105 protein-coding genes, 1 tRNA gene and 3 pseudogenes (2 of these 109 cut by a window edge) are annotated in these 112576 nt (G+C 65.8%); 60 read left to right on the top strand and 49 right to left on the bottom strand.

Annotated features, from left to right (window positions below):
- Together ACT3HL_RS10380 and ACT3HL_RS10375 are read left to right on the top strand one after the other, a co-directional pair.
- On the top strand, positions 1-557 hold the 3' end of the coding sequence (locus ACT3HL_RS10380) for an LUD domain-containing protein (protein WP_445086757.1). The gene continues 1645 nt to the left of window position 1, outside the view; 557 of the gene's 2202 nt are visible here — the last part of the coding sequence; its start codon lies beyond the left edge, outside the window; its stop codon occupies positions 555-557.
- A 71-nt stretch (positions 558-628) separates the two neighbouring features.
- Positions 629-1621 carry an aminopeptidase gene (locus ACT3HL_RS10375; protein ID WP_445086756.1) on the top strand — a complete coding sequence of 331 codons (993 nt, stop codon included), beginning with the start codon at positions 629-631 and terminating at the stop codon, positions 1619-1621.
- A 62-nt stretch (positions 1622-1683) separates the two neighbouring features.
- On the opposite strand, the gene ACT3HL_RS10370 is transcribed toward ACT3HL_RS10375, so the two are convergent.
- Positions 1684-2883, bottom strand: coding sequence for an MFS transporter (locus ACT3HL_RS10370; protein ID WP_445086755.1), 1200 nt, complete (start codon positions 2881-2883; stop codon positions 1684-1686).
- A gap of 82 nt (positions 2884-2965) precedes the next feature.
- Positions 2966-4834, bottom strand: a complete 1869-nt coding sequence (locus tag ACT3HL_RS10365) for an aldehyde ferredoxin oxidoreductase C-terminal domain-containing protein (RefSeq protein ID WP_445086754.1) — start codon at positions 4832-4834, stop codon at positions 2966-2968.
- 252 nt (positions 4835-5086) lie between these two features.
- On the opposite strand from ACT3HL_RS10365, the gene ACT3HL_RS10360 reads away from it, so the two are divergent.
- Positions 5087-5452, top strand: coding sequence for a VOC family protein (locus tag ACT3HL_RS10360; protein ID WP_445086753.1), 366 nt, complete (start codon positions 5087-5089; stop codon positions 5450-5452).
- 27 nt (positions 5453-5479) lie between these two features.
- Here the strand turns inward: ACT3HL_RS10360 and ACT3HL_RS10355 are convergent, their stop codons facing one another.
- From ACT3HL_RS10355 to ACT3HL_RS10345, 3 genes are read right to left on the bottom strand one after another with little or no spacing between them, the layout of a single operon-like run.
- On the bottom strand, positions 5480-6271 hold the full coding sequence (locus ACT3HL_RS10355) for an ABC transporter permease subunit (RefSeq protein ID WP_445086752.1): 792 nt from the start codon (positions 6269-6271) through the stop codon (positions 5480-5482).
- The gene (locus ACT3HL_RS10350) at positions 6262-7065 is read right to left on the bottom strand and encodes an ABC transporter permease subunit (RefSeq protein ID WP_445086751.1); all 804 of its coding nucleotides are present in this window, start codon (positions 7063-7065) and stop codon (positions 6262-6264) included. Before ACT3HL_RS10350 ends, ACT3HL_RS10355 begins: the two co-directional genes overlap by 10 nt.
- Before the next feature lie 2 nt (positions 7066-7067).
- On the bottom strand, positions 7068-7853 hold the full coding sequence (locus tag ACT3HL_RS10345) for an ATP-binding cassette domain-containing protein (protein ID WP_445086750.1): 786 nt from the start codon (positions 7851-7853) through the stop codon (positions 7068-7070).
- Between the two features lie 237 nt (positions 7854-8090).
- On the opposite strand from ACT3HL_RS10345, the gene ACT3HL_RS10340 reads away from it, so the two are divergent.
- A complete protein-coding gene (locus ACT3HL_RS10340) occupies positions 8091-9113 on the top strand; it encodes an ABC transporter substrate-binding protein (RefSeq protein WP_445086749.1) in 1023 nt (340 codons plus the stop codon).
- A 209-nt stretch (positions 9114-9322) separates the two neighbouring features.
- On the opposite strand, the gene ACT3HL_RS10335 is transcribed toward ACT3HL_RS10340, so the two are convergent.
- From ACT3HL_RS10335 to ACT3HL_RS10320, 4 genes are all read right to left on the bottom strand, one after another.
- Entirely contained in the window at positions 9323-10228 is a 906-nt protein-coding gene (locus ACT3HL_RS10335) for an NAD(P)-binding domain-containing protein (protein WP_445086748.1), read from the bottom strand.
- 93 nt (positions 10229-10321) lie between these two features.
- Entirely contained in the window at positions 10322-10696 is a 375-nt protein-coding gene (locus tag ACT3HL_RS10330) for a Rieske 2Fe-2S domain-containing protein (RefSeq protein WP_445086747.1), read from the bottom strand.
- A complete protein-coding gene (locus ACT3HL_RS10325; protein WP_445086746.1) occupies positions 10693-11781 on the bottom strand; it encodes an amidohydrolase family protein in 1089 nt (362 codons plus the stop codon). The genes ACT3HL_RS10330 and ACT3HL_RS10325 overlap by 4 nt, the downstream gene beginning before the upstream one ends.
- A 117-nt stretch (positions 11782-11898) precedes the next feature.
- Positions 11899-12405: a universal stress protein gene (locus ACT3HL_RS10320; RefSeq protein WP_445086745.1), complete on the bottom strand. Its 507-nt coding sequence runs from the start codon at positions 12403-12405 to the stop codon at positions 11899-11901.
- Between the two features lie 300 nt (positions 12406-12705).
- Here ACT3HL_RS10320 and ACT3HL_RS10315 point away from each other — a divergent pair, with 300 nt between their 5' ends.
- The 5 genes from ACT3HL_RS10315 to ACT3HL_RS10295 all read left to right on the top strand — a co-directional run bounded on the left by ACT3HL_RS10315 (position 12706) and on the right by ACT3HL_RS10295 (position 19227).
- Positions 12706-13875 carry a thiamine pyrophosphate-dependent enzyme gene (locus ACT3HL_RS10315; RefSeq protein WP_445086744.1) on the top strand — a complete coding sequence of 390 codons (1170 nt, stop codon included), beginning with the start codon at positions 12706-12708 and terminating at the stop codon, positions 13873-13875.
- A 2-nt stretch (positions 13876-13877) separates the two neighbouring features.
- Positions 13878-14843: a transketolase C-terminal domain-containing protein gene (locus tag ACT3HL_RS10310; RefSeq protein ID WP_445086743.1), complete on the top strand. Its 966-nt coding sequence runs from the start codon at positions 13878-13880 to the stop codon at positions 14841-14843.
- A 170-nt stretch (positions 14844-15013) separates the two neighbouring features.
- Positions 15014-16648 carry a 2-oxo acid dehydrogenase subunit E2 gene (locus ACT3HL_RS10305; RefSeq protein WP_445086742.1) on the top strand — a complete coding sequence of 545 codons (1635 nt, stop codon included), beginning with the start codon at positions 15014-15016 and terminating at the stop codon, positions 16646-16648.
- A gap of 87 nt (positions 16649-16735) precedes the next feature.
- Positions 16736-18160: a dihydrolipoyl dehydrogenase gene (gene lpdA / locus ACT3HL_RS10300; RefSeq protein ID WP_445086741.1), complete on the top strand. Its 1425-nt coding sequence runs from the start codon at positions 16736-16738 to the stop codon at positions 18158-18160.
- A gap of 119 nt (positions 18161-18279) precedes the next feature.
- The gene (locus ACT3HL_RS10295; RefSeq protein ID WP_445086740.1) at positions 18280-19227 is read left to right on the top strand and encodes an NAD(P)-dependent oxidoreductase; all 948 of its coding nucleotides are present in this window, start codon (positions 18280-18282) and stop codon (positions 19225-19227) included.
- A gap of 225 nt (positions 19228-19452) precedes the next feature.
- Here ACT3HL_RS10295 and ACT3HL_RS10290 read toward each other — a convergent pair whose 3' ends face one another.
- A complete protein-coding gene (locus tag ACT3HL_RS10290) occupies positions 19453-20223 on the bottom strand; it encodes an IclR family transcriptional regulator domain-containing protein (RefSeq protein ID WP_445086739.1) in 771 nt (256 codons plus the stop codon).
- Positions 20224-20314: 91 nt separating this feature from the next.
- Positions 20315-20803, bottom strand: a complete 489-nt coding sequence (locus ACT3HL_RS10285) for a DUF3237 family protein (RefSeq protein ID WP_445086738.1) — start codon at positions 20801-20803, stop codon at positions 20315-20317.
- Positions 20804-21077: 274 nt separating this feature from the next.
- Here ACT3HL_RS10285 and ACT3HL_RS10280 point away from each other — a divergent pair, with 274 nt between their 5' ends.
- The 7 genes from ACT3HL_RS10280 to ACT3HL_RS10250 all read left to right on the top strand — a co-directional run bounded on the left by ACT3HL_RS10280 (position 21078) and on the right by ACT3HL_RS10250 (position 31299).
- Entirely contained in the window at positions 21078-21872 is a 795-nt protein-coding gene (locus ACT3HL_RS10280) for an IclR family transcriptional regulator domain-containing protein (protein ID WP_445086737.1), read from the top strand.
- A gap of 399 nt (positions 21873-22271) precedes the next feature.
- The gene (locus ACT3HL_RS10275; protein WP_445086736.1) at positions 22272-24290 is read left to right on the top strand and encodes a hydantoinase/oxoprolinase family protein; all 2019 of its coding nucleotides are present in this window, start codon (positions 22272-22274) and stop codon (positions 24288-24290) included.
- A complete protein-coding gene (locus ACT3HL_RS10270) occupies positions 24287-25246 on the top strand; it encodes a uroporphyrinogen decarboxylase family protein (RefSeq protein WP_445086735.1) in 960 nt (319 codons plus the stop codon). Before ACT3HL_RS10275 ends, ACT3HL_RS10270 begins: the two co-directional genes overlap by 4 nt.
- Positions 25247-25361: 115 nt before the next feature.
- Positions 25362-25703: an acetone carboxylase subunit gamma gene (locus tag ACT3HL_RS10265; RefSeq protein WP_445086734.1), complete on the top strand. Its 342-nt coding sequence runs from the start codon at positions 25362-25364 to the stop codon at positions 25701-25703.
- Complete coding sequence (locus tag ACT3HL_RS10260; protein ID WP_445086733.1) at positions 25700-27886, top strand: hydantoinase/oxoprolinase family protein; 2187 nt, start codon at positions 25700-25702, stop codon at positions 27884-27886. The genes ACT3HL_RS10265 and ACT3HL_RS10260 overlap by 4 nt, the downstream gene beginning before the upstream one ends.
- Complete coding sequence (locus ACT3HL_RS10255; RefSeq protein WP_445086732.1) at positions 27883-29943, top strand: hydantoinase B/oxoprolinase family protein; 2061 nt, start codon at positions 27883-27885, stop codon at positions 29941-29943. Before ACT3HL_RS10260 ends, ACT3HL_RS10255 begins: the two co-directional genes overlap by 4 nt.
- Positions 29944-29961: 18 nt before the next feature.
- Complete coding sequence (locus ACT3HL_RS10250; protein ID WP_445086731.1) at positions 29962-31299, top strand: phenylacetate--CoA ligase family protein; 1338 nt, start codon at positions 29962-29964, stop codon at positions 31297-31299.
- Positions 31300-31533: 234 nt separating this feature from the next.
- Here the strand turns inward: ACT3HL_RS10250 and mvaD are convergent, their stop codons facing one another.
- The 5 genes from mvaD to ACT3HL_RS10225 all read right to left on the bottom strand — a co-directional run bounded on the left by mvaD (position 31534) and on the right by ACT3HL_RS10225 (position 36006).
- Positions 31534-32508, bottom strand: a complete 975-nt coding sequence (gene mvaD, locus ACT3HL_RS10245) for a phosphomevalonate decarboxylase MvaD (protein ID WP_445086730.1) — start codon at positions 32506-32508, stop codon at positions 31534-31536.
- Between the two features lie 57 nt (positions 32509-32565).
- The gene (locus ACT3HL_RS10240; protein ID WP_445086729.1) at positions 32566-32943 is read right to left on the bottom strand and encodes a Rieske 2Fe-2S domain-containing protein; all 378 of its coding nucleotides are present in this window, start codon (positions 32941-32943) and stop codon (positions 32566-32568) included.
- A 2-nt stretch (positions 32944-32945) separates the two neighbouring features.
- Positions 32946-34085 (bottom strand): amidohydrolase family protein, encoded by a 1140-nt coding sequence (locus tag ACT3HL_RS10235; RefSeq protein WP_445086728.1) that lies wholly within the window; start codon positions 34083-34085, stop codon positions 32946-32948.
- A 406-nt stretch (positions 34086-34491) separates the two neighbouring features.
- A complete protein-coding gene (locus ACT3HL_RS10230) occupies positions 34492-35259 on the bottom strand; it encodes an IclR family transcriptional regulator domain-containing protein (protein ID WP_445086727.1) in 768 nt (255 codons plus the stop codon).
- A gap of 321 nt (positions 35260-35580) precedes the next feature.
- Positions 35581-36006, bottom strand: a complete 426-nt coding sequence (locus ACT3HL_RS10225; protein WP_445086775.1) for a DoxX family membrane protein — start codon at positions 36004-36006, stop codon at positions 35581-35583.
- A 352-nt stretch (positions 36007-36358) separates the two neighbouring features.
- On the opposite strand from ACT3HL_RS10225, the gene ACT3HL_RS10220 reads away from it, so the two are divergent.
- From ACT3HL_RS10220 to ACT3HL_RS10210, 3 genes are read left to right on the top strand one after another with little or no spacing between them, the layout of a single operon-like run.
- Positions 36359-37897 carry a COG1361 S-layer family protein gene (locus tag ACT3HL_RS10220; protein ID WP_445086726.1) on the top strand — a complete coding sequence of 513 codons (1539 nt, stop codon included), beginning with the start codon at positions 36359-36361 and terminating at the stop codon, positions 37895-37897.
- 3 nt (positions 37898-37900) lie between these two features.
- Entirely contained in the window at positions 37901-40486 is a 2586-nt protein-coding gene (locus tag ACT3HL_RS10215; protein ID WP_445086725.1) for an MMPL family transporter, read from the top strand.
- Positions 40483-41271 carry a helix-turn-helix domain-containing protein gene (locus tag ACT3HL_RS10210; protein ID WP_445086724.1) on the top strand — a complete coding sequence of 263 codons (789 nt, stop codon included), beginning with the start codon at positions 40483-40485 and terminating at the stop codon, positions 41269-41271. Before ACT3HL_RS10215 ends, ACT3HL_RS10210 begins: the two co-directional genes overlap by 4 nt.
- A 145-nt stretch (positions 41272-41416) precedes the next feature.
- Here ACT3HL_RS10210 and ACT3HL_RS10205 read toward each other — a convergent pair whose 3' ends face one another.
- Both ACT3HL_RS10205 and ACT3HL_RS10200 read right to left on the bottom strand, forming a co-directional pair.
- Complete coding sequence (locus tag ACT3HL_RS10205) at positions 41417-41698, bottom strand: acylphosphatase (RefSeq protein ID WP_445086723.1); 282 nt, start codon at positions 41696-41698, stop codon at positions 41417-41419.
- A 39-nt stretch (positions 41699-41737) separates the two neighbouring features.
- The gene (locus ACT3HL_RS10200) at positions 41738-43366 is read right to left on the bottom strand and encodes a hypothetical protein (RefSeq protein ID WP_445086722.1); all 1629 of its coding nucleotides are present in this window, start codon (positions 43364-43366) and stop codon (positions 41738-41740) included.
- Positions 43367-43534: 168 nt separating this feature from the next.
- Here ACT3HL_RS10200 and ACT3HL_RS10195 point away from each other — a divergent pair, with 168 nt between their 5' ends.
- The 4 genes from ACT3HL_RS10195 to ACT3HL_RS10180 all read left to right on the top strand — a co-directional run bounded on the left by ACT3HL_RS10195 (position 43535) and on the right by ACT3HL_RS10180 (position 48873).
- Positions 43535-44455, top strand: coding sequence for an ATP-binding protein (locus tag ACT3HL_RS10195; protein WP_445086721.1), 921 nt, complete (start codon positions 43535-43537; stop codon positions 44453-44455).
- A 114-nt stretch (positions 44456-44569) separates the two neighbouring features.
- Positions 44570-45952 carry a phosphomannomutase gene (locus tag ACT3HL_RS10190; protein ID WP_445086720.1) on the top strand — a complete coding sequence of 461 codons (1383 nt, stop codon included), beginning with the start codon at positions 44570-44572 and terminating at the stop codon, positions 45950-45952.
- A gap of 133 nt (positions 45953-46085) precedes the next feature.
- Positions 46086-47459: a geranylgeranyl reductase family protein gene (locus ACT3HL_RS10185; RefSeq protein ID WP_445086719.1), complete on the top strand. Its 1374-nt coding sequence runs from the start codon at positions 46086-46088 to the stop codon at positions 47457-47459.
- A 412-nt stretch (positions 47460-47871) separates the two neighbouring features.
- The gene (locus ACT3HL_RS10180) at positions 47872-48873 is read left to right on the top strand and encodes a putative sulfate exporter family transporter (protein ID WP_445086718.1); all 1002 of its coding nucleotides are present in this window, start codon (positions 47872-47874) and stop codon (positions 48871-48873) included.
- A gap of 165 nt (positions 48874-49038) precedes the next feature.
- Here ACT3HL_RS10180 and ACT3HL_RS10175 read toward each other — a convergent pair whose 3' ends face one another.
- Positions 49039-50331 carry an amidohydrolase gene (locus ACT3HL_RS10175; protein WP_445086717.1) on the bottom strand — a complete coding sequence of 431 codons (1293 nt, stop codon included), beginning with the start codon at positions 50329-50331 and terminating at the stop codon, positions 49039-49041.
- Between the two features lie 137 nt (positions 50332-50468).
- Between ACT3HL_RS10175 and ACT3HL_RS10170 the strand changes: the two genes are divergently transcribed.
- Both ACT3HL_RS10170 and ACT3HL_RS10165 read left to right on the top strand, forming a co-directional pair.
- On the top strand, positions 50469-51989 hold the full coding sequence (locus tag ACT3HL_RS10170) for a Na+/H+ antiporter NhaC family protein (RefSeq protein ID WP_445086716.1): 1521 nt from the start codon (positions 50469-50471) through the stop codon (positions 51987-51989).
- Positions 51986-52249 (top strand): DUF7513 family protein, encoded by a 264-nt coding sequence (locus ACT3HL_RS10165; protein ID WP_445086715.1) that lies wholly within the window; start codon positions 51986-51988, stop codon positions 52247-52249. The genes ACT3HL_RS10170 and ACT3HL_RS10165 overlap by 4 nt, the downstream gene beginning before the upstream one ends.
- A gap of 77 nt (positions 52250-52326) precedes the next feature.
- Here ACT3HL_RS10165 and ACT3HL_RS10160 read toward each other — a convergent pair whose 3' ends face one another.
- Complete coding sequence (locus ACT3HL_RS10160) at positions 52327-52659, bottom strand: 30S ribosomal protein S10 (RefSeq protein ID WP_445086714.1); 333 nt, start codon at positions 52657-52659, stop codon at positions 52327-52329.
- A gap of 132 nt (positions 52660-52791) precedes the next feature.
- Between ACT3HL_RS10160 and ACT3HL_RS10155 the strand changes: the two genes are divergently transcribed.
- Both ACT3HL_RS10155 and ACT3HL_RS10150 read left to right on the top strand, forming a co-directional pair.
- Positions 52792-53253 (top strand): NUDIX domain-containing protein, encoded by a 462-nt coding sequence (locus tag ACT3HL_RS10155; protein ID WP_445086713.1) that lies wholly within the window; start codon positions 52792-52794, stop codon positions 53251-53253.
- 11 nt (positions 53254-53264) lie between these two features.
- Complete coding sequence (locus tag ACT3HL_RS10150; RefSeq protein ID WP_445086712.1) at positions 53265-54299, top strand: DUF5787 family protein; 1035 nt, start codon at positions 53265-53267, stop codon at positions 54297-54299.
- Between the two features lie 73 nt (positions 54300-54372).
- On the opposite strand, the gene ACT3HL_RS10145 is transcribed toward ACT3HL_RS10150, so the two are convergent.
- Entirely contained in the window at positions 54373-54894 is a 522-nt protein-coding gene (locus ACT3HL_RS10145) for a DUF5797 family protein (protein ID WP_445086711.1), read from the bottom strand.
- A gap of 510 nt (positions 54895-55404) precedes the next feature.
- On the opposite strand from ACT3HL_RS10145, the gene ACT3HL_RS10140 reads away from it, so the two are divergent.
- Both ACT3HL_RS10140 and ACT3HL_RS10135 read left to right on the top strand, forming a co-directional pair.
- Positions 55405-55728 carry a transcription factor S gene (locus tag ACT3HL_RS10140; protein WP_445086710.1) on the top strand — a complete coding sequence of 108 codons (324 nt, stop codon included), beginning with the start codon at positions 55405-55407 and terminating at the stop codon, positions 55726-55728.
- A gap of 45 nt (positions 55729-55773) precedes the next feature.
- Positions 55774-56364: a hypothetical protein gene (locus tag ACT3HL_RS10135; protein ID WP_445086709.1), complete on the top strand. Its 591-nt coding sequence runs from the start codon at positions 55774-55776 to the stop codon at positions 56362-56364.
- 111 nt (positions 56365-56475) lie between these two features.
- On the opposite strand, the gene ACT3HL_RS10130 is transcribed toward ACT3HL_RS10135, so the two are convergent.
- The 3 genes from ACT3HL_RS10130 to ACT3HL_RS10120 all read right to left on the bottom strand — a co-directional run bounded on the left by ACT3HL_RS10130 (position 56476) and on the right by ACT3HL_RS10120 (position 58181).
- Positions 56476-57210 (bottom strand): methyltransferase domain-containing protein, encoded by a 735-nt coding sequence (locus ACT3HL_RS10130; protein ID WP_445086708.1) that lies wholly within the window; start codon positions 57208-57210, stop codon positions 56476-56478.
- The gene (locus tag ACT3HL_RS10125) at positions 57207-57611 is read right to left on the bottom strand and encodes a nascent polypeptide-associated complex protein (RefSeq protein WP_445086707.1); all 405 of its coding nucleotides are present in this window, start codon (positions 57609-57611) and stop codon (positions 57207-57209) included. The genes ACT3HL_RS10130 and ACT3HL_RS10125 overlap by 4 nt, the downstream gene beginning before the upstream one ends.
- A 111-nt stretch (positions 57612-57722) precedes the next feature.
- On the bottom strand, positions 57723-58181 hold the full coding sequence (locus tag ACT3HL_RS10120; RefSeq protein WP_445086706.1) for a pyridoxamine 5'-phosphate oxidase family protein: 459 nt from the start codon (positions 58179-58181) through the stop codon (positions 57723-57725).
- Positions 58182-58287: 106 nt separating this feature from the next.
- Between ACT3HL_RS10120 and ACT3HL_RS10115 the strand changes: the two genes are divergently transcribed.
- The 5 genes from ACT3HL_RS10115 (at position 58288) to ACT3HL_RS10095 (ending at position 63823) form a co-directional block, all read left to right on the top strand.
- Positions 58288-58725, top strand: a complete 438-nt coding sequence (locus ACT3HL_RS10115) for a pyridoxamine 5'-phosphate oxidase family protein (protein ID WP_445086705.1) — start codon at positions 58288-58290, stop codon at positions 58723-58725.
- A gap of 392 nt (positions 58726-59117) precedes the next feature.
- Positions 59118-60386, top strand: coding sequence for an ABC transporter substrate-binding protein (locus tag ACT3HL_RS10110; protein ID WP_445086704.1), 1269 nt, complete (start codon positions 59118-59120; stop codon positions 60384-60386).
- A 66-nt stretch (positions 60387-60452) separates the two neighbouring features.
- The gene (locus tag ACT3HL_RS10105) at positions 60453-61331 is read left to right on the top strand and encodes an ABC transporter permease subunit (protein ID WP_445086703.1); all 879 of its coding nucleotides are present in this window, start codon (positions 60453-60455) and stop codon (positions 61329-61331) included.
- Positions 61328-62311 (top strand): ABC transporter permease subunit, encoded by a 984-nt coding sequence (locus tag ACT3HL_RS10100; RefSeq protein WP_445086702.1) that lies wholly within the window; start codon positions 61328-61330, stop codon positions 62309-62311. The genes ACT3HL_RS10105 and ACT3HL_RS10100 overlap by 4 nt, the downstream gene beginning before the upstream one ends.
- A gap of 303 nt (positions 62312-62614) precedes the next feature.
- Entirely contained in the window at positions 62615-63823 is a 1209-nt protein-coding gene (locus ACT3HL_RS10095) for an RNA-guided endonuclease TnpB family protein (protein ID WP_445086701.1), read from the top strand.
- 78 nt (positions 63824-63901) lie between these two features.
- Here the strand turns inward: ACT3HL_RS10095 and ACT3HL_RS10090 are convergent, their stop codons facing one another.
- Positions 63902-64636 carry an ATP-binding cassette domain-containing protein gene (locus ACT3HL_RS10090; protein WP_445086700.1) on the bottom strand — a complete coding sequence of 245 codons (735 nt, stop codon included), beginning with the start codon at positions 64634-64636 and terminating at the stop codon, positions 63902-63904.
- The gene (locus ACT3HL_RS10085; protein ID WP_445086699.1) at positions 64636-65358 is read right to left on the bottom strand and encodes an ATP-binding cassette domain-containing protein; all 723 of its coding nucleotides are present in this window, start codon (positions 65356-65358) and stop codon (positions 64636-64638) included. Before ACT3HL_RS10085 ends, ACT3HL_RS10090 begins: the two co-directional genes overlap by 1 nt.
- A gap of 136 nt (positions 65359-65494) precedes the next feature.
- Between ACT3HL_RS10085 and ACT3HL_RS10080 the strand changes: the two genes are divergently transcribed.
- Entirely contained in the window at positions 65495-66166 is a 672-nt protein-coding gene (locus ACT3HL_RS10080) for an isochorismatase family protein (RefSeq protein ID WP_445086698.1), read from the top strand.
- Between the two features lie 100 nt (positions 66167-66266).
- Here the strand turns inward: ACT3HL_RS10080 and ACT3HL_RS10075 are convergent, their stop codons facing one another.
- The 9 genes and pseudogenes from ACT3HL_RS10075 to ACT3HL_RS10035 all read right to left on the bottom strand — a co-directional run bounded on the left by ACT3HL_RS10075 (position 66267) and on the right by ACT3HL_RS10035 (position 70701).
- The gene (locus ACT3HL_RS10075; RefSeq protein WP_445086697.1) at positions 66267-66935 is read right to left on the bottom strand and encodes a helix-turn-helix domain-containing protein; all 669 of its coding nucleotides are present in this window, start codon (positions 66933-66935) and stop codon (positions 66267-66269) included.
- A 116-nt stretch (positions 66936-67051) separates the two neighbouring features.
- Positions 67052-67390 (bottom strand): annotated as a pseudogene (locus ACT3HL_RS10070) (transposase); the annotation flags it as partial.
- A gap of 137 nt (positions 67391-67527) precedes the next feature.
- Positions 67528-67686, bottom strand: a complete 159-nt coding sequence (locus tag ACT3HL_RS10065; protein ID WP_445086774.1) for a winged helix-turn-helix domain-containing protein — start codon at positions 67684-67686, stop codon at positions 67528-67530.
- Between the two features lie 23 nt (positions 67687-67709).
- Positions 67710-67961, bottom strand: coding sequence for a hypothetical protein (locus ACT3HL_RS10060; protein WP_445086696.1), 252 nt, complete (start codon positions 67959-67961; stop codon positions 67710-67712).
- Positions 67962-68485: 524 nt separating this feature from the next.
- Positions 68486-68641 (bottom strand): annotated as a pseudogene (locus tag ACT3HL_RS10055) (tyrosine-type recombinase/integrase); the annotation flags it as partial.
- Positions 68642-68970: 329 nt separating this feature from the next.
- Positions 68971-69149, bottom strand: a tRNA-Trp gene (locus ACT3HL_RS10050).
- A 100-nt stretch (positions 69150-69249) separates the two neighbouring features.
- A complete protein-coding gene (locus tag ACT3HL_RS10045; protein WP_445086695.1) occupies positions 69250-69471 on the bottom strand; it encodes a DUF5795 family protein in 222 nt (73 codons plus the stop codon).
- Between the two features lie 66 nt (positions 69472-69537).
- Positions 69538-70482 carry a DUF5794 domain-containing protein gene (locus tag ACT3HL_RS10040; RefSeq protein ID WP_445086694.1) on the bottom strand — a complete coding sequence of 315 codons (945 nt, stop codon included), beginning with the start codon at positions 70480-70482 and terminating at the stop codon, positions 69538-69540.
- Positions 70483-70488: 6 nt separating this feature from the next.
- On the bottom strand, positions 70489-70701 hold the full coding sequence (locus ACT3HL_RS10035) for a hypothetical protein (RefSeq protein WP_445086693.1): 213 nt from the start codon (positions 70699-70701) through the stop codon (positions 70489-70491).
- A 280-nt stretch (positions 70702-70981) separates the two neighbouring features.
- On the opposite strand from ACT3HL_RS10035, the gene guaB reads away from it, so the two are divergent.
- From guaB to ACT3HL_RS10020, 3 genes are all read left to right on the top strand, one after another.
- On the top strand, positions 70982-72481 hold the full coding sequence (gene guaB, locus ACT3HL_RS10030; RefSeq protein ID WP_445086692.1) for an IMP dehydrogenase: 1500 nt from the start codon (positions 70982-70984) through the stop codon (positions 72479-72481).
- Between the two features lie 100 nt (positions 72482-72581).
- Positions 72582-73190 carry a HalX domain-containing protein gene (locus tag ACT3HL_RS10025; protein WP_445086691.1) on the top strand — a complete coding sequence of 203 codons (609 nt, stop codon included), beginning with the start codon at positions 72582-72584 and terminating at the stop codon, positions 73188-73190.
- Between the two features lie 270 nt (positions 73191-73460).
- A complete protein-coding gene (locus ACT3HL_RS10020; protein WP_445086690.1) occupies positions 73461-73607 on the top strand; it encodes a DUF7503 family protein in 147 nt (48 codons plus the stop codon).
- A gap of 1 nt (position 73608) precedes the next feature.
- Here the strand turns inward: ACT3HL_RS10020 and ACT3HL_RS10015 are convergent, their stop codons facing one another.
- The 4 genes from ACT3HL_RS10015 to ACT3HL_RS10000 all read right to left on the bottom strand — a co-directional run bounded on the left by ACT3HL_RS10015 (position 73609) and on the right by ACT3HL_RS10000 (position 78463).
- Entirely contained in the window at positions 73609-75852 is a 2244-nt protein-coding gene (locus ACT3HL_RS10015) for a hypothetical protein (protein ID WP_445086689.1), read from the bottom strand.
- Between the two features lie 74 nt (positions 75853-75926).
- Positions 75927-76751, bottom strand: coding sequence for a DUF7504 family protein (locus tag ACT3HL_RS10010; RefSeq protein ID WP_445086688.1), 825 nt, complete (start codon positions 76749-76751; stop codon positions 75927-75929).
- Positions 76752-76811: 60 nt separating this feature from the next.
- Entirely contained in the window at positions 76812-77978 is a 1167-nt protein-coding gene (locus ACT3HL_RS10005) for an aminotransferase class I/II-fold pyridoxal phosphate-dependent enzyme (RefSeq protein ID WP_445086687.1), read from the bottom strand.
- Positions 77975-78463 (bottom strand): Lrp/AsnC ligand binding domain-containing protein, encoded by a 489-nt coding sequence (locus ACT3HL_RS10000; protein WP_445086686.1) that lies wholly within the window; start codon positions 78461-78463, stop codon positions 77975-77977. The genes ACT3HL_RS10005 and ACT3HL_RS10000 overlap by 4 nt, the downstream gene beginning before the upstream one ends.
- A 180-nt stretch (positions 78464-78643) precedes the next feature.
- On the opposite strand from ACT3HL_RS10000, the gene ACT3HL_RS09995 reads away from it, so the two are divergent.
- The 9 genes from ACT3HL_RS09995 to ACT3HL_RS09955 all read left to right on the top strand — a co-directional run bounded on the left by ACT3HL_RS09995 (position 78644) and on the right by ACT3HL_RS09955 (position 88626).
- Complete coding sequence (locus tag ACT3HL_RS09995; protein ID WP_445086685.1) at positions 78644-80503, top strand: DUF7408 domain-containing protein; 1860 nt, start codon at positions 78644-78646, stop codon at positions 80501-80503.
- Positions 80503-82866, top strand: a complete 2364-nt coding sequence (locus tag ACT3HL_RS09990; RefSeq protein ID WP_445086684.1) for a VWA domain-containing protein — start codon at positions 80503-80505, stop codon at positions 82864-82866. Before ACT3HL_RS09995 ends, ACT3HL_RS09990 begins: the two co-directional genes overlap by 1 nt.
- Positions 82863-83225 carry a hypothetical protein gene (locus ACT3HL_RS09985; RefSeq protein ID WP_445086683.1) on the top strand — a complete coding sequence of 121 codons (363 nt, stop codon included), beginning with the start codon at positions 82863-82865 and terminating at the stop codon, positions 83223-83225. The genes ACT3HL_RS09990 and ACT3HL_RS09985 overlap by 4 nt, the downstream gene beginning before the upstream one ends.
- Complete coding sequence (locus ACT3HL_RS09980; protein WP_445086682.1) at positions 83212-84300, top strand: DUF7502 family protein; 1089 nt, start codon at positions 83212-83214, stop codon at positions 84298-84300. The genes ACT3HL_RS09985 and ACT3HL_RS09980 overlap by 14 nt, the downstream gene beginning before the upstream one ends.
- Positions 84301-84312: 12 nt before the next feature.
- Positions 84313-85254, top strand: coding sequence for an AAA family ATPase (locus ACT3HL_RS09975; RefSeq protein ID WP_445086681.1), 942 nt, complete (start codon positions 84313-84315; stop codon positions 85252-85254).
- Position 85255: 1 nt separating this feature from the next.
- Positions 85256-86158 carry a DUF58 domain-containing protein gene (locus ACT3HL_RS09970; protein WP_445086680.1) on the top strand — a complete coding sequence of 301 codons (903 nt, stop codon included), beginning with the start codon at positions 85256-85258 and terminating at the stop codon, positions 86156-86158.
- Positions 86159-86225: 67 nt separating this feature from the next.
- Entirely contained in the window at positions 86226-87476 is a 1251-nt protein-coding gene (locus ACT3HL_RS09965; RefSeq protein ID WP_445086679.1) for an MFS transporter, read from the top strand.
- Between the two features lie 76 nt (positions 87477-87552).
- On the top strand, positions 87553-87978 hold the full coding sequence (locus ACT3HL_RS09960) for an EamA family transporter (RefSeq protein WP_445086678.1): 426 nt from the start codon (positions 87553-87555) through the stop codon (positions 87976-87978).
- An 84-nt stretch (positions 87979-88062) separates the two neighbouring features.
- Complete coding sequence (locus ACT3HL_RS09955; protein WP_445086677.1) at positions 88063-88626, top strand: redoxin domain-containing protein; 564 nt, start codon at positions 88063-88065, stop codon at positions 88624-88626.
- An 11-nt stretch (positions 88627-88637) separates the two neighbouring features.
- Here ACT3HL_RS09955 and ACT3HL_RS09950 read toward each other — a convergent pair.
- Positions 88638-89915 (bottom strand): annotated as a pseudogene (locus ACT3HL_RS09950) (RNA-guided endonuclease InsQ/TnpB family protein).
- 527 nt (positions 89916-90442) lie between these two features.
- Here ACT3HL_RS09950 and ACT3HL_RS09945 point away from each other — a divergent pair.
- Positions 90443-92176 (top strand): BCCT family transporter, encoded by a 1734-nt coding sequence (locus ACT3HL_RS09945; RefSeq protein WP_445086676.1) that lies wholly within the window; start codon positions 90443-90445, stop codon positions 92174-92176.
- Between the two features lie 493 nt (positions 92177-92669).
- On the opposite strand, the gene ACT3HL_RS09940 is transcribed toward ACT3HL_RS09945, so the two are convergent.
- Together ACT3HL_RS09940 and ACT3HL_RS09935 are read right to left on the bottom strand one after the other, a co-directional pair.
- Positions 92670-93122: an RNA-binding protein gene (locus tag ACT3HL_RS09940; RefSeq protein WP_445086675.1), complete on the bottom strand. Its 453-nt coding sequence runs from the start codon at positions 93120-93122 to the stop codon at positions 92670-92672.
- Between the two features lie 36 nt (positions 93123-93158).
- Positions 93159-93365, bottom strand: coding sequence for a DUF1918 domain-containing protein (locus ACT3HL_RS09935; protein ID WP_445086674.1), 207 nt, complete (start codon positions 93363-93365; stop codon positions 93159-93161).
- A 139-nt stretch (positions 93366-93504) separates the two neighbouring features.
- Between ACT3HL_RS09935 and ACT3HL_RS09930 the strand changes: the two genes are divergently transcribed.
- Positions 93505-94176 carry a thioredoxin domain-containing protein gene (locus ACT3HL_RS09930; protein WP_445086673.1) on the top strand — a complete coding sequence of 224 codons (672 nt, stop codon included), beginning with the start codon at positions 93505-93507 and terminating at the stop codon, positions 94174-94176.
- 53 nt (positions 94177-94229) lie between these two features.
- Here the strand turns inward: ACT3HL_RS09930 and ACT3HL_RS09925 are convergent, their stop codons facing one another.
- Complete coding sequence (locus tag ACT3HL_RS09925; RefSeq protein WP_445086672.1) at positions 94230-95531, bottom strand: DUF7405 family protein; 1302 nt, start codon at positions 95529-95531, stop codon at positions 94230-94232.
- A gap of 240 nt (positions 95532-95771) precedes the next feature.
- On the opposite strand from ACT3HL_RS09925, the gene ACT3HL_RS09920 reads away from it, so the two are divergent.
- Positions 95772-96989, top strand: a complete 1218-nt coding sequence (locus ACT3HL_RS09920) for an MFS transporter (RefSeq protein WP_445086773.1) — start codon at positions 95772-95774, stop codon at positions 96987-96989.
- 7 nt (positions 96990-96996) lie between these two features.
- On the opposite strand, the gene ACT3HL_RS09915 is transcribed toward ACT3HL_RS09920, so the two are convergent.
- Positions 96997-97974, bottom strand: a complete 978-nt coding sequence (locus tag ACT3HL_RS09915) for an aldo/keto reductase (protein ID WP_445086671.1) — start codon at positions 97972-97974, stop codon at positions 96997-96999.
- A gap of 148 nt (positions 97975-98122) precedes the next feature.
- Between ACT3HL_RS09915 and ACT3HL_RS09910 the strand changes: the two genes are divergently transcribed.
- Both ACT3HL_RS09910 and ACT3HL_RS09905 read left to right on the top strand, forming a co-directional pair.
- Positions 98123-99244 (top strand): polymer-forming cytoskeletal protein, encoded by a 1122-nt coding sequence (locus ACT3HL_RS09910; protein ID WP_445086670.1) that lies wholly within the window; start codon positions 98123-98125, stop codon positions 99242-99244.
- A 113-nt stretch (positions 99245-99357) separates the two neighbouring features.
- Positions 99358-100161, top strand: a complete 804-nt coding sequence (locus tag ACT3HL_RS09905) for a creatininase family protein (RefSeq protein WP_445086669.1) — start codon at positions 99358-99360, stop codon at positions 100159-100161.
- A gap of 46 nt (positions 100162-100207) precedes the next feature.
- Here ACT3HL_RS09905 and ACT3HL_RS09900 read toward each other — a convergent pair whose 3' ends face one another.
- Positions 100208-100792, bottom strand: coding sequence for a response regulator (locus ACT3HL_RS09900; protein WP_445086668.1), 585 nt, complete (start codon positions 100790-100792; stop codon positions 100208-100210).
- Between the two features lie 419 nt (positions 100793-101211).
- On the opposite strand from ACT3HL_RS09900, the gene tnpA reads away from it, so the two are divergent.
- Together tnpA and ACT3HL_RS09890 are read left to right on the top strand one after the other, a co-directional pair.
- Positions 101212-101643 (top strand): IS200/IS605 family transposase, encoded by a 432-nt coding sequence (gene tnpA / locus ACT3HL_RS09895; protein ID WP_445086667.1) that lies wholly within the window; start codon positions 101212-101214, stop codon positions 101641-101643.
- Complete coding sequence (locus tag ACT3HL_RS09890) at positions 101640-102968, top strand: RNA-guided endonuclease TnpB family protein (protein ID WP_445086666.1); 1329 nt, start codon at positions 101640-101642, stop codon at positions 102966-102968. The genes tnpA and ACT3HL_RS09890 overlap by 4 nt, the downstream gene beginning before the upstream one ends.
- A gap of 47 nt (positions 102969-103015) precedes the next feature.
- Here ACT3HL_RS09890 and ACT3HL_RS09885 read toward each other — a convergent pair whose 3' ends face one another.
- Complete coding sequence (locus tag ACT3HL_RS09885) at positions 103016-103210, bottom strand: cold-shock protein (protein ID WP_121558331.1); 195 nt, start codon at positions 103208-103210, stop codon at positions 103016-103018.
- Between the two features lie 62 nt (positions 103211-103272).
- The gene (locus tag ACT3HL_RS09880) at positions 103273-103800 is read right to left on the bottom strand and encodes a metal-dependent hydrolase (RefSeq protein WP_445086665.1); all 528 of its coding nucleotides are present in this window, start codon (positions 103798-103800) and stop codon (positions 103273-103275) included.
- A gap of 140 nt (positions 103801-103940) precedes the next feature.
- On the opposite strand from ACT3HL_RS09880, the gene ACT3HL_RS09875 reads away from it, so the two are divergent.
- Positions 103941-105302 carry an MFS transporter gene (locus tag ACT3HL_RS09875; RefSeq protein WP_445086664.1) on the top strand — a complete coding sequence of 454 codons (1362 nt, stop codon included), beginning with the start codon at positions 103941-103943 and terminating at the stop codon, positions 105300-105302.
- Between the two features lie 55 nt (positions 105303-105357).
- On the opposite strand, the gene ACT3HL_RS09870 is transcribed toward ACT3HL_RS09875, so the two are convergent.
- A complete protein-coding gene (locus tag ACT3HL_RS09870; protein ID WP_445086772.1) occupies positions 105358-105765 on the bottom strand; it encodes a chemotaxis protein CheW in 408 nt (135 codons plus the stop codon).
- Between the two features lie 224 nt (positions 105766-105989).
- Between ACT3HL_RS09870 and ACT3HL_RS09865 the strand changes: the two genes are divergently transcribed.
- Genes ACT3HL_RS09865 through ACT3HL_RS09845 form a run of 5 tightly spaced genes read left to right on the top strand, consistent with a single transcriptional unit; the run spans position 105990 to position 111813 of the window.
- Positions 105990-106181: a hypothetical protein gene (locus ACT3HL_RS09865; RefSeq protein WP_445086663.1), complete on the top strand. Its 192-nt coding sequence runs from the start codon at positions 105990-105992 to the stop codon at positions 106179-106181.
- Entirely contained in the window at positions 106178-107428 is a 1251-nt protein-coding gene (gene cheB, locus ACT3HL_RS09860; RefSeq protein WP_445086662.1) for a chemotaxis-specific protein-glutamate methyltransferase CheB, read from the top strand. Before ACT3HL_RS09865 ends, cheB begins: the two co-directional genes overlap by 4 nt.
- Positions 107429-107430: 2 nt before the next feature.
- Positions 107431-110064, top strand: a complete 2634-nt coding sequence (locus tag ACT3HL_RS09855) for a chemotaxis protein CheW (RefSeq protein ID WP_445086661.1) — start codon at positions 107431-107433, stop codon at positions 110062-110064.
- The gene (locus ACT3HL_RS09850; protein WP_445086660.1) at positions 110064-110921 is read left to right on the top strand and encodes a CheR family methyltransferase; all 858 of its coding nucleotides are present in this window, start codon (positions 110064-110066) and stop codon (positions 110919-110921) included. The genes ACT3HL_RS09855 and ACT3HL_RS09850 overlap by 1 nt, the downstream gene beginning before the upstream one ends.
- 7 nt (positions 110922-110928) lie before the next feature.
- The gene (locus ACT3HL_RS09845; RefSeq protein WP_445086659.1) at positions 110929-111813 is read left to right on the top strand and encodes a CheF family chemotaxis protein; all 885 of its coding nucleotides are present in this window, start codon (positions 110929-110931) and stop codon (positions 111811-111813) included.
- 323 nt (positions 111814-112136) lie between these two features.
- Here ACT3HL_RS09845 and ACT3HL_RS09840 read toward each other — a convergent pair whose 3' ends face one another.
- Positions 112137-112576, bottom strand: the 3' end of a protein-coding gene (locus ACT3HL_RS09840) for an aminomethyl transferase family protein (RefSeq protein WP_445086658.1). Its footprint extends 880 nt past the window's final position; the window shows 440 of its 1320 coding nt (coding positions 881-1320); its start codon lies off the right edge, out of view; it ends in the stop codon at positions 112137-112139.

Genomic DNA, 112576 nt, shown 5'->3' with positions numbered 1-112576 from the left:
TCGAGACCGCCCGCGCGAACGCTCGCGACGTCGCAGACAGCCTCGATCCGTACCTCGACGACGGCGCCGACGTCGTCGTGATCGAACCCTCCGACGTCGCGGCGTTCCGAAACGAGTACGAGCGCCTGCTCCCGGCCGACCGCGCCGAGCGGCTCGCAGAGCGCAGTTACGAGATCATGGAGTACGTCTACGGCCTCCTCGAACACGGCGCCGACGCCGACGCGCTGACCGCCGGCGGCTCCGTCGCGTACCACAGCCACTGCCAGCAGCGGACGCTCGGCCTCGAGGGACACACCGAGGCGGTCCTCGAACGACTGGACTACGACGTCGTGACCTCCGACGTGGAGTGCTGCGGGATGGCGGGCTCGTTCGGGTACAAATCGGAGTACTACGAACTCAGCGTCGACGTCGGGGAGACGCTCCAAGAGCAGTTCTCGGGCGCCGTCGAGGCCGACAGACGGGTGGTCGCCAGCGGCGCGTCCTGCACCGAACAGCTCGAATCGCTGTTCCCCACCTCGACGACGCACCCGATCGAACTGATCGCACCGAGAAGCTAGAACCGCCGGCCGAGCGGCAGTTCCCTCCCGGATGACGGCATTTTTAATACGTAATCATCTATTAGTCGGGTATGAGCCTCGTAGAGGAAATCGAAGGCGCTAGGCTACTCGCTGACCGCTGTGTGAACGTTCGCCCCGGCGAACACGTGCTGATCGTCGGCGACTGGCGATCCGGTGAGGTGCCCGAACGACTCGCGGCGGCGATCGACACCCTCGGCGCCGAGGCGTCGGTGTCGCTCATGGCCCCGCGGAAGTACGACGGGAACGAACCGCCGGCGACCGTCGCGGCGTCGATGCAGGAGGCCGACGCGATCATCCTCGTTCCGTCGCGGGCGATCGCGCACTCGGCGGCCGCGAACCGCGCGTTGGAGTCGGGCGCCAGGATCGTCGCGATCGGCAAGCTCTCGTTGGAGACGCTGCGGGCGGACGGGCTCCGCGTCGACTTCGAGGCCCTGTCGCCGAAGGTGAAGGCGGTCGCAGACCGGTTCACCGAGGCGACGACGGCGCGGCTCACCGCGGAGAACGGCACCGATATGACGTTCTCGCTCGAGGGGCGCGAGGGCAACGGCCTGGACTGCACCGTCAGCGAGCCCGGCGACTTCACCGTCGCCTACTGCGCGGAGGCGAACGTCACGCCGGTTCCCGAGGGCACGAACGGGCGCATCGTCTTCGACGGCTCGATTCCGAACCTCGGGGTCGGCCTCCTGCAGGACGACATCGTGGTCGAAATCGAGAACGGGAGCGTGACGTCGATCGAGGGCGGACAGGAGGCCCGAAAAGTCAGACAGATCTGGTCGGAGTACGACACGCCCGCGGTCCGCGAAGCGGCCGAACTCGCGGTCGGCTTGAACCCGAACTGCACGGAACTCAACGGCGGATTCATCAACGATCACGGCGTCTACGGCTCCGTCCACGTCGGGTTCGGCACGAGCAGTAACCTCGGCGGCGAGACCCGGACCCCGCTGCACTTCGATATCACACTCCAGTCGGCCACGCTGGAACTCGACGGCGAGACGGTCCTCGAAGACCGCGAGTTCACGCTCCCGGCGTTCTTGAACGGTTGAGGCGGCGGACACGCCTCACAGCCCTAGGAACGATACGCCTCACAGTCCCGCGAACGGACGCCTCACGGGCTCGATCCGCGGTGACCGCCACCTGCGTCGAAACCGAGCCACCAGTTCGCCGCGAAGCTGACAACGACGGCGAGGCTGACCACGACGAGCGATCCGAGGGAGACGATCCACCCGAACGCGTCGGCGAGAAAGCCCATCGACACCGGGCCCGCGGCCCCGAGGATCATGTATACCGACCGGACGAGGCCGAACCCCGTCCCTTTCTCGGCCTCCTCGAGCGACTGGATGATTCGCGGCTGGACGACGATCGCCGCGCAGGCGCCCAGCCCGACAAGCGATACCCCGGCGAGCACTGCGAGCTCCGAGGGCTTCGAGAGGAGCACGAGGACACCGGACGCGAGCGACAGCAGACAGACCACGAGCGTGCTGTCCGTGCCGTAGCGGTCCGATAGCGACCCCATCGCGATGCCCCCGGCCCCGAGGACCAGAAAGAACGCAGAGAACAGCAGACCCGACCGGGTCGTCGAATAGCCGTAGAACTCGGCGAAGAAGGTGGGGAGAAACGACAGCAACCCCTGTGTGACGAACTCGGCCATCACGCCGATCCAGACGGTGAAGGCGATCGCGGGGCGGGCGAGCAGCGACCACAGCGCGCCGACCTGCAGCTGCGAGCGGAGCGACGTGTCGGGAGTCGTCGGGGACACCGGTCGAACGCGGAGGTAAACGAGCGCGAAGATCGGGCCCCCGACGACGGCGACCGACAGCAGCGCCACCCGCCAGCCGTAGGTGATGCCGAGCCACGAGACCGCGACCGGCGTGAGAAGCCCCGCCACTGGGGCGCCGAAGCCGTGGATTCCGATGACGGTCCCGGGGTCGTCGAACGAGCGAGTGAGAAGCGTCGTCGCCGCGGGGTAGTGCAGTCCGGCGAACCCGCCGATCAGGAAGCAACTCACGACGAACACGGGGAATATCGGTGCGACCGCCAGCGAGACACCCAGTATCGACATCCCGCCCACAGCGACGAGGATGATCGACCGCTCGCCGTACTTCGAGCCGAGAACGCCGCTCGGGAACTGCGCGAGGGCGTACGCGAGCCACATCCCCGAGAGCGCCAGCCCGATGAGCGACTTCGATATGGCGAACTCCGCGATCACGAGCGTGGCGATCGGACTGATCGCCAGCCGCGCCGCCATCGTCACGAAGAACGCGAGGACACAGAGCGTGAGAACGGTGTGTCGGTACTGCCACCTCATGTGTCGGCCCCGTCGCGGGCGGCGGGGCCGATCAGCCGCGCCGCGGGGGTCGACTGCCTTCGGAGGGCCCGTTCCATCGTGGTCACTCGGACGCCGACGAGAGCGTCGTCAGCCCGAGTCGCTCGATCGTCTCCTCGCGGGGGACGCCGTCGTCGTCCCAGCCGCGGAACGCGTAGTACTCGTCCAGCATCGCCGAGAGCTCCTCGGGCGGACAGTACATTCCGGCCGAGGGCCCCTCGGGGATCGGCTCGTTCATCACGCGGTGCGACAGCGTGTCCGTCTCCCGACTCGCGATCCCCCGCTCGACGTTGATGAGCCGCTCGAGGTTGTAGATCCGCTCGCCGATCTCCGCGACGTCCTCGATCGAGAGGTCCCACCCCGTCGCCAGGTTGATCGCGTCGCGGTACCGCGCTTCGATCCGCTCGCCCCACCCGCCCTCGCTCACGAACCGACACTGCGTGAGCGAGTCGCCCAGGGCGGTGTAATGCTGCGAACGCGCCGCGAACTCGGGTGCGCCGTCGGTCTCCTCGACGAACTCGCCACCGTACTGTCGCGTCGGGCGCGTGTCGTGGTGCGATCCGCCGCGCGTCGCCGTCGCGTAGCCGATGCTCATCCCCTTGAGCGCCCGCGGCGAGTGCGCGGCGAACTCGAGCCCCTTGACGCCGTGGAGATACGACGCTGCCTCGGGATCGAGCGTCTCGGCGAACCGGAACGATCCCTCCGCGAGGCGGTCACCGATTCCGTCCCGGTGTGCGATCCGCTCCGCCAGCGTCACCACGCCCTCGGCGTCGCCGAACTCCAGCGCGTCGAACTCGTCTTCCGCCAGCAGCCCGCGCTCGTGACACTCGCGAGCGAACGCGACCGTGACCCCGAAACTGATCGTGTCCAGCCCCAGCCGGTCGCAGGCGTCGTTCGCCTGGATCATCCGCTCGGGGTCGTACGCCTCCTGCATCGTCGCCACGGCGTAGATCGTCTCGAACTCCGGGATCTTCGCCTCCGTGATCCCCTCCGACTGCACCGTGACGTGCTTGCCGCAGCTGACCGTACAGTTCGCACACGTCGTGTCCTCGGTGACGTAGTCGGCTTTCAGCGTCGGGCCGCTGATGCGATCGGCGTCGGCGTCGCTCAGCTGTTCGAACGCGTTGTTCCGCCGCCCCAGTTTCCCCATCTCGTTCACGGGGTTCACCGCGCCGGCGGTCCCGTACTGCTGGAGCGCTTCCGTCCCCTCCATGATGGGTTTCGTCCGGTCGAAGACGACCTCCCGGAACGCGTCGTCGTCTGCGACAGCCGGCTCGAAGTCCCCCTCGCGGACCGCGATCGCCTTCAGGTTCTTCGACCCGAGGACCGCGCCCGACCCGCCCCGTCCGGCGACGCCCTCGCGAATCTCCGACTCGTGGAGGAGGCAGGCGTATCGAACCAAGTTCTCGCCGGCGGGACCGGCCGCGAGCACGTGCGTGTCGCCGTCCGCCTCACCGTCCTCGCGTTCGCGCACCGAACGGCAGGCCTCGTACGTCTCCATCCCCGCTAGGTCCTCGGCGCCGTGCACTTCCGCGCCGTCCTGATCGATCGTCACGTAGGAGAGCTCCGGGGCCGCACCGTGGAGCACGATCGCCTCGAAGCCGGTCGATTTCTGCGCTCGGGGGAAGGTCCCGCCGAACGTGCTGTCGAAAAAGCCGTCGGTGAGCGGACTCACGAACCCGAGCACGCCGCGGCTGGTGCTCTGGAACGCGGTCATGTTCATCGGTCCGACGCCGAGCGCCAGCACGTTCTCCGCGGAGAGCGGGTCCGCGTCGGCGGGGACGTGCTCGTACACCTGCTTCGCGACGAATCCGTTGCCGCCGAGGAACCGGCGCGCGTCCTCGGGGCGGATCCGCTCGACCTCGGTTCGTCCGGTCGAGAGGTAGACGTGGAGGATCTCGCCGCCGTACACCGACGGGAGTTCGTCCGCCATCACTCCACCTCGGCCGTGGTCGCCGGTCGTCGCTGTCGGTTCAGCGGCGCGTCGACCAGCGGGCCGACGCGTCGACGCCGGAGATAGCACCCGCTTTCCGTGCGGTTGGGGCTCATACCACAACGCTATCGAGGTAGTCGCAAAAACTTTTCTCCTGATCGCCCTCTCGGTCAGCGCCCCCGACGACGTCCGGTACTCGCTTCCGACCGCTCCGGTGGCAATACTCTTATAGATCGGTTCAGGACGTAGCGTATGGACGTACTCCATACGGCGATCGACGTGTCCGATATCGAAACCACGAGCGCCTTCTACGAGGGGCTGCTCGGACTCGAGAAGGCCCGCGAGTTCGAGGTCGACGGGCAGTTCAACTACGTCGTCGGCGGCGAGGGCCCCGCGGAGATCCAGTTCTGTGAGGTCGATTCGGCGGTCGACCCCTCCGGGATAAACCACATCGCGATCGGCGTGGACGACCTTGACGCCGTCGTCGCCGCGGCCGTCGACGAGTGGGAAAGCACGATCGAGATGGAACCGACGCTCGTCGAGGACGGGCTCCGGATCGCGTTCGTCACCGACCCCGAGGGATACACGCTCGAACTGATGGAAGCCGTCGAAAACTGAACCGCCCGCCCCGTCAACGGCCGCGGCTCACGTCCAATCGAGCACCCGCGCTCGGAGGACGCGAAGGACGCGATCGAGGACGAGGCCGATGATCATGATCGCGAAGATCGCGGCGTACACCTGCGGTGAATTGAACTCCCTGACACCCCGGATTTCGAGGGCGCCGAGTCCGCCGCCGCCCGCGACCATCTCGAAGATGAACGTGATGATGAGCGAGATCGGCAGGGCGATCTGAATCCCGGTGATGATCCCCGGTGCGGAAATCGGCACGACGACTTTCCACAGGAGGCTCCGCTCTGAGGTCCCCATCATCCGCGCGGACCACATCAGGTTCTCGCTGACGTTTTGCGTGCTGTTTCGCGCGTTGACCGCGATGGGCCAGAACGAGCCCACGGCGACGAGCAGTATCTTCGAGACGTCGCCGATGCCGAACCAGAGGATGAACACCGGGATGAGCGCGATGATCGGGACGGGGTACCCCACGGCGATGATCGGATTGAAGAACCATCCGACGAGGCGGGAGCGGGCGCTCAGCACGCCGATCGGGACACCGAGCACGATCGCGATGAGGAGGCCGGCCAGCGCCCGCCGCAGCGTCAGGTACGTGTGATGGATCATATCGCCCGAGACCGTCAGTTCGTAGAACAGCCCGAGTACGTCAGAAAGCGGCGGCAGGAAGTAGTAATGGATCAGCTCGAACTGCCCGACGAGCTCCCAGAGCACCATCAGGAGTACGAGCGAGTACACTGATTTCCCGATCGAGACGGCGACGTCCGAGACGCTTTGTCCGGCGAAGCGCGTGTTTTCGATTACGTCCATTGTACCGACCTCTCTTTTGCGATCTCGAAGCCGCGAACCGCCAGGTACGCGGTGGCCGAGATGATGATGATGACCGCGAACATCGTCGGGTAGTTACCGATCTGTCCCGACTCCAGAATCTCCGATCCGACGCCCTCGTTCGACGCGATGAACTCGGCGCTGACGAGCGCGATGAACGCGAAGGGAATCGCCTGACGGATCCCGGTCAGAATCTCCGGAATCGTGTCGGGGACAACCACCTTCCAGAGGATCTTCCACTCGGTCGTCCCCATCATCCGCGCCGAGCGGATGAGGTTCTGATCGACGTTTTGGGCCGCGTTGTAGCTGTTCAGTACGATGGGGAGCAGACAGGCCAGAAAGACGATCAGGATCGCCGTCTTGGTGCCGATTCCGAGCCACAGGATCGCCAGCGGCACCAGCGCGGTTTTCGGAATCGGGTACAGGAGCGTGAGGAAGATGTCGAAGAAGTCCTCGACGGCGTCCGACCGCGCCATCCCGATTCCGAGGAGGACGCCGACTACGATACTCAGAGACAGGCCGATAGCGATTCGGAGCAGCGAGATCGCCAGATCGGCGTAGATCGATCCCGTGATCAACATCTCCGCGACGATGCCGACGATCCCCGTTATCGGGGGCAGAATCCCGACGGGGACGACCGCGCCGCTGACGTACTCCCAGCCGGCGGCGACGATCAGGATGGGCAGCCAGTGGATCACGAACTGAACCCCGCGGCGGACGCCGTTCGGGAGTCCCTCCAGCGTCGAATCGACCACCGTTGTGTCACTGTGGGCCATTGTTAGAGGTGCTGGCTCTGCTCTGTTTCCTCGTGAAGCAACCGCCACACCTCGTTTCGCCGCTCGACGTACTCATCGGAGGTGATTATCGCCTCGCGATCGCGCGTCCGGTCGATGTCGATGTCGAGCACCGCCTTCTTTTTGCCGGGGTGTTGGGTCATGATCATCACCTTCTCGGAGAGGTATACCGACTCTTCGACGTCGTGCGTAATGAAAATGATTGTTTTACCGATATCGCGCCAGATGTCGAGTAGGTTGTCCTGCAGCGCCTCCCGAAGCGGCTGGTCGAGCGCGCCGAACGGTTCGTCCATCAGGAGGATCTGCGGGTCGTACGCGAGCGTTCGAGCGAGCGCGACCCGCTGTTTCATCCCGCCTGAGAGCTCCTTCGGGTACTTGTCCTCGAACCCGTCGAGGCCCATCATGTCGATGAACCGTTGGGCGGTCGCCTGCTGCTCTTCGTCGGGCATGTCCTGCTCTTCGAGCCCGTAAGTCACGTTCTGCATCACGGTCCGCCAGGGAAACAGCGCGTAGTCTTGGAAGACGACGCCGCGGTCGGTTCCGGGGCCGTCGACCGGCGTTCCGTCGACGGCGATCTTGCCCGACGTCGGCTCCAAGAACCCCGCGATCAGATACAAAAGCGTGCTCTTCCCGCACCCGCTCGGCCCCACGACGCTCAGGAATTCGCCACCGTCGACCTCGAACGAGACGTCGTCGATGGCTTTCGTGCGTTCACTCCCCGACCCGTACGTCTTCACGAGATTTGAAACAGTAACGTGACCGTCTGGCATACGCCCCAGTTGCAGAATAGAGTATAATAATCTTTGGTCTACGTCCGAAGCGACCGCTTTCGTCGCGATTGTCACCGCTGTCCGTCCTCAGCGCGTCGCGGTCGGCGCTCCAGCGAGCGCCGGCGCGCGCTCGGCGTGTACCCACAGCGTTCTTCCCGTGTCGACCGGCCGTCAGCGACGGATTTCCAACCAAAAATAGGGATAAACTTTTAGACCTCTGGATTGTTTCGCAACTGTATGTCGGAGTATACTGGCAGTAGCAGACGGCGATTTCTCAAGACAGGTGTCGCGGCCGGCCTCGGGATGAGTGCGCTCTCGGGGTGCATCGGTGGACTCGGCGGCGGCGGGGGACCGACCCCGCTTTCGCTCGCGTTCACCGTCCCGATCGAGAACATCTCCTCGCTGATGGCGATCCCTGAGATCCAAGACGAGATGGGCAACCTCGGCGACGTGTACGAACTGAGCGTCAGTCGTAACTCGTCGACGCCGGACACGCTGAACCAGATGGCCTCCGGCGAGGTCGACCTCGGATTGCTCTCGTCGGTCAGCTTCGCGAACGCGGTCACACAGGAGGCGGTCCCCGGCAACATCACGCTGGTGGCGACCGACTTCTGGGACGCCCACCCGGACCACTACGGGTTCAACGTGTTTTCGCTCCCGGACTCGGAGGTCGTCGACCCGGAGGATATGGAGGGCCACACAGTCGCGACGAACGCGACCGGGACGGGGACCCACGCGATCTACCGCAAGATGTTCAATGAGATCGGGCTCACGCCCGGCGAAAACGTCGAACTGGTCGAACTCGGGTTCCCGAACATGACCTCGGCCCTGCAGGAGGGCCGGATCGACGCGGGGATGTACCCCGCGCTCTTCGCGGGCCAGGGTCGGGCGAACGACTTCAACCTCGTGTTCTCCAGTCACGACGTCTGGGAGCCGTATCCGTTCGCGTACATCACGGCCGCGAACAGTTCGATCGACGACAAGGGCGACGCCATCACCGCGTGGGGCGAGGACTACATCAACCTCCTCGACTATATGTACGACAACCGGTCGACGGTCGTCGAACTGGCCGCCGAGCACTTCGAGCTCCCGATCGAGATCGTCGACGGCTTCTTCCTGACGGAGTACGACTACTTCCGCGAGGACCCGGTCACGGACATCGACCGGATGCAGGAGGTCGTCGAGGACCTCGCAGACCTCGGCTTCATCGACACGTTCACCGCGGGCGACTACATCGACAACCAGTACGTCCAGCAGTAACGACCGACTGCGACTTTTTCGGCCAAATCGCCGGCAGCGCTGCGCTCATACACGGAGTTTAGCAACTGCCAGAGTGTCCCGCGGTATCGTCCGGCGAGAACCGCTTCGGACGCGCGATGATCCGTCTCATACTGATTATTCTCGTCTCTTACCGGTGATCGCCGCTAACGGGGGTGGCGATCACCGGTAACAAGTGAGAGTAATCAGTATCAGTACTCGTGCTCGAGGCCGGCCATATCTTCGAGCACGGTGAGAACCGAGGCCGCGTCGAGGTCGCCGCGACCCTTCTCCTCGAGGCTCTTGAACAGTTCGTGGGTCGTCGAGCCGAGCGGGAGGGGGACGCCGTACTCTTGGGCGTCGTTGATCCCGATGCGGAGGTCCTTGTACTGATACGACGCGAAGAACCCCGGCTCGAAGTCGTGATCGAGCATCGCCTCCCCGCGGTGATCGAGGACCCACGAGGAGCCGGTCGCCCCGTCGATGCCGTCGATGAGCTTCTCGCGTGAGACGCCGGACTTTTCGGCGAACACGAGCGCCTCCGAGAGGCTCACAAGCGACGCGGCGGCGATCATGTTGTTGCACACCTTGACGACCTGCCCGGAGCCGAGGCCGCCCATCCGGACGGTCCGGCTCCCGAGGACGTCGAAGAGGTCCGTACACACCGCCGGGACGTCGCCGTCGCAGCCGACCATGATGCGAAGCGTCCCCTCCCGGGCGCCGACCTCGGACCCGCTGACGGGTGCGTCGATCGTTTTGACCCCCGCCGCGTCGAGTTCCTCGCCGACTTCGCGAATCGTGCTCGGCCCGACCGTACTCATATCGACGTACACGAGGCCGTCGTGTGCGCCTTCGACGATTCCGTCGTCGCCGAGCGCGACTGCTTTGACGTGTTCGCCCTTCGGCAGGGAGGTGAAGACGACGTCGACCGCGTCGGCGACTGCCGCGGCCGACTCCTTCGCCGTCGCTCCCTGTTCGACCAGCGCGTCGACCGCGTCCTGATCGAGGTCGTGAACGACGAGGTCGTACCCGGCGTCGAGGAGGTTCCGCGAGAGGTGTCCGCCCATGATACCGAGGCCGATAAAGCCGACTACCGGCTCTCCGTGAGTCTCTGGCATACACCGGGTATGCCGCAGTAAATACTAATAATCTTTTGGTATATACAGTTCGCGGGTCCCGGTGCCGAGCTCGAAAAGCGGGGCGTTTCGGGGTTACTCCGTGCTGACGAACACGGTGCCGTCTTTGACGACGACTTCGTAGCTCGGCAGGACGTAGCTGCTGTCGCCGATGTGTTCGCCGGTCTCGACGTCGAAGGACCAGCCGTGCCACGGACAGGAGACGATGTAGTCGTCGCTGTAGTGCTGTTCGACCCGCTTTCCGGGGCCCTTCCACTCGCCGACGAGCCGCGGTTCGACGAGCCCCTCACAGGCGGGACCGCCTTGGTGTGGACACTGGTTCCGGAGCGCGTAGAATTCGCCGTCGGCCTTCATGACGCCGACCTCCGCGCGGCCGACTTCGACGACCTTCGTGTCGCCGTCCTCGAAGTCCGCCTCCGGGGCGACCTCGACGAGTCCGTCGTCGCTCATAGGTCGAACACCTCCACGGCGTTGCGGCCGAGCATGTCCTTCCGCGCCTCGTCGTCGATCATCGGGAGGTCGGTGATGACGCTCGGGTCGTCGTAGTCCCAGTGCGGGTAGTCGGAGGCGTACAGCAGCTTGTCCGTCCCGAGCATGTCGAAGCAGATCTCCAGCAGGTCGGGGCGGGCGGACTCCTCGAGCGGCTGCGTGCCGAAGTAGTAGTCCGTGATGTACTCGCCGGGGAGTTTGTTCAAAAGCGGCGCTTCCTCAGCGCGCTTGAGGTACTCCTCGTTGAGCCGGCTGATGAGCCCGGGGAGGTACGTGACGCCCGACTCCATAAACACGATGTCGAGGTCGGGGAACTTCTCGGGGACGCCCTGCGCGGTCACGCTGACGATCTGTGACATGTTCGATTCGAGGAACCCGAGCGTGTGGGTCTCGACCATCTCCTCGTACCCCGCGCGGACGTACTCGTCGAGCCCGGAGCCGCCCGTGTGGTAGACGATCGGCAGGCCGAGGTCCTCACAGCGCTTGTAGATCGGGTCGTACTTGCGGTTCCCGAGCGGCGGGGACGCGCCGGCGGTCACCATCACGATTCCCTTGATCGTCTCCTCGCCCTCGACCCGGTCGAGGATGTCCATCGAGGCGTCGATGTCGTGATACGGGACCGGAGCGAGCCCGTAGATGCCCTCGTCGGGGTCGAGCACTTCCTCGAACATATACTCCAGATGGCCTTTGATGAACGACTCGACCCGGCGGTCGTCCGCCTTCACGCCGCCCATCGCGAGAATGAGGTGAGAGATTTGCAGCGTGACGTCGATGTCGAGGTGGTCCATCGCCGCGATCACGTCGTCTTTGTCGTCGCCGCCGTCGGGGTACTCAGAGAAATCTCGGTCGATCTTTCCGTAGTTGAAGCGGTTCCCGGTCGACGCCGGAAAGAACGCGCTCAGGTTCTGCTTGACGCCGGTGCCGCCCCAACTGCTCTTCTCGAACTTCGTTCGCCACGGCTCGGGCATGTACGGCGCGGCCTGCGTGAACGTGTCGGCGTAGTGGTAGTCACAGTCGACGACGAGGTGGTCGCTCGGATCGATCATTGCTGTCTCACCGGCGGGAGTGAATTCGCCATAATCGAGTAGTGAGAATTATCTATAATAAACCTTTGCACAAGATTCTCGACGACGTCGCGATAACCGCAGGCCCGATAGAGCCGTCTACCGGTCGGCCATCACGGTCACGACGGGCAGATCCGCTTCGAGGAGGATCGACTGCGTCTTGCTCCCGAAGAGCGCCTTCCCGGTCGGCGAGCGCTTCCGCCCGCCCACGACGAGGTAGCTCGCGTTTCGCCGGTCGGCCTCCGCCAGTACCTCCTCGACCGGTTCGCCCACGCGACCCTTGAGGATCACGCCCTCGGGGTCATCGAGCGTCCCGCGAACGACGTCGCGTGCGATGCCCGTCGCGTGGCGTTCCCCGTCCTCGACGGAGTACTCCCCGTCCGCTCCGCCCCCGAGCGGTCGATCTCCTTTGCTCCCGTACGCTGCCGGTGTCGTTACCGAGCGACTCGACGACGTGCTCGCGGACTCTCGGAAGTCCTCGAAGACGCGCCGTGGCATCACGTGCAGCACCACGTGATCGACGTCGAAGGCCGCCGCGAGCTTTGCGCCCTCTTCGACAGTTCGGCTGGGAACCGTTTCGCCGTCGACCGCTGTCAGTATCGTCATACCCGTTACTCCCGGCGATGGCTAATAAATCGTGGTGGCTATAGTAGCGGTTGCAAGTCTTCGCTCATCTGATCGCACGACCGCGTGCGATCGAATTGGCAATCAGTTGCAAACGTTACTATATTGTCCCCGCTGGGACGGCGCTTCCGGCCGTCGGCGCGTGTCTTGGCGCGGGGACGGCGGGCCACGACGCAGTGAGAGAAGGCGGCCGACCCCCACTCGTGTGTGAGCGAGCCGCGGAGCGACCGGCAGGCGGACCCGCGATTTTATTACGGGCGCCACACAACAACGCGCCGTCGAATGAGCGATAGAGAGTCAGACACACGAGCACCACCGGCTACCGGCGACGATGGCGGTGGCGAGGTGCGGTATCTCTCCCAAGCGGACTTGGAGGTGCCCACCCACCAGATCGTCAGCCCGGACGGCTCGTACGACGAGGGGGCCGTCCCGGACCTCGACGACGAGGAGTTCTGCGACCTGTACCGGTGGATGGTGACAGACCGGGTGTTCTCCCGGCGGATGGTGAACATTCAGCGGCGGGGCGAACTCGGCACGTTCGGGTCGACCCGCGGCCAGGAAGCGAGTATCATCGGGAGCGCGTTCACGCTCCGACCGGAAGATTGGCTGTACGTCGGCCGCGCGTGGACGCCGATGTTTATGCGCGGCGCGTCGATGCGGGACATGATCCTGTTCTGGCGCGGCATCGAGGAGGGCCAAGAGGCGTTCGCCCGCCAGAACTCCCAGATCGCGATCTCGATCGGTTCGCACCTCCCGCTCGTCGCGGGAATCGCGTGGGGAATGCACCTCGACGACACCGACGCGGTCGCGACCGCCTATCTCGGCGACGGCGCGACGAGTACCGGCGCGGCCCACGAGGGGATCAACCTCGCGGGGTCGCTCGGCCTCCCGGCGCTGTTCTTCTGTCAGAACAACCAGTACGCGATCTCGATGCCGTACGAGAGACAGAGCGGCGCGAAAACGATCGCCCAGAAGGCGCTCGCCTACGGGATCGACGCGATCCGCGTCGACGGGCAGGACGTGCTCGCGGTCTACGACGCCGTGTCGACAGCGCGAGAGCGCGTGCGAAACGGCGAGCCGGTCTTCGTCGAATCGGTCACGTACCGCCTCGACGCCCACACGACGAGCGACGATCCGACCCGCTACCGCGACGACGAGGAGGTCGAGGTGTGGGAGGAACACGACCCGATCGAGCGGTACCGGGAGTTCCTGAAATCGGAGGGGCTCTGGGCATCGATCGACCACGACGCCATCGTCGAAGAGATCGACGCCGAGTTCGACGAGGCGCTCGCGACCGCCAACGAACTCGAAGAGCGGGCCGTCTCGGAGATGTTCACCCACGTCTACGACGAACTGCCGCCCGAACTCGCCCGACAGCTCGACGAGTTCGAGGAACTGCTCGAACGACGCCCGGAGATGTACGACTACATCGAACAGCGACCCAAGGGATGACAATGCAGGCAACTATCGTACAGGCGGTCAACGACGCACTGCACACGGAGATGGAGCGCGACGACCGGGTCGTCGTCTTCGGCGAGGACGTCGCCAAAAGCGGCGGCGTCTTCCGCGCGACCGACGAACTCCTCGACCGGTTCGGCGACGACCGCGTGGTCGACACGCCGCTCTCGGAGATCGCGATCGTCGGCGGCGCGACGGGGATGGCGATGTACGGCTACCGCCCGGTCGCGGAGATCCAGTTCTCGGGCTTTCTCCCGCCGGCGTTCGACCAGCTGGTGACGAACGCCAGCCGGATCCGCTGGCGGACGCGCGGGGAGCTCAGCGCGCCGATGGTCGTCCGGATGCCCTACGGTGCCGGCGTCCGCGCGCTCGAACACCACTCCGAGAGCCTCGAAGGCGCGTACGCCCACGTCCCCGGCCTCAACGTCGTCGTGCCGAGCACGCCCGCGGACACGAAGGGACTCCTCACCGCCGCGATCCGCGATCCGGATCCGGTCCTGTTCATGGAGCCGAAGCGGATCTACCGATCCGTTCGCGAGGAGGTCCCCGAGGGCGAACACGAAGTGCCGATCGGCGAGGCGGCGGTCCGCCGCGAGGGCGAGGACGTCACCGTCGTCGCGTGGGGGGCGATGATGCCGCCGACGCTCGAGGCGGTCGAGGAGGGCGGCGTCGACGCCGAGGTGATCGATCTCCGATCGATCTCCCCGATGGACACCGAGACGGTCGTCGAATCGGTCAAGAAGACCGGCCGCTGCGTCGTCGTCCACGAGGGGCCGCGGACGCTCGGCGTCGGCAGCGAGATCGTCGCGCAGATCAACGACGAGGCGCTGATGTACCTCGAATCGCCCATCGAGCGCGTGACCGGGTTCGACACGCCGGTCCCGCTGCTCTCGATGGAGGACTTCTACTTCCCCCACCCGCCGCGCATCCTCGACGGCATCGAGCGCGCGCTGGCGGACTGATACGGTCGTCCCGTTTCGCCGTCGATCGGATCGGTTCCCCCGTGACCGCGGTCACCGGTCAGAGGCGGCACCCGCCGATACGACGGCCACTCGTGTTCGACCGTCCGTTTCGATTCGGCCGTCCGTTGACGCAGGGAAATACTGAAAGGGTTGTACGTCGACCGAACGATATGGTTGAACGAACGTTCGAGCTACCGGACCTCGGAGAGGGCATTGCAGAAGGCGAACTCGTCTCGTGGGCCGTCGCAGCGGGCGACGCAGTCGAAGAAGACCAGCTTCTCGCGGAGGTCGAGACCGACAAGGCGCTCGTCGAGATTCCGAGCCCCTACGAGGGCACCGTCAAACGGCTCCACCACGAGGAGGGGGAGATCATCCCGGTCGATAGCGTCATCGCGACGTTCGAAGTCGAAGGCGACGAGCCGTCTGAGACGGTCGCCGACGACGCATCGGGCGGAGACGCGGGCGGCGCCTCTCCGGACGCGGCTCGAGAATCGTTCCCGGACGACGACGGGGACGCGAGCGCGGAGCCCCCGGCTGCCGTCGGTGAGGCGTCGGTCCCGTCGGGGCGCGTCTTCGCGGCGCCGAGCACCCGCTCGCTCGCGCGCGAACTCGGCGTCGATATCGGCGCCATCGACGGTTCGGGACCGGGCGGGCGCGTGGCCGGCGCGGACGTCCGCGCGCACGCGAACGGACAGCCGACGGCGCCGACGACCGGTGCGGACGTCGGAACCCCGGAAGAGGAACGGAGCGACGCGGCCGCTGCGGCCGCGTCGACGACCCAAGCGGAGGACGTCGACGACAGCGCGGGCGCCGCCGCGGCGGTGCAGGACGGCGTCGCCGCCGCGCGCGATCGGACGCTCGCGATGCCGGCGACGCGGCGGCTCGCCGACGAACTCGGCGTCGATCTGAACGCCGTCCCCGCGAGCGAGGAGCGCGAGGGGGAACCGTTCGCGACGCCAGAGGACGTCCGGCAGTACGCGGCGGGCGACAGGGGGACAGCCGGCGGCGCCTCCGCTGCCGATGAGGCACCCGCGGCGGCGACGGCGACGACCGCGGGGTCTGCGAGCGGGGACGAGGAACGCGCCGTCGCGACCGACATCGAAGCCCGCTCGGGCGAGCGCGTGCCCTATCGCGGCGTCCGGCGGACGATCGGCGAGCAGATGGCCCACTCGAAGTACACCGCCCCGCACGTCTCCCACCACGACGAGTTCGACGCGACCGACCTCGTCGGGCTTCGGGCCGAACTCGCCGCGGCGGCCGAGGACGAGGGCGTGAAGCTCACGTACCTCCCGCTCGTCGTGAAAGCGATCACGACGGCGTTACAGGAGTACCCATACCTCAACTCCAGTCTCGACGAGGCGAACGAGGAGATCGTCCTCCACGACGAGTACAACATCGGGATCGCCGTCGCGACCGACGCGGGACTGATGGTCCCGGTGGTGAAGAACGCCGACGAGAAGGGGCTGAAGCAGCTCGCAAAAGAGATCCGCGACCTCGCCGACCGCGCGCGCGACCGCAAGATCAAGCCCGAGGAGATGCGGGGCGGGACCTTCACGATCACGAACATCGGCGTCATCGGCGGCGAGTTCTCCTCGCCGATCATCAACCACCCCGAGGCGGCGATCTTCGCGATGGGGCCGATCAGAGAGCGCCCGTGGGTCGTCGACGGCGACGTCGTCGCCCGGGAGACCATGCGATTTTCGATGTCGGTCGACCACCGGCTCGTCGACGGCGCCGACGCCGCGCAGTTCTCGAACCGCGTGAAGGAACTGCTCGCCGAGCCGTCGCGGCTGCTCTTGGAATAGACCGACGTCGGGGCGTTCGCCTCGACGCGCCGCGCGCGGTCGGCGCGGACGGATGACTTTTTGAACCGGGAGCGAGAGGTGAGGCGTATGGTAATGGGCGACATCGCAACGGCGACGGATCTGCTCGTGATCGGGGCGGGTCCCGGCGGCTACGTGGCCGCCATTCGCGGCGCACAGCTCGGATTGGACACGACGCTCGTCGAGAAAGACGCGTACGGGGGCGCCTGTCTGAACCGGGGCTGCATTCCCTCGAAGGCGTTCATCCACGGCGCCGACATCGTTCACGACGCGGCCACCGCGGAGGAGCTGGGGATCCACGCCGACCCGGCCGTCGATATGGTGCAGATGCAGCAGTGGAAATCTGGGGTCGTCGACCAGCTCACCGGCGGCGTCGAGAAGCTCTGCAAGGCCAACGGCGTCTCGCTGCTCGAGGGGACGGCCGCGTTCGAGGACGCCCACACCGCGCGCATCGCCCACGGCGGCGAAGGGCAGGGGATGGAAACCGTCGAGTTCGAGCACGCGATCATCGCGACGGGATCGCGCCCGATGCAGATCCCGGGCTTCGACTTCGCCGACGACCCCGTGCTCTCCTCTGCGGAGCTGCTCCAGATGGAGTCCGTGCCGGATCGACTCGTCGTCGTCGGCGCGGGGTACATCGGGATGGAGCTGTCGACGATGCTCGCGAAGCTCGGCACCGACGTCACCGTCGTGGAGATGCTCGACGACGTCCTCGCGAATTACGAGGACGACGTCAGCCGGGCGGTCCGTTCGCGCTCGGAAGCCCTCGGCATCGAGTTCCACTTCGGCGAGGGCGCGACCGGCTGGGAGGAGAGCGCCGACGGCGTGACCGTCGCGACGGAGACCGAAGACGGCGACATCTCCGAGTACGAGGCCGACGCGGTCCTCGTCGCGGTCGGCCGAGAGCCCGTCACCGACACGCTCGACATCGAGGAGATCGGGCTCGAACCGAACGAGCGCGGGTTCATCGAGACCGACGACCGCGCGCGAACGGACGTCGAGAACGTCTTCGCGGTCGGAGACGTCGCGGGCGAGCCGATGCTGGCGCACAAAGCGAGCGCGGAGGGACTCGTCGCGGCGGCGGTCGCGGCCGGGGAGCCCGCCGCGCTCGACCAGCAGGCGATCCCGGCGGCCGTGTTCACCGACCCCGAAGTCGCCACCGTGGGTCTCACCGCCCAGGAGGCCGCGGACGAGGGGTTCGACCCCGTAGTCGGCGAGATGCCCCTGCGCGCGAGCGGGCGGGCGCTCTCGATGGGCGAGACCGACGGCTTCGTCCGCATCGTCGCCGACGAGGCGAGCGGGATCGTCCTCGGCGGGCAGCTCGTCGGCCCGCACGCCTCCGAACTCGTGGCCGAGGTCGCCCTCGCCGTCGAGATGAGTGCGACGCTCGAAGACGTCGCGGGCACGGTGCACACGCACCCGACCCTCGCCGAGGCCGTGATGGAGGCCGCAGAGAACGCACAAGGACGGGCGATTCACACGCTGAACCGGTAGTCTGACCGGTCTCGCGCCGGGGAAGCCCCACGTCGGGGCGGCCCCACGTCGACTGTGCTGCGCGCTCGGCCGCCGCCTCCGACCCAAGGAACTATTTTCCGGCGCGCAGTCCATCGGATATGCCGCGAGAGCGACCAATCCGACGCGTCGGTATCCACCGGTGGGGAACGCACCCGTGTCCCCCGGACTACCTCCGAGACCTGCTGAACGAACGCGACGACCTCGACTGTCGGTTCGAACTGTGTGAGCCCGGCGATCTGACCGGGCTCGACGGCGTCGTCACGGTCTTTCACCACGACGAGTTCGTCGACTCGGTCTCGTGGGTGCACAACATCCGGTCGGGCTATGAGGACTTCCCGCTCGACGACTACCGCGACGCCGGCGTGACGATGACCAACAGCACCGGCGTCGCGGGCGACCTCGTCGCCGAGACCGTCACGGGGCTCGTCGTGACCCTCGCGAAGGGGCTCCACCGGCTCCGGGACCGGCAACACGAGCGGGAGTGGGAGCGGCTGCCTTGGCAGCGCCCCTTCGAGGTGAGCGGTTCGAGCGCCTGCGTCGTCGGGCTCGGCGAACTCGGCGGTAGCGTCGCCACCCGACTCGGCGTGCTCGGGATGGACGTCGACGGCGTCGACATCCGCCCGGTGTCGGGACTCGGGATCGATCACGTCCACGACGCCTCGCGGATCGAAGACGCGGTTCGGGAGGCTCGATTCGTCGTGCTCACGACCCCGCTGACCGAGGCTACCCGCGGCCTCGTCGACGGCGCGGTGTTCGAGGCGATGCGCGAGGACGCCTACCTCGTCAACGTGAGCCGCGGGGAGGTCATAGCGTGGGGAGCGCTCGAAACCGCCCTCGAGGGGGCGGAGATCGCCGGCGCCGCGCTCGACGTGTTCCACGAGGAGCCGCTCCCGCCGGACTCGCCGCTCTGGGAGCGCGAGGAGGTCATCATCACCCCGCACGCGGCCGCGCAGTCGAAGACCTACGGCGACCGGATCGCCGATCTCGTCGCCACGAACGTCGCGCAGCTCAACGGCGGCGCCACCCCGTGGAACCGAGTCGTCTGATCGGCCACGCTGTTCCCGCTTGGCGAACGTCTGTCCTCATCTCGAACACCTCGCACCGTAGTGTTCCCCTACTACGGACAGTGATTCATTTTAGCGAAATAGGGCCACTGCCTCCGCGGTCCGAATCGGAGACGCCGTCAGTGCCGGTGGCTGATCGGTGGGCGAGGCGGGACTCCGGCCGAGAGTCTGTTCGTATTTACTGACTCACAATTCAGTATATGGGAATCACGAGTGGGTCTGGTTCAGTTCGATGATGTTCGCCGCGCGGCGGAGTTCCGGGAGGATCTCCTCGTCGATACGCGACTGCTCCATTCGGCTCACGGGCCCCGAGACGCTGAGAGCGCCGGCGATATCGCCGTCGCTCAGTACGGGGACCGCAACGCAGTGGAGCCCCTTGATCCGCTCTTCGCTGTCGTAGGCGCACTCGCGACCGCGGATCTCCGCGAGCGTCTCGAGCAGTTCCGTCCGGTCCGTGATCGTCCGGTCGGTTTTCGCCGGGAGCCCGTGGCGTTCGATGATCGAGTCGACGCGCTCGCGCGGCAGGTACGCGAGGATCGTTTTCCCGAGCGCCGTCGTGTGGAGCCTGACCGACTGCCCGGTGTAGGAGTCGAGGCTCACCGCGTTCTCGCCGCGCTCACGTGCGAGAAACACCCCAAGTCCGTTCTCTTCGACCAGTAGGTTCGCGTATTCGCCCGTCGACTCGGCCAACCGCTTCATCTCCGGGATCGCCACGGTGTAGAGCCGCTGTCGGGACCGCGCGTATCCGCCGAGGTCGAGAAAGCGGAGACCGACGCTGTACTCGTTGTCGGCTTTGACGACGTACCCCTCGTGTTCGAGCGTCCGGAGGTAGTTGTGCGCGCTGCTCTTCGAGAGGTCGAGATGGCTCGACAGCTCCGTCACCGTCGCTCCGTCCAGTGATTTCAGCGCCTCCACGATCCGAAACGTCGTCTGTGCGGTCTTCACCGGCGTCGTCGGCTGCGAATCAGATTCGTGCATATTTGGTGAATTACCCTTCAGCATCTTATATCTATTGTTCGTGTTTGACGAACGCTTCTCCAGTATCCGATGGCGAGGCGAGCGATCGAGGTTACCCGACTCGATAGACCGCCAGTCGGACACCGTTCGGCTGGCGGGTCCCGGCCGCGACGAAGACGCTCTCGGTCAGCCACCGGAGGTCCTCGTCCGCGGTCTCGAACTCCGGTACGGAACAGAAGTACACCTCCTCGGGTTCCACGGGCTTCCCGTCACGAAGCCGCTGGCTCGTCTCCGGGTCGGCGAGTCGCATCCCGCGGTTCTCGACGTAGACCCGTGACCCGTCGGTGGTCTCGAAAGCGTACTTTGCCACGAGTTCGGTCGGTCGCCGCTCGCGGTACAGCTGGTAGTCCGCACCCGCCTCGAGGACGGTCCCCTCGCAACGTCCGGTGACGGTCCCGCCGAGTATCGGGATGATACGGCGCTGACCGTCGCCGGTCTGACCGATCTCGATCGGCGATTCGACGTCGATCTCCAGTTCGAGGACCCGTTCGAGCCCCAGTTCGAGGTTCGGATCGTCCGTTTGCCAGTGGTCGTCTGCCATACCGGTGCTGTCGAGCCTATTCACATAATTGTTGTGTATAGATACCGCTGCCGTCACGGAGTTTCGGCAGTGGTGTTGCCTGATACTAACATATGTACGACCGTTATTTGGTCCGATATCAACGCGGTAGTGTTCACAACTGGTTGCTCGGCTGCCGCCACGACAGCGTGCGAGCGAGTGATGCTCCGCCCGTGGATTTCTCCGCACTGACGCACTCCGCATAGTTATATTTGGGGATAACAAAAACTAAGAGGATCACGTGCGAGACAATACTATGGCTCACGATACCGAAAAACGAACCATTCAATCGATCGATCGGGGGTGTGAGTTGCTGGATCACCTCCGTCGCAACGGGCCGTCGACGATCTCGGAACTGGAATCGGAATCGGAGCTATCGGCCGGAAGTATTCACACGCACCTCTCGACACTGAAGGACCACGGATTTGTCGAGCAAGACGGATCGCAGTACCAACTCGGCGCGATGTTCATCCCATTCGGCGTCCGCGTGCGTAATCGATCTATTCTCTACTCCGCCTCGAAGCTGATCGTCCATCAGCTTGCGAATAATACGGGCGGTTGCGTCCACCTGATGACCGAGTACGACAACCGGCTCCTCATCCTCGAAGAGGTGTACGGTGAGGACGCGGTAGACAAGGAATTTCATATCGACAAACGCGGGCGGCTCCAGCGTCACGTACACTGTACGGCGGGGGGAAAGGCGATCCTCGCGAATCTCTCAGAACCGGCGGTGCACGCGATTCTCGACGACCACGGGCTCCCCTCTCGGACCTCTCATACGATCACCGACCGGGAACAACTGCTCGAGGAGCTGGAGACGGCCCGGGACCGAGGCTACGCGCTCAATGATCAGGAACATATGCCGGGTATCCGAGCGGTCGGGGCACCGATCCGTCACGACGAGACCGGCGACGTTCTCGGCACAGTCAGCGTATCCGTGTCGGCCGCGAGCTGGACCGGAGAGCGGTTCAGAGAGGAACTTCCCACCGCGGTCAGGAAGGCGGCAAACGAAATCGAGATACGCATCCACTCCCGCGAACTCAACGCGTGATGCGGACGGCGATAACCCGGAGCAGCACTCGCAACGTCTCGTGGTCGTAGTCGCTGGAAAGGGGCGATACCCGTCCGTACGAGCGCACCCAGTCCAGCGTTGAATTGTGACTGTCTCCCCGGTACCGATCCGTGCCGATCGAAAAGCGATTTGACAATCCCAAATACAGTACCGCACGGAACAAACGGGTGTCGTCTCAACGGATCGAATCTTGTGGCGTTTTCGGTCCCAACACTGGTGCGGACCGAGCGATACCTGCGTCAAGAGGGGTGATCCGTATACCACTTCTTTGATAATACCAAATAGTATGGTCCCTCATACGCGTACGATTCAAGCAATATGAGTATTGTTCACACCTCCCAAAAGATTTATTATGATCGTTCACGACGTTCATTTCGTATGGTAGAGGAGAACTACTACGTGAGCATAGACACCGGTGGAACCTTCACCGACGGCTACGTGTCGTATCCGGGGGGATCCACCACGGTCAAGGTCCCCACAACGGACCACGATCTCACGGTTTGTTTCCGTAACTGCATCGACAAGGCGGCGGACAAACTGGGGGAGACCACTGAGGGGTTCCTCGTCGACACCGACGTCGTTCGTTTTTCGACGACCATCGGTACGAACACGATCATCGAGCGGTCGGGGCCGAAGATCGGTCTCATTGTGACGAGTGGCGAGGAGGAGGACCTGTTCCGAACTGAGGGCGGGGACGAGGGACTGATCGCGGGTGACGACCTCGTGATCGGCGTCGAGGAGCGAACCAGCGCCGACGGTGAGGTGATCGACCCCGTCGACGCCGACGAGGTGCAGGCAGCGGCGAAGACGCTGATGAACCGGGGGGCGAAGCTCCTGCTCATCAGCTTCGCCAACTCGTTCCACGACGAGACCAACGAGGAGCGAGCCCGGACGGTCATCGAAACCGAGTACCCACCGCACTACCTCGGCCCCAATCAGGTGCTGACCGCCAACGAAGTCAGTAGCCGACCGGGGTACCGGACCCGGACCTACACTGCGCTCGTCAACGCGTACGTCCACCGCCCGATGGCTCGGTCGCTGTACAAAGCCGAGGACGACGCCCGAAACAGCGGGTACTCGAACCCGCTTCTCATCGGCCAGTCGACCGGCGGTGTCGCCGGCGTCTCGAAGACCGTCGCGCTGCACACCTACAACTCCGGCCCCGTCGCCGGCGTGTTGGGGGCGGACGCGTTCCGCGAGCTGTACGATCTCGATTCGGTGATGAGCGCGGATATGGGCGGGACAAGCATCGATCTGGGCACGATCGTCGACGGGGATCTCGACCGGAACCTCACACCCGAGGTCGCCGGGCTGTCGGTTCACGTCCCGATGATCGACGTCCACACCGCGGGGGCGGGCGGCGGGAGCATCGCGTCGGTGAGCGACGGCGATCTCTCCGTGGGCCCGGAGAGTTCCGGTGCGGAACCCGGACCGGCCTGCTACGACCTCGGCGGATTCGAACCGACCACCACGGACGCGGACGTCGCCTTGGGGTACATCGACCCCGAATACTTCCTCGGCGGTGACCAACAGCTTAACGCTGAGCGGGCCGAGGAGGCGGTCGAGCGGCAGGTCGCCGACCCGCTCGATACCACCGTCGCCGAGGCCGCACTCCGGATCCGCCAACGCGTCGACCGGAACATCGCCGATGCTATCGAATCGCAACTCGCCGAACGCGGCGAGGAGCCCTCGGACGTCACGTTGATCGCCTACGGCGGTGCGGGCCCGACTCACTGCTGTACGTTCGCGCAAAAAGCCGGGGTGAACCGCGTCATCACCGCCCCTGCTGCCGCGGAGTTCAGTGCCTTCGGGGGCGCTACGCTCGACGTCGAGCACCGCTACTCGGAGGCGTTCGGGGAGACGGTCAGCGGCGATGCCCCGTCGATCGACCGGCGTGCGTTCGATCGGACTGTCGAGCGGCTGGAAGACGAGGCGATTCAGGACATGGCCGGAGAGGGATTCGAGGCGGAGGACATCATCCTCCGGACGTCGATCCTCGCCCGTTCGGGTGCGGATGTCCGAGAAGTACCGATCCCGTCCCACCCCGACGGGGCGAGCGGCCTCGATGCGGTGCTCGAAGCGTTCGACGCCGACCCGGAAGACGAGATCGACCTCGACACGCTGGTGCTCACCGCGGTCGGCCCGGTCGCCACCGAGGAGCTTGATCGCCACGAGTTACGGGGCGAGGACCCGAGCGACGCCCGGAAGGGCGCCCGCGAAGCCTACTGGCCGGGTGACGGCTGGGTGGAGACCGACGTCTATCAGCGCGAGGACCTGGCGCCCGGTAACGCCGTCGAGGGACGGGCGTTGATCGAGGCGACAGACACGACCTACGTGGTCCCTGCCGACTGGACGTTCACGATCGACGAGTACGCGAACGGGATCATCGAACGATGAGCTTCGGATCGCCGCCGGCCGTGGACTACCTCGACGGGATCTCCGAGGAGCGTCCGTTCGTGCCGCTCGTAGACACGCTGGCGGCGGAGATCAATCAGGTTCCCCACGAGGTGTACCACCGCGATGCGACCCAGTCGGCGAACGGCCGACAGCGCGCCCAGCGACTGTTCGAACACGACGCCGTCGTCACCACGCTCGACTCGACGCTACTCTGTGACGTCCTCGACGCCACTGTCGAGTGGAGCGGTGAGTCCGACCGGTTCGTCACCACCCCCGCATCGAGCGGGACGGAGCTGAGCGCGCCCGCCGACGTGGCGGCGGCGGGTCGCGTCCCGGTTGCCCTCGATGTGGCCGAGCGACTCGTGACGACCCTCGAGGACGTCGCGGTCGTCGGGGGAATCCCGGGTCCCGTCGCGACGTTTAATCAACTGCTCGCTGACGCGCGTATCGACGCGAACCGGGAGGCGAACGAGCTGATACGGGAGGTCTTCGGCGACGTGGCGCGGGCGTACGGTCGAGCGGGTGTCGACGCGTTCCTTGTGACCGAGCTCGCGACCGGGACGCAGTCGCCGTCAGCTGTCATCGAGGCGGACGTCGCGGCGCTGGAGATGCTCGGGAACATCGCCGAGTTCTTCGGCGTTCCCGTGATGTTCGTTCCCCAAGGGTTCGATGTCGATGTCGCCGCCGAAATCGTCGATCGATGCCCGATAGACGGGGTGCTCGTAGACAGCGCCGATCCGGCGTCGCTGGCCGATCGCTTCCCCGCCGTTCGCGTCGGCGGGGGAATCACTCCCGAACTGCTCTCGGAGTCGACTGACGAAATCGAATCGACGGTCGAATCGCAGTTCGCTACCGCGCCGACCTCGGTGTTTCCGGCGAGCGGAACGGAGATTCCACCGACGATCCATCCGAGCAAGCTCCAAGCCGTCTCTCGAGGGGTGAAGGCGGCGCTATGAGACGTACTGGAGGTAATATGACACGGTACACTGACACATACGACACGACTGACCGAAGCAGACCCATCGAACCGACCGACTGGACCGACTCAACCGACCGACGGAGTGCCTACAGATGAGCGCGACAAAACGAATCACCGAATACCTAGAGATCGATCTCGAGGACCGGACGTGGACTTGCACGGAGTGTTCCGAGACCATCGCACCGGCAGAAGAGAACTACAAACGCGGGTGTCTGGTCCGCGAACGACACCCACACGAGGTGCATCGCCCGTTGATCGAGAACGAGGAGTACTCGTTCGCACCGGACCCAGACTGGGTTCGAATCGTGGAGTTCTACTGCCCCGGCTGCGGGACGATGATCGAGAACGAATATCTCCCGCCGGGCCATCCGATCACCCACGACACTGAACTGGACATCGACAAACTGATCGAGCGCCACGAGGGGTCACAATGACGACGCGGATCAACATCGACGCGGGTGGGACGTTCACTGACTGTTTCACGCTGCACGACGGCGAGGCCGTCTCGGCGAAGACGCCGACGACGGAGCACGATATGTCGGAGTGCTTCTTCCAGGGGATCCGAAAGTGCGCGGCCCAACTCGACGTCGGCCTCGAGGACCTCATCTCCGACGTGGACTCCATTCGGTACTCCACGACGACGGCGATGAACCGGCTGATCGAACGGAAGGGCCCAAAACTCGGGTTGCTCACCACCGCGGGCGTGCAGGACTACCCGCAGATCGGCCGCGGGCCGCGATGGGCGGACGGGCTCACCGATAGCGAACAACGCAACATCTCCGACGCGAAGAAGCCGGAGTACCTCGTCCCCGACGCCCGAACGAACGGGATCCGCGAACGCGTCGACAGCGAGGGGACCGTGTTGCGCCCGCTTGATGAGGACCACGCCCGCGAACAGATTCGGGACCTCGTCGACCGGGGCGCGCGGGCGATCGTGGTCAACCTGCTGTGGTCCTACGAGTACCCCGATCACGAACAGCGGATCCGCGAACTCGTCCGCGAGGAGTACCCGCCCTCGTACCTCGGAAGCATCCCCGTGTTCCTCTCTTCGGAGGTGATGCCGACCAAACAGGAGTACGAACGGACGAACACGACGCTGCTCGATGCGTACCTCTCGGAGCTGATGCAGGAGCACATCGCCGATATCAAGGAACGACTGGAGGCGTTCGGCTACGAGGGCGACGTCCAGATGTTGCACAACACCGGCGGGATGGCCGAATCCTACAAGACGACCGCCGTCGAGACGTTCAACGGCGGCCCGGTCGCGGGACTCAAAGGCGGCGAGTTCCTCTGTGACGTGCTCGATTACGAGAAGGCCGTCGTGACTGACATGGGCGGAACGAGCTTCGATATCGGCATCCTCACCGGCGGCGGGGTTCAGTCCTACGAGTTCGAGCCGATCATCGACCGGTGGCGGGTCTCGGGCACGATGATCGAGTCGAAATCGATCGGCGCGGGCGGGGGATCGATTGCGTCGGTCAACGACGAGCTCGGCGGCCGGCTCGAAGTCGGTCCCGAGAGCGCCGGCGCGGATCCCGGACCGGCCTGTTACAACCGCGGCGGAACCGAGCCGACAGTCACCGACGCCGACGTCGTGCTCGGGTTCATCGACCCCGAAAAGTTCTACGCGGGCAATCAGAGTCTCAGCGTGGACCGCGCCGAGGAGGCGATCGAGACCCACGTCGCCGATCCCGCCGGGATGTCGGTCACCGAGGCCGCACGGAACATCCGCCGGATCGCCGACGGAAACATGGGGAATACGGTCCGAAAGGAGACGATGCTCCGCGGCCACGACCCGCGGGAGTTCATTCTCTACAGCTTCGGCGGTGCGGGCCCGCTGCACGCGGCGTCGTTCTCGTCGTATCTCGATATCGACACCGTCGTCACCACGCCGTACTCGCCGGTGTTCTGTGCGATGGGCTCGGCCACGATGGACACGCTGCACATCTACGAGCAGTCCCGGTCGATGTTCCTCCGCGACTCGGGCGAAGAGCCCACGTACGACGTCGACTACGACGAATTCAACGGCGTCGTCGACGACCTGAAAGCGAAGGGACGACGCGATATCGAGAGCGAGGGGTACGATCCCGACGACATCACGTACGAGCTTGAACTCGATATGCGGTTCGGCGGACAGATCCACGTCGCCCGGGTCGGCTCGCCCCGGCTCGAAGTCCACGACGAATCCGACGTCGAGGCGATCTGTGAGCACTTCATCGAACAGTACACCGAGCGGTTCTCCTCGTACTCGGTGACGCCCGAACACGGCATCACCGTGGAGAACTTCGCGCTGAAGGCACGCGTCGACAGCCCCGACATCGACCTGCCGACCGAACCGGTCGAAGAGTCGTCGCCGGAACCGGCGCGCAACGGGGAGCGGGAGATCCTGTGGGCTGAAGCCGATCAATACCGCTCGACCGCGGTCTTTGATTACGACGACCTCCGCCCCGGAATGGCGATCGACGGTCCGGCGGTCGTCGACGCCGACTACACCACGACCGCTGTCCCCGCGGGGTGGACGTATCGCCTCGATACCTATCGCAACGGCATCCTCGAACAGACGGCCGGCACCGACGCCGGCTCGACCACCCAAGCACCCACTGGAGAGACCCAATGACTGTCAATCGCGACCAACTGATCGACTGGCTCGACCTCGAAGAGCCGTCGGCTGAGGAACTGGCCTGTATGGACGAACTCGACCACGGCGACTACGAGATCTACTCCGAGCGCCTGCGGCTGATCCTCGATGAGGGGATCGAGGTGTTCGTGCGCTCGGGCGTCTCGCAGTTCATCGCCGCCCGCGACCTCGCGGTTGCCATCTACACGCCGGACGGCGACCTCATCGACTCGGCGGCGGGAGCGTATCTCCACGTCGTCACGGGGATCCCGCCGCTGAAGTACGTCATCAACAACTTCGCCGACGACGAGACGGTCGGCGTCGAGCCGGGTGACGTCTTCTATGCGAACGACGCGCTCTACGGCGGTATCCACAACCCCGACCAGATCGCGTTTATGCCCATATTCGACGAGGGCGAGATTATGGCGTGGGTCTCGGCCGCGGTACACACGACCGAGACCGGCGCGATCGAGCCCGGTGGTATGCCGATCTCCGCTCGGACCCGACACGATGAGGGGATGAAGCTCTCGCCGATCAAGATCGGTGAGAACTACCAGCTCAAAAGCGATATGGTCGAGATGCAGAAGAACTTCATCTCGCGAGCGCCCCGGATGCACGAGATCGACCTCCGCGCTCGCCTGACGACCTGTGACCGGGTCAGACGCCGGGTGAAGGAGCTCATCATCGACAAGCGGGGGGCCGACTTCTTCAAGGGCCTCATCCGACGCAACATCAAGGAGTCCCGCGAAGGGGCGAAAAAACGGGTCGACTCTTGGAACGACGGGACCTTCCGTACGGTCCACTTCGCCGACTCCGTCGGCTACGAGGATGGGCTCTGGCGACTCAACGCCACGATGGAGAAGGAGGGCCCGGAGATATCGATCGATTACACCGGGACGTCGCCGGAAAACGACGGTTCGTTCAACTCCCAACCGGTCGCATCGATCGCGCACACGGCGAACTATCTCTTCAGCGTTCCCTTCCACGACCTCCCGAAGAGCAACGGGACCTACGACCTGATAGACTTCGAGATCCCGAAGGGTTCGATCCTCTATCCGGACGCCGAGGCGGCCACTGTTCAGGCCGTGATGGTTAACCAAGTGGTGATGGATTCGACCACGACGCTGTTCTCGCGGTCGATGTACGACGACGAGACGGAGAACGAGCACGTCACGGCTCCGATGGCCAACACCGGTGCGGGATACGCGTTCGGCGCGATCAGCCAGCACGGTGAGCCGGTCGCCGACCTGATGTCGCACGCGCTCAACACCGACGGCACCGGCGGGCAGGCCCGTCGGGACGGCGAGGACGAGGCGATCTTCCCGTGGTGCCCGTTCGGTCACGCCTCGAACATGGAGTTCGTCGAGAACGAGTACCCGTTCACCCACCAGTACTTCCGGCACGGGACCGATTCCTGTGGCCACGGTAAGCACCGCGGCGGGATCGGAATGCAACTGGCCTATATGCAGCACCACGTGCCGGCGGTGGAGTGGCTGTCGATCTGTCACAACTCGAAGCTCGTGACCGGACAGGGGCTCTTCGGCGGGTATCCACCCCGCACGATCCCGGGGATCACGATCACGGATTCGGATCTGAAAGAGCGGATGGCAAACGGGGAGTACGTCCCCGACGACCTCATCGAACTCCTACAGGAACAGCCGCTCGACGGGGACTACAACGTCACGAACCACGTCCGGGAATCGAAGCCCTACCAGAACGGGGACCTGTTCGTCGGTCACTCCGGGGGCGGGTGCGGGTACGGCGACGCCCTCGAACGCGATCCCGAGGCCGTGATGGAGGACATCGAAGCGGACCGCGTCTCGCACTGGGCGGCCGAGAACATCTACGAGATCGAATACGACGAGGAGTCGCTGACCGTCGACGAGGCGGCGACGGCCGAGCGTCGCGAACGATACCGCGAACAGCGTCTCGAAGAGGCGGTGCCGTTCGACGAGTTCCAAAAAGAGTGGTCGGACAAGCGACCGCCCGAAGAGATCCTCGATCACTACGGTAGCTGGCCCGACGCGGAGAAGGAAGGTCCCGTGCTACGGATGTAACCATCGGGGCTATCATTTATGACCGAACCATACGATCAGATCGAAACGGAGCCGTGGGACGAGGTCGTGGCGCGCCACGAGTCGCTACTGACTGAGCAGCTCGCGTACCTCGCCGAGAACTCCGAGTACTACCGAGCGAAGTTCGACGAGTGGGGAATCGACCCGACCGCGATCACCACGCTGTCGGGGTTCCGAGAGATCCCCTTTACGACGAAGGACGACGAACGGCGAAATCAGGTCGACACATCGCCTGAACAGCCTCTCGGGAGCCATCAGGCCGTGCCGACTGAGGCGCTGAGCCGAACGATCTCCTCGTCGGGGACGACCGGCAAGCCGACCTACTTCGGGTTGACCGCAGGCGACCGTGAGCACTGGAACACGGTGATACAGCGCTGTTTCCACGCCACCGGCATCCGTCCCGAGGAGACGGTGATCTTCGGCGTCGGACAGACGATGGTTCCCGGGGGGACACCGTACTTCGAGGCGATGACGCGCTTGGGGGCGAATGTCGTCCCAGCCGGTGGCGGGTCTACGGAACGACTGCTGTCCGCCCTCACCGACCTCCACGCACCGGTTCTCTTCACGACGACCTCACACCTCCGGTACCTCACCGAGCGCGCTCCCGAGATTCTCGATCGCGGTGTCGACGAGCTGCCGGCGATCAAGCTGATCGGGGGCGGTGGCCCGGGGATCGCCACCCCCGAGATCCGTGAGACGCTCTATGAGGCTTGGGACGCCACCCTCGTCCGTGAACTGATGGGCCTCGGCGACGTGATCGGGTGTATGTGGGCGGAGTGCGAGGCGGAGGACGGGATGCACTACTGCGCGCAGGGGCACGCTCACGTGGAATTACTCGATCCGGATACAGAGACCGTGCTCCCGTTCGAGCGGGGAGCCGAAGGCGAACTCGTCTACACGCCGTTGGGGCGGGAAGCGACCCCCCTGCTACGATACCGGTCGGGCGATTACGTCCGCGTGACCGGGACGACCTGTTCGTGCGGGCGGACATCGCCGCGGATGCAGTGTATCGGCCGCGTCGACGAGATGCTCATCTACAAAGGGATGAACGTGTTCCCATCAGCGATTCGAGACGTTATTTCCGGAATCGACGGTGCCCTCCCGTACGCGCGAGTGAAGATCCCTTCGGAGGGTACTGTTCACTTCGAGTCGCCGATACCCGTGACCATCGTGATGGACCCCGGATCGAACCGTGATCCGAGCGATATCGTCGATGAAGCGGTCGAAAGCGTTCGATCTCGACTCAAGGTCCGGATCGACCCGACGCCGGTGTCGAAGTCTGCGATCGAACTTTCGGAGTACAAGACGTCCCTCGTGGAGGTCGATACGGAGCGATAGGCGCTGTTTCGCTGGGTTCGATCGACGAGAGACGCTTCGGGTCCAGAACCGGCGTGGAAGCTGCGTTTGACGCTGGAGGTTTCGATCCCGATGTGAACGGCGGACCGAAGTAGCAGATCGAAGAACTATATTTCTGACTAACTGTATTTTCAAATGATGTTTTTGTCGACGAACCCCCGCTGGACAGGCGGGAACCGATGGCCGAGATATGCTCCCGTACCTCTGCTCGGCGGCTCAGAACAGCGACCGCGACGCCGACAGGATTTCCGCCGGGCCGCCGACCTCCCAAACGTCGGTGTCGACGCCGACGTCGGCCACAGCCGACTCGACGGTCTCGACGTGTTCGGCGGTCGTGTTAACGTAGACACTCGCGCCGGTATCCGTCGAGAAGTAGACGGGTATCCCCCGCTCGTCACGCAGTTTCCGGACCGCGTTGAAAACGGCGATGGTGTCCGGCTGCCAGTAGACCCAGCCGGCGGGGCCGGTCATCGTCGCCGCAGTCAGCGACAGCGAGTCGTGCTCTGCGAGCTCGAACGCCCGATCGAAGTCGTCCGCATAGAGCGCGTCCCGCATCGCGTCGATCTGGTGGTGGACGTGCGCCAACCGCGCTTGGAACATGTGGCTCTCGGCCGCTTCCCGGTGCGCCTGTTCGGTCTCTTTGTACGCGGGAACGTGCGCGGCGACGACCCGGAGTTCGTCTTCGAGGTCGGTCTCGATCCGCTCGGAGCGGCAATCGGTGTCGTTCATCCCCGAATACAGCTGGGAGAACGCGCCGGTGACTGCCCGCGCGGCAGACGACGAGCCCCGGCGGGCGATCGTCGAAACCTCCGGGCGCGTCAGCTCGAGCCCCGCGGCTTCCGCGAGCGCCATCGCGGCCGCGGCGAACCCCGACGACGAGGAGCCGAACCCGATGTTCGAGGGGAAGGAGTTCTCCGACTCGAGGCGCACCGCGTGGTCGATCCCCGCGAGTTCCCGGACGTGTTCGACGACGGCGTCGATGCGCTCTGCGCCGCGGCCCTCGATCCGCTCGTCGCCGAGTACGTAGATGTCCTCCGGCGCGTCCGGTCGGAATTCGACAGTCGTCGTCGTCCGGCTCGGGGCGGTGCAGACGCTGATGCTGTCGTGATAGGGGAGGCGGCGCGCCTCGTCTCGCATCCCGTGGTACTTGATCAGTCCCTGAATCGGGTGGGCTTTCGCGGTGGCTTTCATACCCATAGGCGAGAGCGACGCGAGGTTAAACGTCCCGGTGCCGGAGCGGCGGGCCGTTCAGATCTGAACGAAGATGTCGTCCTCGCGGACGGCGACGTCGAACGTCGCGATCCGCTGGCCGGACGCCTCGTTCTTCCCGGTCTCGAGGTCCCACTCCCAGAGGTGCCACGGGCAGGAGACGGTGCACGCCTCCGCGTTGACGCCGCCGCGCGATTCCGTCCACGTGTGGTCGGCGTTGATCTTCTTCTCGCCGGCCTTGCACATCGGGGCGTTCTGGTGCGAACAGCGGTTACTGATCGCGTAGAACTCCCCGTCGGCGTTGAATATCGCGATTTCGATCCCGTCCACGTCGACTGCGATTCCGCGTCCGGCTTCGATCTCGTCGACAGTCGCCACCTTGGTGTAATCGTCGTCGATTGGTGTCTCTTCAGGCATGGTCAGAGTCGAAGGATGTCTCGCGCGTTCTGGTGCAGGATGTTGTCCCGGAGCTCCTCGTCGTCGGTGAAGGCCCGGCTGGTGAAGAACCACGTCGGCGGATCGAGCGTCTGGTGCGGCCAGTCGGAGGAGTACATGAACGTGTCTCGGGCCATACTGGTGTCCAGCATACTCTTTGCCTCGCCCGCACGGCGCGGCAGCGCGAACGGCTGCGTACAGACGTAGATGTTGTCACGCAGGTACTCACTCGGGGGGCGATTGAGGTAGTGCTCCTCGTCCTCGAACTTCCGCGGCGTGATCTGGATGTCCTCGGGGTGCATCTCGTAGAACTCGTCCATCCGGTAGCGGGCGAACGGGAGCCACCAGTGGCCGGCCTCTTGGAACACGACGTTCAGGTCGGGGTACCGGTCGAAGACCCCGCGCATAATCATGTTGACCGTGTTCACCATCCCGTGCATCGGCCAGTCGAAGCCGAGCACCTCCGTCCAGGTCAGCATCTCGTCGCCGACGTAGGAGTGCTGCGGCCAGAACGCGAGCGACCCGTGGAGCAGCAGCGGGAGGCCGAGCGATTCCAGTTTCTCGAACACCGGATCGAACTCCTCGATGCCCCACGGGCGTCGCGGATCGAACCAGCTGTAGGCCGCGACGACGTTGTCTTCGTCGCCCCACCGGTCGAGTTCCTTGAGCGCGTGATCGATGTCCCACTTCGCGATCGACAGCGCCGTGGGCATTCCCTCGTCGACGAAGTGATCGAGCATGTACGAGTTCCCGGCCTCCAGCACGGCGTTCTTCAGCACCGGGTGGTGCTGCTGGGGCAGCATATTGAGGCCGGCGTTGACGATCGGCATGTCGATGGAGAACTTCTCGCAGGCCTCCCGGACGTCCTCCGCGTACTCGGCTCGACCCTGCGTGAACAGTCCCTCCGTACCCTCCGAGATCGCGTACGCCGCATCCCACTTGTCGGGCATCGGCCACATCCCGAACTCCGTCGAGAGGCGATCGAGCGCGCGATCGTCTTCGACGTAGGGGCGGAGCTCTTCCTCTAAGGGGTTCACGTGGAAGTCCAAGTCGATTACTTCCACGTCGGCGGCCTCCTCGGGCACTTCTAGGTTGGAGTCCAATCTCCGTATCGAGGATTCCATATTCGGAATGTGGATGTTATACATTATATATTCTTTGGTATCGGAGTCCGCATTCAGTCTGTCATAGGTCCGTTTCGGTAATTGGTCCGTCGCGATAGACCGTTTCCCGCGTCCCGCCGGACGTGAGTTCTTCCACGCGAATACCGAACCATTTCGGTATAGGGGAAATTAATGTTCGTATACGCGAAACCGCCTCATTTCGGCAATCGCTCATTCGACGCGGTCAACCGGCAATCAGTGACTCATTTGCGTGTGAGTGCATACCAAACAGCGCGGTTCATCGCATCGAATCACGAACCTCGGACTTCGTATATATCGAAATTAGACGCGTCTCCCCGTCCTCATCTAACATCCGTACTCCTGTTATGAAAACGTCTCGGTCGACACGCGACGGTGTCTGTTCGGCCTACTCGTACGTCAGTTTGAGTTCGATTTCGTTGGACGCCGTCGTGACCCACTCGATCAACTTCCGGCGCCGCGCCTCGTTACGGACCTTCGCGACGGGCTCGGCGATCGCGACCGCGCCGTAGACCCGACCGTTGGCCGTGATCGGCGCGGCGACGGCGGAAACGCCCTCCGCCGTCTCGTGCTCGTTGATCGCGTACCCCTGCTCGCGGATCGTTTCGAGTTCGTCGGTGAGCTCCGCCATCGTCGTGATCGACTCGTGCGTGCGCTCGGGGAGCCCGTACCGATCGACGACGTTCTCGACGTGCTCTGCGGGCGAGAACGCCAGCATCGCTTTGCCCGAGGCCATACAGTGCATGTACTCGTGCTTTCCGAGCCGCTCGTGAGTTTCGATGGACTGATCGCCCATCTCCCTGTCGAGATAGACCACTTTCCCGGCCTCTTCGACCATCAACCAGACCGCGGCTCCGCTCTCCTCGGCGGTCTTCTTCAGCGCCGACCGCGCCTTCTCGTACACGGGAAACCGATCCCGCGCCGACACGCCGAGGTCGAAAAATCGAAGCGTCAGTCGGTACTTTCCGTCGTCGTTCGCCAGGTACCCCTGATACGTGAGCGTTTCGAGATAATCGTACAGCGTGCTGTCGGAGACGTCGAACTCCTCGGAGAGTTCGGTGAAGGTCGCAGAGCCCATTCGCTGGACCGCCTCCACGATGGCGAAGGCCCGAACCGCGGATTTGATGGTTCGGTTGGGGGGCTGGGGCTGCTCCATAGCCGCGTATTCCCACGAGACGATATATAACGTTTGTGTCGCTCGTCCGGTGAATGTCCACTGAGTCATTTCCCATATATCGAAGTAGACGTTCCCTTTCGCTTACAGATCGAGAAACTCGGGGGTCGATATGAAAACTGCTCATAGCCCACGACGATCTTGATGGAAATGTAAAAATGTATAGTATATGGTAGAAATAAAAAATAGAAAATATATAGGTGGCCTTGTTTAGAGGCTCAAAATCGGTTTATTTTCGGATATCTGAATTTAATTATCGATATTCTATACTATCTAATAAATTCACTAATTGTGTTCGATAGCTTATACTCCGAGGCCGACTGCGTACGGCCACGCCGTTCCCGAGAGCGCGAGAAAGACGAGCGCCCCGCCGAGGAGCGCGACGTTCTTCAGGAAGTTCGTCATCTCCGCTTGCTGTTGGTCCTCGGGCACGGCCCAGAAGTCGTGCATCGCCGGGGTCGAAACCACGAGGAACAGCGCGACTGCTCCGGCGGCGAGCGCCGGGAACGCGCCGAGCGCGATACCGAGGCCACCGAACAGGAGCATCCCCCCGGAGAACACGACCGAAAAGCGGGCCGCGGGAACGCCCTTCGCTTCCGCGTACCCGGCCATTCCCTCGGCGTTCATAAAGTGGTTCAGCCCCATGAACGCCAAGACGGCCCCGAAGAGGACTCGTCCCGCGAGGAACGCGATTCCGGTCGATCCCGCTTCGATCTGCAGCACCGTCATTGAGATATCTGATATCATCTCGTTAGTTGGTTTCGAGACGAACTAATATATCGTTTTCCCGACATCGACGTCACCGGGTGACAGCGACGTTACCGACCGTCGCCACCGCGTCGATCGGCCCGTCGGCGGAGCGTCGTACTGACTGCCGAGGGGGTATTCACGCTCACGGACCGGTGACTGGTGGTTGCTGGAGCCGACGCCGGGAACCCGATTACTGTTTGTAGAAATTTACAACACCTTATATGGGTCCCGACCGATCATCGACGTATCGACCGTCGATCGACCCGCTGTCCGCGCGCTCCATCGGCCGTTTGCCGCGGACTCGATCGACGGCAGGAACCGGTCCCCACCCATGAAACGCACGGTATTCGTCGTCCTGATCGTTGCATCGCTTCTCGTGTCGGCGGTCCCCGTCGTCGGACTCACGTCCAACCCCGACCTCCGAACCGTCACGCCGAACCCCACGCTCCAACCCGGCGGCGTCAACGAAGTCTCGTTCCAGTTGATCAACGACCCGGACGGCCCCGACGACGACGTCCGCACGGCGACGAGCGTCCGTATCCGCCCCCGTGATACGGGCCCGATCGACGTCGAGACCAACGAGCTGTTCGTGTCCGAACTGCCGGACGGCGTTCCGGCGGACCTGACGCTGCAGGTGGACGTCCCGGCCGGTGTCTCGAGCGGAGCCTACCGGATCCCGCTTTCGCTCACCTACGAGTACGAGAACGGTGCCGGATCGGCGGTCGAACGCCGAACGACGGAGTACGTCACCGTGCGGGTCAAACCGGGACCGCAGTTCTCCGTGGTCGACACCGACTCGACCGCGACCGTGAACGGGCAGGGAACGCTCGAGGTCACGATGCGGAACGTCGGCAGCACCGCCGCGCGCGATTCGACGGTCGCGCTCTCGTCGTCGAGTCCGGGCGTCTCGCTCGGCGCCGAGCAGTCGACGGCGCGGTTCGTCGACTCGTGGGCGACGGGCGAGAACCGGACGTTCGAGTTCGACACGACGCTCACGGAGACGTCGCGAGTCGGCAACTACTCGCTCGACGCGCAGGTCGACTTCGAGCGGCCGGACGGGACCGCCGGTTCGAGCCCCTCGATCACCGTCCCGATGCGGGCGCTCCCGGAGATGACGTTTTCCGTCTCCGAGGTGGAGAGCTCACTCAGAGTCGGCGAGACGAACACGCTCTCGGGGACGGTCACGAACACCGGCCCGCAGCCGGCCGAGAACGCCGTCGTCGTCTTCGAGGACCCCGGACCGACCGTCACGCCCGTCGAGACGTCCGTCGCCGTGGGATCGCTCGACCCGGGTGAGTCCGCGGGATTCGCCTTCGATGTCGAGGTCACGAGCAGCGCACAGGCGGGTCCCCGCCAGTTCGACCTCGGCGTCAACTACTGGGACCAGGACGACACGGCCCGATCGTCGAACGCGCTGCCCACGCGCGTCGACGTGGGCCCGAAGTCCGACGAGTTCGACGTCCAGCCCGTCAACGGAACGTTCACCGCCGGGTCGGGCGGCGAGTTCAGACTCACCGTGACGAACACGCGCGAGTACCCCGTCTCGGACATCTCCGCGAAGATCTACACCGACGCGCCGCTTTCGACCTCCGACGACGAGGCGTTCGTCGACCGCCTCGATCCCGGGGAGTCCAGAGAGATCGTCTTCCAGTTGAGCGCGGGGAGCGACGCGGCGGCCAAGACGTACCCGGTGAAGATGGACTTCCAGTACGACGACGACGACGGCGACACGGTCATCTCCGACACCTACCAGATCCCTGTCGACGTCACGGTCGACGCCAACGGCGGCCTCCCGATCGTTCCGATCGTCGTCGTCGCCGCCGTGGCGCTTCTCGGCGGCGGGTACCTGTACTACCGCCGACAGGGCTGACAGATGCGGCTCGACTATCAGCGCTTCGTCGACTGGGCGGACGACAACATCGTCAACCGCCCGAAGAAGGTGATGCTGGCGTTCCTGCTCGTGACGGTGGTGTTCACCGCCGGCCTCGGCAACGTCTCCACGGAGGCGGGGACCCAGCAGTTCGCCGAGGACATCCCGGCGTCGAACGCGCTCGAACGGATCGAAAACGAGTTCCTCCCGGTGTTTGGCGACGACGCGGGCAGCACGCAGCTGGTCCAACGCGACCGCAACGTCCTCTCGAAGCAGTCGATGCTCGCGATGCTCAGAGCCCAGCGGGCGCTCGAAGAGCGAGACGATATGTACGTCTCCAGCACGTCCTCGGCGGCGGCGTTCGTCGCGCAGACGATCGATCCGGAGGCGACGACGCTCGAACGGCAGATCACGACGCTCGAGCGCGCGACCGAAGGCGACGTCCGCCGCGCAGTCCGTCAGAACGCGGACAACCCCGCGCTCACCGGCACCGTGAGTAACGATTTCAACGCCAAGTCCGCGTCGGCGTCGGCGACGATCGGCGTCGTTCAGCACGATCTACCCGGCGGGGCCGGCGGCGGAACCGCGGGACAGTCCGGCGACAGTCCCCTGACGCCGATTCAGAACGACGCCCAGCGGATCATCGACGCCGAACTCGACACCGACATCACCGTCTTCGGCAGCGGTATCATCGCCGACGAGTTCGGGACCGTCATCACCGACTCGCTGCTCATCGTCACGCCCGCCGCGGTCCTCCTCATCGTGGGCTTTCTCGTGGTCGCCTACCGCGACCTCCTCGATCTCCTCCTCGGCGTCGTCTCGCTCGGGATGGCCGTGATCTGGACGTTCGGATTCCTCGGCCTCGCGGGCCTTCCGTTCAACCAGATCATGATCTCGGTCCCGCCGCTGCTGCTCGCGGTCGGGATCGACTTCGGGATCCACGCGATCAACCGCTACCGGGAGGACCGCGCGACCGGCCTCGACATCGAGTCGGCGATGCAGAAGGCGACGGACCAGCTGTTAGTCGCCTTTTTCATCGTCACCGGCACGACCGTCATCGGCTTCTTCTCGAATCTCGCCTCGGACCTCCCGCCGATCCGGGATTTCGGCGTCGTCGCCGGCGTCGGGATCATCTTCACGTTCCTCATCTTCGGCATCTTCCTGCCCGCCGCGAAGGTGTGGCTCGACCGTCGCCGCGACGACTGGCCGATCCCGACGTTCAGCCAGCGACCGCTCGGCGAGGAGGGCTCGAAGCTCGGAGAAGTCCTCGCCGTCGGCGTGCTGATCGCCCGGAAGGCGCCGGCGCTGATGCTCGTCCTCGCGCTGCTTTTCAGCGCTGGAGCGGCGGGCTATGCGACCGGCGTCGACACCTCGTTCACCCAGGAGGACTTCCTCCCGCCCGAGGAGGTGTCGCCGCTTTTGAAGTCGCTGCCGGAGCCGTTCGCGCCGAGCGACTACGGCGTCGTCGGGACGCTGAACTTCCTCGAGGACAAGTTCACCACCACGCAGGGGGGATCTGTCACCATATACGTCGAGGGGCGAATGGAGAACGACGCCGCGCTCGAACAGATCCACCGCGCGGGCGAGAACCCGCCCTCGGCGTTCGTCGACGACGGTGACCGCCGGGCCGAGTCGACGAGCATCGTGACGATCATTCAGGATCAGGCCGACCAAGACCCCGAGTTCGCCGCGCTCGTCGAGCGCAACGACCGGAACGACAACGGGGTTCCGGACGACAATCTGGACACGATCTACCGCGAGTTGGCGGCCTCGACCGCGGGCGACCGCGCCTCGCAGTACCTCGCCGACGATCACCGGAGCGCCCGGGTCGTGTACTCCGTCTCCGCCGACGCCTCAGACAGCGAGGCGACCGCGGCCGGGCAGGAGGTCGCAGACCGGTTCAGGTACGATGCGACCCCGACGGGCGATATCGTCGTCTTCCAAGAGGTCTCCGATCTCATCTTCGAGTCCGCGATCACGAGTCTCGCGCTCGCGCTCGGGCTGACCGTGGTGTTCTTGGTGTTCATCTACTGGCTGCTGGAAGGGCTTCCCTCTCTGGGCATCGCGAACCTGATGCCGATCGTCGTCGCCGTGGCGTCGGTCGCGGGCACGATGCGCCTGCTCGGGATCTCCTTCAACGCGTTCACGGCGACGATCCTCTCGCTCACGATCGGGCTGGGGATCGACTACTCGGTCCACGTGGTCCACCGCTTCGTCGACGAGCGCCGCGAACGCGCGCTGGTGCCCGCGCTGAGGCGGACCGTCATCGGCACCGGCGGGGCTCTCCTCGGTAGCATGGCGACGACCGCGTTCGGCATCGGCGTCCTCGTGCTCGCCGTCCTCTCGGTGCTCGGGCAGTTCGGCGTGCTTACCGCCATCTCGATCGTCTACTCCTTCCTCGCGTCGCTCTTGGTCCTCCCGTCGGCGCTCGTCGTCTGGGATCGGATCGTCAACGACGACCCGGGCGTCCCGATGGGGCCGAATCCCGGCGCGGACACCGGTCCGGGCTCCGGTTCGGGCCACGCAGCGGACGGCGGTCGTCCGTTCGCGGCGGCGACGGACACGGCCGACGAGGGGGGACGCCCATGACTCCCGCGGACGACGGCGACCTGTCCGAGCACGACGCCGTCGAGTCGCTCGAACGTCTCGGGCTGTCGAACTACGCCGCCAAGGTGTTCGTCGCGCTCCAGCGGCTCGGCGTCGGTACGGCCAAGCAGATCCACGAGGAGACCGACGTGCCCCGTTCGCAGGTGTACGGGGCGGCAGACGAACTCGCAGACATCGGACTCGTCGAGCTCCAACAGTCGACGCCGAAGCGATACCGGCCGGTGGGACTCGATACGGCCCGCCGACAGCTCGCGGAGCGACTGACCGCCGAGGCCGATCGGGCGTTCTCGTTCCTCGAGGCGCAGCGGCACGCTCAGGTTGAGCGGGAGACGCGAGATGACGTCTGGACCGTCCGGGGACGCGAACCAGTGAACAGCCGGGTGGTCGAACTCCTGCGACAGGCGACCGACACCGTGCTCCTCGGCGTGCCCGCACCCGAGTACGTTCCCGACGACCTCCTCTCGACGCTGGCGGACCGACGCGACGTCGGTGTCGCGATACGCGTCATCAGCGAGGACCCGACGGTCAGAGAGACGTTCGACACCGTCGACGGCGTCGACGTCGCCGCACCGCTGGAGTCGCAGATGATGGATTACACCGGCCGGGTGCTACTCGTCGACGACCGGGCTGTCCTGCTGTCCGCCGTCTCGCCGTCGGACCCCGCCGAGGAGACGGCAATCTGGTCTGCGGACACCGCGATGGCCGAGATCCTCGTGCGGGCGATCCGCGGGAGCATCGACTCGCTCGTCCGCGAGGACGACTCATAATGATTGTTCTCACTTGTTACCGGTGAGCGTCCACCCCGTTGGCGGCGCGCACCGGTACGAGACGAGAACAATCATTATCGGCGGCGTGACCGGCGCACCCGATCCGTCGCGGAGCGCCTCGTCGCGTCGTCTCTTACGCTCCGGCTCAGTACCGAATACGGAAACCCGACTCGCCGGTCGGCTCCCCGTACTCCGCCTCGACGCTCTCGACGGAGGCTGCCGGACTGCCGGTGTGACACCACTCGATCATCTCCTCGACGGCCGACTCGGGGCCCTCGAAGACGGCCTCGACGCGCCCGTCGTCTAGGTTTCGGACCCACCCGTCGACGTCGCGCTCTTCGGCCGCATCGCGCGTCGACGCGCGGTAGTAGACGCCTTGGACGGTTCCGCTGACGAAGACGTGTGCGTTGATTCGGTCCTCACTCATTGATCGGAGGTACGTGTGGGAACCGGAAAGAAGCTGTCGTCAGAACAGTTTCCCGACCGTGACCTCCCACACGGGGGCAATAACGAATAGTACGGAGAGAAGCCCGAGCAGCAGTCCGTACCCCGGTAGGACGTCGATCAGCGCACCGACCGCACAGAGGGCTCCGACACCGATCATCACGAGGCGGTGCTGGTGGGCGCGCCACCCGGAGGCGTCCGTTGCACGTGCGGTTAGATCCGGGTACACGAACTGAAAGACAGTGATAAAGAGGATGAGCCCGATGACGGCGACCCCGCCGGCCGACGTCGGGTACCGCATCCCGGAAGCGCGATTGAAAAACGCGATAACGGGAGCGAGGACGATGAACCAACTCCACCCCACGAGGAGGGCGACCGGGAGGACACGGCCCTCCGAAAGCGGCGGCTGCGGGTCGGTCTGTCGCGTCCGGTGGACGGCCCACACGAGCAACAGCAGCGACAGCGGCCAGACGATACCGTAGAGGGTGAGCACCGCGTTGCGAACGCCGAAGAAATACTCGAATCTGACCGTCTGGAGGTACACCATCGCGGGGATCATCGCCGCCGCGAACGGGAGTAGCGCGCCGATCGGTCGCGTTACGGGCTCTACGCTTTCCTCGATGGTGGGCGGCGAATCGGCGTATGCGGCGTTCCACGCCCGCAGATACGACGGGACGCGGCGGATGGTCCGCACCCAGAACCACAGGGCGAACGTCGCAGACGCGAACAGAACGAGGAGCATTCCGAGTGTCGACCACGCGAACAGCGAGTCTCTCGTGATGTTGTACAGCGCCAGCCGTGCGAACAGGAGTCCCTCGCTGCTCACGACGCTGAGCAGAATAACCGCCGTGCTGAGGCCGATGAGGGCGACCAAGACCACCGGGAGCCCCTTCTTCGACCGCACGGTGTTGACGACCAGATCGAAGGTGCTCCCCTCGACGTCCGCGTGTTCGTGGTGCGGCAGGCGCTCGGTAAGCGTGCGATCGGACCGGAAGTCGACGGCGCCGATAAACACCCAAGACACCGCGAGTACCTCCGGCATCGGATAGAGCATATCGCCCGTCAGGACGCCGATCGCGAGGAACGGCAGTGGCATCGCGAGGAACACGCCCGCAGTGACGACCTGTCTGAGTCGCGTCCGAAAGGCGTCGGCTCCGGCCGTCCACTCGCGCTCGGTCGGATCCGCGACGTCGAGTCGCTCGTAGGCCACCTCGGAGACGGCCGCGAGATCGACCCCGCCCCCGTACGCGATGGCCGCCACGTAGAGGACCCCGATCGCGAGCGCGATCACCGCCACGGCCAAGAGCGTGAGCGTCAACTGCGTCGGATCCACGGCTCCGCCGACGAAGCCTTCCATAACCTTCGCGCTGACGACGACGAACACCGCCGCGAGCAGCCGGTACTCGACTCGCTCAGTCACCGTATCGATCTCGTCGGGAAACACCTCCGGGAGGAACTCGAACACCGTGTAGCCGAAGAACAGCATCCCCGCGAGCATGGCGACCAGCCCGCCGAGGTCCGACTCTGCCACGAGGACCACGGCGTCCGTCAGGTAGTCTGACGACAGCGTCGTCAGGAGTATCTCGCTCGCTCCCAACCCCCCGAGCGTGAACCGGGACGGCACCGCCGAGAGACGATCTATAACACCCATACACGCGATGTAAGTAGGACGATATTAAATCCCCTCCCGCTTCTATGGGCCACGTGACGACACTCGCGAGGGGACCACTGGACCGGCCCGTATACTTAATAGAAAATTATTAATTACCGCTCCCCGGATGCTCCGGTTTTATGACTGTCGATATACAAAGTAATCGGAATGAATAGGCCCGTCAGCCGCCCCGAGCTCGCCACGCTGTCGGCGCTCGGCATCACGGTCCTCTACGCGATCACGAGCGGGGGCTGGATCGCGTTCTCGGATCGCCTCTTGGCGATCCTCGTGGCTGACAGGGAGCTGTACACCCAACTGCAGACCGGTAAGGGGTGGGTGTTCGTCGCCGTGTCGTCCACGCTGATATACGGGCTCGTTTCCCGCCGGGAAGAAGAGCTCGCCGCGCGGAACTCACAGCTTGAGCGGACGCTTCAACAGACGGCGGTCCTGCACCGGATCCTCCGCCACAACCTCCGAAACTCCTGCAACGTCGTGAAGGGATACATCGGACTTCTCGGAGCGGACGCGGACCCGTCCGAAGCCGAGGCGATCTCGGTCATCGAGCGCAACGTCGAGGATCTGATCCGCCTGAGCGAGAAGTCCCACCACCTGCGTGAGATCGTCCTCGAGCGGTCAGACTCGGTCCACCCCGTGAATTTGAACGCACTTCTCGACGAGCAGATCGCGGCGATCGAGGCGGAGCACCCCGACGTGGTCGTTCACAAGGAGATGACGGAACCGCGGTTCGTCCGCGCGCACAGTCGGCTCGGCGTTGGGATCTTCGAGCTGTTCGAGAACGCCACCGTTCACAACGACGCCGAGACGCCGACGATATGGATCTCGATCCGGTCGGAGGTCGACGACACGATCGACCTGGACATCGCGGACAACGGCTCCGGCATCCCCGAGATCGAGCGGGAGGTCATCGAGCAGGGCGAGGAGAAACCGCTGTTTCACTCCCAGGGGATCGGGCTGTGGGTCGCGCGGGCGGCGATCGTCGAGTCGGGCGGCGAGATCCGCATCGTCGACAACGACCCGGAGGGGTCGGTCGCGCGTATCACGCTTCCGAAGGCGTCGTCGCCGGAGTGAGGCGCCCGAAGGCGCCCTCGCCACATACTGACGGCTTCGACTCGGCCCCTCCCCGGCCTCTCGACCCGTCCGAACAAGCGTGATTTTATAGGCGATCGGCTGGGCAGATAGCGTATGGAACTCTTCGGGACCGCCGGAATCCGCGGGTCGGCGCGGACGCGGGTGACGCCGGAACTCGCGGTCGCGGTGGGGCGTGCGATCGGCACCGAGGCGGTGTCGTCGGGGGGATCGGAGCGTGGTGACGAGTCTGCGGCGGTGGTCGTCGGCCGCGACGGCCGGACGACCGGCCCGGCGCTCGCGGCCGCGGTCGAAGCGGGTATCGAATCCGCCGGCGCGGACGTTCGCCGGGCCGGCGTGCTCCCGACACCGGCGCTCGCGTACGCTTCCGTGGGTCGATACGGCGTGATGCTTACCGCGTCGCACAACCCGCCGGCGGACAACGGGATCAAGGCCTTCGTCGACGGCGAGGAGTTCGCTCGCGAGCGCGAGCGGCGCGTGGAAGCGCGCGTCGAAGACGAGCGCTCGCCGGTCGCGTGGGACGCGTGGGGCGACGCCGAGGACGTCGACGTCCGCTCGGCGTACCGAGACGCAGTCGTCGCGTACGCCCGACGGTACGGGGCGAGCGCTGAGGGCCTCGACGTCGCCGTCGACTGCGGGAACGGGATGGCCGCGCTCGGGACGCCGCGGGTCCTCCGGGAACTCGGCGCGCGCGTCGTCACGCTCAACGGGCAGGTCGACGGCCACTTCCCCGGGCGGGGGTCGAAGCCGACGCCGGAGACGCTCGCGGACCTCCGGGCGTTCCTCCGGGACGGCGAGTTCGACTTCGGCATCGCTCACGACGGCGACGCCGACCGAATCGTCGTCGTCGACGGCGAGGGCGAGATTCTCCACGAGGACACGGTCGTCGCGATCCTCGCGTCGCACTTCGTCGGCGCATCCGACGCGGCGGATCCCGTCGTCGTGACGACGCCGAACGCCTCCGGGCGGATCGACGAGCGGGTGCGGGACGCCGGCGGGCGCGTCGAACGCGTCCGACTCGGCGCGCTGCACGAGGGGATCGCGTCCGCGCGGGCCGCTGGCGGCGACGTCGTCTTCGCCGCCGAGCCGTGGAAGCACGTCCACATCCCGCACGGCGGCTGGATAGACGGCATCGCGAGCGCGGCCGTCCTGACGCGACTCGTCGCGGCCGAGGGGCTCGACGGCCTGCGGGGGCCGGTGCGAGAACGGCCCTACCGGAAGCTCAGCGTCGACTGCCCGGACGATCGGAAGGCCGGCGCGATGGAGCGGCTCGAATCGACGCTCCCGGCGGCGTTCCCGGACGCGAGCGTCGATACCGAGTACGGCGTCCGCCTCGAGTTTCCGGACGGCTCGTGGACGCTGGTCCGGCCCTCCGGGACCGAACCGTACGTCCGCGTCTACGGCGAGGCCGACGAGGTCGACGCGCTCGTCGACGAGGTGCGCTCGATCGTCGCGGCCGCGGTCGACGGAGCGACATAATTCCGACGTGAGCGCGCCATCGCGACGTCAGTGTTCGTCCGTTCTCTGGCGATCGAGAGGGACAGGGCCGACAGAGGGGGGCGGTCCGCCCGAGGGATAAAGAGTTTTCCGCCCGCGCGCGAGAGACGGAACGATGAGTACCTCCCACGAGTACGACGTCGTCGTCGTCGGCGCGGGGACGGCCGGCTGCTACGCGGCGGCCACCGTCGCCCGCGAGGGTCTCGATGTCGTCGTCGTCGAGCGGAAATCGGCCGCGGAAGCCGGCCACATCGCCTGCGGAGACGCGCTGAAGGGCGCGGACTCCTTCCCCGAATCGATCCCGAAATCGCAGATCGAGGGCGCCTTCACGAACACCGACGTCGACCACGGACGATTCGAGATTCCCCAGGAGGACACGGTCCTCGAAATCCCGGTCCCCGGCGAACTGGCGGTCGTCGATCGCTGGGAGTACGGTCGGCTGATAATCGAAGGCGCAGGCGACGCGGGAGCGGAGTTCCACTACGACACGGTCGTTCAAGACGTCGTCCAAGACGACGACGGCACCGTCACGGGCCTGCGGGCGACGCGCGACGGGACGGCCGTGGGCTACGAGGCGGACGTCGTCGTCGACGGCGCGGGCTCGCTCTCGCTGCTGCAGGACAAGACGGACTTCGACGGCACCCGCTTCGACACCAACGTCTCGTACTCGCAGTTCTGCTCGGCGTACCGCGAGATCGTGGAGGTGCCCGAGCCGGTCGAGTGGGACGACGCGCTCGTGTTCAAACCCACTGAACGCGCCGCGGGCTACCTCTGGTACTTCCCGCGGACCGAGACGACGATCAACGCGGGGCTGGGCTTTCAGATGACAGAGGAGCCGATGAAGCTCGTCGAGGACCTGAAGCGCGACCTCCGGGACCGCCCGGAGTTCGAGGGCGCGACCGTGACCGACAAACTCGGCGCGGCGCTGCCGACGCGGCGCCCCTACGACTCGGCGGTCGCGCCCGGGTTCGTCGCCGCCGGCGACGCCGCCGGCCACGTCAATCCCACGACCGGCGGCGGGATCGCCGGTGCGGCCTACGCGGGGACCTACGCCGGCGAGCAGATCGTCCGCGCCGTCTCCGAGGGCGACGTGAGCGAGGACGCGCTGTGGCACTACAACGAGCGCGTGATGGACCACTTCGGCGGGCGATACGCCGGTCTCGACGTCTACAACGTGCTCTCTACCGCCGTCGACGTCGACGACCTGATGGGACTTTTGGCCTCCTTACCCGGCGAGAAACTCGCGGAGGCGCTGTACTCCGGGACGACCTCCTTCGGTCCGGCGCTGCTCGCGAAGACGGCGAAAGAGTCCTTCGGGCACTGGGGACAGATTCTGCACATCTACCGGACGAAGAGCCTCGCGGACGACCTGATGGGCCATTACGGACGCTACCCGCGCCGACCCGAGGCGCTCGACGTCTGGCAGGACGAACGCGACCGCCTGATGGACGAGATCTACGAGACCACCGGCGCGGACCCGAAGTACTGATACTGTTCGTTCTCACTATTCACCGGTGCGCGCCCACCTCGTTGGCGGCGCGCACCGGTAAGAGACGAGAACAAACTTTGTCGGACACGCTCTCTCGGCGTGGGTTTCCCGGACCGAGCGCGGTATGCTTCGCTGCGCCGCGTCAGGGATACTGTCAACAGTTGCCTCTTCCTCACGCTCCTTGCCGCACATTTAATTAGCTGAACGCGCACGTCCACTCGTGAGCAGGTCGGAACTGTCTTCGCGACGTACTGACTGGCCGACGGAATCGTTCCGCCCGTATCGACGGATTTCGGCCCGCTGGCGGCGGGTCGACACCGACTGGAAGAGCGTTTTCGTTGCGGCCGCCCTGACGGCCTTCGTCGTCGCTCTCGACGCTCCCCTCCCCGCGTAAGATCGATGTGAGACCGCGATGACGGCCAATATAACGGCAAGAAATACTGCTTTCGGTGTCGGACTACTCGTTCTGGGAGCGATTCTCGCGCGGGCGGTCGGGGAGGCCCTCCCGTGGCCGGACCCCCTTCTCGTCGCCGTCGTGATCGGCGTGCTCTTCGGGAACGTCGTGGGAGTCCCCGAGCGACTCGAACCGGGCGTTCGGACCCACGGGGTCTGGCTGGGCGCCGGTATCGTGTTAATGGGTGCGTCGGTGTCACTCGGGTCGTTGCTCGCCGGCGGCGCGGTCGTTCTCGCGTTCGTGGTTGCGGTCGCCGCCTTCACGATCGTGTTTCTGGAGGTGATCGCCCGGAATGCGCTCGGGATCTGCGAGCGGCTGGGCTCGCTGCTCGCCGCTGGGACGAGCATCTGCGGCGTCTCGGCGGTCGCCGCCGTCGCGGGCAGCATCGACGCCGACGAGGGGACCATCGCCTACGCCGCCGGGACGGTGCTTCTGTTCGACGCGGTGACGCTCGCGCTGTACCCCGCCGTCGGGTCGGCGCTCGCAATTCCCGATCGGGTGTTCGGCGTCTGGGCCGGGGTGAGTATGTTCAGCACCGGTCCGGTCGTCGCGGCGGGGTTCGCCCACTCCGAGATCGCGGGCCAGTGGGCGACGGTCACGAAGCTCGGTCGAAACGCGCTGATCGGCCTCGTGGTCCTCGCCTACGCCGCCTACTACGCCGGTCGGGGGACCGACTCGAACCCCGGTGTTCGGGCGCTCTGGGCCGAGTTCCCGAAGTTCGTGCTCGGGTTTCTGGCCCTCGCCGTCGCCGCCAGCGTGGGGGTCTTCTCGGCCGGTCAGGTGACCGCCCTCGAGCACGCCTACAACTGGCTGTTTCTGATCGCGTTCGTCGGGCTCGGAACCGAACTCCAGCGGTCGGTGTTCGCCGAGAGCGGACTCAAACCGATCGCTGCCGTCTTCCTGACGTGGTCGGTTGTGGCGTCGGTGACGCTGCCCGCGATCTGGTTGGTACTCGGGTGATTCCCGGGCGTTCGACCGATTTCGAACGGCGCCGCGGCGTCGCTTTCAGGCCCTGTGTGATAATGATTACTCTCGTCTCTTACCGCCGAGCGCCACCCCCACTGACGGCGCTCGGCGGTAAAAAGTGAGAGTAATCATTATGAGGCGTTCGCTTCGGTGCCGACGTCAGGGCCGCCGCCTTCCGATCTCGACGATCGCCCGCGAGAGCACGTCGACGCCGATCCCGATGCTCGCCTCGTCGACGTCGAACGTGCTCGTGTGGTGACCGCCGGGGTGATCGGTGCCGACACCGACGTACGCCGCCTTCCCGCCGCGCTCCTGTACGCGCCGCATCAGGTACGTCGCGTCCTCGCTGCCGCCGAGGCGATCGGCGTCGAGAACCGAGGTGACGCCCTCCGTCCGCCGGGAGACCTCGGCGACGACGTCGCGGAGTTCGTCGTCGCTCCGCGCGGAGGGCGCTCGTCCCGCGGTTTCGACGCCGACCTCGCAGCCGTGCATCTCGGCGGCCGAGCGGAGGACGCGGCGGGCCTTCCCGTCCATGTACTCCATCAGCTCGGTCGTCCCGCCGCGCACCTCGCCCTCGAGTGCGACCCGCTCGGCGACGATGTTCGTCGCCGTCCCGCCCTCGATCACGCCGACGTTGACGCGGGTCGCGCCGTCGCCGTGCCGGGGGATGCCGTAGAGGTTCTCGATCGCGGTCGCAGCCGCCTGCATCGCGTTGTCGCCCGTCTCGGGTCGGGCACCGGCGTGAGCGGGTGATCCGCGGAACTCGGCCTCGAACTGCGAGACCGCGAGGAAGCCCTCGATGCCGGCGACGATCTGTCCGGTGGGGTGATCGAGACCGACGTGGACCGCGAGCAGGTAGTCGACGTCGTCGAGGTGCCCGGACGCCGCCATCGGCTCGCCGCCGACGATCCGCTCCTCGCCCGGTTGGAAGAACACCTTCAGCGTCCCGTCGAAGTCGCTTTCGAGCACGGCGTCGAGGACGCCGACGCCGATCGTCGCGTGGGCGTCGTGGCCGCAGGCGTGCATATAGCCCTCGTTCCCCGAGCGAAAGCCCGCGGCAGCGGGGTGGTGGTCGCCCCCAGTCGCCTCGTCGATTGGGAGCGCGTCGATGTCGACGCGGAGCGCGACGGTCGGCCCGTCCCCGCGCTCTGCGACCGCGAGCGCCCCGGTCTGTCCTCCTGTGAGGCGGTCGAGGATATCCTCGCGAGCGCCCGCCGTGCGGGCGCGCTCGAGCCACGTCTCGAGTTCGTCGTCGTCGGGGATGCCCACGCGGTCGTCGCCGAGCACCTCCGGACCGACGTAGATCGCGTCGAGGTCCCGCGTCTCCAGTTCGTCGACGACGCGCGCGGTGGTGTAGAACTCCCGCCAAGCGGGCTCGGGGTGGCGGTGCAGGTCCCGCCTGAGTTCGATGAGACCGCCTCCGGCTTGGCCCTCCTCGTCTGGAACTGTCATACCGGCACGTGGGTCGCCGCCGGATAAAATCGCGTCGGAGTCGGTGACGCCGAACCTCGCCGGAGTCTGTGTCACCGCCGCGCGGTCCTCACGCCGGACCGGTTCGTTTATTCCGGTCGCCCGTGACCGCTGGGCCGATGAGTCACAGTAGCGAGGAACCGAAGTCGCTCCGGTTCTACGGTGGTCGTGCCGCCAGTGCGATCCCGATCGCTTTCTTTATCGTGTGGGCGATCGTGCAGAGCGGACTGCTCGGAATCGGCGATACGTCCGGGCTGATCGTCGGGATCCTCGTCGGCCTGATCGTCGGAATGTTCTTCGTACGGGGGTCGTGGAAGACCTACGCCGACATCCTCTTCGACGGGATGACACAGCGCGTCGCGGCGACCGCGATCGTCGCGTGGCTGTGGGCCGGGATGTTCGCCGAGACCATTCAGGCCGGCGGCTTCGTCGACGGCCTCGTCTGGGCCGCCGAGGCCGTCCGGGTCGGCGCCGCGCTGTTCCCCGCCGTGACGTTCCTCCTCGCGGCGCTCTTGGCGACGGGGATCGGTACGGGATACGGGACGGCGATCGCCTTCACCGCGCTCGTCTTCCCCGCCGGCGTCGCGATCGGGGCGAGCCCCGTCCTGCTGTTCGGGGCGATCCTCTCGGGGGCGGTCTTCGGCGACAACCTCGCGCCGGTGAGCGACACCACGATCGTCTCCGCCGTGACCCAAGACGCCGACATCGGCGGCGTCGTCGCGTCCCGGTTCAAATACGCGATCGTCGCCGCGGTCTTCGCCTTCGCGGCGTATCTCGTCGCGGGGGGCGCGATGCAGGGTGCGCCCGTTGACGTCGGAGACGCCGGCGGGGCCGGCACGGCGTTCGGACTCGTTCACCTCCTCTCGATCGGGGTCGTGATCGTCACCGCGGTCCGCGGCCGTCACATCGTCGAGGCGATCTCGTGGGGGATCGTCCTCTCGGTGGTCCTCAACCTCGCGCTCGGCCTCTCGAAGGCGTCCGCGATCATCGCCTTCGAGGGATCGCGCGAGTCGGCGCTGGTCCAGTCGATGGACGCGCTCCCGGTCATCGGCGCGTTCGTCGTCCCGGTCGCGCCTGGCGAGACGGCCGTCGCGGGGAGTCTCTACACCGGCGCGGTGGGCTTTTTCCCGCTGATCGTCCTCGTCCTCCTCATCGTCGCGGCCGCGCAGGTGATGCAGCGCGGCGGCGGCTTCGAGGCGATTCAGGAGTTCCTCCTCGAACGCGTCGCGACGACCGTCCGGCGCGCGGAGACGACGATGGTGCTCGGCACGGCGCTCGTCAACGCGATGATCACGATCAACACCGCCGCGGAGATCGCCATCGCGCCGTACATCAAGACGCTCGGCCGGCGGTTCAACATCAACAGCTACCGCCGGGCGAACATCCTCGACGCCAACACCGCCGCGCTCGGGTACATCTTCCCGTGGGGCGGCGGCCTGCTCGCCGGCTACTCGGCGATGCAGCGGCTCCCCGAGCAGTACGAGTGGTTCACGCAGGCGATGGTGGTCAACCCCGCCTCCGTCTTCCCCTTCGTCTTCCACGGGTGGTTCCTCGTGGCCGTCTTCCTCTTGGCGGCGTGGACCGGCTACGGGCGCGAGTACGTCTCCGACCGCGAGAGCGAGGAGGTGAGTCGCGTATGAGCCGCTTCGAGAAGCTCTTCGCCGGCTTCGGGTTCCGGACGCCGACGCCGACCTTCGAGGTCGGCGAGGAGATCTCGGCGTTCGTGACCGGGCGCGACGACGACGGTCTGCGCGTCCGCATCGGAGACACCGTCCTGAAACTCCCCGACGCGGACCCCGGACTCCTCGACGGGAAAGTCAGACTGGAGATCGAGTCCTTCGACGACGAGCTACACTTCGGCACCGCGCGCGTCGTCGACGTGCTCGAGAACGAGGGATAGGTCGGGATTCGGGCGCCGGTGTCCGCTTCGACCGCCCCGAACGCGGGATCGAGTGGAACCGGCCCCCTCTCGGTCCGCTACTTCCGGAGGTGTCCGGCGGGCTTTTTCTGTTCGACTTCGATTTCGACGTGGAGACTCTCGGGAAAGTCCATATGACCCACCTCGCGGGCGATGTGGTCGTTCCCGTGGATCTCCAGTTTGCGCGAGTAGACGGTGTAACCCCACGACGGGAACTCGTCGCCGGGCTGTAGCGTCCGGTACTGCGGTACCGAGAGTTGCTCCGGTGGGTCGGCGTGGGGGCCTTTGCACTCGGCGCCCTTCCGTTCGAGCATCGATTTGAGATCGGACACCGCCGACTCCAGTTCGTATCGGTTCCCCGACTGGAAGCGTAGTTTCGTGACGAAGGTCATGGCTTTGATCCCCCTGGGACAACAGATACGTCGGCGCCGAGGCGTAAAAACACATCCATCACTCGAGACGCGGCGCCGACGGCGTCGAAATGTCCGATAGCCTCTTAACGCCATACCCGGTTTATCCACCTAATGACAGTGGAAGCGGTAAGCGCCGGAGCAATCCTCTTCCGCGACACCCGCGGCGAACGGGAGTATCTGCTCCTGAAGAGCCGTCCGGGGGACTGGGAGTTCCCCAAAGGCGGGGTCGAGGGCGAAGAGGAGCTCCAACAGACGGCGATCAGAGAGGTCAAAGAGGAAGCGGGAATCGAGGACTTCCGTCTCATCGACGGGTTCCGAGAGGAGTACGACTACGTCTTCGAGGCGAACGGCAAGACGATCCACAAGACCGTTCACCTGTTCATCGCGCGGTCGTTCGAGGCGAGCGCGGAGCTCTCGAAGGAGCACCGCGACCTCCAGTGGCGCGACTACGAGCAGGCGCTCAACACCATCACGCAGGACGGCCCCCGCGAGATCTTCGAGCGGGCCCACGAGTACCTCGACCAACTCGCCGCCGAGAACGGCGAGACCGGGGACGGCAAATACCTCGCGTAGGGCCGTCGACCGTGTACCCCGGCACCGGCGAGTTCGGCTTCGAACTCTTGGTCTGTCGGTGGGCCGAGGAGTCGTGGCCGCCTGAAACGCGCCGCGAGGACGCCGTTATCGTCGCGCGCCAGCTCGGAACGCGCGAGCGCCGCTGGGACACCGTCGTCCTCGAATGCGACCCGGAGGGGATGGCCGCGCGCAGTCGCTTCGGCGACCGCGAACTGGATTCGGACCTCCTGCACGTCGTCCGCAACGCGCCCGCCGAGTGGGCGTGGTACCGCGACGCGCTCCCGCACCCCGGCTACCCGTGGCGATACGTCCGCGCGGCCGTCCACCGGGCGGCCGACAGAGGCGTCGTCGAGAAGCGGCGGCGCGGCAACCGGATCGAGATCCGGCGGGTGGCGCCCTATCCCGAGTGGGTCCGTCGGATCGTCGCCATCGAGAACAAGCCCGATCTCGACGCCTCGGCGGCGCGGGCGCTCTCCTCGCAGTTGGAACACGACGTCGAGACCGCGCTCGCCGACGAGGTGTGGGTCGCGACCCGGGCCACCGGCCGGCGCGTCGAACCCGCGCTGCTCGAAGACCTGCCGGTCGACGTCGGGATCGTGGCGCTCTCGTTCGACGACGCGGAGACGGATCGCACGGCGTCGACAGCGTGGGCCGACGCGACCGTCGAGTGGTACCCGAGCGAAGTGACGCCGGCGGACGCCCCCTCGGACGGCGAGCGCGCCCGGCGGCGGCTCGAACTCGCCGAGCGGGCCTACGGCCGCGGCTGGCGGTCGTTCCACGAGACGATGCGTCCGGACTGCCGACAGTTCGAGCTCCGGCGGTTCGGCGCGGCGCTCGTCCCGCACTGCGCCGCGAAGGGCCGGTCACAGACCGCGGCCGAGTGCGCCGGGTCGTGCTCGGCGTTCGAGCCCGAACCGCCGGGGTGGCGGACCCGCGGGTGGCCGATCGAAGGCGGCCCCGGAAACGGGATCAAGCGGCTCCTCGACCGCCGCCGAGAGTGGGTTCGAACGCGAGAACGGGAGACCGGCGAAACCGACCGTACGTAGGTGAACGACGCGGTCGCTTCAGCGGCGGCACGACTCCGCGGGCGCGACTCGATTGCGTGACTCGATCAGTCCACTACGACTCGGTCACTTCGACGTCGATCTCCTCGCGCGGCGCGGTCAGCCGGAACGTGGGGACCGTCCGGTAGATCACCTCGATGACGCCCTTTCGACGGAGGCTCTGGAGCGCCCGGCGAACGTCCTCGACGGGCGGGTCCGCGTCGAACGACTCGCGGACCTTGTTCAGCACGCTCACGACGCTCTCGGAGCGCTCTTCGGGACCGGCGACGACCTCGAACACCTGCGATTCGAGCCTCGGAACGCGGATCACTGAGGGCACGCCGCCGCCCTCCCCGTCGCCGCCTTCGACGCCCGGCTCGACGTCGACGAGGTCGGCCGCCTCGGCCGTCGCGCGGATGAGGCTGTCGTCGTCGCGGTAATAGTACTCCTTGAGTTCGTTCTCGAGGTAGTGATGGACCTCGCTGCCCGACTCCATCTCCCACCGATCCTGTAGCTCTTTGTTCTTCGTCGGCTGGAGGCGCACGACGTCGGCGAGCCGTTCTTTCGCCTGCTCGGAGAGGGCTCGATTGTCAGTCACGGCCGGCAGTTCGCACCCGAGTACAAAGACTTTCCACATCGACAGCCGGTCGAACGCGGTGCCCGACGCGTCGGGGCGGGCGTCGCTCCGGGGAGTCACTATGGGTTGGCGTACAGTCGGCACGACCGTGTTCGGCCGGCGACCGCCGGCCGCCCCCGCGTCGATGTGCCGAGCAATCTCGCCGCGTTTGCAACGGACCGCCATCCGATCGCCGACCGGGTGCGATCGATGGCGGGTGACTTGCAAACGCGGCGAGCCGCTGACCGACGCGGGGTGACGCTCACGTCACGGGGGCTCTGGCCCCGGTATCGGGTATACGTCTACGGACGCTACGAAGCCGTCGCTCCGGATGTCTGAAGACGAGGCGGTGCAGTCGTTCGGTGATCCAATGCCGAACGACGCCCGCCTCACCCGTCGTTGGCGTCGTACCCGGTTAGGCCTTGTGGAGTGTCCCTCGCGATGGCCCGATCCCGGCCGCTTAAGTCGATCAAGTCCCTGCGTGGGGGTATAATGGAGTTCTGCGACGAATGCGGTTCGATGATGAAGACCGACGGCGACGTCTGGGTCTGCGGTAGCTGCGGGTACGAGAAACCCCGCGACGCGGCCAACGAGGAACACATGACGTCGACCGCGGCGCGCGAGGACAGCGAGGTCGTCGATATGTCCGACGTCGACGACGCCGAGATCGGTCCCACGACGACGGTGATCTGCCCGGAGTGCGGTCACGACCGCGCCCGCTATGAGATGAAGCAGATCCGCTCGGCCGACGAGTCCGAAACGCGGTTTTTCACCTGCGTCGAGTGCGGCCACAAGTGGCGCGAGGACGACCACTAACGACCCCACAGGGGAGTTAAGGCGCGGCCGACCGAACGGTCCGGCGTGTCAGACGACGTCCCACGACGTGTCGGCGACGTCCCGCCCCCTGAGATCGACGTCCCGACCGGTTGGCGACTCGTCTCCGAGGAGCGAAGAACACCGTTCGACGTGCGCGTCGCGGTCGCGAGCGCTCACACCCGCGTCTACGAGGACGCGTCCCTCCGGGAACGGGTCAGCGAGAGCACGGGCGCCGAATCGACGTGGCGGTTCGTCTTCGCGAGTCGGCTCCGGATCCGCCCGTCGCCGCCGCCGTCGCGAGCGCTCACGCGCCTCGTCACCGACCGCGCGTCGGTCGCGTTCCTCGACGAACTGGAGGCGCGGGGGTTCTCCGATATCGCGCCGGCCGACAGTCACCGGCTCTGGATCGACGGTTCGGCAGTCGACGGCTCGGCGGTCGACGCGACGCGGTATCGCGCCCGAGTCGTCGCCGACGGTCTGACGGTGCCCGTCGAGGCGTACTTCGCGGCGTGGCCGACCGAGGGCGAGTTTCTGCTCGGCGGCGGCGCCTATCCGCTGTCGCTTCCCGGATCGGCGCCCTTCGATCCCGAACGCGGACGCGACGAGCTGTTCGAGATGCTGGGTTCGATCCGCTGACGGGGGATTTCGCGACCGATCTGGCGGAGAATCGCGATAGAAGTGATTGTCTCTGATTGCAGGTCCGATCGGACGGCGGCGTCGAGTGCGCGGAGAGGTGCACCCGCTACGCTAGCGCTCGCTCCGGGCGAACGTCAGATAGCCGGTGTGTCCGACGCCGGCCGTCGAGGGGCGGGAGCCGCGGCTGCCGAAGTCCATCTCGCGCTGGATCGTCTCGAAGGTGTCGACGTCGACGAGGCCGACCTCGCGTGCGGCTTCGACGGTCGCGCGGCTGTTCTCGACGAATGGGGAGTAGACCGCGACGTGGCCGCCGTCGGCGAGGAGGTCGGGCGCGCGGCGCACGATGGCCGGCGCGTCTCCGGTATCGAGGGTGATCGCGTCGAAGGGCGCGTCTTCGACGGCCTCTGCGAGGTTCTCGGTGAGATCGCCCGTCCGGACGTCGACGCGGTCTGCGACGCCCGCTAGGCGCATATTCTCCCGTGCGACCTCGGCGAACTCGGGATCGATCTCGTAGGTGACGACGTCGGAGTGCATTCGGCCGAGGTACGCCGAGAGGACGCCCGTTCCGGTCCCGGCGTCGAGGACGCGGTCCCCCGCCGCGATGCCGGTGTGGCCGACGACGAGGCCGACGTCGCGGGGGAGCATCGGCGCGCCGGTGCGCTCGAAGTGGTTGAACAGGTCCGGGCCGCGCAGCCGACGGACGACGAAGGGTTCGCCGAGATGCGTCTCCAGCACGTCACCGGGTTCGACGTCCTCGGGGACCGCTAAGACGCCGAGATCAGTCTGGAGTTCGTCGCCGGGCGCGCGCAGGTACTCGCGGTCCTCGTGGACGAGAAGATAGCTCACTGCAGCCGCGCGATGGCTTCCGCGAGGTCGCCGTCGGTCGCCTCGAGGGACTCGCGAGCGGTGTCGGCGTCGACGCCCGCCTGTTCGGCGACGATCGCGACGTCGTCGTCGGGAATCCCGCCGGCCTCAGATTCGTCTCCCGACTCGTCGCCGTCGTCCGCCTCGCCCGCGTCGTCGGTGAGCGCTGCGGCGCCGCGCTCGCGCGTCTCTGGGTCGCCGACGATCTGGTAGGTCTGTTGGCCTTGGGCGTCCATCCGAGTGACCTGCGCGCCCGAGAAGACGAGCTCCTCGTCGGCCGTCCTGATGACGACCTCCTCGGCGTCGAGTTCGGTGACGTCGATGCCCATCTGTTTCATCATCTGCTTCATCTTCCGGGGGTTCATACCGCCTCCGCCGAACATAGTTGCTCGAAGCGAGGGCGTCCGGTAGCAAAAGCGTGGCGAACGAGCCCCCGGAGACAGCCGCCCCGACGGGCACCCAGCGAGCGCTCGTTCGGTGCCTCCGCGACCGCTCTACTCGGGCCGCCTCGCCTGCAGCCCGGTCACCGATTCGATGTCCATCTCGTAGCCGACGATGGACAACCGCCGCTTGCCGACGTCCGATAGGTCCGGCGACCACGCGTTGTCGTCCATCAGCTCACCGACGTCCGTCCACTCCTTCGGCGTGAGCTCTTCGAGCGGCCCGAACGCGAGAACGCTCTGCCAGTCGAACTGGGTGTTGGTCTCGTACACCGCGAGGCACGCCCGCTCTGTCGCCTCGCTGTATGCGATCTTCTCGCTGTCGGCGCCGAACTGCCAGTAGGCGAAGACGGCCCGCCCGGCCTCGTACCCGAACGAGATCGGAACCGCGTAGGCGCGTCCGCCGTCTGCTAACGCGAGGACGCCGGTGCCCTGCTCTCGGAGGAACGCGTCGATCTCGGCGTCCGTCATCTCGCCGCCACGGACCCGTTCGGGGTCTACGTTGTCTGCCATGGGCCGTCGTTCGTCGCCGCTCCTAAAGGGACTTGTTCTCTCCGACTGATAGATCACTGGGCGAAAGCGACGCTGATAACACAGGCGTGTTCCTAGCCATCGCGTAATGACCACGGAGATGGCACGGCCCGAGATAGACGAGCGGCTCCGGGACTCGGGGGCGGGCGTCCTCTCGCTGACCGACGGCGCGGAGACGTACGCCGTCCCCGAGGCGTTCGGCTACGACGGCGACCGGCTCTACTTCCAGTTCGTCACCAACGGCGACAGCCGGAAGATGACGTTCATCGGCACGACCGAAATCGCCACGCTCACGGTGTTCACCGAACGGCCCGCCGAGAGCGTCGTCGTGCGGGGGCGCCTCGTTCCCGTGCCGGTGGACGAACAGAAACGGGCCGCCATGGCGATCTCAGAGAACGCGGACATCCCCGCGGTGAACGTCTTCCCGGAGACGACGCCGGAGGGGCTCACGATGGAGTTCTATCAGTTGGTCCCCGACGCGTACTCCGGGCGACGCTTCAACGAGTGGACGTCGGACACAGTCTGACCTGTACGCGCCGGAGGCCCGCCGCGGTCGTGGTTGTCTGCGTGGCGTGCTGTCGTGGATGGTGTCACCACGAGATGGCAGTCTCCCAATCGGCTACTCGTCGGGGTGAATTCGCGGAATACGCGGCCTCACCGACGCGCCGGCCGACTCGTTCTCAGCGAAGGTGACCGCCCCGCCGCTGGTCGATCCAACCTGACAATACAAAATTAATATGAACCGCTTGATACTTCTTTGACCACAGACTGGTGCGCCGAAACGACCGAACCGAAACCGAAGTACTTCGAGCCGGTTGCCTCCCGGTATCACGGGCTTCCGACGGTAGATTTATCGTAGTGCATTCTAACGGAACTTTCATGGGAGAACGCATACCACGGTCTCGACGACGAGCGTTTATGAAATCTGTCGGCGCGGTGTCGATTGTCGGCCTCGCCGGGTGTTCGAGTAACGGCGGCGGAGACGACGGCGGCGACAGCGGGGGCGACAGCGGTGGTGACAGCGGGGGCGACAGCGGCAACGGCGAGACCACCGGATCGACCGGTGACGAGGACGCGGTCATCATCGGGAACGCGGCGCCCACCAGCGGGGCGTTCTCGCCGTGGGGGCGGACGCACCGCCGCGGGCTCGAGTTCGCGCTGCGGGAGATCAACAACGACGGCGGCGTCCTCGGCGGTCGAGAGCTTTCGGTCGTGACGCAGGACACCGAGGCGAACCCGCAGACCGCCTCGACCGTCTTCGAGCGACTGGTCACCAACGAGGACGCGGTGGCCGTTACCGGGCCCGTCTCGAGCGACGTCGGAATCACCTGCCGCGACGTGGCCGAGGACCTGGAGGTCCCACACCTCCCGAATCAGGCGTCCTCGACGGCGCTTCTCACCCGCGACACCCGGTTCACGTTCCGCGTCGGCGGGACGGCGAGCCCGACCTTCGTTCAGGCGACCCGGAACACGATCTTAGACCGCGATTACGACGTGTACGACGCCATCTACGCCGACTACGCGTACGGGCAGTCCCACTACGCTGGCATCCAACGGTACATCGAGGGAATGGAGGGCGTGAGCGTCAACGTCCAGGCCGCGCCGCCGCAGGTGGACGACGTCCAGACGTACCTCCGACAGGTCCAAGACGGCGTCGACCTGCTCGACTTGGGCGGCCATCCGATCGAGCTGTTCACCTTTATCCAGCAGGCGAGCGACCTCGGAATCGAACCCGACCTCATCTCGGGGCCGAACATCCCGACGTCGGTGATGGTCGGCGCCTTGGGCGACCTCGCGTTCAACAATGTCGGGCTGTTCGCCTCGGTCGACCCAGCATCCGACGAGTACCAAGAGGTCGCGAGCCGATTCGCCGAGGAGGAGGAGTCGGTGTTCGAGCAGTACCACGCGTTCGGGTACACGACCGGCCGGCTGATCGCCGCGGCGATCGAAGAGGCGGGGTCCGACGACCCCGTCGCGATTCGCGACGCGCTGAGCGACATCGAGTTCGACTCGATCCTCGCGTACCCCACGCTCTCGTACACGGAGTGGGGCGAGATCGAACAGGCGAAGCTCTTCGGCCTCGAGTTCTCCTCGGATGCCCCGCCGTACTACGCCGACGGCGAGTACAGCGTGCAGTCGTTCTTCGAGAGCGAAGTCTACGACCCGATCGACCCCGACGAGTGGTAAATCGATGAGTGACGGGGTTTTCGTTCGACGCGGGAGACCGATAGGCAAACTGGAGGTGGGCCAGCCGTGGCTGACGTGAGTACGATCGCTGAGATCGGTATCGTCGGTCTCAGTACCGGGTTCCGGCTCGCGCTCCTCGGCGCCGGGATCACGCTGGTGTTCGGGCTCGGCGAGGTCCTGAACCTCTCGCAGGGAATCTTCGCGGTCGTCGCGGCCGTGTTCGCATACGAGCTGATGGCGTCCGGTCCCCTCCTTGGGCTCGGATTGCCCCTCCCGCTCGCGCTCGTCGGCGCGATTATCGGTATCGGGCTGGTCGCACTGGTGATCGATCGCGGGCTGTTGAGCAGCGTCTATCGGTCCGAAGGGGACGAGCGTATCCTCGTCGGTATCTTCGTCACGCTCGGGGTAGCGCTCGCGCTCGAGGGTATCCTCGATCTGGAGTACAGCTACCGGTTCTCGCTGCCGATCGACCTGCCGACGTTCCGACCGGGGGGGCTCATCGTGCTCGGCGGCGACGTGCTCAACATCGTCGTCGGCGCGGTCATTCTCCTCGCGTTGTTCCTGTTTCTCCAGCGCACGTACCTCGGGAAGGCGACGCGGACGCTCACGCAGAACGAGGTCGGCGCCGAGCTCTGCGGCGTCGACACCCGACGGATGCGGACGCTCATCTTCGTGGTGAGCGCGCTGCTGGCGGGCTCTGCGGGACTCCTGCAGGTGATGAGTACGAACATCGCTCCGGCGAGCGGCTTCGGCCTCACGACGAACGGCCTCATCGTCGCCATCGTCGGTGGGGTCCGTGACGTCCGCGGTACGGTGTTCGCCGGTATCGGGCTCGGATTGGTGCTCGCGTTCTCGAACTTCTTCATCGGCTCGTCGGTCGCGCTCATCATCCTCTTTCTGACGGCGACGCTCGTGATCCTCTTCCGAAAGGAGGCGCTCGCATGAGCGCCGACACCGTGACAATCGAACGCCGCGTGCGCGCGCTGAAGATCGGCGCCATAGCCCTTGTCTTCGCCGTCCTGCCGTGGCTGACGGATTCGTCGCTTCTGGAGCGGCTGTTCTTCCTGATCATGCTGTTTGCGATGTTCGGCATCGGGCTGAACATCGTCTTCGGTCACACCGATCAGCTCTATCTGTTCGTCGGTGCGCTCGCCGGTATCGGCGGGTACACGACGGTGATGGCCGCCGACGCGCTCGGGATGACGCCGTGGATGACGATCCCCGCGGGCGTGATCTTCGCCGGCCTGATCGGCGGGGCCGTCAGCTTCATCGCGGCTCGGCGCCGGTTCACGGTGATCTTGATCGCCGTGTTCACGCTGACGCTCGAACTCGCGGTGAACCAGTTCCTCGTCGGGAGCAGCCAACTCACCGGCGGCAGCACCGGCCTCCCGGTGCAGCGGCTCGGTATCGAGAACGAGCTCGTCCTCTACTACGTCGTCGCAGCCGTTTTCTTAGGGTTCGTCCTCCTGTACGACCGGCTTATCAACTCGCGATTCGGTGTCGCGTTCAGCGCGATCCGCGAGGACGAACTGGCCGCGGAGTCGGTCGGGATCCAGATCGTCCGGTATAAGACCCTCGCCGGCGTGCTTGCCGCGATGCTGATCGGTCTCACGGGGATCCTCTATGGGTTCTTCGAGGGCCGGCTGTACCCGTCGACGTACTCGTTCAACAACATCGACGTGGCGCTGCTCATTATGCTCACACTCGGAGGGCTGCGAACGCTCTACGGTCCGATCGTGGGCGCGGCGTTCATCTTCTTCGTCGAAGAGCAGCTGGCCGACACCCCCGAGTTCCGGATCATCATCTTCGGTGTCCTGTTGATCGTGCTGTTCCTCTACTTCCGGTCGGGTATCGTCCCGCGGATCCACGAGTTCCTCGAACGGCGGGACCTCGACCCCGAAACGCTCGTGCGGAACTACACGTAGCCGCGCGGTTCTTTTTTGAACACCACACGGATCGGGTAGTCGTCGGCTCGTCGATCGGGTGGGCCGCACGCCTCGAGTCGATCCGGAATTTCTGCTTCTGTGACGCGAAAACCCGACCGTTTGCGGAACTACGCGACGCCGCGATTTCACCAGAGAACCAAGGTGGATGCCCCGTCCTCAAGGAGCGAACGTAGTGAGCGAGTAGGGCGGGGAGAGAAACCGATAGGACCCTTCATTTTGCAACGGGAGACACGCAGCCAAATATCAACCATTAAGTAACTAAAGGAGAATATGTGAAACACAGTGGAGTACCGTCGTACCGCCGTCATCAAGCTCAAAACGCCCGACGGAGCCGATTCGCTCCTTCGCGAGACTGTTGAGCAATTCAAACATTGTGCCAACACCGCGAGCGAATGGTGCTGGCACGGCGACGATGGCCACCACGTCACCTCGAAAGCCAAGGCCGAACGCGAACTTTACGACCGCCTTCGCGACGAGACAGATCTTACTGCGAACCTCGTTCAGAAGGGTATCCGACGGGCGGTCGAGGCCACCAAAAGTGGAGTGAGCCGACTTGAACGTGGTGAATCTACGTCCCAGCCCCACTTCTCGGCTGACAGCGTCGTCTATGACAAACGGAGTGCGACGTTCCACCGCGACCACGTCTCACTCTCAACTCCCGATGGTCGGGTCGAGTGCGACTACATTCTTCCCGACGACTCGGAGACGCCCCCGACGAAGTACGTCTCCAAAGATGACTACGAGTTTCGTATGGGACACCTCCAGTACCGCAATGGTGACTGGTACCTCCATGCATCGATGCGGAAAGTCGAGGAAGACACTGAACCCGATACCGAGCACAGAACAGTCCTCGGTGTCGATCTGGGTGTCAACAATATCGCTGTCGCCTCGACGGGCACGTTCTGGTCGGCAAACGAGTTCAACCACTGGAACAGAGAGTACGAGAAACGGCGTGGTTCGCTCGGTCAGTGTGGATCACGGGAAGCACACGAGAACATCGAACGGATTGGTCGGAAGGCCGAAGGGCGCTTCACGATATCTCTCCACACAGTCGCGAACGAGCTCATTCGAGAGGCGGTCGAGAACGAGTGTTCGCACATCGTGTTCGAGGACCTAACCCACATCAGGGAGAACGTTCCCGATGCGACGTGGCACCATCAATGGGCATTCCGACGGCTGTACGGGTACGTCGAGTACAAAGCAGACGAACACGGCCTGGAGGTCGTGCAGGTCGACCCGCGCAACACGTCGAAGCGATGCTCGACATGTGGGTTTACCCACGACGAGAATCGCCACCAGGGGTCGTTCGAGTGCCAGCAGTGTGGGTACGAAAACCACGCCGACTACAACGCCGCGAAGAACATCGGCTTGCAGTATCTCCGTCGTCGGCAAAACGCAGGCGATGGAGGCGCACCCGTAGACGTGCGCTTGAATCGCGGGACGCTGAACGTGAGTGGAGAGTACGTACCCCCTGCCTCAACAGAGGCATAGAACGGGAGTCCACGCGAAAGCCCCACCCTTAACGAGCGAGTGGGTCCTTAGACCCCGAGCGAAGTAGGGTGGGGTAGTTTACAGGTAGGCGTCTTGGATGTGATCGCTCTCGAGCAGTTCCTCGCCGGTCCCCTCCGCGACGATCGAGCCCTGTTCGATGACGTACGCCCGGTCGGCGAGATGCAGCGCGTGGTGGACGTGCTGTTCGATCAGGAAGACCGTGATGCCGCGTTCGCCGAGGTCCTCGACGACCTCGAAGACGTCCTCTGTGATCTGTGGCGCGAGCCCGGTCGATGGCTCATCGAGCGCGAGGATCCGCGGCTTCGACATCAGGCCGCGACCGATCGCGAGCATCTGCTGTTGGCCTCCGCTGAGGTTGGTCGCCTCCTCCTGTTCTTTCTCCTCGAGGATGGGAAACAGCTCGAACACCTCCCGCATCGTCTCGTGGCGGACCTCCCGCGCTTGCTTCGGATACGCGCCCATCTCGAGGTTCTCCCGAACCGTCATATGCGGGAACAGTTCGCGGTCCTCCGGGATGTGGATGAACCCCTTCTCGACGATGTCAGAGGGTGCGAAGCTCTCGATGTCGTCGCCGAACACCGTGATCCGACCGTCGCGAACGTCGAGCAGTCCGGACATCGCTTTGAGGATGGTGGTCTTCCCCGCACCGTTCGGGCCCACAAGCGAGACGACGTTATCGGACTCCCGCACCTCGAGTGAGACGTCCCAGATCGCTTGGATGTCGTCGTAGTAGATGTCGACGTTCTCGACGGCGATACCGCCGTCGCCGTCCGCGTGTCCGTCGCTCGACATCACACTACCTCCCCGAAGTACGCCTCCGAGACCTTCTCGTTGTTGCGGATCTCCTCGGGCGTCCCTTCGGCGATCTTCTGGCCGTGATGCAGGACGATGATGCGATCGACAGTGCCCATGATGGCGTCCATGATGTGTTCGACCCAGAAGATCGAAATCCCGTACTCGTCTCGGATCTCGGTGATCGACTCGGAGAACGCCTGCACCTCTGAGGGGTTGAGACCGCTCGCGGATTCGTCCAGTAAGATAATCCGCGGTTGCATACTCAGCGCCCGCGCGAGTTCGACGCTTCGACGCTCGGCGGTCGTCAGGTTCGTGACTGGCTCGTCGGCCTTGTCCGCGAGGCCGACGAAGGTCAGATACTCCATCGCCTTCTCACGAGCCTCGGGGATTCCGAGGCCCTCGCCCCGTCCGAACATCAGCGCGGGAAGCAGGTTCTCGCGGACGGTCGAGTCGTTGAACGTCCGCACGATCTGGAACGTCCGGCCGATCCCCGCCTGCGCGATCGCTCCCGTGTTCAGTCCGGTGAGGTCGCGCCCGTCGAGCGAGAACGATCCCTCGGTCGGCTCGTAGATTCCCGTGAGAAGGTTAAAGAGCGTCGTCTTCCCGGCACCGTTCGGGCCGATGAGGCCAACGATTTCACCTTCGTCGATCTCGAGCCCCACGGTGTCGACCGCCGTGATGCTCCCAAAGCGCTTTGTCAGCCCCGACACTTCCAGCATTGGACCCATCTTCTTCGTCAGGGTATATATATGGTGTGCAAATCGGTAACGATGAACCGACAGCCGCCTCGACCTCCGACGGATCAATCGGCTTGCCCCCGGTACGTTTTACTTCGACCCCCGTAAGTGGTGTGGTATGGCATACACCGATCTCGACACGCTCGTCGACCTCGATTCGACCGCGCTCGTCGTCGTCGACGTCCAACGGGCCTTCGCCTCGCCGGACAGTCCGCTCACCGACGCCGGGCTCGACGTATCCGCTGCGGTCGAAGCGGTTCCCCGCGTTCGGGAGCTGCTCGCGCTCGCGCGCGACGCTGACCTCCCGATCGCGTTCACGCGCTCGTATCGACGTGCTGACGGCCGCGACGCACCCGAAGCGGTGTACGACGTCCTGCCGAAGATCAACCGGAGCGGCGATCCGATCTGCCGCGCCGGGAGCGACGATGTCCAGTTCGTCGAGGGCGTCGAGCCCACAGACGACGACCACGAGTACGAGGTTCACAAACAGCGCTACGACGCCTTCCACGGAACGCCGCTCGAGTACTACCTCCGCGCGGAGGGCGTCGACACCCTGCTCGTCTGTGGCTTTACGACCAACGTCTGCGTCGAGGGCACCGCTCGCGGGGCGCACGAGCGCGGCTTCAACGTCGTCCTCGTCGAGGACTGCTGTGCGAGCTTCTCCGCCGAGCAGCACGAAGCGGGGGTGCGGAACGTCGAGATGCTCCTCGGAACGACGGCGCCGCTCGCGGCGGTCGGATCAGCGCTGTTCGGGAAGCCAGCAGACGAACTGTCGGTCGCCGGCGACTGAGCGATAGTTGCGTTTGCACCTGATTGCGCATCCGATCGCACGCTGTCGCGCGTACTCTGTGACGAATCCGGTATACGATCGTCGGATCTGCGATGAAACATCACCGTTGTGACTCTTCACTGTCGTCCATCAGCGACGAGATGATGAGGCGCTTGGTTCCGCGTCGAAGGAGGCCACTGGCTGCAGGCTGAGAGATATCCAACTCAGCGGCGACCTCGCTGAGTGTCGCGTTCCGCGGTTCTTCGAAGTACCCCGTTTCGACCGCGACGAGGAGGGCTTTTCGTTGGCTGTCGGTTAACCCCGCGTCCGTGTTACCCAAACTCGCGTATTCGTTCACGCGCAGTAACTCGATATCAATATCATTCTGCTGCGCATAATCCCAGAGATCGGCCAGACCCGTTCGCTCGGGCATCCATACGGTTATGATCCAAGCGTTTCCGTCGTTCTCCATATCGAGTATGACGCCGTTCGCGATCGAGATAACCGGTGAGAGGGTTTTCGCGTCGTCTGAGTACTCGAAGCTGTAGATCGCCTCTTGGTTTCTGGTTTCAATAACCCGTTCGAATGCGCTGATGGTGTCATCGTTTCGTAATCCTGCCTCGAACTGGGGAAAATCAGACGACTCTATGTGATAGAAGAACTTTCCAGAAGTCGGATCAGTTCCCGCCTCTGACACTGACTTGACTTTCGAACTTCGGTCGTGACAGACCGTCTCCGTGAGGACTATGTCGGGATGCTTGACCCGGAAAACCGCTCTAACATCGGTCATTGCTTGTAGAGTAGTAGATTTCGACACACTAAAATTTGTAATTAATTGTGTGTCGAGATGCGTGGGAAAAATATCCGTTGCGACGATCACAACCGAGCCTCAGTGGGGTCTTATACTCAGAGACAGGGATATTGATACACTCCCGGTGGATCAATTGTTTCGAGTGCCGACCAGATTACTGAGCGGATCTTGCCGAGTGTCCCGAAGTAACGGTTTCCAAGAGCTTGTTTGAGTTGCTTCCAGTACTCTTCTGTCGGGTTGAAATCAGGCGATCCCGTCGGGAAATACACTAACTCGATTGGTTCTTCGGCGGTGAAGTACGACGCTTGATCCAACAGTACGACCAGTTTTTCACCGAACTCTGCTTGGAGATGCTTCAGAAAGCGGATCGTCACCTCACCGGTGAACGATCCGCCACACTCCAAGACTGTCGTGTTTCCGTACTCGGTGACTGCCCCAAGGAGATTTCACACCCTTGCGAGAGGCCGACACGCCAACTGTCGGCCTCTCGCCAACCGGATACCACGCCCTGTAGAGGTCTGCTCCAACTGCTTTCCGTGTTTGATCAATCGTGACGACTGTTGCATCCTCGTCACGCTGCCCTACTTTTTTCGACTGTCTCCTCGAACTCTTCCCGTTCGGCTTCGTCAGCAGAAGCTGGCTCTGGCCGGGGTCTCTTCGGCGAGACCCCGGCCTTGTGCCTGAGTCTTCGGACGTGCCGGCGAGAGAATGCAACGTCGAAGGCTTCGATAATTGTGACCGTATGTACTCCAACTACTCCGTCACCATACGGAGGAATCCAATAGTTCCCGGTATAGCCAAAAATACGAGAACAATCACGGTGAGTATCATAACTGTGGGAATGAGTGAAATCGGATCAAGTCCCGGTTCTAATTTCAATAGTGTTGATGGGAGCGAATTGATAATTTCCCATTTTGCGGACGTGATTTCCTGAACAACTCCGTGTCCAAGAAGATACAGAAAGATGAACACGCCGACTACAGTCTCTTTTGTAATGTCAAGCATACAGGGAATAGTCCGGCTTCAGATTTAGTTTTTTGACTGTGTGGTGCTGGAGGAAGGTGGAGACCGAATAAGCCCCCTTCCCGTTGTTTGTGCTCAACACCAAATGGATCCAAGATCGATCAGGTGGTCTCGTAGGTAGGGTTATTCCGTAGTGATACGTCGGTTCCGTAGTTATGGTCAAAAAGAAGGAGCCGAACGAGGGAACACTCCCCTGTATGGTCTGTGGTGAATCTCTGAACTATCTGACTACGTCTCATATGGGGACTCACAATAACGAAAAACCACAAACGGTCCCCGAATACCGCGATTGGGTTTCAGAGAACTCCGCGTTAGATCGAGATCATCCGGCTATCGACTCAAATCAGTTACTCAAACCCCAACTATGGCGGGAGAACGAGTATCTCTTTGAAAACTGGCAGGATTGGTAGTTGACGTGGCTCTGAAATAGTATCAACACCACTGGATTAACCCCGACTTTTGTGTCTTTTTCGGGTGGGAGTGGAAGGCTCCCCTTTCTTGTCGAGTCACATATTATCGAGTGCGTCCCGGCGGTCTCCCTCCGGGTCTTGATCGTATTGCATCGTCGTCATCGGACTCTTGTGGCGTAGCTGGGATTGAGCCGCTTTCAGATCCTCCTCCCGAGTCATATACGTCCCTGTCGAGTGACGGATCGAGTACCAGTAACGGTGCGGTTCTCTTTTGGGATCAAGAGCTACTGATTGTCGAGATTGAGCCAGCTGATAGTGAACCGTTTGACTTCGAAGGGTGGAATCCAGAATCAAGATTGGTCCAGACGAGGAATTTTCGGATGGGGTCAGCGGGCTAACGTAGTTGTATAGTAACGAGCGATAGGTTAATATTGCCGGAAGGTTAGATCCATTCGACCGCAACACGGTGGCGGGGCGTCGTCGATCAGGGGATGGGATCAAATCTGAGGTCTTTTGGCCCCAACCTCTAAAATTCCGGTAGTGTGGCTGTGCAGTGCGTTTTACCGACTGAAAGGAGGTAATGGGGCCGGAGGGATTTGAACCCCCGATCGACTGATATCTCCGGTACGCGCCTCGGTACTCCAGAGGGTCGTCGTCGCGAACCGATGATCAGTCGGCCGCTCGGTATATCAGTCTGGAGTGTCGTCACCGGGCGCAAGCCTCTGGAGTCAGTCGCCATGCCGGGCTTGGCCACGGCCCCTGAGCGTGCAACCGTCCGTATGCCCATACCGCATAAAGGAATTACGATCGGCCGACGGCCGACTGAACCCCGGCGCGCCGGATCGGAATCGACGGCGGAGTCAGCGGTCAGTGTCCGACCACGAACACTCCTGACATTTGTACGCCGTCACGAACTCTGTCACGCTCGGCATATATCCGACGGAGATGACGTTGCCGCCGCACTCCGGACAATCCATTTCGGCGTCTTCGATGGCCTCTGCCTCCATCGGGGCTTCGCCCTCGACGAGTTCGGCGAGTCGCTTCGGTGTGACCATTCGCCCCTCGACGACGCGGTTGCTCATATCACAGAGAGGATGCGGGGGGTGGTAAATCCGTCGCGGGAGGGCGGTCGATCGGGGGAGGCACAATCAGAGCCACGGGGCCCGAGAGCTCCCCTCGTCGGGATGGTCGAGGCCGGTGTCGCTCCCGCCGGAATCGCCCTCCGGGACCGAGTCTCCACCCGATTCGTCCCCGTCGGCATCGCCGCCGTCGGCGACGGCCGCACTCGACGGCGCGGCGGGCGCGTCGACATCGCGACCGTCGTCTCCGTCGGAGCCGGCCGTCACTGCGTCGGCAGCGGGACCTGCGCCCGGATCGTAGGCGAACAGCGCGGTGACGCCGAGGACGCCCAAGGCGACGGGGGCCTGCGTGGGGAGCAGACCGAGCACGTCGATGGCGAGCATACCGAGGGCGACCGAACTCCCGAACCGGAAGCGATCGAGATCGACCGCCCCGCGGAGGTGCGGCCCGAAGAGGGCCACGGAGAGCGCGAAGCCGACGCCGGTGCCCGCGGCTGCGACCGCTCGAGCGACCGTCTCGACGTTCGGTTCGACAACGAGCGCGGCGCCGCTGAGGTCGACGCTGGCGATCAGTCCGAATCCGATGATGATGCCCGGCGAGGGAAGGTACTCGCCGACCTTCGAGGAGGCCGTCTTCGCCGCGACAGCGAGGATCACCAAGCCGGCGAAGCGGTGGAACACCTCGAAGCTCAGGACGCTCCGTAGCGTCTCCGCGAAGAGCGCTTCGAGCCCGGCGATGGGGAGCAAGAGCGCCCCGAGCGCGAGCACGGACACCACCTGCTCTCTGCGCGTACCGTCCATCTCCGCGAGGATCACCGCGACCGTCGCGGACCCGCCGAAGATCAGCAGCCCGGTCTCGATGATTCCGAGCGGACTGCTGAGCGCTCCCGCGATGACGAGCGCCGGGAAAATCCCGTCGATGAGCGGCAGCGCCATCACCGTCGCGAGGAGTCGGGTCCCCTCGCCGACCTGCCGCTCGAGGCGGAGTGCGACCGGGTGACGAGAAACGCTCATCCCGAGCTAACGGCCGTCACCATCGGCCTGGCGGCGATGCGGGCGCAAGCCCGACGGCGCGTGGCCGCGGGGCCGCCCGAACACTCCGAGCGAATCGAGCGCGGGGACCGTCTGATTCCCGCGTTTGAAGAACTGCATCGGTGTAAATGTAAAGTTCGCATCGAATTCAGCCGTCGGCTGACCGGCGATGCGCGATGCAGTGGGACACTCGGAGTCCATACTCGAACAGTGAGGGAGAGGAATATTAAACGTTGTGTGGGACAAGCCAACACAGGGGTTGGGGTATTTCGAATCCGACCGGATACAGTTTCGGTTCGTCAGGAAAACACCCGAGATATCCAACGATTCTTCCGTTACTCCGGTCGTCACCGGCGATATTTGCGAGGTAGACCTCAAAACAATATCCAAGAACGTGTATATATTTGTCTGTTGCTTGGCATCGATCATCACTGCCGTGATGTCTCGCAACCCTTTTGTCGGTTCCCTGTGGACCGTTTATATGGCGAACGACGTTCCAGAAGGCGGTTCCTTCTCGCAGAAGTTACAGGTGCCGGAGGCGTTGACGTTTGATGACGTGCTGCTCCGGCCGATGGAGAGTCGCGTCGAACCCGACGCTGCCGACGTTTCCACGCGCGTCTCGAAGAACGTGGAGCTGAACATCCCGATACTCTCGGCGGCGATGGACACGGTCACCGAGAGTCGGATGGCGATCGGTATGGCTCGAGAGGGCGGTCTCGGCGTTCTCCACCGCAACATGGATGCCGAGCGGATGATCGAAGAGATCGAACGCGTAAAGCGGGCCGACGAACTGGTCATTCGACGCGAGAACGTCGTGACAGCGAGCCCGGAGCAGACCGTCCGCGAGGTCGACGAGATGATGGAGCGACAGGGCGTCTCCGGCGCGCCGGTCGTCGACGGTGACGACAGCGTCCTCGGGATCATCTCGGCCACGGACATTCGCCCGTATCTCGAGGTCGGCGAGTCCGACGAGGTGCGCGAGGCGATGACCGACGAGGTCATCACGGCGACGCGCGACGTCGGGGCCCGCGAGGCGCTCGAACTGATGTACGACCACAAGATCGAGCGCGTTCCGATCGTCGACGACGAGAGCCATCTCGTCGGACTCGTCACGATGCAGGGCATCCTTCAGCGTCGCGAGCACGAGAACGCCGCCAGAGACGGGGACGGCCGCCTCCGCGTCGGCGTCGCCGTCGGCCCCTTCGAGGCAGACCGCGCCGAGGCGGCCGACGACGCCGGGGCGGACGTGATATTCATCGACTGCGCGCACGCGCACAACCTCAACGTCCTCGACAGCGCTCGAGAGATCAAAGGGGCCGTCGGCGCCGACGTCGTCGTCGGGAACATCGGCACCCGCGAGGCCGCCGAGGCCGCCGTCGACTTCGCCGACGGACTGAAGGTCGGGATCGGCCCCGGCTCGATCTGTACGACGCGTGTCGTCTCGGGGGCCGGAATGCCGCAGATCACCGCCGTCTCGGAGGTCGCAGACGTCGCCGCTCCCGAGGGCGTCCCCGTCATCGCCGACGGCGGAATCCGGTATTCCGGCGACGCCATCAAGGCGGTCGCCGCCGGCGCAGACGCCGTGATGCTGGGTTCGTACTTCGCCGGGACCGACGAGGCGCCCGGCCGCGTCATCACTATGAACGGCAAGAAGTACAAGCAGTACCGCGGGATGGGCTCGGTCGGCGCGATGAAGTCCGGCGGCGGCGAGCGGTACCTCAAGGAGGCCGACGAGGACGAGGAGTTCGTCCCCGAGGGCGTCGAGGCAGCCACGCCGTACAAGGGGACGCTCGCCTCGGAGCTCCACCAGCTCGTCGGAGGGATGCGCTCGGGGATGGGCTACGTCGGCGCCGAGACGCTCCCCGGGTTCAAAGAGCGCGCGGAGTTCGTCCGCATCTCCAGCGCCGGTCAGACAGAGGGGCACCCCCACGACGTGATGATCACCGACGAGGCGCCGAACTACAGCCCCGACAGCAGCTGATCTCGACGAGTATCAGAACTGGGGTTTCAAGGGGTATCTTGATATGCCCTCGCGCATCATTCGTTCATATCGGTGTCCCCGGGACACCCAGAACTTACCAATGAGCGCTGATTCGCCGCTGGTGCTCGTCGTCGAAGACGAGCCGGACCTCGCAGACCTGTACGCAACGTGGTTGAGAGACGAGTACCGCGTCCGCACCGCCTACGGCGGGCGCGAGGCGCTCGAAGAGCTCGACGACGAGGTCGACGTTGTCCTCCTCGACCGACGGATGCCGGACCTCTCGGGCGACGAGGCCCTCGAGGGAATCCGCGAGCGGGGCGTCGACTGCCGGGTCGCGATGGTCACGGCCGTCGAACCGGACTTCGACATCGTCGAGATGGGGTTCGACGACTACCTCGTCAAGCCCGTCTCCCGGGAGGCGCTCAAGGAGACGGTCGAGAACCTCCTGCTCAGGAACACCTACGACGAGGGGATTCAGGAGCTGTTCTCGCTGGCCTCGAAGAAGGCGCTCCTCGAGGCCGAAAAGGACGCCGTCGCGCTTGAGGGGAACGAGGAGTACCAGACGCTCACCGGACGGGTGGCAGAGCTTCGGGAACAGCTCAACGAGACACTCGCGCAGTTCGACGACGAACACGACTTCGCGGCGGTGTACCGCGATCTTGGTGAGAGCTTCGGTCCGGGTAGCGACGGCGGCGACAGCGGACGCTGACTGTTTTCGTCGACCTCGGAAGCGAACAGTTTCCTCGCAGTACGGCGGCGTTCCTCTTGTTTCTCCCCGCACGCGCGATCGCGCAACGACGTGGGAACCGCGGCGCGATTGCCCTCGATTGACGCCTCGATGACCGCTCGACTGACGCCGAGAGGCATTCTCGGCGCTGTCGGTCTTTTTGTATACACAATATTCAACTAAATTAATATAATATCATATCAGAAAGTGTCAGAAAAATTTATTTTAAAGCGCGATGAGGGACCAATTGTCATGTCCGACGATGACACCAACGCAGTCGCACAGTACCTGGCCGACCACCCGCGCGCGATGGGAATCCTGTTCACCGCCCTGCTTCTCCTCTCACAGGCCGGCACGGTGGTTGCGGGAGCCAACCACGGCGCTATCTCCGGTCCCTAATTCAAAGCGTATCCAACGATAAGTCGTTACTCCACCGCAGCGATCCGTCGATCAGTGTCGGTATGTTCTCAAGCGAGAGGAAGTCCTCCAGTTCCGAGTCTGACAACACGAAGACGTCAGCTGTGCCAGACGAGAGGTAGTACGTGTTGTTGTCCGGAATGTACGGGACGACCAGACTGCCGAGTTCGTACTCCGCCGAGGGGTAGGTCCGATAGTCCACCGCGAAGCCGTCGTCCGACCGCGTGATCTCACACATATTCGGCAGCGCGCCTTGCACCTGCGCTACCGAGAAACTCCCGTCGCCGACGACGATGTAGTCGCTCCCGATGTAGCTGTCGCGCTTTGCGATATCCAGCGAGATCCGAATCGGAAAGCCGTAGTTCAGCAGTCGCGCTAGGCTCTGCCCGATGTCGACCGCGCCGCTGTTAACGACCTCGCTCAGGGTGACGATTCCCGCGATCGCGCCCCGCTCAATGAGCTCCATCCCCTGCTCGTACGACTGACACGCGTTGAGGAGGAACGAGTCGACGCCGACGGTGTCGACAGTCTCCACGTCGAGTGCGCCGTCGGGGCATTGAAACCCGCTCTCGTCGATGTGCCCGATGTAGTGGAGGAACTCCGTATTCGCCGCGAGGACCTCCCTGAGCTCGTCGACCGGCAGTTCGTAGTGGGTCCGGACCTCGAACGGGAGCTCCTCGCGGGAGCCGTACACCGCCTCGACCGCGTCGCGCTCTTCGGCCATCTTCGGGTCGTTGCAGACGACGGTGATTCCGATGTCGCCCTCGACCGGCTCCCGCGACAGTCGGTTCCGGTACGCCTGCAGCGATGCCTTGCTCGCGCCGATCGGGATGCCCGGTCCGACCCACGCCTGTTCGAGCGAGTCGGTCTCGGGGGGCTGGACGTACGTCCGCTCGGCTTCCGGTCGCCGGGTCTCGGGGCTCCGAGAGACGCTCCGGGTGCTCGCGCTCCGCGTGAACTCACCGGGCGCGGCGGCCGCGTCTGATTCGGCGGGGCCGCCACGATCGGACAGTGGCGAAGCGGCGTTGGCGGCTGTCGTCCGGCCCCGGAGGAATCCGCCGACGGCGCTCGCCTGCACGGCCGACCCCGATGCCGGCTCCGAGGCCGGCGTCGTGACGACCGCGAGGTCGTTCGCGACGAACGGGAGCAGCTCCACGTTCGCCGCGGTCGGCGCGACGTGCGCGGTGAGCTTCCACTCCGGAATGTGGGGTTCGACGGTCTCGTACGGGATGTCGAGGTACGCCTCGAGCTGCGCGCCGGTCGGTCTGTCGTAGAGGTCGGCGAAATCGAGCCCGAGCGCCGAACCGAGTTCGCGACGCTCGTGGAGGTCGACCTCGTAGTACCCCTCTGTCCGCGTCAGGCAGTCCAAAAAGAACGTCTGCTTGAGGACACGCTCGACCGAGGGCTCGAACGCGTCGGCGGAACCCAACTCGTGCGCGAAACCCTCGTCGGTCACGATGCGGGGCGATTCCCCCGGCACGACCGCTGCGCCGAGGTAGTACGCCAGCGGCGCGACGACGTAGACGTGTCGGCGGGTCGACGGCATCTCGATTCGGACGCCCGTCTCCGGCGGCTCGAGCCCGTCGGGGGCCTCGAACCGTGAGCCGCGCTCGATCAGCGGCGGATGGCCCCGGAGCGTCGGGTACGACCGCTCGACGCTCGTGGTCTTCAGCGCGGATCCGAGCAGAGAGACCGCGCGCATCATCTCCTTCGGACGGTCGCCCGTCCGTATCGTCGCCGCCGGCCGCTTGTGATGCGAGCGCGCGCCCACGATCACCTCGGTCTCCTCGCCGAACTCCAGTCGCGTCCGCGTCGCGTCCGAAACGACCCGAAGCGGCGCGTCGACGCGGACGTACAGTTTGATCGGCGCGAACAGCTCGATGCTGTAGGTCCCGTCCGGGAACGACTGGTCCGCGAAGTGCTCGACCTGCGCGAGCATCTCGCTGTCGCCGTCGCGGACGCAGACCGCGACCACGGTCTCTAGGTCGATTCGGTCGGTCCGAACGCGGACGGCCGCGTCGGCCGGGAACCGGAACGCGTCGGGATCGGTCTTCCGCGGCTGCACCTGCTCCGGCGTCGAGAGGACGAACTGACTGCGCTCGATCGGATCAGAAACGACGACGCCCGCCGCGTCGGCCGCGGCGTCGAACGCGATCTGGAGGTGATCCGATCGGTTCGCTGCCGCATCGTCAGTCCCCCGCCCCCGGCGACGTCCGAACCCATCCATCGTGCCAATACTTCACTCACTCGGCAAAAAGCGTACTGGTGCTGTGCGCCGACGTCGGTCCCCCCGAGACCGTCCTAATCGAGGTCAATCGGCAGCCACTCCGAGGCGACCTCGGAGTCGCGGAAGTGCCACCGCTGCTGCGCTTCGGTCCCGTCGAGCCGCAACTCGACAACCGCGTCGAAAAGCGGGGCGAGCAGCTGGGTCGTCTCCGAATCCAGCGGCTTCGGCAGCCTGACGTGTCCCATTCCGCCGGCCAACCGAACGTTGTTCGCGAACACGTGGAGGAAGCGAAAGACCGTCTGTTCGTCGTACGTCGACAGGAGCGACACGACGCAGTCGAAGGCGACGCGCAACTCCGCGGCGGCGAGCCCGCCGGCGACCGCGTCGAACTGTTCGATGGCGTCGGCGATTTCGATCCCAATATCCGCGATCGATCCCTCGACGACGGTCGTCACGTCTGCCGGTCCGTCTCCGGCACCGACCGGTTCGACGTCGATTCCGCCGGCCTCAGCCCCCGCGTTGATCCGGGTCGGCGCCGCTTGATCCGCTCCCGAAGACGGCCCGAGCTCGAACGCCGAGGCGGTATCAGGGCCGTTCTCAGCGGCAGTCGAGCGGTGCGAGACGGCGTCGAACTGCAGTATTCGCGTCCACTCGGGCGTCCACTGCGTGACGTCTTCGAGGCGGCCGTCGATTCCCGTCGGTTCTTCGACGACGAGGCGGCGCCGCGGCTCGCCGTGCGCCCCGCCGAGCATACACTTCGACGCCCGTGCGTAGACTTCGTCCGGTACTGCGCCGACGACCAGCAGCGCGCTTCCGCGAGATTTCAGTTCGTCGAGCGCGGTTGCAACGCCCACGGTGGCACCGACGGCTGTGCCATCGGCACCGCCACCCGTTTCCATTCGTCCCAACGCAGGATACCCTCCCAAATAATACTTTGTGGTTTGAAACATCGGTTCGGCTCACTCGGAGCCGACGAACGATTCGATCCGGTTCAGCGCCTCCTTGAGCTCACTCATCCCGGCGGCGTAGGAGACCCGCAGGTGACCCGCGCCGCACTCGCCGAAGACGCGGCCCGGGACGAGCGCGACGCGCTCCTCGCGGATGAGCGCCTCCGCGAACGCCTCGTCGTCCTCCCAGCCGGACGGACACTTCGGGAAGACGTAGAACGCGCCCTTCGCCTCGAAACAGTCCATCCCGAGCTCGTTGAAGCGCGAGATGACGAACTGGCGACGCCGATTGAACTCCCTCCGCATCTCCTCGACGTCGTCGTCGCAGGACTCAAGCGCCTCGATCGCGGCGAACTGCGCGGTCGTCGGCGCCGACAGCATCGTGTACTGGTGGATGCGATTCATCGCGCCGATCACTTCCGCGGGACCGAGCGCGTAGCCCAACCGCATTCCCGTCATCGCGTACGCCTTCGAGAAGCCGTTGAAGACGACGGTCCGCTCTCGCATCCCCGGGAGCGTCGCGATCGAGACGTGTTCGTCCTCGTACCGCAGCGCCGCGTAGATCTCATCGGAGAGGACGAACAGGTCGTGCTCGCGGGCGAACTCGGCGACCTCCGCGAGCTCCTCGCGCGTCATCACCGCGCCCGTCGGGTTGTTCGGGTAACAGAGCACGAGCGCCGACGCCTCCTCGGCGCCGGCCGCTTCGAGGTCCTCGTACGTGAGGACGAAGTCGTTCTCCGCGCGCGTCTGTACCGGTACCACGTCGCCGCCGGCGAACGACACCGTCGGACCGTAGGAGATGTACGAGGGCTGCGGCACGGCGACGGCGTCGCCGGGGTCGACGAGCGCGCGCATCGCGAGGTCGACGGCCTCGCTCGCGCCCGTGCTGACGAGGATCTCCTCCTCGGGGTCGTACGACAGGTCATAGCGCGTCACGTGCGCGGCGATCCGCTCGCGGAGGTCGCGTCGCCCCCGGTTGGCGGTGTACGACGTCCGGCCGCGTTCCAGCGAGTCGATCGCGGCCGCGCGGGCGGCCCACGGAGCCGAGAAGTCCGGCTCGCCGACGCCGAGGGAGATGAGGTCGTCCATCTCCTCGGCGAGCTCGAAGAAGCGCCGGATCCCCGACGGCGGCGTCTCCCGCGCTCGCTGGGAGAGCGGGTTCTGTCTCGTCTCGTTCATGGCGAGACGGAGAGGCGCTCGTCGTCGTCGCCGTCGCCGAAGTAGACGCCGCGCTCTTTGTACGTCGTCATCACGAAGTGCGTCACCGTCTGGGTGACCTCCGGTATCGGCGCGATCTGCTCGGAGATGAACGTCGAGACGTCGTGCATCGACTCGCCCTCGACGTCGACGGCGAAGTCGTAGCTCCCGGAGATGAGCCGCAGCGACGACACCGCGGGGAACTTCGCGATCCGCCGCGCGATCTCCTCGTAGCCGGTCTCGCGGTCGAGCTCGACGTTCAGCTCGACCTCCGCGCGGACGTGCGGTTCGTCCACGCTGTCCCAGTCGACGACCGCCTGGTAGCCGCGGACCGCGCCGTCGGCCTCCAGCTCGTCGACCAGTGCCTCGACCGTTGCTGCGTCGACACCGAGTTGGCGCGCGATGTCCTCGGTGCTCTGTCGAGCGTCGCTCAGCAACAGGTCGAGCAGTTCCCGCTTCGCTTCCATACGGAACCCGAGGCGGTCCCCATTGAAATGATTTGCTCTCCCCGCGCTCTCGCGGGGGCGTCACGGCGTCGCGTTACCGCGCCGCCGCCCGTCGCGTTACCGCGCCGCCGCCCGTCGCGTTACCGCGCCGCCGCCCGCGGTGGGAAAGGCCCAATACCCCGGCGCACCGCCTCTCCCACGATGGCCCTCTCGGACGTCTTCGCCTCCCCGCTCGGCCTCGCCGCCCTCCTCGCGGCCGTTCCCGTGATACTCCTGTATCTGGTCCGCCCGGACCCCCGCCGGGTGACGCTGCCGACGGTCCGGTTTCTGAGCGACGCCGACGGCACGTCGTCGTCGACGCCGCTACTCGAACGGCTGAAGCGAAGCGCGCTCTTGCTCTTGCAGCTCCTCGCGATCCTGCTCTTCGCGACCGCGCTCGCGACGCCCTACGTCCCGGTCTCCGAGTCCGAGACGGTCGAAGAGACCGTCATCGTCGTCGACGCCAGCGCGAGTATGGCTGTCGAGGCCGACGGCGCGAGTCGGTTCGACCGCGCGATCGACGCCGCGCGGGGCGCGACCACCTCGACGACCTCGGTCGTCGTCTCTGGGGGAAGTCCAGCTGCTGGTCCAGCGCGCCTCGCTGCCGCCGACGGCGACGCTTCGATCGTCCTCCGCGGCGGCACCGGCGGCGAGGCGGAAGAGACGCTCTCCTCGTTGCGCGTCTCGGACGCGCCGGGCGATCTCCGCACGGCGGTCCAGCGCGCGACGAGCGTCGCCGGCGAGAGCGCCCGGATCGTCGTCCTCAGCGACTTCGCCGGCGGGGGCGACTGGGAGTCGGCGGTACAGGCCGCGCGGGCCCGCGGGCTGACGGTCGACCTCCGGCAGTTCGACGCGGGCGGCGCGGGGAACGTCGGGATCGTCGACCGGCGGTTCTCCGGCGAGCGGGTGACCGTCTCGGTGCAGAACTTCGGCGAAGAGGCGGCGACCCGCCGCGTCTCCCTCGGCGACGAGCGCGAGACCGTCTCGCTCGAACCCGGCGACGTCCGCAGCGTCACGCTTCCGGTCCCCGCGGGCGGCGGTGAGGTGCGCCTCTCGCCCGGCGACTCGTTCCCGACCGACGACGTCGCGTACGTCGCCGCCCCCGAGGACGCCGCGATCGACGTTCTCCTCGTGACCAACGACGAGAACCGCTACCTGACGACGGCGCTGTCGGTGATCGATCCGGTCGAACTGACCGTCGCGGAACCGCCGGAGTCGATCCCGGACCCGCCGGGCGAGGCCTACGACGTGGTGCTCTACAGCAACGTCGACGGCGATGCCCTAGACGGCGCGCACGTCGGTGCCGGTCGCGACGCGCTGGCCGCCGGCGGCGGGGTCGGGATTCAGGCACAGGAGCGGCTGCCCGCCGACGCCTACGGCGACCTGCTGCTTCTCGCTCCCGACGGAATGGAGTCGAACCCGACGCTGGCGGCCCCCGCCGAGGACGAACTCACGCGGGATATCACGTTCCCGCCGCCGGAACGGTACGTCCGCGGCGACCTCCGCTCGGGGCGGGCGCTCCTCTCGACGACCGGCGGCACGCCGATCGTCGCGACCGACAACCGCGGGGGCGGGCGGGTGCTCTACTACGGGTACGTCGAGTCCGCCTCGACGTTCAAATACGACTTCGAGTACCCGATCTTCTGGAAGCGGAGCGTCTACGCGCTGGCCGACCGGCGGTCGCTCGCGGAGCTGAACCGCGCGACCGGCGACCGGCTCACGTTCGAGAACGAGACGACGGTACAGACGCCGCGCGGTGAGGTGACGGCCTCCGCGGTCGAGGCGACCGACGCCGGCTTCTACGCCGCGGACGGAACGCGCTACAGCGCCTCGCTGCTCAGCCCCGCCGAGTCCGACGTGACGGCCCCCGATCTCGACTCGGGCGAGACTGGCGACGGCGGACCGACCACCCGCGAGGAGGAGCGGACGGTCCCCAACCCGCTGACCGAGTTCGTCGCGCTCGGGATCGTCGCGGCCGCGATCGGCGAGGTGGCCTTCCTCCGCCGCCGGGGTGACCTCTGATGGTCGAGGCGTCGCTGACGGAGGCGCTCTCTGTCGGACTCGCACGCCCCGTCTTCCTCCTCGCGCTCCCGGTCGCGGCGCTCGCCCTCTGGGCGCTCGTCTTCCGCGACGCGTCGGGCGCGGCGTCGACCCGCTCGCGGCGGTGGTTCCTCGTCGCGCGCGTCGCCGTCGTCGCGCTCGTCGTGCTCTCGGCGGCCGGTCCCTACACGGTCCAGTCTCAGCTGACGGCCGGCGATCCCAGCGTGACGCTTCTGGTGGACGAGTCGGACAGTATGGCCGTCACGCAGAACGTGGACGAGCCGCTCGTCGAGTCCATCGAGGAATCGGGCGTCTCCGTCCGCCGGGTCCCGATCGGCGCGGCGGACTCCTCGCCCGTCGGCGACGCGGTCGCGGCGAACGTGCGGGAGGACGGGAACCTCGTCCTGCTCAGCGACGGCCGCGTGACGAGCGGCCAGTCGCTTCAGGAGACCACGGAACTGGCGCGGTCTGTCAACGCCACGGTCTCGGTCGTGTCGCCGGAACCGCGCACCGCGGAACGGTACGTGACCGTCGAGGGGCCCGAGAAGGTCAGCCTCGGGGTCGAGAACCGGTTCGCCGCTCGGATCGACGGCGTGGGGCCGAACGCCTCCGCGACGGTGACCGTGCGGGTCGACGGCGAGCGGGTGCTCGAACGGACGACGGAGGACGCCCCCGAGACCCTCGCGTTCAATCACACGTTCGAGTCGACCGGCAGCCACACGATCACCGCCGAGACGGACGTCTCCGACCGGTTCTCCGCGAACGACGCCTTCAGGAAGACGGTCCGCGTGGTCGAGCAGCCGCGGATCCTGTACGTCTCGCCGGGCGAGTACCCCTTCCGCGACTACCTCGATCGGCTGTACGACGTCGAGACCGCAGAAGACGTTCCCGAGGACCTCTCGCCGTACTACGCGGTGGTCGTGCAGGACGCCCCCGCCGACGCGGTCGGGAACGTCGACCGACTGCAGGAGTTCGTCATCGGCGGCGGCGGCCTCCTCGTCGTCGGCGGTCCCAACTCGTTCGATGGCGGCGGCTACGGGGGCTCGAACCTCGCGTCGATGCTGCCGGTCTCGACCGGCGAGGGCGAACCGCGCGCGACGACCATCGTCCTCGCCGTCGACGTCTCCGGGAGCGCGGCGGAGGGAATGCGGATCCAGAAGTCCGCCGCCCTGTCGGTGCTGGACCAACTCGGCGACGAGAACGAGGTCGGGCTGGTGGGGTTCAACTACCAGGCGTACCGCGTCGCCGCGATCGACCCGCTGTCGCGTAACCGCGGCGAGCTCGCGGACAAGATCCAGCGGCTCCGCGCGGGCGGCGCGACCGACATCGCCGCGGGTATCCGGGGCAGCGGCGAACTGCTCGGGGACCGGCCGGGGACGGTGATCCTCGTCAGCGACGGCCACGACAACCCCGACGAGGCCGCCGCGGCCGCCTCGCGACTGTCCGATCGCGGCGTGCGCGTCGTCACCGTCGGCGCGGGCGAGCGGATCAACGAGCGGACGATGCAGGCCATCGCCGGCGCGGGCGGCGGCAGCTACTTCCGGGCGACGGAGGCGACGCGGCTCGGCATCCTCTTCGGCGGCGGGGGCGCCCCGGGCGAGTCCGGCCTCGTCGTCCTCGACCGCCGCGCGTTCGTCACCTCGGGCGTCACGCTGACGTCGTCGCCGGCGCGGTTCAACGACGTCACGGTCCGCCGGGGCGCGGACTTCCTCGTCGCCGGCGAGAGCGGCCAGCCCGCGCTCGCGACGTGGCGGTACGGTCTCGGCCGCGTGGCGACGATCACCGCCCACGGCGAGGACGGGACGCTCGACGGCCTGCTGCGCGAGCCGGACTCGCTGCTCCTGACGCGGACGACCAACTATGCCGTCGGCGACCCCGAGCGGAAGGCGACGGGGATCACCGGGATCCCCGACACGCGCGTCGGCGAGTCGACGACCGCGACGTACCGCGGGAGCGAGCGCCCGGACGCGGACACCGATGACGTTTCGTTCCGCCGCGTCGGCGAGGAGACCTACCAGGCGACCGTGACGCCCGCGGAGACGGGCTACTTCGAGGTGCTCGGGGCGACGTACGCCGCGAACTACCCGCGCGAGTACGCGGCGTTCGGCCCGGACCCGTCGCTCGATTCGCTCGTCGACGACACCGGCGGACGGGAGTTCACCGCTGCACAGGGGAGGGAGATCGCGCGGTTCGCGACGCAGCGCGCCCGCGGCGTCCAGCCCGTTCGGACCGACTGGACGTGGCTGTTCCTCGCCGCCGGGCTCCTGCTTTTCACCGCCGAGGTGAGCTACCGGCGGCTTCAAGTTCGTCGCCGAAATACCACGTCTGACGGAGGCCTCCCGTGACGTTCGTCGGTCGTCCCCTGAACCTCGCGCTCGTCGTCGCTCTCCTGGTCCTCGCGGCGGGGACCGTCGGAGCCACGGTGCTGTATCAGTCGGGCGTCTCGGAGGTCGAGACCCAGAACGAGCAGCTCAGAGGGCAGAACGAACAGCTCCGAGAGGACCTGCGGTCGGCGCGCGACCGGATCGATTCGCTCGAATCGCAGGTCGCGGACCTCCAGCGACGGGTGGAGACGCAAAACGAGACGATCGCGGACACCCGCGCGGAGCGCGACCGGTACCGCGAGGACCTCGAATCGCTCTGTGCGCAGTGGCGAGAGGAGAACGACGACGTTCCGGAGGAGTGTGAGAATGTCGAGAGATAGCGACGACGGCTTCCGGTTCGATACCGATTCCGGATTCGAAGAGGGCGAGTCGACGGACGACGCTTCCGACGTTTCGGGCGCTTCGGACACCGATTCCGGGTCTTCCGGGCCCGCTCTCGATGCGCCTGATTCTCTGTCGCCCGATTCGTCGTCGTCGGAATCGCTGTCGCCCGATTCGTCGTCGTCGGAATCGCCGTCGTCGGACCGCATCCGCGCCGCGCTCGCGGAGGTCAGACGCGAGGTACAGAAGGCCGCGGTCGTTCAGGCCGCCGTCGAGGCCGCGCTCGTCGCGCTCGTCGCGAACCTCGCTCTGACGCTGTTCGAGCCGTCGGCGCTCGCCGGCGCCGTCGGCCTCCCGGCCGTCGCGGTCGAACCGCTTCGGGCGCTCCCGCTCCTCGGCGAGTTCGCTCCTCGGACGGTGCAGGTCGCCTCGTTCGTCGCCGTCGCGGCCGGGCTCGTCGCGTTCGCCGCGTCGCTCGCCCACCGGCTCCGACGCCCGCTCGTCGAGCAGTTCGAGTCGGCGAACCCGGTGATCGAGGAGGCGCTGCGGACCGCCCGCGACGCCGTCGACGGCGGAAGCGACACCGAGATGGCCCGCCGGCTCTACGACGACGTCGTCGAGACGCTCGGCGAGACGTCGAGCCTCGACCTCGTCGATGCGCGCCGCGTCGCGGCGACGGTGCTGCTCGTCGCCCTCGTGAGCCTCGCGAGCGTGCAGGTCGCGATCGTCAACCCCGACGTGTCGGGGCTTCTCGGCGGCTCCGGGGACGCCGGCGTCCAACAGCCCGACGACGACGAATTGCAGGACGGCGATCAGATCCTCGGCGACCGCGAGGACGTCGAGGCCGGCGACGACCTCGAGAACATCTCGGTCCCCGGAACCGGGGAGGGGGAAGGCGGCGGGCCGACCGGGCCGTCCGACGGGTTCGGCGGTGGCGGCGGCAGCGGCGAGTTCGACAGCCAGCAGGCCGGCTTCGCGGGCGAAGAGCGGATCGAGGACGCCGAACTCGTCCGCGAGTACAATTTGCGGATCAGGGAGCTCGACGAGGAACGCGACGGCGGCGCGACCACCTAGCTACACGATACTATGAACGCCACGAACGAGGAGATCGACCGGATACAGCGCAGACTCGCCGCCCTCCGCGAGGAGGTCGCAAAGCGGATCGTCGGGCAGTCAGACGTCGTCGAGCAGCTGCTCGTCTGTCTGCTCTGTGACGGCAACGCGCTGATCGAGAGCAACCCCGGGCTCGGGAAGACGACGCTCGTTCGGACGATCGCGGAGGCGACGGACCTCTCCTTTTCGCGCATCCAGAACACCCCCGACCTGATGCCGGCCGACATCACCGGGACCGAAATCATCCGGGAAGTCAACGGCGAGCGGGAGTTCGTCTTCGAGCGCGGGCCGGTGTTCGCGAACATCGTCCTCGCCGACGAGATCAACCGCGCGACGCCGAAGACGCAGGCGGCGCTCCTGGAAGCGATGCAGGAAAAGCAGGTGACGACCGCCGGCGAGACGCGCGAACTCCCCCGACCGTTCTTCGTGCTCGCGACGCAGAACCCCATCGATCAGGAGGGCACCTACCCCCTGCCCGAAGCGCAGACCGACCGCTTCCTCCTGAAAATCCTCGTCGACTACCCCGGCCGCGACGAGGAGCGGGAGATCGTCGACCGGTACACGACCGGCGCGCCCGACCCGGCGGTCGATCGCGTGCTCTCTCGCGACGGGCTCCAGCGCGCCCAACAACTGACGCGACAGGTGCCCATCGCCGACGACGTGCGCGACGGCGTGATCGATCTGGTCCGCTCGACGCGGACGGCCGAGAACGTCGAGTTCGGCGCGAGCCCCCGAGCGAGTATGGGCCTCGTGCTCGCCGCGAAGGCGCGCGCGTTCCTCGAGGGGCGCTCGCACGTCTCGTGGGCGGACGTCGAGGCCATGGCGCACCCGGTTCTCCGACACCGGCTGATCGTCGACTTCCGCGCCGAGCGCGAGGGGATCACGCCCGACGACGCCGTCTCGGACCTGCTCTGAGATGCCGATCGACCCCGCCTTCCTCGACGAACTGGCGCGGCTGGAGGCGTCGCTGCGGCACCGGACCGACTCGCGGCGCCAGGGCGAACAGCAGTCGCCGAACGTCGGCGAGGGGCTGACGTTCAGCGATTACCGGCGATACACGCCCGGCGACGACGTCAGACTGGTGGACTGGCGGGTCTACGCGCGGACGGACGAGTACTTCATCAAACAGTACGAGGCCGAGCGCGACCTCACAGTCCACGTGCTCCTCGACGCCTCCGCCTCGATGGACTTCGGCGACGGCGACGCGAACAAATTCGAGTACGGCTCGAGACTCGCTCTCGCGTTCGCCTACTTCGCGGCCGCGGGGCACGATTCGTTCCGGTTTGCGACGTTCGGCGACGACGCCGAGCGCCTCGACCGCGGCGGGTCGACGCGCGGTGAGTTGCTCGGTCTCCTCGACTCGCTGAACGGGACCGACCCGGGGGGGCGAACGGACTTCGTGGCGGCGCTCGACGCCTACGCCCGAACGATCCGCTCGCGCTCGCTCGTCGTCGTCGTGAGCGATTTCCTCGAGGATCCCGACGAGATCGGAGACGGCCTCGCGGCGTTCGGACGCAGCGACGTGCTACTCGTGCACGTGGTCGCGCCAGCGGAGCGCGATCCCGACGTCGTCGGCGACGCCGTCTTCGAGGATCCCGAGACCGGCTCGACCCACCGGTCGTACTTCGCCGGCTCGACCGCAGCGGCGTACCGGGATCGGCTCGCCGCCCACGTCGACGACGTCGCCGCGCGGGCGCGGACGCTCCGCGCCGAGCACGTCGTCGTCGACACCGATACCGACTTTTTCGACGCCTTCGCCGAGGTCTGGACGCGCCGAGAGGACCGCTGGCGTGCGGGCCAGCGCGTTCCGCAGCGCTGATCGCGCACGGCTCCCGCGCCGGATCGCTTCCGGCGAGTATATTTCGCTCCGGCCGCGACGTTCCGACGTGACCGACTCGCAGAACCGTCGCGTGGTCGCCCTCGTCGCGGGCTCGCACTTCGTGAACCACACGTACCTCGTGATGTTGGCCCCGATCGTGACGGTCCTCGCCGCTCGGTTCGACGTGAGCCTCGCCGCGATCGGCCTCGCGATCGGCGTGCAGAACGCGGTCGTGCTCGCCCTGCAACTGCCCTTCGGGTACGTCTCAGACGCCCACAGCCGGACGCTCGTCCTCGGGATCTCGCTCGTGGTCGGAACGCTCGGCGCGGTACTCACGGCCTTGGCGCCCTCGTACGCGTGGCTGCTCGGCTCGCAGGTGGTCCTCGGGATCGGCGTCGCCGGCCACCACCCGGCGCACTACCCGCTTCTCGCGGCCGTCTCGACCGATGCGAACCGCGGCCGGGCCTACAGCGCGCACGCCTTCGGCGGCGCGGTCGGGCTCGCGTCCCCGTACGCGGTCGTCGCCGCGACGACCGCGCTCGGGTTCTCTTGGCGCGTCGCGATCGGCGCGCTCGCCGCGTTCGGCGCGGTCTACGCCGTTTACTGCCTGCTCTCCTTCCGCGGCGTCGACGAGGAGATCACCCGGCCGGGGCTGCAAGCGCGGCCCGACGGGCGTCCCACCCTCCGTTCGGTCCCCGGCCGCGTGCAGGCGCTGCTCCGGACGCTCGCGGCCTCGCGCGGTATCCTCGCGCTCACGGTCCTCGCCTTCCTCACCTCCGCGGCGGCGTGGACGATCCGCACGTACACCCCGAGCCTCCTCGCGTCGGGCTACGGCCTCCCGGCCGGGACCGCGAACGTCGTCGTCTCCGCGATGCTCGCGATCGGCGCGGGACTGATCCTCGTCGGGGGCGGGCTCACCGACCGGGTCGGAGCCGGGCCGGTCGTGATCGCGAGCTACGCCGTGCTCGCCGTCGTCGCCGCTCTCCTCGCCACGCTCGCGCTGCCGACGCTCGCGCTCGGTATCGTTCTCGTGTTCAGCGGCAGTATCAGCCTCTCCCGCCCCGCGCGATCGGCGCTCGCGGATCAGCTCTCCGCGCGGGCGGACCTCGGCAAGAACTTCGCGATGGTGACGATCGGCATCTCGCTCGGCGGCGCCGTCGCTCCGCCGGTGTTCGGGTTTCTCCTCGACGAAGTCGGGCTGGGGTTCTCCTTCGGGGTCGTCTCCGTGCTCGGCGTGCTCGCGCTCGGACTCGGCTGGCGGATCGTCCGCGACGCGGCGGCGGACGCTCCCCCGACGCCGTCGGCCGCCGACGACTGACCGCGGGAGCGTGCGCTGCCCCGACTACCGTCCCCGGATCGAAACGATGAATCGGTAGATGGTCGGACGAAGAGGTATGAGTTATCTCCCGTGGGCGATCCTCGCGCTCGTCGCGTACTCCCTCGTCGCCCCGTTCATGCGGATCGCGACGACAGGGACGGCGAAGATCCCGAGCAACGTCGCGACGATGATGACGAACACGATCCTCGTGGTCCTGACGGCGGTGATCGTCCTGTACAACCGGGAGGACGCGCTGGGGTACGTGCTCCATCCGAAAGCGGGATACGTCGTCCTCGCGGGCGTCTGCCTGACGGTGGGGATCCTCGCGTACTACCGGGCCCTGTCGCTCGGCCCCGTCAGCGTCGTCTCCCCGATCTTCGGGATGTTCCTCGTGCTCAGCTCGCTCCTCGGGATCGCGTTCCTGAACGAGTCTGTGACCGCGCGGAAGCTCCTCGGAATCGGCCTCGGCCTCGTCGCAGTCTACCTCGTCAGCGTCGAGTGAGACCGCCGGCCGGCAGCCGTTCGCGTCCGCCCGCCGTGCGCCCGGACGAACAACGTATTTCCCCCGCGCCGTCTTAGAGTCGGTATGGTTCTAGTCCAGTCCGAATCGGAGCTGTCGCGGGGCGACGAGGCGCCGGCGTTCGAGCTTCCCGGCGCCGACGGCGAAACGTACTCGCTCTCGGACTTCGGCGATTACGAGGCGCTGCTCGTCGTCTTCACCTGCAACCACTGTCCCTACGCGGAGGCGAAGGTCGACGAACTGAACCACCTCGCCAAGACGTACGACGACCTCGCGGTCGTCGGGATCAACCCGAACGACGCCGAGGAGTACCCCGACGACTCCTACGAGCGGATGCGAGAGCGCGTCGACGACGGCGAGATCCGGTTCACCGCCTATCTCCGTGACGAATCGCAGGACGTGGCCCGCACATACGGAGCCGTCTGCACGCCCGACCCCTTCCTCTTCGAGCGCGACGGCGACGCGTTCAGGCTCGCGTTCCAGTCCCGAATCGACGACGCGATGACGCCCGACGAGGAGCCGACTCGCCACGAGATGCGCGAGGCCGTGGCGGCGCTTCTGGCCGGCGAGGAGATACCCTTGGAGGCGACGCCGTCGCAGGGCTGCTCGATCAAGTGGACTGACGAGTAAACTACCCCACCCTACTCGCTCACGGCGTTGCCGTTCGCTTCGTTGAGGGTGGGGCTTTCGCGTGGACTCCTGTTCTGGCCGCCGTCGGCGGCAGGCTCGTAATCGCCGTTCACATTCAACGTCCCGCGATTCAAGCGCACGTTTACGGGTGCGCCTCCGCCCGACGACGTTTGCGTCGAGCGGAGATACTTCAGACCGATATTCTTTGCCGCGTTGTAGTCAGCGTTCACTTCGTAACCGCACTTCTGGCAGTAGAACCGCTCTTGTGTCTTGCGGTTCTCTCGGAGTGTCGTCCCACACTTCGAACATCGCTGGGAGGTGTAGGCAGGACTCACCTGTTCAACCGAGACGCCGACCATCTCGGCTTTGTACTCGACGTACTCGAACAGGCGTCGGAACGCCCACCCGTGGAACCTCTTGGCGTTCGGCATCCGCTCACGAATGCCGGTCAGATTCTCGAACGCGATCACGTCACAGTCGTATTCGAGGGCTTCCGCGACGAGTTCTTTCGAGACGGTATGTAAGAAGTGGTCGTAGCGGCCCGTCTCGGTGCGTCCGACCGACTGGATGGTTTTGTGAGCGGCTCGCGTCCCGCGCTGGTGGAGTGACCCGCGTCGCTTCTCGAACTCGCGGTGCCAGTGATTCAGCTCTGCGCCGTTCCAGAACGTGCCTGTTGACGTGACGGCGACGTTTTCGATGCCGAGGTCAACGCCGAGGACTGTGCTGTGCTCGTCGTTGCCTTCGTCGGCAGTCTCGAACTCCACATCCGCCTTTGTGCGGACGTGAAGGTAGAACTCGCCGTCGCGGTAGTGGAGTTCTGCGCCCGTTACGTCGTAGTCGTCGTTGAACAGGTACTCCGAGTGGGGCGTCTCGCGGCTCTCGTCGGGAAGGACGTACTCGGCCGTGATGCGGCCTTCGACGGTTGAGAGCGTCGCATGGTCGTCGTTGAACGTCGCACAGCGTTTGTCGTAGACGAGTGTGGGGGCGGAAAAGGACGGTTTCCCCGCGTAGTCGCCTTGTTTCCAGCGGCCGACGACGCTTTGGACGGCGTCGGCAGCCTTGTTGCGAGCATTCTGAACGAGATTCGCTTGTAACCGTGTCTCAGCCCGCACGTCGTCGTAGGTTTTCTGTTGGAGTTGGGCTTTGCTCGTCGTTTTATACTCGCCTTGCTAGGCGTGGTCGACGACGTAGTTGGCTGCCCACAGGAACTCGGAGATAGTTTCATGGAGGAGGTCGGCGTCGCTGTCGGCCACATTGAGCTTGACAGGGACGGTGCGGCGGACCTCCATCCGTACTTCAGATGTATTCTCTTGTTTTTAAATTAGTAACGATTCTGTGAGGAGTTGGCCGACAATCGAACGTGGCTGGTGTAGTGCCGGGGTCGGTCTCCTCTCCGACCTACTCGCTCGCTCCGCTCGCTCCTTGAGGTCGGAGGCTCCACCTTGTATTATGCTGAGCCGGTATCGGAACGGGAACCGCCGCCGCGACGACGCTTCTGCGCGACTATTTGGCTCTGTTGAAATCACCAGTCGCTGATAGTTTGTCGGGGGCGTGCTGAATACAATGCGCATTCAGCACACTGGCCGTCCGGTTCCACTGGCCGATTGCACGTTGATTTTTGACATACTGCCGTGCGACATCGGAACTACACATCTACTGTCGGGGGAAGGGAAAAACGGATGGGTGTGGTAGACGTTAACTCTAAGTATGGGAATATGTAACATATGCGGTCCGGATTCGATTCCAGGGATTCGAGTGGAGGAAACGGGGATCACCGTGACACGTTCGGGAACGGCCAGTTTCAGGGTGAGTGTCGATGGCCGCTGACGACGACGAACAACTGGTCGGGGAACTGTCCGACGGGCTGCAGGTCGAACTGTTTCACCCGGACACAGAGCGCAAGCCCGGCGATACCAACGTCCAGAGGTTGGGGATCGACGTCCACCCGCGGGTGTTCCCGATCGCCTGCGCGGTGATCGCACTGTTTATCGGCCTGACGCTGGTGTTCGAATCGAGTTCGGCGAGGGTCTTCGGGACCGGGCAGACGATCATCTCCGCGGGTGGCGGGTGGTTCTACATCCTCGCGGTGAACATCTTCATTATCACCATCCTCTATTTCGCGCTGAGCAAGTACGGGGATGTCCGCCTCGGCGGCATTGAGGCCGACAAGGAGTTCAGCGACTTCTCGTGGATGGCGATGCTGTTCAGCGCCGGGATGGGGATCGGCCTGATGTTCTTCAGCGTCGCCGAGCCGATCTCCCATTTCGGGTCCGTGCCGCCGTTTTTCCAGGGTGTGGAAAGCGGGACCGAGGCAGCCGGCACGGCGGGGATGGCGATGACCTACTTCCACTGGGGGGTCCACCCCTGGGCGATATACGCGCTCGTCGGACTCGGGCTGGCGTTTTTCTCGTTCAATCGCGGGCTACCGCTGACGTTCCGGTCTGTGTTTTGGCCGTTGCTCGGCGAGCGGATCTACGGGTGGCCAGGCGACCTCATCGACATCCTCTCGGTCATAGCGACGCTATTCGGCCTTTCCACGTCGCTCGGGATCGGCGCCCAACAGATTAACGCCGGCCTCACAGTCCTCTCGGAGGAGTACCTCTCGGCGACTATCCCACAGGCGACGTGGATACAAGTCGTGCTCATCGCGGGCATCACCGCCATCGCGACGCTGTCGGTCGCCGCGGGACTGGACGGCGGCGTCCGTCGTCTCAGCGAACTGAACCTGTATCTTATGCTCACGTTCCTCGCGGTGATACTCGCCGTCGGTCCGACGCTGTATCTCCTGAGAGGGTTCGTCTCCAGTATCGGGGCCTACATCGGCGTCCTCCCGGAACTGGCGTTCTGGACCCAGACCACCGGGGGCGATACCTGGCAGAGCAGCTGGACGATCTTCTACTGGGGCTGGTGGATCTCGTGGTCTCCGTTCGTCGGAATGTTCATCGCCCGCATCTCGAAGGGTCGGACTGTCCGGGAGTTCGTGCTTGGAGTCCTGTTCCTGCCGGCGCTGTTTTCCTTTTTTTGGATGTCCACCTTCGGCGGGGCCGCGCTGTTCGTCGAGCTTGAGACGAGCGGCACGCTTGTCGCGGCGGTCAACGAGAACGTGGCGACGGCGATGTTCGAACTGTTCTCGTTCTATCCGCTGACGGCGCTGATGTCGATCCTTGGCGTCGTGCTGGTGATTACCTTCTTCGTGACCTCCTCGGACTCCGGGTCGCTGGTCATCGACCACCTGACCTCGGGCGGGAAACACGACGTTCCGGTCGCCCAACGGATCTTCTGGTCGGTCATCGAGGGTGCCATCGCAGCCGTCCTGCTGATCGGCGGCGGCCTCGGCGCGCTCCAGACCGCCGCCATCACGGCCGGCCTCCCCTTCGCGTTCGTGCTCCTGTTGATGTGCTATACGATCTATCTGGGTCTCAACCGCGAACGCGAGATTATGGCATCCAACGAGTTCGCCGAGTGGATCGAACGGATCGAAGCACAGGGGGAGGTCGTGGTCGAACGCAACGACGCGTCCACGGATGATTCGGTGGCCACCGACGACTGACAGCACCCCATGTCCCGGTCCAGTCAGTCGTTATCAGACGGTTGATCTCCGACCTGCGAACAGTCGTCGCCAGAGGCCTGAGAGTGGAGGGATTTACTCCTCCGGCACCCGGGGTGTGGATATGGAGCCGTCGCTCAGTACCTCAACTCACCCGTGTTGAAGCTCAACTCACCGTGGAGACTGGTTCTAGAGACCCCCGTGTTACAACGTGTGAGGATGAGCGCGGATTATATTCACACTCGGAGAAATCGGATTCGAGTGCTGAACTCGTCCTCTGTATCTTGCGGGCCGCTTTTATCAACTTCAAAGGGTTCAACGGAGCCGACTATTTATATATCGGGACGGGACCACGCACGGCGTGCGTTGACTCCCGCCGCCGGACGTCTCGCGGTTGCGTAGCACAGCGTCCCGCGGAAGTCGGCCGTGCTACCTGTTCGCCACCATTGTCATCGACTGCCGCGGCTCGGGGCCGTCGCGACCGACGCCCGCTCGGTCACTCCGAACCCGACGCGTCGAGCCGTTCGGCCGCGTCGAGCGCCTCCCGGGCGTTCTCGACGGCTGACTCCTTCGTCGCGGGATACGCCTCGACCTTCGCCCGGAGGGTGACCCCGTCGCCGCGTCGGATCTCGCCCCGGAACGCCGCCTGCTTGTCCAGCCGCAGGAACAGCTCGGTGTTGTCCGTGACGCGCTCGTCGAGTTCGTCGAGCAGCGTGTCGAAGTCCGGCAGTTCGGCGAGTCCCGAGAGGACCGTCCGGACGCCGTCGGCGTTCTCGACGCGGGCCGAGAAGACGATGATCCGGTCGCCGTGATGGCCCGTGCTCTCCGTTCGCGTCACCTCGAACTCCTCGGGGAGGAGCGCCCGCAGCGCCTGCTCGACTCGCTTTTCGTCCTCGGTCTCGTAACAGAACGTCCGCAGATCGACGTAGTGAAAGGGAATTCGGGGCATTGGTGACGCTTCGATTCGGAAGGGGAAAAACTCCGCTTACTCCTCGTCGCTCTCGTCGGCCTCGTCGTCCGCGGCTTCGAGCTGATCCGCGGAGATGCCGACTTCCTGTCCGTCCTCGAAGCTGACGGTGTAGGTGGCGTCGCCGAACATCGTCTCGACGACCTGCGTGATCGTGCCGGTCTCGCCGTCGTACTCGCTGTGCTTGTCGTGCAGTACCACGCTATCGTCTTCGTCGAACTCCATACCCCAAGAGGGAGGCGCAGCGGTGAAAAGTCGACTGGTTCGGGAGTGTTGCCGGCGCCCGCGGAGCGCGCTCGGATTCGCGCGGAGACGCCTCCCCGGAACGCCACGGTATATATGTCACCGAACCCTTCGCCTCGGTATGCGAACGACGCGACGCGCCTACCTCGCTGCGCTCGGTGCGACGACCACGCTCGGTTCCACGGCCGGCTGTCTCGGCGGATCCGGGAGCGACGCGCTCCCGGAGGGCTGTGACGTCGGAACGCTCGATGCTGTCTCGTCGCTGCCGCGTCCCGCCCTCGGTCCGGAGGACGCGGCCGTCACTGTCGACGTGTTCGAGGACTACGCCTGCCCGCACTGCCGGACGTTCACGCAGGAGGTCTACCCCGAGATCAAATCGAACTACGTCGACGCCGGCGACGTCCGATATCGGTTCTTCGACTTCCCGATTCCGGTGAACGAGGAGTGGTCGTGGGCCGCCGCCTCGGCCGCTCGGGCCGTTCAGGACCGGAGCGACGACGAGACGTTCTTCGCGTTCGCGAAGGGCGTCTACGACAACCAAGACCGACTCGGCGACGACGGCTACCAGATCGTCCACGACCTCGCGTCCGACCTCGACGTCGACGGCTGCGAAGTCGCCGCGGCGGCAGAGCAGGAGACCTACCGCGAGGTCGTCGAGGCGGACCGCCAAGCGGGATCCGACCGCGGCATCCCCGGCACGCCGGCCGTGTACGTCGACGGCGACCTGCTCGACGCCTACGACTGGGAGACCGTCAGCGGCGCCATCGAGCGCCGACTCGCCGGGTCAGACTGAGCGATCGGAACAGACGGCACAGCCGACAGAGCGACCTCATCTGGGAGCGACGGCTACGAGAGCCCCGGGGCGTCCCCCGACGGCGTCGGGAGCGCCCGCGAGGACCGCGGCGGGACGAGGAAGTTGCCGCGGCGCTTCACGAAGACGTACTCCAGGATGCCGTTGTTCACGCGCTGTCGGATGGTCGGTTCGTCGGTGAGGTCGGCGCCGTTCATCGCCGCTCGGACCTCCTCGAACGCCGTGATCCCGCGCTGAAGGCTCGGGAAGTGCAGTCCCGCCTCGTCGTCGTCGGTCGACTCGAAGTGCCGACGCAGGAGGCGGACGTTCCCACCGTCGTCTCGGTTCGCGCGTGCGGCTTTCTGCGCGTGGCCGACGCGGGCGAACTCCCGCGCGTGCGCTCGAACCTCGTCGATAATCTCCGGCGTGAGTCCGCTGTCGTCGCCGAGGTTCGCGCCGACGCCGTCGACCATCTCGCGCTCGGCGTGCACCGGCGAGAACATCTCTGCGACCCGCTCGTCGAACGCCTGCTCGTCGTACCAGTCTGCGAGGCGCATCCGGAGATTCGAGACGTGCTTTGTCGTGCCGCCGGCGAACGGCCCCGACGGGAGCGTGACGTGCGCTTCCGTGGCCTGATTCTTCCGGAACCCGGCGATGAATCCCATAAACAGCGGCGACTCCTCGGGGACCGGGTTCGACGCCGGGATCCCGTTCAGCCCGTCCTGCCGCGCCGCGGGCATCCCGGCGCCGACGAAGCCAGTCCGGCGGTCCGCCACCTCGAAGGCGTCGGTCAGAGTCGCCTCGACGCTGACGCCGTTCGCGGTCGGCTCGTTTCCCCGGAGCGCCTCCTCGGCGGCGAGCACCGCATCCGCGCGGTCAGACGCGAGATGGATCAGCGCGTCCTGTCGGTCGAACGCCGGGGACTCGAACGACGAGAGCGGCCGCGGCTCGGGGAGGTCGATAGCGTCGGGGAGCCCCTCCTCGAACCGATCGAAATACCGCGGCGAGTAGGCGATCGAGTACAGGAGCCCGTTGCTGCTTCGCTCGTAGGCGCGGTCGAGCGTTCGAAGCGCGCTCTCGACGGCGCGTCGGTCGTCGCGACTCGGCGGTCCCCCGCCGGGCAGCGTGAGATACAGGAGGAGCTGATGTCGTGGAAGCAGCCTGTTTCCGACGTCGTCGGTGCGAACGCGGTCGTTCCACGCGTGCTGGCGTTCGGGGAGCACAGAGCGGTCCTCGGTGCCGCTCGGAACCGGCTCGTCCGCGCTGTCGAGACAGGCCGACAGCGCCGACGCGCCGCCGACCGCGACGGCAGCTTTCAGCACCTCTCGTCGAGTCGGTTCCCCGGCCCCGCTGATCATACGTCCCGTAGGCGCCCGACGGCAAAGTGGATTCTGATGCGCCGCTGCTCCGGCGTGAGCCGCCGCGGCGACGGTGAAGTCGGCCGCGGTCCGGGCGGTCCGGGACCGATGGGGCGCGACGCCGACGCGACACAGATTCAACACGGTCGCGACGCGGAAGCGACGAGGGAGCGCCACAGATACGACACGGTCGTAACGGAAGCGACGCGGCTATCTGTCCGGACCGGCAAATCACCGCTCGTGACTCGTCGCGGAACACGCCTCAAACTCGCGCTCGGTGTGTGGGGAGTCCTCGTCTCGCAGGTCTTCTTATACCCCGGCGTCGAGGACATCGTCGCGGCGCTCGGCGGCGGCGGGGAGATCCGCGCTGGGATGTGGTTCCTCGTCGCGGAGTTCGCCGCCTTCGTCGCCTTCGCGAGCGTCTGGGGGGCCGCGAGCGACGCGCTCGGGCGACGAATGCCGCTCGCCGCGGCCGGCGCGATCGGCGGCGCGGGTGGCTATCTCCTCCTCGCGGCCGCGCCGACGCTGGGGATCCCGTTCGCGGGCGTTCTCGTCGTCCGACTGCTCGGCGGCGCGGCGACCATCGGGGCGTTCTCGCTTTCGATCACCGCGCTCGCGGACCTCGCCGGCGGCAACGGGAAGAATATGGGCGCTGCCGGCATCGCGATCGGTCTCGGTGCGGCGCTCGGTTCCGTCGTCGGCGGGCGACTCGCCGACGCCGATCCGCTGTTTCCGCTGTACGCCGCGGCGGCGACGCTCGCCGCCGTCGCGGTCCTGTTTCTGACCGTCACGGAGGACTTGCCGAGTGCGGAGCGACTCCGCGTCGGCGACGCTCTCGGCGGCCTTCGCCGCCAGCCGACGCTCGCCGTCCCGTACGCGTTCGGCTTCATCGATCGGATGACGGCGGGCTTCTTCGCGCTCGTGGGCGTCTATTACTTCAGGGACGCCTTCGGCCTCGACGCGGCCGGTGCGGGCCTCGCGCTCGCCGCCTTCTTCGTGCCGTTCGCGCTCCTGCAGTACCCGGCCGGGATTCTCTCCGATCGGATCGGACGCGCGGTTCCGGTCGTCGTCGGCTCGATCTGCTTCGGGCTCGGCATCGTCGCGGTCGGCCTCGCACCGGTGATCGGAGTCGCCGTCGCGGCGATGGTCACCGTCGGCGCCCTCGGCGCGCTCGTCGCGCCGGCGACGATGGCGCTCGTGACTGACGTCGCGTCGCCGGAGACGCGCGGCGCGGCGCTCGGCGGCTTCAACGTCTTCGGGAGCCTCGGCTTTCTCGCCGGCTTCCTTCTCGGCGGTATGACGACCTCGACCGCGGGCTATCTCGCCGCGTTCGCCGTCGTCGGCCTCTCGGAAGTGGCGATCGCCCTCGTCGCCGCGCGGGCGGTCTGGCGCATTTCGGCGTCCGGTTCGGTCCCGTTCGGGGACGCGAGGGCCGACTCCGGACCGGGCGCGGAGTGAGACGGAGCTACTCGTGGCCGGAGACGCGAACGGGTTCGTAGGGCGCTTCGAGGTACTCGATATCCGAGTCTGACAGCGAGATCGACAGCGCTTCGACCGCATCCTCGAGGTGGTCGACGCTCGTCGTCCCGACGATCGGGGCGTCGACGCGGTCGTTCTGGAACAGCCACGCGAGGCCGATCTGCGCCATCTCCACGCCCTTGTCCTCGGCGAGTTCCTGCACGCGCTCGTTGACCGTGGGCCCGCCGCCTTCGAGGTACGGATGCTGGTGGGCGTAGTCGTCGGTCTCCCCGCGCGTCGTCGATCGCGCGTCCTCGTGCGGTCGCGTCAGCCACCCGCGCGCGAGCGGCGACCACGGGATGACGCCCACGCCCTGTTTCTCACACAGCGGCAGCATCTCGCGCTCCTCCTCGCGGTAGAGCAGATTGTAGTGGTTCTGCATCGTCGAGAACGGCGTCAATCCCTGCCGCTCTGCGGTGTACTGCGCCTCCGCGAACTGGTGGGCCCACATCGACGACGCGCCGAGATAGCGGGTCTGCCCGCGGCGAACGGCGTCGTCGAGCGCCCGGAGCGTCTGCTCGATCGGCGTGTCGTCGTCCCAGCGGTGGATCTGCAGGAGGTCGAGAGTGTCCATCCCGAGCCGATCCAGCGAGTTCTCGAGTTCCTGCTCGATCGCCTTCCGCGAGAGGCCGCCCGAGTTTGGATCGCCGTCGTCCATCTGGAAGTACAGCTTCGAGGCGACGACGAACTCGTCGCGGTCGTACGCCTCGAGGGCGTCGCCGAGGACGCGCTCTGATTCGCCGTCAGAGTACATATTGGCTGTGTCGAAGAAGTTCACCCCGAGGTCGATCGCGCGATCGACGAGCGCCTTCCCCTCCTCCTCGTCGAGGACCCACTCGCGCCAGTCGCCCGATCCGAAGCTCATACAGCCGAGACAGATCTTCGAGACGGTCACGCCGGTCTCACCGAGGGTGGTGTACTCCATATCCGGCTTCACGCGTCGGGGACGCAAAAATCCACACCCACGCGTCGGCGCTGGGAACCCCACGCGGTGTGTCCCTCGTTTCGGAAGCAATTAAGGTCAGTGCGAACGTTTCTACGAGATGAGAGGTCCCCTCCTCTCGTGGTCACGAATGTCACGGCACTCACATCGAGTAGTCCTCCTCCTCGTCGCGCTCGTCGTCCTCGGCGGACTGCCGACGGTCGCGACCGCACAGCAGTTCGGCCCCGGCGGATCCGACGGCGCCGTCGGCGGCGTCGTCCGGATCGACGCCGGCGAGACGTACGACGGCAACCTCGACGCCGCGGCCGGGAGCGTCGTCGTCGCCGGGACCGTCGAGGGCGACGTGTCCGCCGCCGCGGGCTCAGTCGTCGTCACCGACTCCGGACGCGTGACGGGCTCGCTCGACGCCGCCGCCGGAAGCGTCGTCGTCGAGGGCGTCGTCGAGGGCGACGTCACCGTCGGTGCGGCGGCGCTTGAGCTCCGCGAGGGCTCTCGCGTCGGCGGCGACCTCGAGGCCGGCGCGGCCGACGTTCGACTCGACGGCGCGGTCGAGGGCGACGTCACCGCCGGTGCGGACACCCTCGTCGTCGGTCCGTCGGCGTCCATCGGCGGCTCGCTGACCTACGACGCGGAGACGGTTTCGATCGCCGACGACGCGGCCGTTTCGGGGGCGATAGTCCGCGACGAATCGCTCTCCGTCGCCGAACCCGAGGTGTTCGGCGCCGCGGGCTCGCTGTCGCTTCCCCCGATCCCGGCGTGGGTCGGTGCGATCTACGCCGGGCTCGTGAACCTCCTCCTCGGCGCGGTGCTCCTCGCGGCGGCGCCGGACTTCGCGCGCCGGCTCGTTGCCGCCGGCACGACCGCCACGCTGCGGAGCGCGGGCGTGGGGCTGCTCGCCTTCGTCGGCATCCCGATCCTGTTGCTTCTGTTGCTGGCGACGATCGTCGGAATCCCCCTCTCGCTGGCCGGACTCGTCGTCTTCGCGCTGCTTCTGTGGGTGACGACGGTGTACGGGATGATCGTCGTCGGGACGATGCTGCTGTCGCTTCTCGACACCGAAAACCGGTGGCTCGCGCTCGTGGTCGGCGTCGTGGCCGTGAGTGTCCTCGGGGCGATTCCGGTCGTCGGCGGGCTCGTCCAGTTCGCCGTGCTGCTCGTCGGCTTCGGCGCGTTCGTCCTCGCGCTTCGCGGGCGGGGCGACAGTTCGGACGGCGACTCCGGTCCCGCGGTCGGCGGGGTCGCGGCCGAGTAGGGACCGCGCGGCGGCCGGGGTCGGCTGTCCGATCGGTGGGCGCCCGTCGCCGATCCGTCACCCGCGGGCGTCGACGTGAGTAGCTTCTTGACGCCCGGCCACCTTCGGCCGGTATGTACGTCGCAGATCAGACGTGGCCGGACCTCGGCGAGTACGTCGCCGAGGAGTCGGTCGCGGTCGTCCCGCTTGGCTCGACCGAACAGCACGGCCCGCATCTGCCGCTCGCGACCGACCACCTCATCGCCGAGGGGCTCGCGCGCGAGGCGGCCGAGCGAACGGGGTTCCTCTGCACACCCACGGTGAACGTCGGGGTCAGCCCCCACCACCGGCAGTTCCACGGGACGATGTGGGTCGACGCGCCGCAGTTCCGCGACTACGTCGAGTCGCTGACCCGGAACCTCGCGTACCACGGCATCGACAGGGTCGTCTACGTCAACGCCCACGGCGGTAACGTCGCGCACCTCCGCGAGGTGGGTCGCCGGCTCCGAGACGACGGCACGCTCTATGCGATCGAGTGGATGTGGGACGAGTCGATCCCGGAGCTCGTCGACGAGGCGTTCGAACACAACGGCCCGCACGGCGGACCAAAGGAGACGGCGATGATCCAACACCTCGCGCCCGAACTGGTGCGCGAGGACCGGCTCGAAGCCGCCCGCGACGGAGGCGTCCGCGACATCGGCGAGGCGGACCACCTCGATAAGTACGGGGCCCGACCGTTTTACGACGCGGTCGAGAACAGCGAGAACGGCGTCTTCGGCGATCAGACGGACGCGACGCCGGAGATCGGCGAGCGACTGTTCGAGGCGGCCGCGACACAGCTCGTCCGGCTGCTGGAGTGGCTCGACGCACGGCGTCTCGGGGACCTACTGGCCCCGGCGCACGTCGACCCGCAGCCGGGAAGTCACAGAGGTCAGTAACCGAGGGCCGCCGGGACGGACAGAAGCGGTGCTCTCCTAGACTGGACTACTCGTTTTCGCCCATCTCGATGTTCGGAAACGACGCGAACGCGTTGCGGAAGTCCTCTTCGCTCAGATCGGCCAGCGTCTCGTCCAGACCCGCTCTGAGCTCTTCCATCCGTTCGGTCAGTTCGCGGTACTCCGATCTGTTCTCGACGGAGACGTCGGGCGCGGACTCGAGCGCCGCCTTCTTCGAGGCGAGCTGGAAGAACTCTTGGGTCCGACTGTCGTAGTCCGCCCGACGCAGGAGCACTTCGACGAGCCCGCGCAGGTCGTCGCGCGTGACGGGCTTGACGAGGTAGTCGTCGAACTGCATCTCGACGATGTCGATGTCGGGCTCGACCGCCGTGATCATCGCGACTCGACAGTCGAGACCGCGCGATCTGATCTCGGCGAGCACCTCGTCGCCCGTCAGATCGGGCATCCGACGGTCGAGGAGGACGACGTCGATGTCGTCGTCGACGATCTCGAGCGCGGATTCGCCGTCTGTCGCCGTCTGTACGTCGTAGAGATCCGAGAGGTAGATGGCGTAGAGTTCCGCCAAGTCGGTCTCGTCTTCGACCACGAGGATCCGGGGTGTAGCGCCGCCCATTGCGATTCACTTCCCACGTCGATGGCCCACGTCTAAATTCTTGCCCTAATTGTGTCGGTTCTCAGGCGACCGTATGGCGCTCTCACTGTAGATAATCGAGTCGGTCTCTTAGTACGGGGGGACACGCGGCCTTGGGGCGCAGACGACCTGTCTGAGGCGCCGCTCGGCGCGGGAGAAATGCAAAACCGTGGTGAGACTCGACGGAACCGCCGACCGCAGTGCCGCTGTCGTGTTGCGGAAAATTCGAGGCGAAAGCCTCGCGCTTCAGGACGTCACCAGAACGCTCCGCGTTCTGGTTGCCCGCCAGATGTGATCTGGCGACGGGGATGAAGCCGACCAACAGTATTCAACCGCTGACGATGGCATAGACGGGGTTCCAACGCTATCTTTAAGGCGTCCGACTGTGATAGTATGCATAGGTGGTGAAGAGTACCCGTCACGCGAAATACGAACTCTACTACCACATAGTGTTCGTGCCGAAGTCTGGCGGAATCGAAGATTCCGCTGACCTCGCGGAACAGGGTTCCGCTCAGTATCGGCGTTCGCACCTGACGGGGAGTACGAAGGAACGTCTCGAAGCCATCTTCGCGGAAATCTGTGAAGACAAGGGCCTCGAACTGGCCGAGTCCGAGGTCATGCCCGACCACGTACACCTGTTCATCGGGAGTCCGCCGAAGAACGCTCCGTCACTCATCGTCAACTGGGTCAAGGGCATCTCGGCGCGGAAGTATAACCAGCGGTACGACGACCGCGTGAAGTGGACTCGTTCGTACTACGTCGGAACGGCGGGAAGTGCCTCGAAGGGCGCTGTCGAACGCTACATCGCTGAACAAGAGGGTGAGGACACGTGAAGCGCGTCAACACCTTCGAGGTGGTTCCACAGACCGAGAACGACAAAGAGTGCCTCCTACGGCTACTCGACGCCTCCGCCTCTCTGTGGAACGAACTGACCTACGAACGTCGTCAGAACTACTTCGGTGACGGCGACGTGTGGGACACTTCCGAGTACCGAGGGCGCTACAACGGCGTCGTCGGAAGCGCGACTGTCCAACAGGTCACGCGCAAGAACAGCGAAGCGTGGCGGTCGTTCTTCGTCCTCACGGAGAAAGGCGAGGACGCCAACCCGCCGTCGTACTGGGGCAACGAGGAGGACGGACGCGAACTCCGTACCTACATCCGAAACACCCAGTACACGATTCAGTGGGGCAAGCGTAGCCGTCTCGAAATCCCGGTCGGACAAGAACTGAAAGACGAATACGGACTCGGCTACCACGAACGACTCCGCCTCGAAGTCCGAGGCACCCCGAAATGGGACGGCAAACAGGGTCGTCTGGAACTTGCGTACGACGAGGTGAGCGACACGTTCAGGGCTTTCCAACCAGTCACCGTCCCTGATTCTCGACTGGATTCACCACTGGCTTCCGAAGAAGCCGCCCTCGACGTTGGTGTAAACAATCTCGTCGCCTGTTCCACGACCACTGGGAACCAGTACCTCTACGACGGACGGGAGTTGTTCGGACGGTTCCGCGAGACGACCGACGAAATCGCCCGCCTTCAGTCGAAATTGCCCGAGAGACAGAGTCTCTCGGAATCACGGAAGACTTCGTCTTCCGGACGACTCCGAGAGGGACGCTACAGTTCCAAGCGGATCCGACAGCTGTACCGACAGCGGACGAAGCGCCGTGACCACGCACAGAACGCGCTGGTGCGCGACCTCGTTGAACGACTGTACGACGAGGGTGTGGCGACGGTGTACGTTGGCGATTTGACCGACGTGCTGGAAACGCATTGGTCGGTCAGGGTGAACGAGAAGACGCACAACTTCTGGGCGTTCAAGAAGTTCATCCACCGTCTCGCGTGCGTCTGTGAAGAGTACGGCATCTCTCTCGAAGTCGAGTCGGAAGCATGGACGAGTCAGACGTGTCCCGAGTGTGGCGATCACGAGGAGACGGTTCGCCACGGAGATACGCTGACGTGTCCATGCGGATTCGAGGGACACGCCGACCTCACGGCGTCAGAGACGTTCCTTCGAGAAAACAGCGATACGGAAGTCAGGCCGATGGCACGGCCCGTGCGATTCGAGTGGGACGACCACGACTGGTCGGGGAAACCACACCCTCACGAAAGTCCCAAAGAAGTGCGCACAGACTCGCAAGTTGCCTCCGTGGGTCGGTAGCCGAACCCCCAACGGAGGAATCCTCGCGCTTCAGCGCGGGGAGGATGTCAAAGCCGTTGGAGGTTCGTCGCCCGCGGGCCTTTATCGGCCTGCTCGATGTCGAATTCGACTTCCTGTCCCTCTTCGAGGTCCGGACCGCCGACGTCTTCCATGTGGAAGAACACGTCTTCGTCTGAATCCTCACTCTCGATGAAACCGTAACCGCCCGTGTCGTTAAAGAACGCAACCGTACCTTTCGCCATTGCGAGTGAAGACACGCGGAGACGACAAATAAGCTTTGTGTCGTGTGAACATCGTACCCCGCTCAGAGCGCGGCGCCGAGGTACACCGCCGCGCCGGTGGCGAAGACTCCCGCGGCGAACAGGCCGTAGTTGGCGAGGGTGTTGTCCGCCCGCCAGACCCCGAGCGTGTACGTGCGCGCCGAGAGCGGCCAGAGGAAGTTCACCCCGGCGGGGGTGAGCGCGTCGCCCGCGAGGTGAGCGATCACCGAGAGCGCGCCGAGGGCGAACCCGAACGCCGCGAGCGACAGCCCACCGGCGACCGCCGCCGGATCGAACACGCCTGCCCCGACACCCGCGCTTCCCGCAGTCGCTTCCAGCGCCAGCGCGGCGGCGGCGAAGACGCCTCCGACGACCGCGGCGAAGCAGAGCGAGTGCGTCGGTCCCCGGTGTGAGATCCCCGGAATCGCGTGGTCGACGTCTGGGAGCATCGCCAGCCAGAGCATCACGCCGCCGATTACGAGTGCGAGGTCGACGCGCTTGATCGCGACGAGAACGAACGCGATCGGCGCGAAGACGAGCAGCGAGACGCCGTAGTGCCCCTTCCGATACATACCCCGAGGCTCGACGTGGAGCGCAAAAAGCGCCCTGCTATCGGGAGGAAACGACCCGGAACAGGGAAGCAGACGTCCTGGCACAGGGAAGCAGACGTCCTGACACAGGGATTATTACCGCCCGTCCGCATCTGACGGACGTGAGCGAACACGCTCCGTCTCCTCTCGGCGCCGACGCGTGGCTGTACGGCTGGGCGCTCGGCTACGTCGCGATCGGCGCCGCGTCGGTCCTCGTTCCGCTGTACGCGATCGATCTCGGGGCCGGCGCGTTCGTCGTCAGCCTCATCGCCGCGACGGCCGCGTTCGCCGGCGTCCCGGGCGCGATTCTCTGGGGCCGACTCGCGTCGCGGACGCGACGGCGCCGGCCGTTCGTCCTCGTCGCGCTCGGGCTCTCTGGCTGCGTCTTCCTGTCGTTCCCGTTTCTCGGATCGCCGGTGACCGTTCTGGCCGCCAACGCCGTGTTGTGGTTCGTCGTCGCGGCCGCTGCGCCCGTCCTCAACCTCATCGTGGTCGAGGGGTACGCGGCCGAGCAGTGGAACCGACGGTTCGGCCTGCTGAATCACTACCAGGGGTACGGCTGGCTGGCCGGGCTCGTGGCGGGCGGCGTGTGGTCCGCGATCGCCGGGCCGCGGTTCGGGCTGCCCGCGCTCGTCTCTAAGCGGCTGTTCTTCGTCGGAAGCGCGGTCGTCGCCTTCGGCGGTATCTTGGCCGTCATCGCGTGGTACCCCGAGCCGCCAACTATCTCTGAGCAGCGGTTCCAGCGTCTTTCCCGGCGTATCCGGTCGGGGAACGGGGGCGCGATGCGCGGCGCCCGGGCGATCCCGTACGGTCCCGCTCGCGTGTACTGGGCGCTTCGAGACGTCGGCCTGGGTCGCGGCTCGCTCGCGCGGCTCCGTACGCGGTTCTCCGAGTCCCTGGTTCGCTACCTGCTCGCGGCGACCGTCTTCTTCACGGGGTTCTCCGTCTTCTTCGCCCCGCTCCCGGCGTACCTCGTCGACGTCGGCTACGCGGACGACGAGGTGTTCGCGCTCTTCATCGCGAGTTCGGCGGCGTCGGCCGTCGCGTACGCCCGCGTCGGCGCACTCGCCACCGACCGCGACCCGTTCCGACTGCAGGTCGGTGCACTGCTCTTTCGCGCCGGCGTCTTCCCGATCGTCGCCGTGACCGGCGCGGCCGTCGCCCCGCCCGTCGGCCTCCTCGCGGTCGGCGCGCTGTTCCTCGCGATCGGCGTTTCGTGGGCGGTCATCGCGGTGACCGCCACCGGGATCGTGACGCGGCTCTCACCGGCCGCCGTCCGCTCGGAGGCGCTCGGGGCGTACACCGCGATCACGAGCCTCGGCGGCGGCGTCGGGAGCGTCCTCGGCGGTGTTCTCTCGGACGCGGTCGGCTACCTCCCGGCGTTCGTCGTCGCCGGCGGCTGTGTCGTGGTCGCCGTCCTCCTCGCGGTGGACGGTCTCGAAGAATACGCATCGTCGCCCGCCGGCGATGCCGAATCGTCGTAGCTTCGGCGTCCACTCGCGACTCCGAATCGTCGGAGCCCCAGCCGCCGTCCGTGGGTTACTCGGTCGTCGCCGTCGTCGGTGTGATCCAGACGACGAGCTCCTCCTCTCGGCGGACGATTCCCTCGATGAAGTCGCCGCGCTCCATCGGCGGCTCCTCGACGTCGTCCATCGAGACGCGGACCACTTGGTACACCTCGTCGACCATCCAGCCGACGGCCGCGTCGTCCTCGAACGTACTGGCGTCGAAGATGATGATCCGGCTCGCTTCGCCGACGTCGTCGACGTTGAGCAGCGTCTTGGGGTTGACGATCGAAGTCGTTCTCCCGCGGAGATCCATCACGCCCTCGACGAAGTCGGGCGCGTTTGGGACCGTCGTGAGCGACCCTCTATCGACGATCTCGGAGACGTAGCCGATGTCCACGCAGTACCGTTCGCCCCCCAACTCGAACTCGAGGACCTGCATCTGTTGGGTGGTGCCGTCCGGGTCGTCGTCTGCGGCAGTGGGGCGCGTGGCGCCGCCCGCCGCGGGTTGTTGCTGGGACATAGTCGCGTCACCGACGGCGTCGTGGACCGTCGGCCGTTACCCGAGGTGGCGGACAGACCGACAATAAATGTACGGCCGCTATTATCAGCCCTGATTCTCGCCGCCGAGCGCTTAAGTCCCCTAGTTCGGAACGTGCAGTAGAGATGAGCGGGCACCACCCTGATGCGAACCGCCCGACGCCGCCCGGCGAGGTCCGCACCGCCGCCGCAGGTGGTACCGACAGACCGATCGTCGGTCGGCCGGCCGCCGGACCGCCGCCGCGCCCCGACCGCCGAGCAGAGTCTGGTTCGAGCGGGAACGTCGGCGGGACATTATCGGAGGACCACGAGAGATGAGCACGGCCTCGGAGTCTCGCGGCGGCGACGCCCCGACGCGAGCGGTCGTCGTCGACGACTCCAGATTCATGCGAACGCTCATTCGGAAGCTCCTCGAGGACGGCGGCGTCGAAGTCGTCGGCGAGGCGGAGGACGGCTCCGTCGCGCTCGATGCGGTGATCGAACACGATCCCGACGTCGTGACGATGGACATCGAGATGCCCTCGATGAACGGCATCGAGGCAGTCGAACGGATCATGGCCGACCACCCGACGCCGGTGTTGATGCTGTCGGCGCACGCGGAAGCGGACGCCGACGTGACGTTCGAAGCGCTGGATCGGGGCGCGGTCGACTTCGTGAAAAAGCCCGGCGGGGAGGTCACCTCGTCGATGCCGAAGGTCAGACACGAACTCGTCGAGAAGGTCGAGTCCGCGGCGAAAGTCGACCTCTCTGCCAGCGCCCGCGCCTCCGCGAGCGCCTCGACGGCGACTACGTCGCGCACCGCGTCGACGGAGACTTCGCGGTCGACCGCATCGACTACGTCGCCGTCTCCGTCCGGATCCGCGTCCCGCTCGCCCACCCGGGACTCGGCGGCGAAGCCGTCGAGCGGTGATACCCGGACGGGGGCTCGCAGTGGTGCGATGCGCCAGCCCGACGCGGCCGGCGCGTCCGGTCGCACGTACGCGGACGTGGGCACGCTCCTCGTCGGTGCGTCGACCGGCGGTCCGAAGATCGTCGAGCAGCTGATCGCGGGCCTGCCGCGGGACGCGAACCTCCGCATCCTCGTCGTACAGCACATGCCGGAGGGGTTCACGTCCCGCTTTGCCACCCGCCTCGACGAGCGGTCGGAGTACGACTTCGGCGAGGCCGAGTCGGGCGAGCGGATCGGGCCGGGCGAGGGACGGGTCGCGCCCGGCGGCCGGCACCTGCTCGTGACCGGCGACAGGGGGGACCGTCTCCGGCTCGAACTGACTGAGACCGAGCAGATCCACGGCGTCCGACCGGCGATCGACCTGACGATGGCGTCGGCCGCGGAGAGCGCCGCACAGCCGCTGTGTGCGGTGCTACTCACGGGGATGGGGCGCGACGGCGTCGACGGAATGCAGCGGATCGCCCGCGCCGGCGGCCACACGATCGCACAGGACGAGGCCACGTCGGCCATCTTCGGGATGCCCCGGCGGGCGATCGAAACGGGCTGCGTCGACGCGGTCGAATCGGCGGGCGACGTCGCCGAGACGGCCCTGCGGTACTTCACGGAGGAGGAGTGACGATGGACGACGAACTCTACCAGGAATTCATCACCGAGTCGGAAGAGAGCATCACCCAGCTGAACAACTCGCTTTTGGACCTCGAGTCGAACCCGGAGGACGTCGAGGCGATCGACGACATCTTCCGGCAGGCCCACACCCTCAAGGGGAACTTCGGCGCGATGGGCTTCGACAACGCGGCGACGGTCGCCCACGCCGTCGAGGACCTGCTCGATGCGGTGCGACAGGATCGGATCGAGGTCACCCACGAGCGGATGGACCTGGTCTTCGACGGGATGGACGAGATCCTGGACATCCTCCACGAGATCGAAGAGCACGGCGAGTCCAAGCGCGATCCGAGCGGGCTCGTCGAAGATATCCGCGCGGCCGCAGAGCCCGAATCGGAATCCCCCGGCGAGGAGGCGGACTCCGAGACGGCAGATGGAGCGGCGTCCGACGCGACGGGCGACGACGAGACCGCGGCGGCCGTCGACGAGCCAGTGGCGGACGAGGCGGCGGCGGACGAGAACGCCGCGGGACCGGCCGAGTCGGGCGCGGTCGCCGGATCCGATTCGCCGGTGGACGAGGCAGCGCTCGAACTGGCGAGCGACGTCTTGGATCTCGACGACCCTGCCGTGGCGGACGCAGAGCAGCTCTACCACGCGAGAATCACCCTCGAACCGGGAGACATGAAGGGCGTCGACGGCGGCCTGTTCGTCGGCGGCCTGCCCGACGACCTCGCGGTCGTGGGCGCGGAGCCAAACCTCAACTGTATCGAGGAGGGAGATTTCGACGACGACTTCGTCGTCTTCGTCGCCGACGCGCCGGAAGCGACGCTCGAAGCGACGCTCGAAGACCTCTGGAAGGTCGAATCGGTCGAACTGACCGACGTCAGCGAGCTTGTCGACGACGCGGCGGCGACCGGTGCGGCGGTCGAGGCGCCGGCTAGCGAGGCGGACGATGCCCCGACAGCCGGCTCCGTCCCCGACAGCGACGTCGATCCCGAGTCCGCCGCCGCGGCCGTCGACGCGATCGTCGGCGCGTACACCTCCGACGGGCCGTCGACGGAGGCGAGCGACGAGACAGACGAACCGTCGGCGGAGGCGAACGACGAGACAGACGAACCGTCGGCGGAGGCGAACGACGGGACAGACGCAGGCGAACCGCCCGCGGATGCGTCCCCGTCCCCCGGTGAAACGACCAGTGTAGCAGCTGAATCCGCTGCTGTCGAGGGGCCGACTGACACCGACGGCGTCGGTGGCTCTCTGGACGACACCGCCGAGGGTTCCGGCGGTTCCGACGATGGGGCTGGCGACTCCGACGATGGGGCTGACGACTCCGACGATGGGGCTGACGACTCCGGGGGCTCCGACGGTCCCGACGGCACCGCTGAGGGATCAGACGATTCCGACGGCGGCGCCGACGAGTCGACGCCCTCGATCTCGGAGGTGAAGTCCGTCCGGGTCGACGTCGATCAGCTCGACGAGCTCCACAGCATGGTCGAACAGCTCGTCACCAGCCGGATCAAGCTTCGTCAGGCCGTCGACGAGGACGCGTCCGCCGGTCGCGACACCCTCGACGAACTGGACAAGATCTCGACGAACCTGCAGGACACCGTGATGGACATGCGGCTGATCCCGCTGAAGAAGGTGTTCGATAAGTTCCCGCGGCTCGTCCGCGACCTCGCCCGCGAGGAGGAAAAGCAGGTGCGCTTCTCCGTCGAGGGCGAGAACATCGAGCTCGACCGGACGATCCTCGACGAGATCTCCGATCCGCTGATGCACGTGCTCCGGAACGCGGTCGATCACGGGATCGAGGCGCCCGACGAGCGGGAGGCCGCCGGGAAGTCCCGAACCGGCTCCGTGGAGTTGCGCGCCGAGCGCGAACACGACACCGTCGTCATCACCGTCGAGGACGACGGCGGCGGGATCGACGCGGACGCGGTCCGCGAGAAGGTGGCCGCGGAGGGAGTCCGAACGCGAGAGGAGCTCGCCGAGATCCCCGACGAGGAGGTGTACGACTTCATCTTCCACCCCGGGCTCTCGACTAACGAGGAGATCACCGACGTCAGCGGCCGCGGCGTGGGGATGGACGTCGTCAAGACCACCGTCGAATCCCTCGACGGCTCGGTCAACGTCGACAGCGCGCTCGGCGAGGGGACGACCATCTCGATTCGCCTGCCGGTCTCCGTCGCGATCATCAAGGTGCTCTTCGTCCGGGTCGGCGACCGCGAGTTCGGCGTGCCGATCAAGTACATCGACGAGATCTCACAGGAGACTCGCATCCAGCGCGTCGACGGCGCGGAGGTGATCGTCCACGAGGAGACGATCTTCCCGCTGATCCGTCTCCGCGACGCGCTCAACATCGAGGAGCCCCCCAGCGGTTCGGGGATGGTCGTCCGAATCCGCCCGGCAGACCGGCAGGTCGCCCTCCAGTGCGACGGCGTGGCGCGACAGGAGGAAGTGGTCGTCACGCCGTTGCAAGGGCCGCTTCGGGGGACTGAGGGGATCTCGGGGACGGCCGTCGTCGGCGATGGGAACGTCGTCCCGATCCTCGACGTCAACTCGCTCGTGATCCCCGACGCCGGCAAGCAGGCGCGGCGGCAGTGGGTGCCGCCGGAGGACGGGAGCGCAGAGGCCGAGGAGGCGGCCGACTGATGGTGCTTGACACGGGCGGCGAGACCGACGACGGCGCCGAAGCCTTCGAGGACCTGCTCGAGTACGTGGAAACGGACCTCTCGTTCGCGACGAGTTCCTACAACCGGTCGTATCTCGATCGGCGAGTCTCCGCGCGGATGCGTCGCCGCCACGTCGAGGAGTACGAGGCGTATCACGAACTGCTGCGCGAGGACGAGGACGAACAGGAGGCGCTGTTGAACGCGCTCAGCGTCAACGTCACGAGCTTCTTCCGTAACCCGGACGTCTGGGAGGGGCTGCGGGAGATCATCGCCGAACTGAGCGATCAGGGACGGACGCGGATCTGGAGTGCGGCCTGTTCGGACGGCCGCGAGGCGTATTCGGCGGCGATGCTCGCGATCGACGACGATCGGATCGATCACAAGCGCGTCGAGATCCTCGGGACCGACATCAAACCGGAGATCCTCCGGGCCGCACGCCGGGGAGAGTACCACGCCTCGGAGACGAACAACCTCGAGGAACAGCTCGAGCCGCTGGCCAACAGCGCGCAGTACGTCGAGCGCGACGGCGACACCTACAGCGTCACCGACGAGGTGCGCGATCTGGTCTCGTTCCGTAGACACGATCTCGTCCAGCAGGACCCGCCGCAGACGTTCGATCTGGTCATCTGCCGGAACCTGTTCATCTACATCAACCGAGACGCCAAGCAGGCCATCTTCGAGACGCTGGGCTCTGCGGTCGAACCCGGCGGATACCTGACGATCGGGATGACCGAAACGGTCCCGGCGTCCTGTCGCGACCGGTTCGAGCCGGTCGACAAGCGGCTCCGGATCTATCGCGACCTCGGAGAGGGCGGGGACGGCCGATCACAGAGGTGAGAGGGGCGTGAAACCCGGCGAGACGAAAGTCGCTGACACGCGCGGACGGTTCCTACAGGCGCTCCGAAACGGCCGCGAGCGCAACGAGGCCGCCTGGACGAACGGGCGTATCCTGCTGTCGAACCGCCGGATCGTGCTGGCGGGGACCGGCGGCAAGCGCACGTTTCCGCTGTCGGAGATCGACCGTGTCGGCGGCCGATTCGACGTCAACCAACGCGTCGCGACGGTCTCGGACTACCTCGCGCTGCAGTTCGACGACGGCGAGGACGTGGTGCTCGTCGCGCCGGCGGACTACGAGGAGTTCGAGTTGGACTTCTACGACGCATTGCTCTCCTCGACGCAGTTTCTCGTCCGCCATCCCGCCGTCGAGGGCGGGGTCGTCCAGAACACCGAGTGGGTCGGCGCGCGGATGAAGGTCGAAACGGGCGCCGTCAGCATCGCGACCGTGACCGGAACGTTCGTCGAGGTCCGACTCGACGACATCGGCGACATCGAGATGGGGCGACGGACCGTCCGCGAGCAACAGCGGCAGGTCATCGAGGTCGAACACTCCGACGACGAGGGGACGAGCGTCCAGACGTACATCTCCGGCCCCGAACGGGCGGTCGACAACCTGAAGTCGCTGCTCCGGATCGGCGAGGAGCAAAGCGAGACGTCGCTGGACCTCTCCCGGCAGGACAAACAGGTGCTGATGGCGCTGTACTCGGGCGTCTCGCCGTTCGACATCCCCGAGTTCCTCGGCATCGACGTCGAGCAGGTCGAGGAGCTTTTCGTCCGGCTCATCGACCACGACATCCTCGACGAGGTCCGGGTCCGACACGAGGTCGAACTGAACGCTCGGGGACGCTCCATCGCGGCCGACGCCATCGACGAACAGGGCGCGGAGATGTGACCCGTCTGGAGCTCCGAATCACACACTTTCAAAATAAATATAGAATATATGAATTTCTGATATGAGTGTGGGTATCGCGTTCTATACGAGCGGAGTCTTCAATCGAAATTAAATGCCCAATCTCACGTTAAGACGCCGATAAAAGCGCGTTCAAACCGCAAATATGTATAGTCCGTGCTGACTACTGAGCGCTCGAAGGGGTGGAGAAAATCAAATGAATACAGAAATACAATATCTGAATTATATATTATTTCTGAGCTCTAATTCGGCCGCCTCTCGCGGCGGCCGAGATGGGGTGCCTCTGTTGGTTCGTGGATCTTCGGTTATCGTTTGTCTTCGCTGTAGGGTGCCGGCGCGACGGTGGCGGTGATCTCCTTTTTCGCGTGGCGCTCGACGCGCTTGTTCGTGTTGTCCTCGGGGTCACCCCAGACGACGGTGACCTCGGTGCCCGGTTCGGCGTACGCCGCGTCGACGACCGCAAGCGAGATGAAGTCGCGGTGGTTGTAGATGTAACTCTTGTCCGTGGAGAGGCCGACGAGTTCGCCGTCTTTCAGGACCTGATCGTAGGGACACGCCGCGTCGCGCGGGTGCGGAAGTTCCATGAACTTGTACGTCTCGCCGTCGCTGAACAGCGACGCGAACACGTCGACGATGTCGTCGCCGTCCCAGACCAGCGTGACCTTCTCGCGGTCGGGATCGCCTGCTTCCGCTTCGAGGGCCTCCTTGCCGACGAAGTCGTGATCGAAGTCGATGATGTGTCCGT

This window comes from Halobellus sp. GM3 (genome assembly GCF_052545375.1).
Note: the sequence above shows the minus strand (reverse complement) of the source record. Positions and strands in the feature narration are given on the sequence as shown.

What these genes read in the sequence shown, in the direction of transcription:
- ACT3HL_RS10180 (WP_445086718.1), top strand. Translation starts at nt 47,872, where the DNA reads ATGACGGCCAATATAACGGCAAGAAATACTGCTTTCGGTGTCGGACTA.
- ACT3HL_RS10125 (WP_445086707.1), bottom strand. Translation starts at nt 57,611, where the DNA reads ATGTTCGGCGGAGGCGGTATGAACCCCCGGAAGATGAAGCAGATGATG.
- ACT3HL_RS10170 (WP_445086716.1), top strand. Translation starts at nt 50,469, where the DNA reads ATGAGTCACAGTAGCGAGGAACCGAAGTCGCTCCGGTTCTACGGTGGT.
- ACT3HL_RS09935 (WP_445086674.1), bottom strand. Translation starts at nt 93,365, where the DNA reads ATGGAGTTCGACGAAGACGATAGCGTGGTACTGCACGACAAGCACAGC.
- ACT3HL_RS10235 (WP_445086728.1), bottom strand. Translation starts at nt 34,085, where the DNA reads ATGGAATCCTCGATACGGAGATTGGACTCCAACCTAGAAGTGCCCGAG.
- ACT3HL_RS09900 (WP_445086668.1), bottom strand. Translation starts at nt 100,792, where the DNA reads ATGGGCGGCGCTACACCCCGGATCCTCGTGGTCGAAGACGAGACCGAC.
- ACT3HL_RS09885 (WP_121558331.1), bottom strand. Translation starts at nt 103,210, where the DNA reads ATGGCGAAAGGTACGGTTGCGTTCTTTAACGACACGGGCGGTTACGGT.
- ACT3HL_RS09960 (WP_445086678.1), top strand. Translation starts at nt 87,553, where the DNA reads ATGAGTTATCTCCCGTGGGCGATCCTCGCGCTCGTCGCGTACTCCCTC.
- ACT3HL_RS09870 (WP_445086772.1), bottom strand. Translation starts at nt 105,765, where the DNA reads ATGCAGGTCCTCGAGTTCGAGTTGGGGGGCGAACGGTACTGCGTGGAC.
- ACT3HL_RS10160 (WP_445086714.1), bottom strand. Translation starts at nt 52,659, where the DNA reads ATGACCTTCGTCACGAAACTACGCTTCCAGTCGGGGAACCGATACGAA.
- ACT3HL_RS10155 (WP_445086713.1), top strand. Translation starts at nt 52,792, where the DNA reads ATGACAGTGGAAGCGGTAAGCGCCGGAGCAATCCTCTTCCGCGACACC.
- ACT3HL_RS10110 (WP_445086704.1), top strand. Translation starts at nt 59,118, where the DNA reads ATGAAATCTGTCGGCGCGGTGTCGATTGTCGGCCTCGCCGGGTGTTCG.
- ACT3HL_RS09905 (WP_445086669.1), top strand. Translation starts at nt 99,358, where the DNA reads ATGTACGTCGCAGATCAGACGTGGCCGGACCTCGGCGAGTACGTCGCC.
- ACT3HL_RS10375 (WP_445086756.1), top strand. Translation starts at nt 629, where the DNA reads ATGAGCCTCGTAGAGGAAATCGAAGGCGCTAGGCTACTCGCTGACCGC.
- ACT3HL_RS09915 (WP_445086671.1), bottom strand. Translation starts at nt 97,974, where the DNA reads ATGGAGTACACCACCCTCGGTGAGACCGGCGTGACCGTCTCGAAGATC.
- ACT3HL_RS10285 (WP_445086738.1), bottom strand. Translation starts at nt 20,803, where the DNA reads ATGGCAGACGACCACTGGCAAACGGACGATCCGAACCTCGAACTGGGG.
- ACT3HL_RS10100 (WP_445086702.1), top strand. Translation starts at nt 61,328, where the DNA reads ATGAGCGCCGACACCGTGACAATCGAACGCCGCGTGCGCGCGCTGAAG.
- ACT3HL_RS10340 (WP_445086749.1), top strand. Translation starts at nt 8,091, where the DNA reads ATGTCGGAGTATACTGGCAGTAGCAGACGGCGATTTCTCAAGACAGGT.
- ACT3HL_RS10325 (WP_445086746.1), bottom strand. Translation starts at nt 11,781, where the DNA reads ATGATCGATCCGAGCGACCACCTCGTCGTCGACTGTGACTACCACTAC.
- cheB (WP_445086662.1), top strand. Translation starts at nt 106,178, where the DNA reads ATGAGCACGGCCTCGGAGTCTCGCGGCGGCGACGCCCCGACGCGAGCG.
- ACT3HL_RS10000 (WP_445086686.1), bottom strand. Translation starts at nt 78,463, where the DNA reads ATGGAAGCGAAGCGGGAACTGCTCGACCTGTTGCTGAGCGACGCTCGA.
- ACT3HL_RS10210 (WP_445086724.1), top strand. Translation starts at nt 40,483, where the DNA reads ATGACTCCCGCGGACGACGGCGACCTGTCCGAGCACGACGCCGTCGAG.
- ACT3HL_RS10335 (WP_445086748.1), bottom strand. Translation starts at nt 10,228, where the DNA reads ATGCCAGAGACTCACGGAGAGCCGGTAGTCGGCTTTATCGGCCTCGGT.
- ACT3HL_RS10165 (WP_445086715.1), top strand. Translation starts at nt 51,986, where the DNA reads ATGAGCCGCTTCGAGAAGCTCTTCGCCGGCTTCGGGTTCCGGACGCCG.
- ACT3HL_RS09970 (WP_445086680.1), top strand. Translation starts at nt 85,256, where the DNA reads ATGCCGATCGACCCCGCCTTCCTCGACGAACTGGCGCGGCTGGAGGCG.
- ACT3HL_RS10035 (WP_445086693.1), bottom strand. Translation starts at nt 70,701, where the DNA reads ATGGACTCCGAGTGTCCCACTGCATCGCGCATCGCCGGTCAGCCGACG.
- ACT3HL_RS10370 (WP_445086755.1), bottom strand. Translation starts at nt 2,883, where the DNA reads ATGAGGTGGCAGTACCGACACACCGTTCTCACGCTCTGTGTCCTCGCG.
- ACT3HL_RS10175 (WP_445086717.1), bottom strand. Translation starts at nt 50,331, where the DNA reads ATGACAGTTCCAGACGAGGAGGGCCAAGCCGGAGGCGGTCTCATCGAA.
- ACT3HL_RS10265 (WP_445086734.1), top strand. Translation starts at nt 25,362, where the DNA reads ATGAGCGCGACAAAACGAATCACCGAATACCTAGAGATCGATCTCGAG.
- ACT3HL_RS10215 (WP_445086725.1), top strand. Translation starts at nt 37,901, where the DNA reads ATGCGGCTCGACTATCAGCGCTTCGTCGACTGGGCGGACGACAACATC.
- ACT3HL_RS10015 (WP_445086689.1), bottom strand. Translation starts at nt 75,852, where the DNA reads ATGGATGGGTTCGGACGTCGCCGGGGGCGGGGGACTGACGATGCGGCA.
- ACT3HL_RS10060 (WP_445086696.1), bottom strand. Translation starts at nt 67,961, where the DNA reads ATGCTTGACATTACAAAAGAGACTGTAGTCGGCGTGTTCATCTTTCTG.
- ACT3HL_RS10085 (WP_445086699.1), bottom strand. Translation starts at nt 65,358, where the DNA reads ATGCTGGAAGTGTCGGGGCTGACAAAGCGCTTTGGGAGCATCACGGCG.
- ACT3HL_RS10255 (WP_445086732.1), top strand. Translation starts at nt 27,883, where the DNA reads ATGACTGTCAATCGCGACCAACTGATCGACTGGCTCGACCTCGAAGAG.
- mvaD (WP_445086730.1), bottom strand. Translation starts at nt 32,508, where the DNA reads ATGAAAGCCACCGCGAAAGCCCACCCGATTCAGGGACTGATCAAGTAC.
- ACT3HL_RS10310 (WP_445086743.1), top strand. Translation starts at nt 13,878, where the DNA reads ATGCAGGCAACTATCGTACAGGCGGTCAACGACGCACTGCACACGGAG.
- lpdA (WP_445086741.1), top strand. Translation starts at nt 16,736, where the DNA reads ATGGTAATGGGCGACATCGCAACGGCGACGGATCTGCTCGTGATCGGG.
- ACT3HL_RS10240 (WP_445086729.1), bottom strand. Translation starts at nt 32,943, where the DNA reads ATGCCTGAAGAGACACCAATCGACGACGATTACACCAAGGTGGCGACT.
- ACT3HL_RS10120 (WP_445086706.1), bottom strand. Translation starts at nt 58,181, where the DNA reads ATGGCAGACAACGTAGACCCCGAACGGGTCCGTGGCGGCGAGATGACG.
- ACT3HL_RS10250 (WP_445086731.1), top strand. Translation starts at nt 29,962, where the DNA reads ATGACCGAACCATACGATCAGATCGAAACGGAGCCGTGGGACGAGGTC.
- guaB (WP_445086692.1), top strand. Translation starts at nt 70,982, where the DNA reads ATGGCGAACGACGTTCCAGAAGGCGGTTCCTTCTCGCAGAAGTTACAG.
- ACT3HL_RS10355 (WP_445086752.1), bottom strand. Translation starts at nt 6,271, where the DNA reads ATGGACGTAATCGAAAACACGCGCTTCGCCGGACAAAGCGTCTCGGAC.
- ACT3HL_RS10360 (WP_445086753.1), top strand. Translation starts at nt 5,087, where the DNA reads ATGGACGTACTCCATACGGCGATCGACGTGTCCGATATCGAAACCACG.
- ACT3HL_RS10140 (WP_445086710.1), top strand. Translation starts at nt 55,405, where the DNA reads ATGGAGTTCTGCGACGAATGCGGTTCGATGATGAAGACCGACGGCGAC.
- ACT3HL_RS09990 (WP_445086684.1), top strand. Translation starts at nt 80,503, where the DNA reads ATGGTCGAGGCGTCGCTGACGGAGGCGCTCTCTGTCGGACTCGCACGC.
- ACT3HL_RS10080 (WP_445086698.1), top strand. Translation starts at nt 65,495, where the DNA reads ATGGCATACACCGATCTCGACACGCTCGTCGACCTCGATTCGACCGCG.
- ACT3HL_RS10330 (WP_445086747.1), bottom strand. Translation starts at nt 10,696, where the DNA reads ATGAGCGACGACGGACTCGTCGAGGTCGCCCCGGAGGCGGACTTCGAG.
- ACT3HL_RS10010 (WP_445086688.1), bottom strand. Translation starts at nt 76,751, where the DNA reads ATGGAAACGGGTGGCGGTGCCGATGGCACAGCCGTCGGTGCCACCGTG.
- ACT3HL_RS10290 (WP_445086739.1), bottom strand. Translation starts at nt 20,223, where the DNA reads ATGCACGAATCTGATTCGCAGCCGACGACGCCGGTGAAGACCGCACAG.
- ACT3HL_RS09940 (WP_445086675.1), bottom strand. Translation starts at nt 93,122, where the DNA reads ATGCCCCGAATTCCCTTTCACTACGTCGATCTGCGGACGTTCTGTTAC.
- ACT3HL_RS10320 (WP_445086745.1), bottom strand. Translation starts at nt 12,405, where the DNA reads ATGACGATACTGACAGCGGTCGACGGCGAAACGGTTCCCAGCCGAACT.
- ACT3HL_RS09865 (WP_445086663.1), top strand. Translation starts at nt 105,990, where the DNA reads ATGAGCGGGCACCACCCTGATGCGAACCGCCCGACGCCGCCCGGCGAG.
- ACT3HL_RS10270 (WP_445086735.1), top strand. Translation starts at nt 24,287, where the DNA reads ATGAGCTTCGGATCGCCGCCGGCCGTGGACTACCTCGACGGGATCTCC.
- ACT3HL_RS10305 (WP_445086742.1), top strand. Translation starts at nt 15,014, where the DNA reads ATGGTTGAACGAACGTTCGAGCTACCGGACCTCGGAGAGGGCATTGCA.
- ACT3HL_RS10230 (WP_445086727.1), bottom strand. Translation starts at nt 35,259, where the DNA reads ATGGAGCAGCCCCAGCCCCCCAACCGAACCATCAAATCCGCGGTTCGG.
- ACT3HL_RS10200 (WP_445086722.1), bottom strand. Translation starts at nt 43,366, where the DNA reads ATGGGTGTTATAGATCGTCTCTCGGCGGTGCCGTCCCGGTTCACGCTC.
- ACT3HL_RS10315 (WP_445086744.1), top strand. Translation starts at nt 12,706, where the DNA reads ATGAGCGATAGAGAGTCAGACACACGAGCACCACCGGCTACCGGCGAC.
- ACT3HL_RS09995 (WP_445086685.1), top strand. Translation starts at nt 78,644, where the DNA reads ATGGCCCTCTCGGACGTCTTCGCCTCCCCGCTCGGCCTCGCCGCCCTC.
- ACT3HL_RS09925 (WP_445086672.1), bottom strand. Translation starts at nt 95,531, where the DNA reads ATGATCAGCGGGGCCGGGGAACCGACTCGACGAGAGGTGCTGAAAGCT.
- ACT3HL_RS10075 (WP_445086697.1), bottom strand. Translation starts at nt 66,935, where the DNA reads ATGACCGATGTTAGAGCGGTTTTCCGGGTCAAGCATCCCGACATAGTC.
- ACT3HL_RS10090 (WP_445086700.1), bottom strand. Translation starts at nt 64,636, where the DNA reads ATGTCGAGCGACGGACACGCGGACGGCGACGGCGGTATCGCCGTCGAG.
- ACT3HL_RS09855 (WP_445086661.1), top strand. Translation starts at nt 107,431, where the DNA reads ATGGACGACGAACTCTACCAGGAATTCATCACCGAGTCGGAAGAGAGC.
- ACT3HL_RS10115 (WP_445086705.1), top strand. Translation starts at nt 58,288, where the DNA reads ATGACCACGGAGATGGCACGGCCCGAGATAGACGAGCGGCTCCGGGAC.
- ACT3HL_RS10025 (WP_445086691.1), top strand. Translation starts at nt 72,582, where the DNA reads ATGAGCGCTGATTCGCCGCTGGTGCTCGTCGTCGAAGACGAGCCGGAC.
- ACT3HL_RS10020 (WP_445086690.1), top strand. Translation starts at nt 73,461, where the DNA reads ATGTCCGACGATGACACCAACGCAGTCGCACAGTACCTGGCCGACCAC.
- ACT3HL_RS09880 (WP_445086665.1), bottom strand. Translation starts at nt 103,800, where the DNA reads ATGTATCGGAAGGGGCACTACGGCGTCTCGCTGCTCGTCTTCGCGCCG.
- ACT3HL_RS10205 (WP_445086723.1), bottom strand. Translation starts at nt 41,698, where the DNA reads ATGAGTGAGGACCGAATCAACGCACACGTCTTCGTCAGCGGAACCGTC.
- ACT3HL_RS09930 (WP_445086673.1), top strand. Translation starts at nt 93,505, where the DNA reads ATGCGAACGACGCGACGCGCCTACCTCGCTGCGCTCGGTGCGACGACC.
- ACT3HL_RS10350 (WP_445086751.1), bottom strand. Translation starts at nt 7,065, where the DNA reads ATGGCCCACAGTGACACAACGGTGGTCGATTCGACGCTGGAGGGACTC.
- ACT3HL_RS10260 (WP_445086733.1), top strand. Translation starts at nt 25,700, where the DNA reads ATGACGACGCGGATCAACATCGACGCGGGTGGGACGTTCACTGACTGT.
- ACT3HL_RS09975 (WP_445086681.1), top strand. Translation starts at nt 84,313, where the DNA reads ATGAACGCCACGAACGAGGAGATCGACCGGATACAGCGCAGACTCGCC.
- ACT3HL_RS10005 (WP_445086687.1), bottom strand. Translation starts at nt 77,978, where the DNA reads ATGAACGAGACGAGACAGAACCCGCTCTCCCAGCGAGCGCGGGAGACG.
- ACT3HL_RS10220 (WP_445086726.1), top strand. Translation starts at nt 36,359, where the DNA reads ATGAAACGCACGGTATTCGTCGTCCTGATCGTTGCATCGCTTCTCGTG.
- ACT3HL_RS09980 (WP_445086682.1), top strand. Translation starts at nt 83,212, where the DNA reads ATGTCGAGAGATAGCGACGACGGCTTCCGGTTCGATACCGATTCCGGA.
- ACT3HL_RS09910 (WP_445086670.1), top strand. Translation starts at nt 98,123, where the DNA reads ATGTCACGGCACTCACATCGAGTAGTCCTCCTCCTCGTCGCGCTCGTC.
- ACT3HL_RS10345 (WP_445086750.1), bottom strand. Translation starts at nt 7,853, where the DNA reads ATGCCAGACGGTCACGTTACTGTTTCAAATCTCGTGAAGACGTACGGG.
- ACT3HL_RS10045 (WP_445086695.1), bottom strand. Translation starts at nt 69,471, where the DNA reads ATGAGCAACCGCGTCGTCGAGGGGCGAATGGTCACACCGAAGCGACTC.
- ACT3HL_RS10225 (WP_445086775.1), bottom strand. Translation starts at nt 36,006, where the DNA reads ATGACGGTGCTGCAGATCGAAGCGGGATCGACCGGAATCGCGTTCCTC.
- ACT3HL_RS09850 (WP_445086660.1), top strand. Translation starts at nt 110,064, where the DNA reads ATGGTGCTTGACACGGGCGGCGAGACCGACGACGGCGCCGAAGCCTTC.
- ACT3HL_RS09945 (WP_445086676.1), top strand. Translation starts at nt 90,443, where the DNA reads ATGGCCGCTGACGACGACGAACAACTGGTCGGGGAACTGTCCGACGGG.
- ACT3HL_RS10185 (WP_445086719.1), top strand. Translation starts at nt 46,086, where the DNA reads ATGAGTACCTCCCACGAGTACGACGTCGTCGTCGTCGGCGCGGGGACG.
- ACT3HL_RS10275 (WP_445086736.1), top strand. Translation starts at nt 22,272, where the DNA reads ATGGTAGAGGAGAACTACTACGTGAGCATAGACACCGGTGGAACCTTC.
- ACT3HL_RS10280 (WP_445086737.1), top strand. Translation starts at nt 21,078, where the DNA reads ATGGCTCACGATACCGAAAAACGAACCATTCAATCGATCGATCGGGGG.
- ACT3HL_RS09955 (WP_445086677.1), top strand. Translation starts at nt 88,063, where the DNA reads ATGGTTCTAGTCCAGTCCGAATCGGAGCTGTCGCGGGGCGACGAGGCG.
- ACT3HL_RS10195 (WP_445086721.1), top strand. Translation starts at nt 43,535, where the DNA reads ATGAATAGGCCCGTCAGCCGCCCCGAGCTCGCCACGCTGTCGGCGCTC.
- ACT3HL_RS10040 (WP_445086694.1), bottom strand. Translation starts at nt 70,482, where the DNA reads ATGAGCGTTTCTCGTCACCCGGTCGCACTCCGCCTCGAGCGGCAGGTC.
- ACT3HL_RS10190 (WP_445086720.1), top strand. Translation starts at nt 44,570, where the DNA reads ATGGAACTCTTCGGGACCGCCGGAATCCGCGGGTCGGCGCGGACGCGG.
- ACT3HL_RS10295 (WP_445086740.1), top strand. Translation starts at nt 18,280, where the DNA reads ATGCCGCGAGAGCGACCAATCCGACGCGTCGGTATCCACCGGTGGGGA.
- ACT3HL_RS10365 (WP_445086754.1), bottom strand. Translation starts at nt 4,834, where the DNA reads ATGGCGGACGAACTCCCGTCGGTGTACGGCGGCGAGATCCTCCACGTC.